Below are 113,955 nucleotides of genomic sequence, written 5' to 3' on the forward strand. Positions count from 1 at the left end.
CCCACATGACAAATGCCGGACGCGACAGCGTCCGGCCCCAAAACGGAAAGCACCACATGCACGCACCCAGTCTGCACGGCCTCTATGCCATCACCGACAGCACACTGCTGGACAACGGCCGCCTGCTGCCCTTTTGCGAAGCGGCGCTGCGCGGCGGCGTGCGCATCCTGCAATACCGTGACAAGAGCGGTGATGCAGAAAAACGCCTGCGTGAAGCCGGCGAGCTGCACAGCCTCTGCGCAAAACATGGCGCCCGCCTGATCATCAATGACGATCTGCCCCTGGCCGAACGACTTGGCTGCGACCTGCACCTTGGCCAGGAGGACGGCAGTCTCGCCGAGGCCCGTCAGCGGCTGGGCCAGCAGGCCATCATCGGCGCCACCTGTCATCACCAGTTGCAGCTGGCCCGGCAAGCCGTGGAGCAAGGTGCCAGCTATATCGCCTTTGGCCGCTTTTACGCCTCACAGACCAAGCCCGGCGAAGTGCTGGCCGACACCAGCCTGCTGCAACAGGCGCGGGAACTCGGCAAGCCGGTGGTTGCCATCGGCGGCATCACCCTTGATAACGCAGCGCCCTTGATTGCCGCCGGAGCTGATATGATAGCCGTCATTCATGCGCTGTTTGCCGCTCCCTCGCCCGCCGAAGTGGAGCGTCGCGCCAATGCCTTTACCCAGTTGTTTTCTTGATTTCAGGAGCCATTCATGTCCCGTTCCGCCACCCTTTTCGAAAACGCCCAGCAACACATTCCCGGCGGCGTCAACTCGCCGGTGCGCGCCTTTGCCGGCGTCGGCGGCACGCCGCTGTTCTTCAAGCACGCCGAAGGCGCTTATGTAGTGGACGAGGACGACAAGCGCTATGTGGACTACATCGGCTCCTGGGGTCCGATGATTCTGGGCCACGGCCACCCTGAAGTGCTGGATGCCGTACGCAACCAGCTGCAGCACGGCCTGTCCTACGGCGCGCCGACCGCACTGGAAGTGGAAATGGCCGACCTGGTCAGCCAGCTGGTGCCCTCCATGGAAATGCTGCGCATGGTCAGCTCCGGTACCGAAGCCACCATGAGCGCCATCCGTCTGGCGCGTGGCTACACCGGCCGCGACAGCATCATCAAGTTCGAGGGCTGCTACCACGGCCACTCCGACAGCCTGCTGGTCAAGGCCGGCTCCGGCGCACTGACCCTGGGCGTACCCAGCTCGCCTGGCGTACCCGCAGCCTTTGCCCAGCACACACTGACCCTGCCTTATAACGATCTGGCAGCGATCGAGCAGTGCCTGAAAGAAAAAGGCGAGGAAATCGCCTGCATCATCATCGAGCCGGTCGCCGGCAACATGAACTGCATTCCACCGCAGGAAGGTTTCCATCAGGGCCTGCGCAAGCTGTGTGACGAACACGGCGTGGTGCTGATCTTTGACGAAGTGATGACCGGTTTCCGTGTCTCCCTTGGCGGTGCCCAAGGCCACTACGGCATCACCCCGGACCTGTCGACCTTCGGCAAGGTGATCGGTGGCGGCATGCCGGTTGGCTGCTTCGGCGGCAAGAAGGAAATCATGTCGCACATCGCGCCGCTTGGCCCCGTGTATCAGGCCGGCACATTGTCCGGCAACCCGCTGGCCATGGCCGCCGGTCTCGCCACCCTGAAACTGGTCAGCCAGCCGGGCTTCCATGACAAGCTGGACAGCTATGCCAAGCGCCTGCTGGCCGGCCTGCAGGAGCGCGCCGATGCTGCCGGCATTCCCTTCACCACCACCCAGGTGGGCGGCATGTTCGGCCTGTTCTTCACCGACAACAAGGACATTCGCAACTTCGAGGATGCGGTGGCCTGCGACGTGGAGCGCTTCAAGAAGTTCTTCCACCTGATGCTCGATGGCGGTGTCTACCTGGCACCAAGCGCCTTCGAGGCCGGCTTCGTCTCTGCCGCCATGGGCGAAACCGAGCTACAGATCACCCTGGACGCCGCGGAAAAGGCATTCAAGGCACTGGCCTGATGCCGGATACCGGGTGTGCCGGATAGCGCACACCCGGTTTTCTTTTCAGCCCCCCCATGATGTGCGAATGAATTCGCACCTACGGTAGGTCCGAGTTTATTCGGACAAAGTCGCTGCCTATCTGAAAAGGGCTTGAACCGTTCCCTCCCATTCCTTGCCTGCCACCGGCAAAGCTGCCTTAATTGCCCGATATTTTTCTGAAGCTTCTGAAAACAGCCGGCTATCCCATCAGCCCGCCATCGGCTTGCTGCATGCCATGGTTGCGTCCTGCATCGCCAATCTGCCATCACTCTCCTCCTCAGAGCTTCCGACGTCTCATCGGAGTGCCCATGAATACCACAACTTTGCCCGCCCCATTGTCGAACTGCCCTACACCGACTGGCAGTTTGCCGCGCCAGACAACAGCGACCTGACCGACCGGCTGGAACGGGGCCAGGTACTCTGCTTTCCGCAACTGGCCTTCACATTGAGCGAACAGGAGCAGGCCCTGCTGGGCCCGGAACTGGTCGGCCCCAAGCGCAAGAACATCAGCTTCAATATCGACAGGGACCGCATCAACGGCGTGGCCGACCCGACCAACGAAGCGGCAGTCCGCGCCCTGCTGAAACGTTATTACCAGCACACCAGAAATTTGGTGGAAACCCTGCTGCCCGAAAACAGGGGCAAGCTGCTGGAGCCGGTCAACAGCCTGCGCGTACATGAAATCAGCCAGTGGCAGGGCAAAAGTTCATGGCGCAAGGACGACATCCGCCTGCACGTGGATGCCTTTCCCTCGCGTCCCATCCATGGCCAGCGCATCATCCGCGTATTCCACAACATCAACCCGCATGGCACGCTCCGCGTATGGCGGGTTGGCGAGCCGTTCGAGCGGCTGGCCGAGCGGCTGCTGCCGCGCATCAAGCCCTACTCAAGCCTCTCCAGCAGCCTGCAGGCCGCGCTGAAAATCACCAAGAGCAAACGCAGCCACTATGATCACCTGATACTGGGTCTGCACGATGCAATGAAGGCCGACACCGACTATCAGGCCAACGGACAGCAATGGCAGCTGGACTTCCACCCTGGCACCACCTGGATGGCGTTTTCCGACCAGACTCCGCACGCGGCCATGAGCGGCCAGTACATGCTGGAACAGACCTTTCTGCTCGATGTGGCCAGCCAGAAAAACTCCGAACTGTCTCCCCTGCGTGTGCTGGAGCGTCTCACAGGACGGGCCCTGCTCTGAGGCAGAGACCCTGACGCAAGCTTGATATGTGGATGACGACACAAAGTAAACGAGGCCAGCCTGCATCTGGCAAAACTTGCATTTTTGCGCTAAAAATCTAACCATTACACAACTTTTAGCCGTGGAAGCCCTGCATGTTGAAGTTTTTGCCTGCCCCTCTGCGCGGTGTCATTTCCGCCCTCATTCTGGCCCTTAGCACCCTGTTCTGGTGCTGGCCACTGTTTACCCTGGCTCTGCTCAAGTTCTTGCTGCCTTTCACGGCAGCGCAGCGGGCCCTGCGTTTCGGCATGCACTGGATTGCCGAGAGCTGGATCAGCATCAACTCGTTCTGGATGGATCTGGCACAGGATATCGAGTGGGATGTGCAGGGGCTGGAGGCACTCGACAAGAGACATTCCTGGCTGGTCACCAGCAACCATCAGAGCTGGGTCGATATTCTGGCGTTGCAATACCAGTTCAACCATCGCCTGCCACTGCTCAAATTCTTCCTCAAGCAGGAACTGATCTGGGTACCGGTGATCGGCCTGTGCTGGTGGGCACTGGAGTTTCCCTTCATGAAGCGCTACAGCCGGCAATATCTGGAAAAACATCCGGAAAAGCGCGGCCAGGACCTGGCCACCACGCGCAAAGCCTGCGAGCGCTACAAAACCAATCCGGTAGCGGTATTCAACTTCCTGGAAGGCACCCGCTTCACCCCGGCCAAGCATGACCAGCAACAGTCACCCTATCGCCACCTGCTCAAACCCAGGGCTGGCGGCATTGCCTATGTGCTGGACGCCATGGGCGAGCAGCTGCAGCAGCTGGTCAATGTCACCCTGCTCTATCCACAGGGCATTCCGACCCTGTGGAGCCTGATGTGCGGCAAAGTCAGGCAGGTCACCATGCATGTGGACATCCTGCCCATCCCGCGCGAATTCGTTGGCCGGGACTACAGCAACGACGAAGCTTATCGCAGTGATTTCCAGGCATGGATCAACGAGCTGTGGCAGCAAAAAGATCTGCAACTGGACAAGCTATGCACGCAATACCAGCAGCGCCAGCCCGCCTGAACACCAGATAACATCCGCGTCGCCCTCCCGGCTCTAATCCTTAGCCGCAATGCGCACCCGGTACTTTGCCGCTATAATGTCGCGCACATTTACCGTGTCCCGAGCCGAGGAGCATTTCATGGCCGTAATAAAGCAAGACGACGTTATCCAAAGCGTTGCTGACGCCCTGCAATACATTTCCTACTACCACCCGCTGGACTTCATCCAGGCCATGCACCAGGCCTATGAAAAAGAACAGTCCCCAGCCGCCAAGGATGCCATGGCGCAAATCCTGATCAACTCGCGCATGAGTGCCACCGGCCACCGTCCGCTGTGCCAGGACACCGGTATCGTCACCGTATTCGCCCGTGTCGGCATGAATGTGCAGTGGGACGGCGACATGAGCCTGGACGACATGATCAACGAAGGCGTACGCCGCGCCTACCTGCACCCGGACAACAAGCTGCGTGCTTCCGTGCTGGCCGACCCGGCCGGCGCGCGCAAGAACACCAAGGACAACACCCCGGCCGTGATCCACTACAGCATCGTGCCCGGCGACACGCTGGAAATCGAGGTTGCCGCCAAGGGTGGCGGCTCCGAGAACAAGACCATGATGGCGATGCTCAACCCCTCCGACTCCATCGTCGACTGGGTACTGAGCGTGGTGCCAAAAATGGGCGCCGGCTGGTGCCCGCCCGGCATGCTTGGCATCGGTATCGGTGGTACCGCCGAGAAGTCCGCCGTGCTGGCCAAGGAATCCCTGATGGATCCGATCGACATCCACGAGCTGCGTGCCCGTGGCCCACAGAACCGCGTGGAAGAGCTGCGCCTGGAGATCTTCGACAAGGTCAACCAGCTCGGCATCGGCGCCCAGGGCCTGGGCGGCCTGACCACCGTGCTGGACATCAAGATCAAGGATTACCCGACCCACGCCGCGTCCCTGCCGGTGTGCATCATCCCCAACTGTGCCGCCACCCGTCACGCCCACTTCGTGCTGGACGGCTCCGGCCCGGCGGTGCTGGACCAGCCCAACCTGGACGCCTACCCCGACATCGTCTGGGAAGCCGGCCCCAGCGCACGCCGCGTCAACCTGGATACCATCACTCCGGAAGACGTGCAGGACTGGAAGCCGGGCGAAACCCTGCTGCTCAGCGGCAAGATGCTGACCGGCCGTGACGCCGCGCACAAGCGCATCACCGACATGCTGAACAAGGGCGAGGAGCTGCCGGTCGACCTGAAAGGCCGCTTCATCTACTACGTCGGCCCGGTCGATCCGGTCGGTAACGAAGTGGTTGGCCCGGCCGGCCCCACCACCGCTACCCGCATGGACAAGTTCACCCGCCAGGTGCTGGAGCAGACCGGCCTGCTCGGCATGATCGGCAAGTCCGAACGCGGCCCTATTGCCATCGAGGCGATCAAGGATAACAAAGCCGTCTATCTGATGGCCGTTGGCGGTGCCGCCTATCTGGTGTCCCAGGCCATCAAGCAGTCCCGCACCGTGGCCTTCGCCGACCTGGGCATGGAAGCCATCTACGAGTTCGACGTGAAGGACATGCCGGTAACCGTGGCAGTCGATACCAAGGGCGAGTCGGTGCACATCACCGGCCCGCAGGTGTGGAAGGCCAAGATCGCCGACATGATCGCCAGCGACAGCGAAGACTGACCACAACGCCTGCCACTGCAAATAAAACGAACCCCGCACTTGGCGGGGTTCGTTTTTATGATCAGTCAGCGCAGCGGCGTCAGCGGCTGCAGACGGTACTGCTGAGGCACCTGATCTATGCCCTTGATGGTGACATCAAGGTTTTTCCACAGCCCGTCCTTGATGCCGTAGATGCAGCCATAGATCGACAGCTTCTGGCCCCGGTGCCAGGCATTTTGCACGATGGCGGTATGGCTGACATTGCCAACCTGCTCGATCACGTTCAGCTCGCACAGGCGATCCACCCGCTCTTCCTCGGTCGGCAGCAGCGACAGCTCGTCATAATGCTTGAAATACAGGTCGCGGATGGTGCGAATCCAGGCATCAGTGATACCAACTTGCTTGTCGCTCATCGCCGCCTTGACGCCACCACAACCATAGTGGCCGGTGACCAGGATATGCTTGACCTTGAGCACATCAACCGCGTACTGCACCGATGACAGGCAATTCAGGTCAGTGTGCAACACCACATTGCCGACATTGCGGTGCACGAACAGGTCACCCGGCAACATGCCGACAATCTCGTTGGCCGGCACCCGCGCATCCGAGCAACCAATCCACAAGTATTCCGGCTCCTGCTGCTTGGCCAGTTTTTCAAAAAACTCCGGATCTTCTTCCTTGATCGATTTAGCCCACTGGGCATTATTCTCAAATAGCTGGTGTAATTCAGGCATGGGTATCTCTGTCCTGTTTGAGTTGCAAATACATTGGTGTGACCACATCCATCTGTGACGGGTCACACAAATTCTGGTGGCCAGTCGGCAGCCAGGGTACAGACCATGACCAGCGCATCCTCGTGTCCTGCAGCGGTCGGGTAGTAATTGCGCCGCCGGTCAATTTCATTGAAGCCATGCCGTTCATATAAAGCGTACGCGGCACCATTGGATTCACGCACTTCCAGAAAACAGCTGCGGCATTCCCGCCTGCGGGCCTCGTCCAGGGCAAGCTCGAGTAAACGGCTGCCCAGCCCCCGCCCCTGCTGCTCAACAGCAATCACGATATTCAGCAGGTGGGCCTCGTCGACAATGTACTGCATGACCACATGCCCCAGATGCCGGTCATTCTGCTCCAGCACATGACACTGATAGCTGCCCAGCGCATCTTCATATAGCCGGCGGGACCACGGATGGCTGAACGCCTGCCGCTCGATGCTCACTACCGCATCCAGGTCGTCCGCCGTCATCGGCCTGAACAGGAGAGTCTCAGGCATGGCCGCTCCAGTGCGCCATCAGTTTTTGCATGTGCTGCCATAGCAAGGGCTTGAGCGAACGTTCCTGCATCAACTGCTCCAATGCGGGCAGGTTCCAGAAGCGGATGCCGGACTGGAATGCCGTCAGCGAAAACAGCTCGGCATCTGCGTCTTCCTGATTGGCAAACGCCATCGCTCGCGGGCCCAGCAACCAGACAAAGCCGACCGGAGCACGACTGCACTCGAATTCCAGCAGATCACGCACACAGGCCCGGGCCGCAGCTGCATCCTGGCTACCGGCCAGCTGGCCGGCCGTCAGCAGCGGCCAGCGGATCGGTTCGCCCTGCCGCAAGGGCTGCAAGTCAACCGGCAGGCCGGCGGCCCGCACGATATCCCGCAGCAACTGGAAATCCGGATCGCTGGACTGAAATGCCTCGCCCAGTGGCAGGTCGGCCAGCAGCAGGCAAGGGCCACTGCGCAACAACTGCAGACTGAAACGGGGAATCCTGACCGGCTCTGCGACTGGCGCTACAGGCACCGCCACAGCAGCAGCTTCAGCCCTGGCGGTAGCCGGCGCAGCCACCGGCTTGTCGCCTGCCTCCAGCGACTGGCGCACCTGCTGCAAGGAAGCTTGGACATTGCCAGCGCTAGCCGGCGCAACCGTCTGCTGCCCGCCTGTTGCCGGTACTGGCCGCTCCGGCTGCCGATCCCGGACAGTCGTGCCTTGAGGTGTTATCACCGGCCCGGGCAGCTGCCAGTCAAGCAACAACGGGCTCGATGCAGGAGCGTACGGCAAAGACTGGCGTGGCAACCAGACCTCCAGGCCCATCACCCGCAGCATCGCCTGACGGCGAACCTCCTGTTCCTGCACGGCCTGCTCCATCGATCAGATGCCGCCCACTTGCGGGTGAGCGCGGGCAACACCGCACTGCATCAGGTTCAGCGCATGCAGATAGGCCTTGACGGAAGCCACCACGATGTCGGTGTCGGCACCATTGCCGTTGACGATACGGCCGGCACGCTCCAGACGCACAGTCACCTCGCCCTGGGAGTCGGTACCCTGGGTGATGGCGTTGACCGAGTACAGCTGCAGGGTGGAGCCGGACTGGGCAACGGATTCGATGGCCTTGAAGGCGGCATCGACCGGTCCGGAGCCCTGTTCGCTGGCACGCACTTCCTCGCCATCCACCAACAGTACCAGTTCGGCCTGTGGCACTTCACCGGTCTTGCTCGCCACTTCCAGGCTGACCAGTTTGTAATGCTCGGTGACTTCCTCGTTCTGGGTGTCGGTCACCAGCGCCTGCAGGTCTTCATCGAAGATCTCGTGCTTCTTGTCGGCCAGATCCTTGAAACGGGCAAAGGCGGCATTCAGCTCGCTCTCGCTGGCCAGCTCGATGCCCAGCTCCTGCAGGCGGCTGCGGAAGGCGTTGCGACCGGAGTGCTTGCCCAGCACCATCTTGTTGGCGTTCCAGCCCACCGATTCGGCAGACATGATCTCGTAGGTTTCGCGATGCTTGAGCACGCCGTCCTGGTGAATGCCGGACTCGTGGGCAAAGGCGTTGGCACCGACGATCGCCTTGTTCGGCTGCACCGGGAAGCCGGTGATACCGGACACCATGCGCGAAGTGCTGAGAATCTGGGTGGTATCGATGCGGGTGTGCACCTTGAGCAGATCCTCGCGGGTCCTGATCGCCATGACGATCTCTTCCAGCGCGGCGTTACCGGCACGCTCGCCCAGCCCGTTGATGGTGCACTCCACCTGACGCGCTCCGGCCACCACCGCCGCCAGCGAGTTGGCCACGGCCAGGCCGAGGTCGTTGTGGCAATGCACAGAGAAAATCGCCTTGTCGGAGTTGGGCACGCGCTCGATCAGCTGGCGGATCAGCTCGGCATACTGGTGCGGAATGGCGTAGCCGACGGTGTCGGGGATGTTGATGGTGCGGGCACCGGCATCAATCGCCGCTTCGACGATACGGCAGAGGAAGTCCAGCTCGCTGCGGCCGGCATCCTCACAGGAAAACTCGACATCGTCGCACAGGTTGCGGGCTTTTTTCACCGCCCGCACCGCCTGCTCCACCACCTGGTCCGGCTGCATGCGCAGCTTGTATTCCATGTGGATCGGACTGGTGGCGATGAAGGTATGGATACGACCGGAGTTGGCACCGGCCAGCGCTTCACCGGCACGCTCGATGTCGGCATCCAGCGCACGCGACAGGCTGCAGATGGTGCTGTCCTTGATGGTATCGGCAATGGTCTTGACCGCATCGAAGTCGCCCGGGCTGGCAATGGCAAAACCGGCCTCGATCACGTCAACCTTCATGCGCTCCAGCGCCTTGGCGATGCGCAGTTTTTCATCCTTGGTCATGGATGCGCCAGGGCTCTGCTCACCATCACGCAAGGTGGTATCAAAAATGATGACACGATCGTTGCTGCTCATCAGAGTTCTCCTCGGTCAGGCCGGAATAGTCTTGTTGTGAATGCGGGCAAATATAGCACAGCAGCCAGCCGAGGCCACGCACGCCTTTTGTCGGCAATGGCCTGTTCAGACTGCTGACAGATGTGCTTTGTGTACCTATTCTTGCCGATAATCGCGGCGAAACAACTCCCACTCGTCAATGGCACTGCCGTCAGGCAGATGACACAGCCCCCGGTCGCCCTGCTGGTTGCGAATGATTTCCAGCCGTCCACCCAGTTCCACACAGTAGACAGAGGCCGGGTTGGCCAGTTTTACGGTCGGCGGAGGTGCAATGCCGCTGTCATGACTGCTGCAACCGCTGATCAGCAACAGGGGCAATGCAGCGGCGACGATAGTGCCGCTTTTGGCAAAACAGATTTTCATGGTTTCTTCCTGTGTAGTTATTTTACGGTGACCAGTGGCAACGGGCAGTTAGTGCGATGGCTCAAGAAAACCCGAAATCAGCAACAGCAAACGTTCCAGCGCACCCTGATTGGCCTTGAGCACCTGCTGCCCGGCGTCCTGCATGGCCTGACAGGCACCCTTGTCAGTCCACAAGCGGGCCACCGCCGTGGCAATCTCGCGATCGCTCTTCACTTCACGCAGGGCATTGGCCTCACGCATCTGGCGGGCGATCTCCAGAAAATTGAACACATGCGGCCCCGACAGCACCGGCTTGCCCAGTGCGACCGGCTCGAGCAGATTATGACCGCCATGGGGCACCAGACTGCCGCCCACCAGCGCTACATCTGCCAGCGCATACAGCAGCAGCATCTCGCCCATGGTATCGCCCAGCAGCACCCTGGTAGCGGGCGTCACCGCCTCGCCGGAGGAGCGGCGCACCACATCGAGCTGCTGCGCCAGACACAGGCGATGGGCAACATCAAACCGCTCGGGATGACGTGGCACCAGAATCAGCAGAGCCTTGGGGAAACCCTGCAGCAGCTGCTTGTGCGCTTCCAGCACCAGCAGATCCTCGCCTTCGTGGGTGCTGCCGGCAATCCACACCTGGCGGCTGTCCAGCTGCCACTGCTCACGCAATGCCTGCGCCTGCTGCAACAGCTCCGGCTTGATCTGCAGATCAAACTTGATCGAACCGGTCACCTGCACTGCCTCCGGTCGCGCACCCAGTTCAAGAAAACGCTGCGCCTCGGCCTGCGTCTGCACCGCGATGCCGGACAGCTGCGCCAGCATGGGCCCGACCAGTTTCGGGAAACGCGCATAGCCGCGTGCCGAACGTTCTGACAGCCGCGCATTGGCCAGTACCACCGGAATACCCATGCACGCGCACTGGTCAATGTGATTGGGCCACAGTTCGGTCTCCATCACGATGCCCACCGCCGGCTTCAGGGCAGTCAGAAACTTGCGCGCACGGCACGGCAGATCATAAGGCAGATAACAGTGCTGTACGCTGTCACCGAACATCGAACGGATGCGTTCGGAGCCGGTCGGCGTCATGCACGTGATGGTGATCGGCAGATCCGGATAGCGCTGCTGCAACGCCCGCACCACGGGAGCGGCGGCGATGCTTTCGCCCACCGACACCGCATGCAGCCAGATACCGCCCTGGCGAAACTGCGGCAGGTCCAGCGCAAAGCGCTCACCGATACGCTGGCGATAGGCCGGCGCCTTGCGCCCACGCCACCAAAGGCGCAACGCAATCAGGGGCAGGCCAAGATAAAACAGCAGACTGTACAGGGATCTATTCATCGCCGCATTTTAGGTGGGGGCAAGGTGGCTGTCCATGTGTTAAGGCTTGTGTGTCGCATGCGCGACGGGCAAGGTACTCCACCCCACCGGGTTACAGGCCAGTCTGCCGAGCTTTTCCGGTACCGATCAGCTCGTTCGAGAAGCACAGCCCGATCACGATCAACACGGCACCGGCATACAGGCTATCGCGTGGCACCTCATTGAGCACCACAAACGCCAGTACGGCGGCAAACAGGGGTTCGGTCAGTTCCAGCGCCTGCACCTGTGAGGGCTTGAGGTGCTCGATGGCCTTGGTCGTACAGAAAAAGCCGAGAATGGTCGGCAAAGTTGCCAGCGCCAGCAAGGCGGCGACTGCCAGCACTGTCAGTTCGCCCATGGCAAAGCCGTCTGCGGCAGCCGGCATCAACAGAAACAAACTGCCAAACAGCAACAGCTGACGGGTCAGGTACAGCCCGCCCGATACCCGCATCTTTTTCATCGCCACCGAAAAGACCCCGTAGCCGCAACCGGCCACCGCTGCCAGCATCACACCCTGCAAATTAAAACCCTGCTGCAGGTCGGCAGCGAAAATGACCACTATGCCGGCAATGGCAAAGCCTGCGCCCAGCAAGGCATTGGCGGTAATGGCATCGCCCAGAACCATCCGCCCCAGCAGCACAGCAGACAGCGCCGCACTGGCCATCAGCACCACCACTACACCCGCCGCTGCGTAATGCTGGTAAGCCGCCGTTTCAAAATGGAACAGCACAAAGATGCCCAGGAACGCACAAATCGCCGCCTGCCCCCAGCGGGCACGGCTGGCCGGTTGTTTGCGCAAAAACAGCAGCAACACAGACAACAGTACGCAGCCCAGCACCGTCTTGATCAACGCCACACTGCTGGCCGCATAACCGCTGCTCATCAGCACCTTGCTGATCACTCCGATGGTCGCATTCAGCGCCGCCGCTGACAGGGCAAATAGCGTTCCTTTGGCAAAAGCCGATGGCATAACCGGGCTCCTTCAATCAGCAAATCGTGCGGCACTATCGGCGGTTTGCCCAAAAAATGATAGTGTTTTCAAACGAACAGATAGCCAGTAAAGCTCCACAGCAGCTTCACCGAAAATATGATCAGCACCAGTCCCGTCAGGCGTTCAAACACCACTGCAGTCCGCAAAAAACGCTCACGGATGGCGGGGGTGGAAAACATCAGGCTAACCAGCACAAACCAGCCTGCATTGACTACACACATCCAGAGCCCATACAACAGCTGTGTATGCAGCGGTGTGGAAGCGCTCACCACCGTGGTAAACACCGCCAGGAAAAACAGGGTGGCCTTGGGATTGGTAGCATTGGTCAGGAAGCCCAGCATGAATCCCGGGCGAAACCCGCCAGCTGCGCTACCACTTTCCGTATCTACGGTCAGCTCTGCGCCCTGTTTTCCCGCCTGCCGGATAAACAGCTGTCCCAGATACAACAGGTAAAGGCCACCAACCAGCCCGGCCACTCCCAGAAGCCATGGTGTGGCATGCATCAGGGCACCCACGCCCAGCAGGGTATACACCACGTGCACCGAAATGCCGGCCCCAATGCCAAGCGCCGTCGCCACGCCTGCAGGACGACCATGGCGCAGGCTCTGGCGAATCGTCACGGCAAAGTCCGGCCCGGGTGCTACTACAGCCAGAAAATGAATCACCGCCAGTGCAAAAAACTCTCCCATCACTTCACCTGTTACCGGTTATCAGAGCCGGCCCCCCGTTAAAACAATTCAACCCGGGCATGTCCGGCCGGGTCGCGCATTGTAGCGGCTGAGCAACAGAAAGACCGCAACAGCCGGCAACAAGAGCCTTGGCTTTTCGCTATACTGCCAAGCCTGTTTACCTGCAGTTTCAAGGAACGCCATGCCCACCCAGCTCAATACAGACATTGCCATCATCGGCGGCGGCATTGCCGGCCTGTGGCTGAACGCCCGCCTGCGTCGGGAGGGTTTCAACACATTGCTGCTGGAACGGACACAGCTGGGTGGAGTGCAGAGCCTGTGCTCGCAGGGCATCATCCATGGCGGCACCAAATATGCGCTACAGGGTGCGCTGACCGGCTCGTCCGAGGCGATTGCCGACATGCCGGCACGCTGGCGGGCGGCACTGGACGGCAATGGCGAGCTGGATCTGCGTGGAGTGCGACTGTTGTCCGAAGCGCACTACCTGTGGTCGCCCGGCACCGTGGCCGGCAACCTGACCAGCTTCTTTGCCAGCAAGGCGATGCGTGGCCGGGTGGATGGCGTGACCGGCAGTGAGTTGCCCCCTGCCCTGCAACACCCCAAGTTTCGCGGCAAGGTCTACCGGCTGGCCGAGCTGGTGTTCGATGTGCCCAGCCTGATGCGCACCCTGGCAGAACAGGCCGGCAACAGTCTGCTGCATGCGCCGGATATCCAGCCCGAGGTTGTCGACGGCCAGCTGCAGGCACTGCAAGTTGGCGATTACCGCATCCATGCACAGAAGATCGTGCTCTGCGCCGGCGAAGGTACAGAACAGCTGCTGCAGCATTTTGGCCAACAACAACCAAAACAGCAGTTGCGACCGCTGCACATGGTGGTAGTCAAGGGCGAGGCGCTCAAGCCCATTTACGCCCACTGCCTGGGCGGCGGCAGCAAGCCACGCATCACCATCACCACCCATCCGGTGCCGAACGGCCAGTGGGCCTGGTACCTTGGCGGCAACCTGGCCGAAGCCGATGGTGTGGCGCGTGATGAAGCAGCACAAATTTCCTTTGCCCAAAACGAGCTGCGCACCTTGATGCCCTGGCTGGACCAGTCCGCATTGCAGTGGCGCACCCTGCGTATCAACCGCGCCGAGCCGGCACAAAGTGGTCTGGTGCGACCTGACAACGCCTTTCTCGCCACCAACAATGGCAACCTCTGGACTGCCTGGCCAACCAAGCTGGCCCTGGCCCCGGACCTTGCCGATCGCGTGCTGACCAAACTCGACAAACAGGGCATCCGCCCCGGCCAGCATTCCGACCATGATTCACTGCCACGCCCGCCGATGGGTCTGGCCCCCTGGGAGCATTTGTTCGCATGAGTTCTTTGCACGACTTTTATCGCCACTTCGGCAGCAACGGCCCGCTGGTTTCTCCACTTGGCCTGGGCACGGTCAAACTCGGCCGCAACCAAGGCGTGAAGTACCCGTCCGGCTTCGAACTGCCGGACGACAAGAGCGCCCTTGAGCTGCTGGCCCTTGCCCGTGACCTGGGCATCAACCTGCTCGACACCGCACCGGCCTATGGCATCAGCGAAGAACGTCTGGGCAAGCTGCTCAAGGGCCAGCGCCAGCACTGGGTGATCGTCAGCAAGGTGGGCGAGGAATTTATCGATGGTCAGTCGGCTTTTGATTTCAGTGCCACACACACGCGCTTTTCCGTCGAGCGCAGCCTCAAGCGGCTGAATACCGACCACATCGAAGCGATACTGGTGCACTCCGACGGCAATGATGTACATGTGCTGCAACAGGAAGAGGTCTACAGCGAGCTGGCCAAACTCAAGCAGGAAGGCAAGATCGGCCAGTTCGGTTTTTCCGGCAAGACTGTAGAAGGCGGGCTGCTGGCCCTGGAACAGGGCGACTGCGCCATGGTCACCTATAACCTGAACGAGCAGGAAGAAAAACCGGTGCTGGATTATGCCGCCAGCCATGGCAAGGGAATACTGATCAAGAAGGCACTGGCCAGCGGGCACATCTGCCTGGCAGAGGGCCGCGACCCGGTCCGTGCCAGTTTCGAGCTGGTATTCGGCCATCCCGGCGTGACCAGTGCGGTGGTGGGTACCATCAACCCCGGTCATTTGCGCCAGAATGTGGAACAGGTAGCAGCAGTGCTCGGCTGACGTCTTTACGGCACTCCGCACAGGCTACAAGCCTTCAGGCCGGCACTGAGCTCGCCGGTATCCTGACCTGAGGCCGGGAAAGACTCAGCGGCCGCGCAAGAACAGTTTGTCCAGCTCGTCCAGATTGAGCTGGGTCCAGGTCGGGCGGCCATGGTTGCACTGGCCGCTGCGTTCGGTTATTTCCATGTCACGCAACAGCGCATTCATTTCCGGCAGGGTCAGCTGCCGGTTGGCACGTATCGCGCCATGACAGGACATGGTGGCCAGCAATTCGTTGATGTGCGCCTGGATGCGGTCACTGGTACCGTATTCCATCAAATCAGCCAATACATCACGCACCAGATTTTCTGCCTGTGCCTGTTTCAGTAGTGCGGGAATCTGGCGGATGGCCAGGCTTTCACTACCCATGCGCTGCAGCTCGAAACCAAGCCGTGCAAACCAGTCTGCGTGCTCCTCGGCGCAATCCACTTCCCGCTCGCTCAGGGCCATGCTTTGCGGCACCAGCAGCGGCTGGCCTTTCAACCCCTCGACCGCCATGGCGGTTTTCAGGCGCTCGTACATGACCCGCTCATGGGCGGCGTGCATGTCGACCAGCACCAGACCATGACTGTTTTCAGCAAGAATATAGATGCCCTTGAGCTGGGCCAGCGCATAACCCAGTGGCGGAACCTGCTCCCCTTCGCCGACCTGATGGCCGGTTTCACCCAGAGGCGCGGTAAAGGCCTGATAAGCTCCGCTCTGAACACTACCGAAACCGGCCTGTTGCGTGCTGCCCTGCGGGCGGAAGAAACCACCGCTGCTACCAGCACTACCGGCATAGGGCGCACTACGCGTCAGTACCTCGTCACGCAAATCCAGCCCGGCCTGACCAGCGAACTCGCCACCGGCCAGACCGGTGGCTTTGGGTAACTCCAGCGATGCCGTGGCCGCCGGAGCCGCAAGCTCGTCACCGGGCCGCACATCAGCCAGGCTGCGGTTCAATGTGGAATAGAGAAAGTCGTGCACAGTGCGACCATCACGAAAACGTACTTCGTGTTTGGTCGGGTGCACATTGACATCAACCAGATTCGGGTCCAGCTCCAGATAGAGCACAAACGCCGGATGCCGGCCACCGTAGAGCACATCACGGTAGGCCTGGCGCACCGCATGGCCGACCAGTTTGTCGCGCACGATGCGGCCATTGACGTAGAAATATTGCATGTCGGCCTGGCTACGTGAAAAGGTCGGCAAACCGACCCAGCCCCACAGGCGTAAACCGTTGCGCTCGACATCAATTGGCAGAGCCTGTTCCAGAAAGCCGTCACCCAGCAACTGGCCGATACGGCGGGCGCGGGCGCTGTCCTCGGCGGCACTGTGCAGGGCAAACACCTGCCGGCCGTTGTGACGCAGATGGAAGGCCACATCGAAACGGGCCAACGCCATGCGCCGCACCACTTCCTGCAAACGGTCGAATTCGGTTTTTTCGGTACGCAGGAACTTGCGCCGCGCCGGTGTGTTGTAAAACAGGTCACGCACCTGCACCGTGGTGCCGACCGGGTGAGCGGCGGGCTGTACGCTGGGCTGCATGTCACGCCCCTCGGCCTCGACCTGCCAGGCCTCACCGGCATCGGCAGTACGTGAAGTCAGGCACAGGCGGGCCACCGAGCTGATCGAGGCCAGTGCCTCGCCGCGAAAGCCCAGACTTTGCACGCCTTCCAGGTCGGCCAGCTCGGCAATCTTGCTGGTGGCATGACGCGCCAGCGCCAGCGGCAGCTGGTCGTGGGCTATGCCGTGACCATCATCACGGATGCGCAGCAACTTGACACCACCCTCTTCCACGTCCAGCTCGATGCGGGTAGCGCCTGCATCCAGCGCATTTTCCAGCAGCTCCTTGGCCACCGATGCCGGGCGCTCGACCACTTCCCCGGCGGCGATCTGGTTGGCCAGTCGCGGGCTGAGCAGGTTGATGCTGCGTGGCCGACTCATGGCTGGGCCGCCAGGGTGCGTGCCGGGATCTGGATTTTCTGGCCAACCTTGATCACGTCGCTTTTCAGCTTGTTCAGCGCGCGGATCTCGACCAGCGACACCTGATAACGCGCCGCCAGCATCGACAGGCTCTCGCCGGCGCGCACCACATGCTCCTGCGGACCGACCACGGTTTTGCCGGCATCACGCTGGGCCGCCAGCCAGGTACCGGGCGGCGGGCTGATCTGGAAGAACTGTTTGACACCGGCATTGATCGAACGGGCAATGCTCAGCTGATGCGACTTGTTGTTCAGCTTGCGCGACTCTTCCGGGTTGGTGATGAAACCGGTTTCCACCAGGATCGAAGGGATATCGGGAGATTTCAGCACCATGAAGGCCGCCTGCTCCACCCGCGACTTGTGCAGGCGGGTGATCTTGCCCATGTGGTTGAGAACTTTCTGACCGACGTCCAGACTGGATGACAGCGAGGCGGTCATCGACAGGTCAAGCAGCACGCCGGCCAGTACCTTGTCCTTGTCGCCCAGGGTGACATTGCCGGTACCGCCAATCAGGTCGGAGCGGTTTTCGCTGTCTGCCAGCCAGCGGGCGGTCTCCGAGGTCGCTCCCCGGTCAGACAGGGCATAGACGGACGCGCCATAGGCGGTAGAGCGTGGCGCCGCATCGGCGTGCACCGAGACAAACAGGTCGGCACCTTTTTGCCGGGCAATCTCGGTGCGCCGGCGCAGCGGGATGAAGTAGTCGCCGGTGCGCACCAGCTCGGCACGGAAGCCCTTTTCGGCGTTGATCTGGCGCTGCAACTCGCGGGCAATGGCCAGTACCACGTCTTTTTCCTTCAAACCGCCGGGACCGATGGCGCCGGGGTCTTCCCCGCCGTGCCCGGCATCAATGGCGATGATCACGTCACGCTGGCCACCGGCCGGTGCTTTTTGTACCGGCGGAGTCACAGTAGCCACCGGCTTTCCCTCCGGCTGCTGCTTGATTACCTGGGCAACCGGATCCTGGACGTTGTCGAACAGGTCAACCACCAGACGGTGACCATATTGCTGGTTCGGAGCCAGAGTAAAACTTTTCGGATACACCCGTGCCTTCATGTCGAGCACGATGCGCAGCTCGCTGTCTTTTTTGCCGACCCGCACGTCTTTCAGTGGCGAGCTGGTTGCCAGAATGTTCTTGATGTCTGTCTGCAACGCGGCCGACTTGATGTCAATGACAATGCGTTCGGGGTTATCGAGGCTGAACACGTTGTGTTCCACCGGGCCGGTCAGGTCGAACACCAGCCGGGTATTGTCCGGTGCACGCCAGATGCGTGCGCTTTTGATCTGCGCTGCCGCCCAGGCCTGCATGGGTACAAACAGGCAGATCGCCAGACAGGTTAGCCAGTACCGCAGTCGCATGTTCACCTCATTACCGCTGGTTGTTGGAAACGGATTATTTTGCTCTCAGGGGCAAGCCCCTTCATACAGTCATTCTGCGCGCAACGAAGTGAAGTCGCAGAATCCATTGCTACTGCTCACACGGACCCTGCGACTTGGCGCTGGGTGACTTGCTCCGGCATCTGGTGGCATCCTTCTGCAGGTACGAATTTATTCGTACATCCGTACATGATGAGTACAGGAGCACCCTTACAGTACTGTGCGAATAAATTCGCACCTACAAAAGGGCACACTCTTGTAGAAGGGGGCTTGCCATTCGTACAAAACTGTTTAACTCTCACCCGGCAGAACTGATTGGCACCATTGGATGCCTCTTGGCGTGCCGGGTTCCAGCCGCGCACGTCGCCCTTCCAGCTCGGGCACCATGGTAATACGCAAGTCGGGCGTGGGCAAAACGCCCTGCCCCTGCTGCGGCCACTCGATGATGCACAGGTCGTCGGCAGCAAAATAATCCCGGATACCGAGAAACTCCAGCTCCTCCGGGTCGGCCAGACGATAGAGGTCGAAATGCCAGATGTTCAGCCCGTCAATTTCATAGGGCTCAACCAGAGTGAAAGTCGGGCTTTTTACCGCACCGGCATGGCCCAGGCTGCGCAACAGCCCGCGAGTCAGGGTGGTCTTGCCCGCGCCCAGATCGCCTTCCAGATAGATCACGCCACGGCCTGCGCTCTGTTGACCCAGCTGCGCACCCAGCGCTAGAGTAGCGGCTTCGTCAGCCAAAAAAAACTCGATCGCTGCCAATACCGGCCCTCCCCTGTCGCCGTTGACCTGTCTTGCCGTGTCGTTTTACACAGACGAAGAGGCATTATACCTGTAATCCCCTGCCTTCTCTGCCATGCCATTGAAAAATATAGACCCCGAACAGCTGCTGGATTCGATTGCCGGTTGGGCACACGAACTGGGCTTTGCCCAGACTGGCATCAGCAGCATCGATCTGTCGGCAGAAGAGGATTATCTGCAAAAGTGGCTCGACGCCGGTTACCACGGCGGCATGGATTACCTGCACAAGCACGGCATGCTGCGTGCCCGCCCCGGCGAACTGGTGCCCGGCACGCTGAGCGTGATCAGTGTTCGCATGGACTATCTGCCGGGGGACACCGCCGCCATACAACGCCTGGCCGATGGCGAGGCCGCCTATATTTCCCGCTACGCGCTGGGTCGCGACTATCACAAGATGATGCGCAAGCGCCTGCAGAAACTTGCCGAGCGCATTGCCGAAGCCATCGGCCCTTATGGCTACCGCGTGTTCGTCGATAGCGCGCCACTGCTCGAGAAGGCGCTTGCCCGCAATGCCGGGCTGGGCTGGGTCGGCAAAAACACGTTGATCCTGAATCGCAAGGCAGGCAGTTTTTTCTTTCTGGGTGAAATCCTGATCGATTTCCCCCTGCCGGCCAACCAGGAGCAGGCGCGCAACCACTGTGGCAGCTGCACGGCCTGCCTCGACCTGTGCCCGACCAGTGCCTTCGTTGATGCCAACACGCTGGATGCACGGCGCTGCATCTCTTATCTGACCATTGAATACAAGGGCAGCATCGACCCGGAGCTGCGCCCGCTGATGGGCAACCGGGTGTTTGGCTGTGATGACTGCCAGCTGGTATGCCCATGGAACCGCTTTGCCAAACCGACGGCGGAAACGGATTTCCTGCCCCGGCACGGGCTGGACAATGTCAACCTGGCCGAACTGTTCATGTGGACGGAAGAGGAATTTCTGCAACGCACCGAAGGCTCGCCCATTCGCCGCGCCGGCTATGAAAGCTGGTTGCGCAACCTGGCCATCGGGCTGGGCAATGCCCCTTCGACCATTCCCGTGCTGGAAGCCTTGCAGGCTCGTCGCGACCACCCCAGCGAACTGGTACGCGAGCATGTTGAATGGGCGTTGAAAAGACATGGTGTGCTGTAGCCCGCAACATCTGTAGGTGCGAATTCATTCGCACACAAACACCTCAACGGCGCTGTGCGAACGTATGAGCACCTACAAAAGCGGTGCACCCCTGCAGAGGGACCGTATTGTGCGAATGAATTCGCACCTACAAAAACGCGCAGGCCTAGCAGTTCATCAGGTGCTTGCGATAGTACTGCAGCTCGGCGATGGACTCGCGGATGTCGGCCATGGCCAGATGCACATCGCCCTTCTGAAAGCCCTTGGCAACCTCGGGTGCCCAGCGTTTGGCCAGTTCTTTCAGACTGGATACATCCAGGTTGCGGTAGTGGAAATAGGCTTCCAGCTGCGGCATGCAGCGATGCAGGAAGCGGCGGTCCTGACAGATGCTGTTGCCACATATGGGGGATGCACCCGCCGGCACCCACTGTTTGATGAACTCGATGGTTCTGGCTTCGGCTTCGGCTTCATTGATGCTGCTTTCACGCACGCGCTTGGTCAGCCCGCTTTTGCCATGCTGGTTGGTGTTCCACTCATCCATGCCGGCCAGAACTTCATCACTCTGATGAATCGCCATTACCGGGCCTTCGGCCAGCACATTGAGCTGGGCGTCGGTGATGATGGTAGCGATCTCGATGATGCGATCGTTATCGGTATCCAGCCCGGTCATTTCCAGATCAATCCAGATCAGGTTTTCTTTGTTTTGCATGATGGTGTTCCACTGAAATATTTACCACCCGCATTCTACCCGAAAGCATCCGGAAATATTTCAGCACCAAACCAAAACACCCAATGCAAAACCAAACACGCGACAGCAGCCCGACAAAGTCGGGCCACACCCTCCCACCCACTGCGGTGCACAAAAAAGCCAGTCCGGACTTCCATCAAAACCTTAGCGGCAGCGGCAAACTTGTTTTGCCGCTGGTAAGCGCAGTTTTGCATGGGAGTCCGGACTGGCTTATACACCCGAGCCTCAGATCACCGAAGCCCCAGTGCACCAAGCAAAAGTCAAATCCCTGACAAAGCCTCAATCAGCTCGGCATTCTGCTCATCAGTTCCCACGGTAATGCGCAAAAACTGCTCAATGCGGGGCTGGCGGAAGTGACGCACGATGATGCCCTGCTCGCGCAACCTGGCGGCCAGCTCGCCGGCATCCTGCTGCGGGTGGCGGGCAAACACGAAGTTGGCTGCCGACGGCAGCACCTCGAAGCCCAGCGCTGTCAGCTGAGCGGTCATTTGCTCACGGCTAGCGATCACCCTGTTGCAGGTCTGCTCGAAATACTCGCGATCGGCAAAGGAGGCGGCGGCACCGGCCAGGGCGACACGGTCCAGCGGGTAGGAGTTGAAGCTGTTCTTGATCCGCTCCAGCGCTTCGATCAGTTCCGGCTGACCAACGGCCAGACCGACACGCAAACCGGCCAGCGAGCGTGACTTCGACAGGGTCTGCACCACCAGCAGGTTCGGGTAACGATCCACCAGTGCGATGGCACTCTGGCCGCCAAAGTCGATATAGGCTTCGTCCACCAGCACCAGGCTTTCGGTGTTGGCCTGTAGCAGCTGTTCGATGGCATCCAGCGTCAGCAGACGACCGGTTGGCGCATTGGGGTTGGGGAAAATGATGCCGCCGTTGTCCTGACGGTAATCGTCCAGGTCGATGGCAAAGTTTTCGTCCAGCGGAATCTGCTTTGGCTCGACGCCGTACAGGCCGCAATACACCGGGTAGAAGCTGTAGCTGATATCCGGAAACAGCAGCGGCTTGCCCTGCTGGAAGAAGGCCTGGAAGGCATGCGCCAGCACTTCGTCGGAGCCGTTGCCGACAAACACATGGCTGGGCTCTACCCCGTAGTAATCGGCCACTGCCTGCTTGAGCAGATCACAATTGGGATCCGGATACAGGCGCAGGTCATCACTGACCTGTTCGCGCATCGCCGCCAGCGCCCTGGGTGACGGACCATAGGGGTTTTCGTTGGTGTTCAGTTTTACCAGCCTGGTCATTTTCGGCTGCTCGCCCGGCACATAGGGCACCAGGTCGTGTACGAACGGACTCCAGAATTTGCTCATGGTCTGTGTTTAATCCTTGATGATGCGGTATTCGGCGCTTTTCGCGTGGGCGGTCAGCGACTCGCCACGGGCCAGCACGGAAGCGACCTTGCCCAGCTCCGATGCGCCTTCGGGCGTACAGAAGATGATCGAGGAGCGCTTCTGGAAGTCGTAGACACCCAGCGGCGAGAAGAAGCGCGCGGTGCCGGAAGTGGGCAGCACGTGGTTCGGGCCGGCGCAGTAGTCACCCAGCGCCTCGGCGGTGTAGCGGCCCATGAAAATGGCACCGGCATGGCGGATGCGCGGCAGCAGCGCTTCAGGGTCTGCCACCGACAGCTCCAGGTGCTCGGGGGCAATGCGGTTGGCTACTTCCACGGCGTGGTCGAGATCACGGACCTGGATCAGCGCGCCGCGCTCGGCCATGGAGACGCGGGCGATGTCCTCACGCTCCAGTGTCGGCAGCAGGCGCTCGATGCTGGCCTGTACCTTATCGAGAAACTCGGCGTCGGGGCTGAGCAGAATCGACTGGGCGTCCTGGTCGTGCTCGGCCTGGGAGAACAGGTCCATGGCGATCCAGTCGGGATCGGTCTGACCATCGCAGACCACCAAAATCTCTGACGGGCCGGCGATCATGTCGATGCCGACACGGCCAAATACCAGTTGCTTGGCGGTGGCCACATAGATGTTGCCCGGGCCGACAATCTTGTCCACCGCCGGCACGCTTTCGGTACCGTAGGCAAGCGCGGCCACGGCCTGGGCGCCACCAATGGTGAACACGCGGTCGACACCGGCAATGGCGGCGGCGGCCAGTACCATCTCGTTGATTTCGCCTTTCGGCGTTGGTACTACCATGATGATTTCGGCGACACCGGCCACCTTGGCCGGAATGGCGTTCATCAACACCGACGACGGATAGGTCGCCTTGCCGCCGGGCACATAGATGCCGGCACGGTCAATGGCGCTGACCTGCTGGCCGAGCATGGTGCCGTCTGGGTCGGTGTAACGCCAGGAGTCCTGCCTTTGGTGTTCATGGTAACGGCGGATGCGTTCGGCGGCGGTTTGCAGTGCCGCGCGCTGGTCATCCTCGATGTTTTCCAGCGCCTGCTGCAGGCGTGCCTGCGGCAGCTCCAGCTGGCCGAAGCTGTCGACCTCGACGCCATCAAACTGGCGGGTAAAGTCGAGCACCGCAGCATCACCCAGGCTGCGTACCTGGGCGATGATGTCGACAACACGCTGGTTGACCTCGGCATCGGAGACGCTTTCCCAGCTCAGCAGCTGGTCCAGCTCGGCGGTGAAGCCGGCATCGTCCGCGTTCATGCGGCGGACTACTGGGGTTTTACTCATGCTGTTACCTTGATTTTCATATTTGATGGCCCGTGTGCGCTTTGCTTCGCTCGGGGCTCAGCCCTGAACGATGCGCATGGACAGGTCGACCGCCTTGATGTTCTTGGTCAGGATGCCCAGGGAGATGAAGTCCACGCCGGTTTCCGCAACATAACGCAGGGTATCGTCGTTGATGCCGCCGGACGCCTCCAGCTTGACCTTGCCGGCATTGATGCGCACGGCTTCGCGCATGTCGGCATAGGACAACTCGTCGAGCATGATGATGTCGGCACTGGTGGCCAGTGCCTGGGCGAACTCTTCGAGGTTTTCCACCTCGACCTCGATCGGCTTGCCCGGGGCAATGCGGCGCGCGGTCTCGACCGCTTCGGCAATGCCGCCACAGGCGGTGATGTGGTTTTCCTTGATCAGGAAGACATCGTACAGCCCGATGCGGTGGTTATGGCAGCCGCCGCAGGTGACCGCGTACTTCTGCGCCAGACGCAGGCCGGGAATGGTCTTGCGGGTATCCAGCAGCTTCACCGGCAGATCGCTGACCATGTCGGCGTAATGCTGACAGCGGGTGGCCACGGCGGACAGGGTCTGCATGAAATTGAGCGCGGTACGCTCGCCGGTGAGCAGCGCACGGGCCGGCCCTTCCAGCTCGAACAATACCTGGTTGGCCTGTACACGGTCGCCGTCGGCGGCATGCCAAGTGACCTTGACACTGCTGTCGACCTGCCGGAACACTTCGTCAACCCAGGCGGTGCCGGCCAGGGTGGCGTTTTCACGGGTAATCACCCGCGCGCGAACCTGTCTGTCGGCCGGAATCAGCTGTGCGGTGATGTCGCCGGTGCCCACGTCTTCTGCCAGGGCAATGCGTACATTTTCGCGTACTTCGTCCAGCAGCTGCTCAATTACCAGATTTGCCATAGAAAACTCCAATTCAACATCAGCATAGTATACGGGCTAATCAACCCGCTTGGCACCATTGATCCGGCCCCTTGCCAACGCAGCCATGCGCGCCAGCCGGAACCGGCGGCTGAGTTGTCCGTAACGTCGCCGCCCGCATCAATGGCCGTGCTCGACCGCTGGCCTGGATCTGCACAAACTTGCCCGAACTCATTGGGCTGGCTGCACCAATTGCATATAATGCGGACATGTTCCGGCTCCCGTCAGCAATGCCGGCAGTTCCCGGCGTCAGGTCAGAGATTGATCATTCAGGAGGCTCCATGCACAACAAAGCCCATGTCGTATCCCTTGCGGAGCATGGCGCAACAACCGCCACCGGGCAGTTGCCAGCCCTGCTGATCCGTCTGCGCGACCTGACCGGGGTGTTTGTCAAGCGCCAGCTGCAGGAGCTGTTCACAGCCGCAGACGATACCCTGTTCGACATGGCCGATCGTGCCGGCAGCAACCAGGAACAAAACAGCCTGTTTGAAACCATGCGTGAGCTGCGCCTGAAACAGAAAAACCTGCAACACGGTTATTTGCAGCAACTGGGGGAGTCTTTTGCCAGTCTGACCCAGTTCCGGGTTGGGCAACCGGCTGACAGCATCGCCACCGACCGCGACAGTTTGACGCTAGTCCAGCCCGACGAGCTGGAAGAAAACGTCGCCATCAACAACATGATCAGCAAGGTCATGAACAACGATGCCGACCTGCTGGAAGACCTGAACGCACGTATTGGCCATGTGCTCGCACGCGAAATACCGCTTGGCGACAACCCGCTGGGGCCGGCGAGCCTCAGCCGCCTGTTTCTCGACATTCTCAACCAGACGGGCTTTACCGACATACAAATCAAGCTGATCCTGCTCAAGCTGTTTGAACGTTCGGTATTGGAAGACCTCGGCCTGCTGTATGCCGACAGCAACCAGATACTGCTTGAAGCCGGCATCCTGCCAGCACTGCGCACCCGTGGCGCAGTCAAGAAAACGCCAGCCGCCAGCTACGACAACAGCCTGCCCGCGACTCCGGCCGGGCAAGCAGAAGTCAGCTTCCAGGATATCCAGTCACTGTTGCGTAATACTGGAACCCTACCGGGCATCACGCCGCCCTCAACGGATGCGGTACCTGTCAGCTCCGGCGACCTGATGCGTCTGCTGACCCACCTGCAACAGCACAACTCCCAGAACCAGCAGCTGTCCGGCGCGATGGTCCGCCAGCAGATCGACAGTATTTTACAACGCGCCAGCCAGCAGTCACAAAAAACCCGCGTGGTAGGCGAAATGGCCAATGACGCGATCAACCTGGTATCCATGCTATTCGAGTTCATTCTCGACGATCGCACCCTGCCCGACTCACTCAAGGCACTGATCGGCCGGCTGCAGATTCCCATGCTCAAAGTGGCCGTGCTCGACCAGAGCTTCTTTGACAGCGCCAGTCACCCGGCACGACGGCTGCTCAACGAGCTGGGCTCCGCCGCCCTCGGCTGGAGCGGCAAGGATAGCCGGCAGCAGGACAAGCTGCTGCAGAAAATGGAAGATATCGTGCACCGGCTGCTCAACGAGTTCACCGACGACCCGGTGATCTTTGCCGACATCCTGCAAGAATTCACCACGTTCTACGGGACCGAACGCCGCCGCAGCGAACTGGTCGAGCAGCGTGTCCGTGATGCAGAAGAAGGCCGCGCCCGTACCCAGCAGGCCCGGCTGCGCATCAAACAGGAACTCAACCAGCGCTTGCTCGGCAAAACCCTGCCCGAAACGGTCGTGCAGCTGCTGCAGGACAACTGGAGCCAGGTCTTGCTGCTGCGCCTGCTCAGGCACGGTGAAGAGGCCACCGACTGGCAGGACAGCCTGCAGCTCATGGACGACCTGATCTGGAGTATCGGCCAACATCACAACCGCGCCGACGGGGAACGCCTGAAGGCCATGGTACCCGCACTGGTCAGCCAGTTGCGTGAGGGTTTCGAGGAGGCGGCGCTGGACCCTTTTGCCACCTCACTGCTGCTGACCCAGCTGGAAGTGCTGCATATCCAGGCATTTCAGCAGCTCAAATACAAGCTGGCCCAACCGGAAGCCGGCGATCCAGCTACCGGCAGCAACGACACCACCAGCACGCCAGTCGAACCGGTCACCCTGTCCCCTGAAGAACTGCCCGAACTGCTGCAGCAGGCTGCGGAGGAAATGGCCGGGCAGGAAGAAATACCCGTGCCAGCCATGGTTGAAGTCAGTCAGGATGTCGAGCTGCCCGGCAAGGATGAAACCGGCGAAGAAACAGAACCTGAAGAAAACCTGCTGCCTGATGATGATCCGGCATTCGGGCAGGCTGACCAGGTGCGCCCAGGCAGCTGGTTCGAGCTCCGCCAGGAGGATGGCAACAGCATCCGCTGCAAGCTGTCGGCAATCATCCGCTCTACGGGCCGCTACATTTTTGTCAACCGCCACGGCCTGAAGGTGCTGGACAAGAACCGTAACGGGCTGGCATGGGCCTTCAAGCAGGAGCAGCTGCGCATGCTCGACGATGCCCTGCTGTTTGACCGGGCGCTGGAATCCGTCATCAACAATCTGCGACAGATGAAAGACATCTAGTGGCCTGAGCGGCTAGTTGGTTAACTCAAGTTCGGATGGCTGGGGCTTCGAGGCAAGGCGCTGCGACGAGTCATGGCGGGCAATGTACGTGAACTCGCGCCTACCGCCGCACGGAAACACTAACCCGGATGCAGGACTTCATACCGGCAACCCGCTCCCAGCGCCCCTGCAGGGGCTGCAGGCTGACAATACCCAGCTGCATGCCATCACTGCGCGGTGTTAGTCGCCAGCTGGCAGCATCACCTTCCGGCAATGACAAGACCCCCTGCCGTGCTTCTGCCTGTTCCACGGCAAACAGCATGGCAAACACTCCGTCCTCATCGATCACCGCGGCTTTGGGCAAGCGGGAAAAGCACAGGTCAAGCTCCGGGCCCAGCATGTCCACCTGCAACAAGCGGGCCGGCTGCGCAGGATCAGGCTTGAGCAGCTTGCCGAGCATCAGCCCGGCCAAGAAGGCAAGCAGGCACAGGCTGGCAAAAAACTTGATACGCCATTGCCGCACAGGTGGTTCTTGCCATGTAGAATCTGCTGTTTTTTGCGGGTCAGGTCGTGCCATGTTTCACATCATTCTCTTTGAGCCGGAAATTCCGCCCAACACCGGCAACATCATTCGCCTGTGCGCCAATACCGGTTGCAGTTTACACCTGATCGAGCCGCTGGGCTTTGTGCTGGATGACAAACGCCTGCGCCGGGCCGGACTCGACTACGGCGAATTTGCCAGCGTCCGGCAACATGCCGGGTTGAACCAGTGCCTGGCAGCGCTGGGGCATCCACGACTATTTGCCTTCAGCACCAAGGGGCAAAAGAGTTATGCCGACCCCTGCTATGTACCCGGCGACGCCTTCATTTTCGGCCCCGAAACCCGCGGGCTGCCGGATGACGTACGCAACAACATCCCGGCAGAGCAGTTGTTGCGCCTGCCCATGCTGCCACAGTCACGCAGCCTGAACCTGTCCAACACTGTTGCCGTGGTGGTCTACGAGGCCTGGCGGCAGCAGGAGTTTGCCTGAGGCAGCATGACAGCCCAAAACACAACACCCCGCCAGCTGGCGGGGTGTTGGTGAAACTGCTGCGGGAGTTACAGCAACAGGCTACGGATTTCCGCCAGCACATCGGCCAGGCGGCGGGTGAAGCGCGCAGCAGCCGCGCCGTTGATCACACGGTGATCATAGGACAGCGACAGCGGCAGCATCAGCCGGGGCGCGAAGTCCCGGCCATCCCACACCGGCTGCATGCTGGCTCGGGAGACACCCAGAATTGCCACTTCCGGCGCGTTGACGATCGGCGTGAAGCCGGTGCCGCCAATGTGCCCCAGACTGGAAATGGTGAAACAGCCGCCCTGCATCTGCTCCGGTGACAGTTTCTTGTTGCGAGCCTTGTCGGCCAGCTCCGCCGCTTCCAGCGCCAGTTGCAGCAGACTCTTCTGGTCCACGTCACGGATCACCGGCACCAGCAGGCCGTCCGGCGTATCCACGGCAAAGCCGATATGCACGTACTGTTTCATGATCAGCTCTTTGCCGTTGGGTGCCAGCGAGCTGTTGAACTCGGGCAACTCTTTCAGCAGGTGAGCACAGGCCTTGAGCAAGAACGGCAGGACTGTCAGCTTGGTACCGGCCTTGTCTGCCGCAGCTTTCTGCGCCTTGCGGAATGCTTCCAGCTCGGTAATGTCGGCACTTTCAAACTGGGTCACGTGCGGGATATTGAGCCAGGCACGGTGCAGGTTGCTGGCACCGATCTGCTGCAGGCGTGTCATCGGCACGTTTTCAACCTTGCCAAAGCGGCTGAAATCAACCTCTGGAATTGGCTCGATACCCATGCCACCACTGCTGGCTGCAGCCGGTGCGTTCAGGCGCTGCTTGACGAATGCTTGCACGTCCTCCTTGAGGATGCGCTGATGCGGGCCCGTCGGGCTGATCTGGCCCAGATCCACACCAAACTCGCGGGCCAGCTTGCGGACCGCCGGGCCGGCGTGAACACAGGCACCGGAGTCCCCAGGCTTGCAGGCAACCTCCGGCTTGCTGGCCGGAGCGACCGATGCCGGGCCGCCGACGATTTCCTGCTGCGGTGCAGGAGCCGGAGCGGGCGCCGGTGCAGCCTCGGCCGGCGCGGAAGCCTGGCCAGCCGCTTCGGTCACTTCGATACGGCAGATCAGGTTGCCTTCGCTCACCTCGCTGTCCAGCTTGGCCAGCACCTCAACCACAGTACCGCTGACCGGCGAAGGAATTTCCATGCTCGCCTTGTCCGATTCCAGCGTCAGCAGGGATTGCTCTTCGCTAACGGCATCGCCGGCCTTGATCAGCAGCTCGATCACCCGGGCCTTGCCGGCAGAACCGATATCCGGCACTTCCACATCCTTGATGCGGGTGGTGACGGCTCCGTCAGCAGGTACTGCCGGAGCCGAAGCCGCAGCCGCAGCCGCAGCTGGCGTTTCGGCCACCGCAGCGGGCGCTTCAACAACCGCTGCCGGCTCTGCGGCGGCGCTGTCCACTTCCAGCTCCAGCAGCTCGTCACCTTCCTTCAGCCGGTCACCCAGCCGGACCTTGATGTTCTTGATGATTCCGGCCTTGGGGGCCGGAATCTCCATGCTGGCCTTGTCGGACTCCAGCGTCAGCAGGCTCTGTTCAGCCTCGATGGTATCGCCGACATTGACCAGGATTTCAATCACTTCGCCCTCACCGGTGCCGATGTCGGGGACGCGAATCAGTTCGGTAGTCATCGCTTCTCTCCTCTCTTAGCAGTCCAGCGGGTTGGGTTTGTTGGCATCAATGCCGAATTTGGCCATGGCATCAACCAGCACCTGCACATCCAGCTGCCCGTCTTTCACCAGCGCCTCCAGCGCAGCCAGTGTTACCCAGCGGCGGTCGACCTCGAAGAAGTCGCGCAGTTTCTTGCGTGTGTCACTACGGCCAAAACCATCGGTACCCAACACCTTGTAGGTGTTCTGCGGCACCCACTGGCGCACCTGGTCGGCAAACAGTTTCATGTAGTCGGTAGAAGCAACCACCGGGCCCTGACGGCCCTGCAGGCATTCCTCGACATGGCTCAGGCGTGGTGTTTCACGTGGGTGCAGGCGGTTCCAGCGCTCGACCTCAAGACCGTTGCGGCGCAGCTCGTTGAAGCTGGTCACGCTCCACACATCGGCACCGATACCGAACTCGTCGCGCAGGATTTTCGCCGCCTCCATCACTTCCAGCAGAATGGTGCCACTACCCAGCAGCTGGACATGCTTGCCACTCTGGCGCTTGTCCTCGTCGAGCAGGTACATGCCGTTGATGATGTCACGCTCAATGTTCTCGCGCTGCGGCATCGCCGGCTGCTTGTAGGCCTCGTTCATCATGGTGATGTAGTAGTAGCGGTCCTGCTGCTCCTCCATCATCACGCGGATACCGTCACGGATGATCACGGCCATTTCGTAACCGAATGCCGGGTCATAGGTGTGACAGTTGGGGATGGTGCCTGCCAGGATATGACTGTGGCCATCTTCGTGCTGCAGACCTTCACCGTTCAGTGTGGTGCGACCGGCAGTACCGCCCATCAGGAAACCACGGGCGCGGATGTCACCAGCCGCCCAGGCCAGATCACCAATACGCTGGAAGCCGAACATAGAGTAGAACGAGTAGAACGGCAGCATCGGCTGGTTATAGTGGCTGTAGGACGTAGCTGCAGCAATCCAGGACGACATGGCACCGGCTTCGGTGATGCCTTCTTCCAGCAGCTGACCCTTGACGTCTTCCTTGTAGTACATCACCTGGCCCTTGTCGACCGGCTGATACAGCTGGCCTACGGACGAGTAAATGCCCAGTTGACGGAACAAGCCTTCCATACCGAAGGTACGTGCTTCGTCGGGTACGATGGGCACGATGCGGCTGCCCAGGTCCTTGTCCTTGAGCAACTGGGCCAAGATGCGCACATAGACCATGGTGGTCGACACTTCGCGGTCGCCACTGCCATCAAGGATGCTTTTCAGGGTGTCCAGCGATGGCGTCGGAATACTCATGCTGCGCTGGCGACGCTGCGGGACCGGACCGCCCAGTGCGGAGCGGGTCTTGCGCAGGTACTGCATCTCTGCGCTGTCTTCGGCAGGACGGTAGAACGGCAGGTTTTCCAGCTCGTCATCGTCAATGGGAATGGCAAAGGTGTCACGGAAGGTACGCAGGCTGTCCACGTCGACTTTTTTCACGTTGTGGGCGATATTCTGCGCTTCACCGCTACCTGTACCGTAGCCCTTGATGGTCTTGGCCAGAATGACGGTTGGCTGGCCCTCGTGGTTGACCGCCGCATGATAGGCCGCATACACCTTGAAGGGGTCGTGACCACCACGGTTGAGCTTCCAGATCTCGTCGTCGGACATGTCCGAGACCATGTCGAGCAGGCGCGGATCGGTACCGAAGAAGTCTTTGCGGACAAAGGCGCCGTCGTTGGCCTTGTAGTTCTGATAGTCGCCGTCGAGGGCTTCTTCCATGCGTGCCTGCATGACACCTTCGGTATCCTTGGCGAACAGCGGATCCCACAGGCGGCCCCAGAGAACCTTGATCACGTTCCAGTCGGCACCACGGAAGTTGCCTTCCAGCTCCTGGATGATCTTGCCGTTACCGCGCACCGGGCCATCCAGGCGCTGCAGGTTACAGTTGATGACGAAAATCAGGTTGTCGAGCTTCTCGCGGCCAGCCAGCGAAATGGCACCCAGCGCTTCCGGCTCGTCGGTTTCGCCGTCACCCAGGAAGCACCAGACTTTCTGCTTGCCGGCCGGAATCAGGCCGCGGTGCTCCAGGTATTTCATGAAGCGGGCCTGGTAAATGGCCTGGATCGGGCCCAGCCCCATGGAAACGGTCGGGAACTGCCAGAAATCAGGCATCAGCCAGGGGTGCGGGTAGGACGACAGGCCCTCGCCATCCACTTCGCGGCGGAAGCTGTGCAGCTGGTCTTCGCTCAGGCGGCCTTCAAGGAAGGCGCGGGCGTAGATGCCGGGAGAGGCGTGGCCCTGGAAATAGATCAGGTCACCGCCGTGCTCTTCGGTGGGTGCCTGGAAGAAATAGTTGAAACCGATGTCGTACAGCGTGGCACTGGAGGCAAAGGTAGCAATGTGTCCGCCCAGGTCCGGATCGGCCTGGTTGGCGCGCATCACCATGGCCAGCGCATTCCAGCGTACCAGCGAGCGGATGCGGCGCTCCATGAACAGGTCACCCGGCATGCGCGCTTCGTGGGTGACCGGAATGGTATTGCGGTACGGGGTGGTGATGGCATGCGGCAGGCGGATGCCGCTGCGGCTGGCCTGCTCGCCCAGGCGGGACAGCAGATAGTGAACGCGCTCTTCGCCTTCGCGCTCTTCAACGGAACTCAGGGCATCAAGCCACTCGTGAGTTTCAACGGGATCTAAATCGTGCATGATTGACTCCTGAACCTGTGTATGTCTGGAAACACGGCATGACGGCCTGATAACTGGCCACCTGCCGGCTGCGTACTTTCGGGTCCGGGGTTGCCGGATTCCCATGGCACGTCGCAGCTGGTCATGCGGACCGCTCCGTGCCTCCAAAGCTCTGAATTTTGCTTTCTTGTAGTTTTACTACAAAACTGCCAGTTCGTCACCTTTCCGGTCCATTCCTCGAATTAGACCTTAGAGTCATACTACGATAAAAAAACGGTTTTGTACTGCCGCAACTGCCATGCTGCGCTTTGTACGAATGGCTTATTTGTACCAAGGAGCTTGCCCCTGGGAGTACTTGAACACCTGTCGAGGCCGGTTCCAGTCATTGTCGGGGGCAAGCCCCCTCTTACAAGAGCCCGTGCAGCAATCCAGCTTTATCAGGCGGCATTGACTAGAATACTGGGAGCCATCAACAGCACGACCGCTACTCTGCCCGGATAACCACACCATGATCCCGCATTTGCTCGACCCCCTCCCGGAAGCCCTTGCCCCCCTGCAACAACAGGCGGAACAACGCTGGCAGTCTGCATTGCAGGAAGCCGGCTTGGATGAAAGCGGCCTTGATGCACAGAGCCTGCAGCAGATCCGCCATGTATTCACCCTTAGCGAGTTTGCCCTGACCCAGGCCTGCCGTGATCCGCAGGACTTTCTGCAGTTACTGACAGGCGGCAGCCTTGCACACAGCCAGAATACTGCCAGCATGCGCGGCGAGCTGCAGCATCAGGTCAAGGCCTGCACCACGGAGGACGAGCTGCAGACAGTGCTGCGCCGCTTCCGCAACCGCCAGCAGCTGCGCATCATCTGGCGCGACCTGACCCGGCAGACCGAGCTGGACGAAACCACCCACGAGCTGTCGGCACTGGCCGATGTCTGCATCAGCCTGGCCTATCACTGGCTATATGAGCAGCAGTGCCGGCAAAGCGGCATACCGACCGGCCGTACCAGCGGCCAGCCGCAGCAACTGGTGGTGCTCGCCATGGGCAAACTGGGCGCGGGCGAGCTGAACCTGTCGTCAGATGTCGACCTGATTTTCACCTATCCCGAGGCCGGCGAAACCAGCGGCACCAAGCGCAGCCTCGACAACCAGGAGTTTTTCACCCGGCTGGGCCAGAAACTGATCAAGGTACTGGATTCACAAACCGTTGACGGTTTCGTCTTCCGTGTCGACATGCGGCTGCGCCCGTACGGTGCGGGCGGGCCACTGGTACACAGTTTCAGCGCCATCGAGCAGTACTACCAGAACCAGGGCCGTGACTGGGAGCGCTACGCCATGATCAAGGCGCGAGTGGTGGCCGGCGACCAGCAGGCCGGCAGCCGCCTGCTGCGCATCCTGCGGCCCTTTGTCTACCGGCGCTATCTGGATTTTTCCGCCATCGAAGCACTACGCTCGATGAAGCAGCTGATCCAGCAAGAAGTGATGCGCAAGGACATGGACGACAACATCAAGCTGGGTACCGGCGGCATTCGCGAAGTGGAATTCATCGCCCAGGCCTATCAGCTGATCCACGGCGGGCGTGACCTGAGCCTGCAACAGCGGCCGCTGCTGGACGTACTGGATACCCTGGCACGGCAAGGCTACAAGGACGCCGACAAAGTCGCCGAGCTGAAGCAGGCCTACCGCTTCCTGCGCTATACCGAGCATGCCTTGCAGGCCGTTGCCGACCGTCAGACCCAGCGCCTGCCTGCGCTGCCGCTTGAACGCGCCCGGCTGGCCGCCATCATGGGCTTTGCCGACTGGAGCACCTTTGCCGGACAGCTGGGCACGTACCGCCTGCACGTCGAACAGCAATTCCGCGCGGTGATTGCCGACCCCGACCATGACGACGAGGAGTACATCGGCGGCGAATGGCTACCGGTATGGGAAGCATCCATTAGTGAAAGCAGCATCCTGCAGCAACTGGAAGAAGCCGGTTTTGCCGATGCCGCCACCGCCTGGCAACGGCTGTGCCAGCTGCGCAACGGCAGCCAGGTACGGGCCATGCAGCGTCTGGGGCGTGAGCGGCTGGATGCCTTCATGCCGCGCTTCCTGTCCCACGTGGTCGAACAGGAACAACCCGACCTGGTGCTGGAGCGGGTATTACCGCTGATCGAAGCGGTGGCCCGGCGCTCCGCCTACCTGGTGCTGCTGACGGAAAACCCCGGCGCACTGTCACGCCTGCTCGAGCTGTGCGCCGCCAGCCCCTGGATCGCCACCGAGCTGACCCGTTTCCCGGCCCTGCTCGACGAGCTGCTCAACGCCGGCCGCCTGTACCGGCCACCACAGGCACCCGAGCTGGCCGCCGAACTTCGCGAGCGCCTGCTGCGCATTCCCGAGGATGACCTTGAGCAGCAGATGGACGTGCTGCGCCACTTCAAGCTGGCCCACCGCCTGCGCGTGGCCGCCTCGGAAATCGCCGGCACCCTGCCGCTGATGAAGGTCAGTGACTACCTGACCTGGTTGGCCGAAGCCGTCCTGGAACAGGTCCTGCGACTGGTCTGGCACGAGATGACACACAAGCACGGTACGCCCAGACGGCTTGACGGCAGCACCGGCGAGCTGGACTTCGTCATTGTCGGCTACGGCAAACTCGGCGGCATCGAGCTGGGCCACGGCTCGGATCTGGACCTGGTATTCCTCTACGACTGCGACCCGCTGGCCGACACCGATGGCCCGCGCCCGATTGACGGCGCCCAGTTCTACACCCGCCTGGGCCAGCGTCTGATCTCCATGCTGACCACCCGCACCACCTCCGGCGGCCTGTACGATGTCGACATGCGCCTGCGCCCGGGCGGCGACTCCGGCCTGCTGGTCAGTTCGCTCAGTGCCTTTGCCCGCTACCAGGAGCAGGAAGCCTGGACCTGGGAGCACCAGGCGCTGATACGCGCCCGTGTCCTGACCGGCAGCAAGCGCCTGACCGCCGAGTTCGACCGGGTACGTCTGGACATTTTGGGCCGCCAGCGCGAACAGGAGCATTTGCGACAAGAAGTCAGCCAAATGCGGGCCAAAATGAGGCATAATCACGGCACCCGCAACACCCAGGGCGGTCTGACGGACGAAGCGTTCACCGCCGCCTGTCAATTTGATCTCAAGCAGGATGCCGGCGGTATTGTTGACATCGAGTTTATGGTGCAATATGCCGCTCTGGCGTGGTCATGGCGCTATCCGCAACTGGTCACCTACACCGACAACATCCGCATCCTGGATGCGCTCGGCGAGGCCAGCCTGATCAGCATGAACGACATGCACCTGCTACAGGAGGCCTACAAGGCCTATCGTGCTGCCGCCCACCGGTTTGCCCTGCAAAAACAGCATGCCGTGGTCAGTGGCGAACATTTTCACAGCGAACGCCAACATGTCATGCGCATGTGGCGGGCGCTGGGCCTCAGTTACACCCCGGAGCAGGACAGCAACCCCGGCCCGGGCATGAATCAAGATCCATTCTCTTCAGGAGCTATATAAAATGTCGATGGCTGATCGTGACGGTCTAATCTGGTATGACGGTGAAATGGTTGAGTGGCGCAACGCGACCACCCACGTACTGACCCACTCCCTGCACTACGGCATGGGCGTCTTCGAAGGCGTGCGCGCCTATGAAACTCCACAGGGCACCGCAATTTTCCGCCTCAAGGAACACACCAACCGCCTGTTCGAGTCCGCCCACATCATGGGCATGAAGATTCCTTACAGCCAGGACGAAATCAACGCCGCCACCATCGCTGCCGTGCGTGACAACAACCTGGCCAGTGCCTACATCCGCCCGCTGGCGTTCTACGGCTCCGAAGGCATGGGCATCCGCGCCGACAACCTGCGTGTGCACGTCATCGTTGCCGCCTGGCACTGGGGCGCCTACATGGGCGAGGAAGCACTGAAGACCGGTATCCGCATCCGCACCAGCTCCTTCACCCGTCACCACGTCAACATCACCATGACCCGCGCCAAGTCCAGCGGTGCCTACGTCAACTCGATGCTGGCCCTGCAGGAAGCGGTCTCCGCCGGTGCCGACGAAGCCCTGCTGCTCGACCCGGAAGGCTATGTGGCCGAAGGTTCCGGCGAGAACATCTTCATCGTCAAGAACGGCGTGATCTACACCCCAGAGGTGACTGCCTGCCTCAATGGCATCACCCGCAACACCATCCTGACCCTGGCTGGCGAGCGCGGCATTCCGGTGGTGGAAAAGCGTATCACCCGCGACGAAGTGTACATTGCCGACGAGGCGTTCTTCACCGGTACCGCCGCTGAAGTCACCCCGATCCGCGAAGTGGATGGCCGCCAGATCGGCTGCGGCAGCCGTGGTCCGATTACCGGTCAGCTGCAAAGCGCCTACTTCGACCTGGTCACCGGCAAGACCGATGCCCATAGCGAGTGGCGCACGCTGGTCAAGTAATTGGCTGTTGATGCTACGCAAAAGCCCGCGAAATCTTCGCGGGCTTTTTGTTGACCGGATCACTGCTGTTCAAGTTCTCGCACCCAGAACAGTTCATGCCGGCGTACCGCCTTGCGCAGGAATTCATTGTCACCGGTTTTCGGCCAGCGCCGGCCGGTCAGCAATTGCTGGATCACACGCCGTACGCGCCGTTTGGCACTCAGCGGCGGCTGCAGGTCATGCTGCATGCGCAATGCCATGGCCTTGTCCATCTGCGTATCCGCACTCAGTACATGGCTGAACAACGGCAAAGCCGGCAATGGCTCCATCGCTGGTGGCAAGGCCACGCCGGTACCTGCATCGCCCATGGGCCAGCGGTCATTGTCATGCAGATGGTTGGCATACAGCAGCAACAATTCCGGTTTTTCGTCCAACTGCTCAAGCGCCTGATGGAAAGCCTGGCCGGTGGCAATATGGTCGCTGTGCGGGTCCAGCTCGGGATGGGGCATCACTACCACCTGCGGCCTGAAATGCTGCAAGCAGGCAGCCAGGTCGGCAACCAGATTGGTCCAGCTCGGAATGCCGTCTTCATCCGATGGCAGCACAAACGGATTTTGTCTGCGCACCGTGCGCACATCCGCCTCACCCGATTCACGCGAGCCGAACGCCTGTTCCGGCTGCTCACGCATCGCGGGCAGTTGCAGGCAATAATAACCCAGCTGCACACAGTGCTCTTGCCTCACCCCGCCCCACAACGGAATGGCCAGACTGTCCCAACTGCGCAAGCGGCCTTTCAGCCGGGCCGCCTGCTGCGGCTCAAGGCCCATCTGATGATAGAACTCCGCCTCGATCTCACCCTGGGTCAGGGTGACAATGGACGTGGTTTCCGGCATGCGACTGTACAGCCCGAATGCCGCCAGCTCCGCATCATCGGCATGGGGAGCCAGAATCAGCAAGCGTTTGCCGGACAGTTCTGGTGCTGCAAACACGTGCAGCTGTACTGTCGGCTGCAGCTGGCAGTACTGGCCTTTCAAAACGAGTCCGCTGCGCAATTGCTCCAGCTGGCCAGTCAGGTTCAGGTAACGAATGCCACGGGCTCCACGCTCAAAGGCTTGACGGTCATCGCCGAGCTGGACCCATGGGTCGAGCAGCCTGCCCAGCCAGCTGCTTTTGATGCGCACCTGCAGAATCAGGGTACTGTCTGAGCTTGCCGGCTCCGCCTCCGGCCAGTGCAACTGTCCACCAATGATTTGCAGTGCATGGCATTGCGTACCTGCCGGAAAGCTATACTGATAATCATCACCGGCGGCATAGAAAATGTGATCGGCAAACCAGGCTTCGTGAACCAGCCAAGCTAGCAATAGCCCCAGCGGCAGACACCACCAGCTGAAAAGAACACTGCTCAGCGCGATGACCAGAAGCAGGACGAGCATGGCCATGCGCTTGTTTTTACGGTGCCGCCTGAGCAGCTGCTGTTTGCGTTGTGACATGAGTTTTACCCTAAAAGCCAGAGCTGGCACTAATGCGTGTTATCAGCGGTATCTACTCTGCACTACTGCGCAGATGCCCGTGTACCAGTCAAAGTACACAAGTCGACACCCACCCTGTTGATATGCGCAACCAGGTCAGAGTTTTCGATCTGATGCAGCAATGACAAATCAATCATCCAGGGAAGCAAAAGGTCATCAATTCTGTTTTCAATCTGCAGCAGAGCATCAAAACTCATGGCGGGTGCAACCAGGCTCAAGTCGATATCCGAACCGGGGCGGTAATTACCCTTGGCCCGGGAGCCATAGACCAGCACACGCTCAATTTCCGGATAACCCTGAAAAATACTGCACAGCTGCTCGATGGCGTGTTCTGGCAAACCAAATCTCTCGCTCATAACCGAGACTGCTCAGCCAAACCCTGCATATGCTGTTCAAAGTCGGCAAACAGCCCATGGTAACTCGACAGAATCTTGTCACAAATTTCGTTGGCTACGCTTTCATTATATGTATGAGAGGACTGATTGCGGCTTTTGATCATTTCCATCCAGCCTGAGCCATCTTCGATCAAACCCGCCTTGAAAGCGCTGCGAATGGCATCACGAGAGCCGGTAATGTCCGGATTTCCCTGATAAGTGAAATAGTCTTTCATCAGATTCCAGGCCAGCTCAAAAACAAACTCAAAGGCCTGGATAAGCCCCTGCTTTTCCAGATCGCTCAACTCGCGAGTAGCAGCCAGCTCGACTGCATCAACCAGTCGTGTACGAGCCCTCTTGTAGTTGCTTAGACGCTGTATCCAGCGAATATCCTGCATAGCTTACCTTTCCACAAATTAATCCGGACTAACCTTGCCTCCAGCCTGCTTAGCAACCCTGGCAAGAACGGTTTTACTTTACCTCAAACACCGGCACGCGGTGGCACCAGCGGTCCTTGTACTCACGATCGGCACGGCCGAAGGAATAGCGCAGCGCTTTCCCTTGCGCCCGGGCATGCTCGCACTCGGCCTGGGTATTCACCCAGGTCAATACGCTGCCCGGGCTGAGCTCATTGAATTGCGGATCAACCCCGCCATTGATGTATTCAACGCTGATCCACTCCGGCGACTCGACCCTGTACAGGATCTGCGCGGCAGCCGGCTGACCATTCACGCAAATGTATGAGCCCACGAGGTAAGGCCGCAGCAGCTCCAGCACCTCGGCCAGGCGCTCCTTGCCGGGCGTGGCAAAGCCCCAGCGCTGCTCGAACAGGTCACTGTATATCCGCGCCTGCTCGGTGCTGGGTAATTCGGTGAAAGAAAGCAGCTCACCACCCTGTTCTTCCAGCAGGCGCAGCTCGCGGCGCTGGTTGTAACGGAACTTCTTGCTGTACTCTTCCGGCTCGCGCAACAACGCAATCTCCTGGCTCTGTGCCCGCAGCCCGGTTATGCGTCCTTCGTGCAGGGCTGAAACAAACTGCATCCTGTGACGCAGACGGATACCGGTATCTGCCGCCTGCGGAATGATCACCTCGGCATTGCCAAGATCAAACAGACGCCTTTTGCCATGTTTTTTCAAACCCGTCTTGGACAAGGCCAGATCCCGCCCCCACACCGCTACTGCGGCGCGCACTTCACCGGCCACTTCCCAGCCCAGATAATGGACCGGAATACCGGCCAGCATCGACAGCCTTCCAATAAAATCCGGATGCGTGATCACGCTGCCGCCAAAGCGCTGCCAGGCTGCACGATAATCCGTCACCGAAATCGGCGACCAGCCCTGCTCGCGCCAGTGGCGAAAAATACTCAACATCAATAAAAGCCTTAAGCCATACAAGAAATGCCGCACAGTATAGCAGCGCGCGGAAGTCACAATCTGTGCGAATTCATTCGCACAAAAACCTGTTCCACCCTGTCACTGCCGCCCAGCCTGCCACCCGGTGGCGCTTCACGTGCCAGCCCCCACCAATTCAGGTAAACTGCACGGCCTGACAATACGGAGAAATCATGCAAATACTCCAGCACGACGACTACCTCACCCTGCGTGAAGGCGGCAAGGTGATCGAGCAGGACGGCCACGGCGACAAGGTGATCATTCTGGCCGACGGTACCTTTCTTAAGCTATTTCGCCGCAAGCGCCTGATCAGCTCGGCGGCCATCTGGCCGTATGCCCAGCGTTTTGCCGATAACGCAGCAAAACTCAAGCAGCTGGGTATCCCCTGCCCCGAGATAATCAGCGTTTACCGGATTCCGAGTATCGAGCGTGATGCCGTGCACTATCATCCCCTGCCCGGCCTGACTCTGCGACAGCTGCGCGATGGGGAAGGCGACTGCCCGGAAGATATCCGGGAACGATTCTGGAAATTCGTCGACAGAGTGCACGACCTTGGAATCTACTTCAGGTCGATGCATCTGGGTAATGTGGTGCTGACGCCTGAGGGGGAGCTGGGGCTGATTGATATTTCGGATATGAAAACCCGGCGAAAGAAGCTAAACAACAATCAAAGACAAAGAAACATAAAACATATTAAAAAAAACCCAAAGGATCACTGGATTTTTGAATGGACAGATTAAACAGCCTTCAGACAACCGGCTTTGATTACAAAAGCATAAAGCACTGGCTGATAGTGGCAGCTATAACCGGACTTTTTTTTCTACTAGCCGGACAAGGACTGCTTGATAGCAAATCAACCTACCATAAAATTTTCTACTTCACATTCATTCCGGCCGCCTTGTTTGGTCTTGGCAAAAAAGAACTGAGCACAGCGCTGAAAACCCCAATCATATCCATATTTATTATTTTCTCGCTCGCCACAATTTTATCTACCGCAATCAATTCAAGCGATGAAATACCCAACCTGCTAAAACGGGAAGCATATACCGTAGCACTTTTTATCACCATTTGCTTCTTGGCAAAAAACGCCATTGATCTCACCATAAAAACAGTCCTGGCTGCAGCAACAGTTTTTTTAGTCATAAGTTATTACAGTTTTATCCCATGGATCTTCTCTATCCTTTCAAGCAAGAATCTTGGAGATAGATTCATTGGCGCCGGTATGCTGGACAACCCTCTGCTTAGCTCGCATCTATACGGTTTTTACAGCGTACTGCTTGGGCTCATCGCCATTTATCAGAAAGAAAAAAACATCCGTTTGGCTTCCGGCGGTATGGCCCTGCTGTTTTTCATCCTCACACTGGCCACAGGCTCAAGGACTCCGCTGCTGGCGCTTGCCTGTACCGCACTGTGGCTGCCTGTTATCAGCGCCAACAAGCATGCAGTGAAGGTTTTGGGTGGTCTGGCTGTAGCCGCTGTCATTGCTTATCTGTTCTATCCGGAGCTCTTTGTGAATCGCGGGTTTTCCTACAGGCCCGAGTTATGGATGTCAGCCATAGATCAAATAAAGATTTATCCAGTGCTGGGCTATGGATTTGGAAACAATCCGGATTTCTTTGTAGAGTCGCTGCAGACGTCCTTTCGCGAGCCCCATAACATACACTTGACAGTACTATACTTTACGGGAGCAACAGGATTTATATTCTGGACAGCAATGCACCTTGCTGCGCTATTGTCATGTATCAAAAACAAGAATGACAAGCTGTTTATCATTGCAAGCTGCCTGCTGGTCTATGGAATAGCAGCCGGCATGACAGAAGGTGGCGGACTTTTTCCACGCCCCAAGGAACACTGGTTTATCACCTGGATTCCGTTGGCGTTTATTGCGGCACTGCAATACAGAAAAGGTATTTTGAAATGACCGACATCACTGCTTGCGGGGCTAGCAACTCAGCTAGCCCTGTTGTGCTGCAAACTCAAAAAACCGGCCCAGATCATCTGAGCACAGCAGTGGAATAGCTTGCTCGATACGTGCAGCATCCCAGTTCCACCAACCAATTTCTTGCAATTTGTCGCACTCGATTTGACTGAATCGGTGGCGTACAAGCCGGGCTGGATTTCCAGCCACCACAGAATAGGGCTCCACATCCTTGGTCACTACGGCATAGGCCCCAATAATGGCGCCATCCCCAACCTTGACACCCGACAGTATTTTGGCTCCCGTGCAAAGCCATACATCGTTGCCGATTACAACATCACCGCGACTAACTGCATAATTCTCGATTCCAGCATGCCGTGGATAAAAAGCGGGAAAAGGAAATGTGCTAACCCAGTCGGCCCGGTGATGTCCGCCCAAAAAGATATGAACATCTTCGGCAATAGAGCAAAACCGCCCTATTTGCAAACGGCTTCCTTCATTCCAGTCATGAACAATTGGCAATCCATAACTACCATAACCATAGATATAACCCCGATCAGCATAGGCGTGAGCAAAACGGGCAACACCACGCTCTACCCGGGGTAGCTTCCGGATTTTCTTCCTGACTTGTTTATCACGAAACTTCTGCCAAAAACCCATATCTATCCCTTCTCAAGCGGCGAGAAGACCAGGCGCACCAGCCCGCGCCAGGTTTTCTTATTCCAATGCTTGAAAGGTATCATTTTCAACAAGGCGTAAGCATAAGCCTTGTCACGATTGGCCATTTTCAAAAACATTGAGCTGAGAAATTTATATTTAACAAAGAAGTAGTCCGGGTGATCCGAAAAAACCTGATAGGTGTCCAGAATGCTGTCAACCATGAAAGGTATGTTTTTAGACGAGTTATGCTTGTGCTTCCTGTGCTGGCCAAGAGGTATGTCAAGGCAATCTATAAAATAACCAGCGCGAGTTATTCTCAGCTCGACCATCAAGTCTTCAAGATTATTATTTTCATCAAAGCCGCCAACCTCCAGCAGCGCCGACTTGCGGATCATCAAGGTCGTTGCCGGCACATAGGGTTTGCGCTCCAGAAATACGTCCTCGAAATTCATGCGGCGAAAAGGGATAAAACGGTTTTGCCTTTTTTCCGGATAGAGCGCACCCGTTTCATCAATCAGCTCGATATTGCCACCACAGATTCCCACCTCCGGCTTGTCAATGACATGGGCAATCTGCGCACTGATACGTCCCGGCAACATCACATCATCCGAGCCCAGCGGAATAATGAATTCACCTTTGCTTGCTGCAACCAGCTCGTTAAGGCTTTTGGTCAGTCCTTTGTTTTCACGCGCCAAAAAATAGAAACCATATCGCTCCTGCAGTTTCTGAATGACAACAGCGCTGTCATCTTTTGAGCCATCATCAATAACCAGTAGCTCGATATTGGGATAATCCTGATCGAGAATACTTAACAAGCACTGTTCAATATAAATCGCATGGTTGTAGCAAGAAACAATAACGGAAACCAGCGGACAGGTTACATTAGTCATCTCGATCCCCTAAAAGCCTGTAGAAATCAGCTGAAGATACTTTTCTCTAAACTCATCTATGCCGTGGTTATTTAGTACATAATCAAGTACTTTGCTGCCTGCCTGCTTGCGTTCTTCATCTGTCATTTCCAGATACTTCCTAAGTGCCGCTGTAAGCTCTTCCACGCTACCAGGTGTAACCGCTATGCCCTCTGCACCCTGCACAAGCGGCAACATAGCTGGAACCGAAGAAGCAATAACCGGCAAGCCAGCACACATCCCTTCAAGCAAGGCCAGCCCAAGTCCCTCACGAAGTGACGGCATAGTCCAGACGTCAAAGGCTTTAAGGTATTGCAGCGCATCCTCCTTAAAGCCAACAAGCTGAACGCGCCCCTCAAGCCCAAGCTCGGCGATCAGCTGTTCGAGCCGCTCCCGTTCACGCCCTTCACCCAAGATAGCCAGCTGACTGCGCGGAAATTCATGTGCCAGGCCCGAAAACGCATTAATCAGGCAGTCATGGGCTTTAAGGGGCACCAGACGTCCCATTGCACCAATAAGTACGGCATCAGGGCTTAAGCCTAATGCCGCTCTTGCACTTGCCTTATCAAGCATTAAGTCACGTGCCGCAGCCAAATCAATAGCGTTAGTGATATAGCTGGTATTTTTATCCGTTAGCCCGGCCCTTAAAGCAATTAAATATTCTCTAACCGCTGCGGATACACCCACAAAAACCCAATTTTCAGTTAAATTTCTGGCCAGCTGTTTCTTTCTATAGCGTCGATCATAGTCACCAAAGCCATGCACAATCGCTATGCACTTGGTGATTTTTAAGAACCGAGCCAGTGTGAGCATCATATTGACCGGTTTGTAGCGATTGCAGATCACCACATCAAAGCGTTCTTCTTTAAGAAACTTATACAGCAACCACAACGCTTTAATTCTTAAACCTTTCAACTCAGCAGCAGAAAAACCAAAATAAACTGAACGGTGCGCAATACTTTCTGGTTGACCTTGCCCCGGCTTGCCACTTAAAAAAGCTGTTACAGTTTCAAATCGCTCGGCAGGCAGCGCTTTAAACAGCTGCTCCCCAAGGTCTGAAATATCCATTTTTCGAATATTGTAATCAGGATGAAGTTGTAAAACCTTTATTTTACTCATCTACTGTCTCAACAATATCGATACCGCTAGAGCTAAATCGGTATGTTTTGCCTTCTATGTACGGAATATAACTACCTGCTGGCAGGTCATTCCAAGTACTTTTTTTCCAGATAGCAAAATGAAAGTATGGAATATCTGGTTCAATCTGAAAACTATTAGAAATATTCTCGCCATCCCAAAACCATTCCTTTGGGAAAACGTAACTACCATCTCTCCAGGAAATACAACCGTCGGGTGTTGTATAACGCTCAACAAAAGAACACTTTCTCGAATTCGAATATAGAATCCAAGTTAAAGGCTTTCTAATAAACGCTGGAAAATTCTTATGCTTAACAAACAATCTACTAAAAGCTCTTTCATCAATAGCCTGATGAGCGTTATCAGAAAATCGCTGCTGCCAATGCGGTATCTCTTTAAAAATCAAGTTCATTTGCTCAGTATTTCTAATTAAGCAAAGATGGCCCGACACCCTTGTCCCATGGTTTGATATTAAATCATATTTACCAATATAATCTTCAGTGTAAACTTTTCTTAAGTCGCCATAGACAAGGTCTAAGTCACCAAACCCCCAAAAATCATACCCCTTAATTAAGTCGGAGTGCAGATAACCAAAGGCTGGCCTTATGTCACATATTTTATATGCACTTTCCGGATCAAACGATATAGAAAGCCTTTCAGAAACACAGGCCTTATAGTCTGTAAAGCTCATTTCCTTATAAAAAACATTGTCAGGAAATTCAGGCATCCTTCCACAATCACTAATAAAACACCAATGAACAGATGGATTACGCCGACAGCTTTCAAGAAAAAGCTTCATCCAAAATGGCCACCGGCCAAAATATGGCATAAGAACAATAATCTTACTCACACGTCACTCTCAAGCTCATATAAAACCAAGCAAAAACAGCAATTAATCCACCCAGCACATTAATCACCATTCAGCCACCCACAGCTACAAAAAACCCACTTTAATTCTAAAATTCACTTAGAAATACCTTTAAATGGATTTACAACACTACTCAACACCTGCATCAGCCTCACGAAGTAAAGAATAATATTGCAAAGCCACTTCCTCAGGCTTAATTTTGTCTTTCAGTCCAGGTAGTAATTCAAATGAATTAGCCATTAGTGCCAAAGGCAGCGCATTTTTTAAGCTCTGTACTCTTTGCCCAGGCTGATTAGTTACTGTATAGATATTTTCAGTACAAAAAAACTCGCTTGCCGCCTTAAATCCTGCAACCAAATATGCTGTTTTTAGAACGGCTGACTCAATTGGAACATACGGCATGGCTTCAGCGTATGAAGGTAAAACTAATAAACTCGCCCGTGCAATCCAAGGGTAGGGGTTTTCTAATAACCCGGTAAAAACAACACGATCCTGCAAATCGTTCTCAGCTACTTGCTTCTTCAATTCGTTAAAAGAACTGCCGCCGCCCACATAAACTAATTTACATTTTTTAACTTCAGGGTTTTCAGAAGAGGCGTATGCTTGAAGCAAATCAAACACTCCTTTTTCTTTAAAAAAATTACCCACATACAATATATAGGGTGAATCACAGTCCACTTCATATTCTTTAGCTTTAAGCTGTAACTCTGAAATATCAATTGGATTATAAATCGTCTTAATTACAGGATAGCCCAGTGCAAAAGCACCTTCACGCACTGTATCGCTAACTGCTACTAGCTGACCTTGATACCCTTTAAGCTCGCAGACATTAACGTTATTATGAAGCACATCTACTACAACGAACTGTTCTGTCAAGAAAAACTCTGGCAAAAAACTATTAAAACCCTTAACAACCAAGACACGGTCGCTTAATTTTCCCTTTAGAAGATCAGAACATTTTTTATTAAAAAATCTCATTTCAACCCGAGAAAAAGCCTGCTTAAATATTTTATGAAACTGAATCCAACGCAACAATCTGACCAACCAATTACTGCGTGAACGTCCAGTGTACAAAACACTTTGAGCCCGCGATGGAAACCTTCCTAGCGTTCCTACGATCAAATGCAAATACTCAACATCTAAGCGAGAAAAGCCAACTGCCAAATTATTTATCCACGTCGTGGACCCCGACATTTTCATGGTTCCTGAAAGCAAAATAACTTTAATTTGTTTCAATTCCATTTTTCTTCTTTAACCTATTCTGTATCTCAACAAACTATTAACCGCGACTAATAATTAGCATAATTGCTTATCAACCAGCCCTAGCTTTTCTAATCAAGCTATGATTTTTGATATATCCAGGCTGCATATTTTTCAATAGCTATCCGATCAGTAAAGGCTTCCGGAACTTCTACCAGTGTTAAATTACCATCTGCCTGTTGCTCTGTAAGCTTTGCTGCCAGTGCGTTCTCAGACTTATATGCAAACCTGGCTCCAGGGCCTACCACCTCCCTCGCCCCCCCACAATCCGTCGCAATCACTGGCACCCCAGCAGCCATGGCTTCTAGCAGCACCATACCAAACGGCTCATGATCAGACGTCAGGGCAAACAGGTCGAACGCCTTGAAGTAACGACGACCATTGGGTACCTGGCCAAGAAAGCGCACACTGTCGACAACACCCAGCTCAATAGCCAGGTTTTTCAACTGCTGCTCAAGGCGACCGCTGCCCATAATGGCCAGTAGACTTCCTGCGGGCAACTGTGGCAAAGCCAGGGCAAAGCCGTTGATCAGGGTCGTTTGATCCTTATCCGGATGCAGTCGCCCGACATTGCCGACCACCCAGGCATCCTGTGGCAGCCCAAGGTACTCTCTGGCTTCTTCACGGCTTACCTGCTCGGCCTGCACTGCCTCTACATCAATGCGGTTATACAGGGTTTCAATATTATTCGGTTCAAAGCCAGGCAAGCATGCACGCATGTCATCGCGCACAGCATTGGACACGCCTAGCAATCGCAAACGGTTTTTGAAAAAATTGGCAAACAGCTGGCGGCTTTTGCGCTTGTAGTCGCCAAAGGCGTGATGCACGCCAATCACCGGCAATTTACTGCCCAGCAAGGCGATATAGATGGGCTTGAAGCGGTGGGCGATGCAGTAAGCGAAGTCTCGACTGGCCACAAGTTTTTTAAAATCCCTGATGGCCGCCAGCTTCAGGCCACGAACCTGTTTGCTGCTGTAATTAAAAAACAGCACCTCATCTGAGGCGCTGCCTTTTACAACATCTTCGCTTGGCTCGCCCGTCAGGTAGACAGTACAAACCTTGTAGTCGGTATCCTTGAACAGCACTGCATATTGGCGGGCACAGTCCATGAAAGGTCCGTCATAGCCATGACAAAACTGCAGAATCCATTGTTGTTTGTCTGTGCTACCAGCCATCACAGCTCCTCCAAAATAGCGCATCGTTTCAGGTGCGCAAGCGCAAGATTATCTTCAGTTTATTGATCAGCGGTTGGTTCCTTCACCACCAGCACATCCTCCATGATCAGATACTGCAGATCCGACCCGTAGAACATGTTCAGCGCATCAGTGGGTGAGCACACCATGGGTTCGCCACGGCGGTTCAGCGAGGTGTTCAGCGACACGCCGTTGCCGGTGTGCTTTTCCAGCTCCAGCATCAGGTCGTACCAGCGCGGGTTGTGCTGACGCTCCAGCACCTGGGCGCGGGAGGTGCCATCTTCGTGTACCACTTCGGGCACGCGCTGATCCCAGCCTTCGTTGACTTCAAAGGTAAATGTCATGAACGGAGACGGGTGCTCCACCTTGAGCATCTGTGGTGCCACTGTATCCAGCATGGACGGGCAGAACGGGCGCCAGCGTTCACGAAACTTGATCTGTTCGTTGATGCGGTCGGCCACACCCGGCACACTCGGGCAACCGATGATGGAGCGGCCACCCAGCGCACGTGGACCAAACTCCATGCGGCCCTGGAACCAGGCCACCGGGTTGCCTTCCACCATGATTTTGGCAATCTGCTCGGGGACGTTGTCGATTTTCTGCCACTTGGGCTGGTTCAGATGTCTGGCACAGGCGGCAATGATGTCTTCATTGGTGTAGGACGGGCCAAGATAGACATGTTCCATCTTCTCGACCGGCACGCCACGCTGCTGGGAGACATAGGCGGCCGCGCCTACCGCAGTGCCGGCGTCGCCGGCAGCCGGCTGTACAAACAGTTCCTTGACGTCGTCACGGGCAATGATTTTCTGGTTGAGTTTGACGTTCAGCGCACTGCCGCCGGCAAAAGCCAGCTTGCCGGTTTCCTTGAGGATGTCGCCCAGGTAGTACTCCATCATCTCCAGCGACAGCTTTTCAAACAGCGCCTGCACGCTGGCGGCGTAGTGGATGTAAGGCTCATCGGCGATATCGCCTTCACGCTTGGGTCCCAGCCACTCAATCAGCTTGGGCGAGAAGTAGTAACCCTTGCCCCTTTCCTTGTAGCGACGGGTACCGACCACGTTGACGTAGTCGGTATTAATGATCAGTTCGCCATTCTCGAATTTGGCCAGGCGCGACAGGTCATATTTGCTCGGATCGCCATAGGGTGCCATACCCATGACCTTGAACTCGCCATCGAGCATCTCGAAACCGAGAAACTCGGTCATGGCGCCATAGAGACCACCCAGGGAATCAGGATCGTAAAACTCTTTGATCTTGTGGATCTTGCCGTTTTCGCCATAGCCGAAGAAGGTAGTAGCGTATTCACCCTTGCCGTCGATGCCGAGAATGGCGGTCTTTTCCTGGAAGCCCGAGCACAGGTAGGCACTGGCGGCGTGGGCAATGTGGTGTTCGACCGGCTCGATCTTGACCTTTTTCAGGTCAAAACCCAGCTGTTGCAGGCACCACTGGATCTTCTTGTAGTAACGGCGGTAGCGGCGGTTACCCATCAGGATGGCATCCAGAGCACGGTCTGGCGCATACCAGTAGCGCTTGGCATAGTGCCAGCGGGCTTTTTCCGTGATGCTGATCGGGGCAAAAGGAATGGCGACAACATCCACATCTTTTGGCTCGATACCAGCCTGTTCCAGGCAAAACTTGGCAGACTCGTAGGGCATGCGGTTTTTGGCGTGCTTGTCGCGCACCAGACGCTCTTCTTCCACGGCAGCGATCAGCTTGCCATCAATGTACAGGGCGGCGGACGGGTCGTGGCTCAATGCGCCGGACAGACCCAGAATAGTCAATGCCATGAAGTTGTTGCCTCTCAATATCGGCAGATTCAATCAATCTGCGGTAAATGTTTGTCCAGTAAAAGATACAGCGGGCTGTCTTGTGGCCAGTTGCGTAACAGACGTGCACGGTCCCGCTTGAAAGCACGGGCAAAGCTGCCGTGGCTGGAGTGTTGGCGCACGGCATCCAGATCAATCAATAAACAGCGGTCATTATGCCAGAGAATGTTATGGCCTTTCAGGTCACCGTGGCTGATTTTTGCCCGGATCATTGCCCTCAATAACTCTTGCAGTTGTTGCAGGTCCGCTTGTGAAATCTGCCCATCACTCACATGGGGCGCAAAGCGGGCAATCAGGTCCTGCTCGCCGGCATATTCACTGATCAGCCAGGCTTGCCGACGCAGACCAAGCCAGCGCTTCTCACGCACTGCCACATTGGCTACCACTGCGATGCCTTCAAGCTCCAGCAAAAAGCCGGCCTGCCAGCTGTGCCAGGCCCGGCTCGGCCGCCAGCAGCGCTTGAGCCAGTGCGTGAAGTTCTTGATGTTGTAACGCTTGATGATCCAGCGCTGCCCTTCGTGCTCAACCCTGGCCACGGTTGCCGCACCGCCTGTTTTGTAGATATGGCCGGTCTCGATAAAGGCATCCGGATCGGCGATCAGTGCGGCTACTTCGTCCTGCCGGGCACGCTGCATGGCGGTTACGTCAGACAGGGATTTGCTGACACTGAACAGGCTGCAGTCACGGCCGGTTTTTTTCAGGTAATCGCGGATGCGCCAGCGGCGTATCTTCGCAATCCCGTCACGCAAGCTTGCAAGCTGCACATCCTGCTGCCCGCCCCGCTCTTTGTATATTTGCAGCAAAGGCTCAAGCCACTCGTCCAGCGCTGGCGGCAGCTGGGCAAAAAACACCGCCAGATTTTCCTGTGCCAGCCCGGATTCCAGCAACTGACCGGACTGTTGCCGCTCGACCCCACCGCCATCAATCACATACAGCTCGCCCTGATGCAGCAAAAAATTGTCAAGATGCAGGTCGCTTTGCCACAATCCTTGCCGGTGCATCCGGGCAATGCAGCCCAACGCCTGAATCAGCACTTGCTGCTGGCTATCACTGAGGAACGGCTCTTGTGCAACAGTCTGCCATTGCTGCCCGAGGCTGAAGGTTTCTTCCAGAAAGGCAAACAGAATCCAGCCGCCAAAGGCATGGTCATAGTCACTGGCCAGCAACTCCGGGGTTGGCAGCCCGGATTGAGCAAGACTTTGCGCCCCGGTCAATTCACGCTGAAAATGGCGCTGGGCTTTCGACCCGACAAACAGCTTGGCCAGCACACTGCGGCCTTTCCATTGTGCCCTGGCCACATAACGCTGATCCGGCAACACGCGCAACCACTGCAGCAACTCCAGTCGCGAGCCATCCAGAAAGCGCAGCGTATAGGGCAAAGAGGGCGAACGGCCCTGCAAGTGCGTGATGCTCATGGACGGCTATCCTTGTCCTGAATCCGCAGCTGTAACCGGTCGTACCAGACACGCGCTTGCTCCGAATCACCCTGATAGGCGTTCAACAGGCGCAGGTGATCATCCGGCGTCCATACATGGCGGGTACGACGAATCAGCGGCTCGATATCCTTGATCCGGTCGCGCCGCCCCAGCCACAGGCGACGGGTTTTCTCCAGATCAATCAGGCACGCCGCAAAACCTTCGTCACGTGACTGCAGAAAAATATGTTTGGGATAAAAGCAACCGTGCATTTGTCCGGCATCATGTAGCGTGCGTGCCAGCGTGCCGCAGGCATCCAGAATGGCATGCCGTTCATTATCAGACACATGTTCCCAGCGCTTCAGCCAGCCATCAAGATCCTGCCAGCCATGCAGGGCATGGGTTACCAGAATTGCACATTGCTCGCCGCTTATGCGTCGCTGTCCGAACCAGGCGGCCTGCAACGCAGGAATACCCAACTTGCGATACTGCTCGATGGTACGAAACTCACGGGCAAAGGTCGGCTCGCCCAGTGGATGCAACAGGCTACGGGTCAAATGATTGCGCTGGCGTTTAAGATAAAAACCCTGTCCATCCAGCTCAAGATATGAAACTGAACTCCAACCGCCACGTTCCGTGTTAGGACGGTCAACTGCTTCCAGCTCCAGAGCCCAGAGCGCATCAAAATCATTCAGCTGATGACGGGAAAAAAGCTCAACAATATCCGGATCAACAAATTCCTGTGACATCACTCATTCCCGCCCGGCAAAAAAATGTACGATTTTGGCAATACGCTTTTTATCCGCGACCGTTAAACGGTCACGCTGTACATAGTGCAAATAAAAGCGCAAACGCTGGCAGCGCGACAACTGGTACTTGCCCACTTTATCCAGGCAGGCAAGGTCCTTGATGATGCGGTATTGCAGGAGCGGCCCCCACCAGAAGCCGCCGGTTGGACAATCGATCAGAAAAGCATGCTCTTGACCGTCCACCAGAATGTTTCGCCACTTCAAGTCGTTGTGTACAAAGCGGTGCTCGTGCATGACACGGGTGAAGTCGGCAATCCGCCGGGAAACCCGTTTCACCCAGCCCGCATCTTTCAGCCGTGCATCCTGGCGGTATGCCAGCATGGCAAGATCTTCGGTATCCGGCAGCTCGCGGGTAATCATTGCACCACGACCAAACCTGCCAAAGCTTTTCCGCTCCATGCCATATGCAACGACCTCTGCCGTGGGTATGCCCCAGTCGGCAAAGTGCTGCAGATTCTGCCATTCGGCCATCACCCGCGGGCGTGGCAGCCAGGCTCGCCAGGCCGTTCCGTTGCTGCGGTAGCGCTTGACGTAATACTGGACTCCGCCACGTTCAACCCGGATCAGTTCCGACTCCGAATCCCGGGTTATCCGCTCACCTTCAAGCGCAAACACCTTTTCCAGGCTGCCGAAATCCGCAGTCAGCTGCTGATACTCCGCGTTCAAACGCCAGCCGCTCATTACAGGGCATCCCCATAGCGCTGTTTGCGCTCATAGAGTTTTTCCGCTTTTTTCTCCAGCCAGCCGAGCAACCGGGCTTCATCGCGCAGGATCTTGCGCAGCGGCTGCTGGAAATAAACCTGTAAAAACCTCAGCTTGTCGTGACGGGTCAGTCCGATATCGAGCGCGGAAAAATACAGCGCTGCCAGATCCTTGTTGCGCCAGCGCAGTGGAGTCCGTTCCCGTGTCTGGGCACGGTGCAGATCGATCAGGGACAGTTTGAGACTGCCTGTTTCTACCGGCTGGTCGGTGTGCAGCAGGAAATGGCAAATGTAGAAGTCCCGGTGATTGACCCCGGCCCGATGCATCTTGCCCGCCATGTCGGCAACCCGTTCGAGCAGGAGTTTTTTCAACGCGAAGGCTGGCGGTTGCTGCATCCAGCCCATGCAGTAGTCTTCAAGACTGATGGTCGGGGCCAGCTCTTCGGTGATGATGAAAGAGTGTTGCCTTGCCGGGTTGCGGCCACGCTCGGCAAAGGCCACCGCCGTCATGGTATCCACTCCTGCCTGCTGCAGCCGCTGGATGGCCCGGTATTCATTGCGCGCACCGAGCACCGGCAATTTGGCGCTGAGCAGATTCTTGATGATCTCGCCCCAGCCGATGCCACGGTGGATCTTGACAAAATAGCCCCGTCCGGCCACTTCGGTACGAAGAGTGCGGCGGCCTTCCAGCTCACGGAAAACCTCGCCGTCCAGGGCCTCGACGGCAACAAACACATCCTGCTGCGCCCACAGGCTGGCAAAGGGTTCGGCCAAAAAAGGGTTCATCAAGTCAACTACCTACTGGCCAGCAATGACCCGGCCATTCATAAAATGCCAAGCATTCTATCATCTAACGGCACTCATGACGTAGCCACCTGCATGGTCTGCGCGAAGGTGCTTGCTCCTGAAAAGCACATATCTCCGCCCGGGGGACAAGACTCTGCCGCGCTTGCACCCCCGGGTCGCGGGTCAAGCCCGTTCGCGCGGGGTCAGGCTGACGATGCCAGCAACGCTTCGACCCTTCGGCGTAACTCCGGAATCACTTCTTCGGCAAACCAGGGGTTACGCTGGAACCAGGCGATATTGCGCGGCGACGGATGCGGTAGTGCCAGCATATGGCCCGGCATATTGCGCCAGTTGCGCACCCGCTCGGTCAGTGTGGCATGACCGTCCTTCAGGTAATAATTTTGTGCGTACTGGCCGATCAGCAAGGTCAGGCCGATATCCGGCAGCCGCTCCAGCAAACGCGCATGCCATTGCGGCGCACACTCCTTGCGCGGCGGCAGGTCGCCGCTTTTACCCTTGCCCGGATAGCAAAAACCCATCGGCACAATGGCGAACAGGTGCGGATCGTAAAACTGCTCGCGGCTGACCTGCAGCCAGTCACGCAGGCGCTCACCGCTGGGGTCGTTCCATGGGGTTGCCGTCTCGTGAGCCTTCAGACCGGGGGCCTGACCGATGATCAGGATCCGTGCGCCTTCGCCTGCCTGCAGTACCGGTCGCGGTGGCAATGGCAGGTATTCGGCACAGATGGTACAGGCGTTAATTTCTTCCAGCAGCGGGATCAGTTCGGACATGCGGGTCTCCTTTTTATGCAGATCATGCAGGAGGGCGCTTGCCCCGGCATGGGTGATGCAGTCTTTTCAGGGACAAGCCTCTTCGTACAGATACCCTCCTCATGCAGCAAGTGAAGCGGTCATGGTCTGCCGGAAAGTTCCTTGAGGCTCTTGAGCGGATAAATGTCAAAACGGCTCGACTTGCCCTGCAGCACATGACCGGGAGTCGGGCCTTCCAGTGCGGGAGCAATGCGCGGACGCTTGACCACCACCCGGTGACTGGCCAACTGCAGTGCCGCGTCCAGCAATAACGGCGCATCCTCGTCCCCGCCTACCAGCGGCTGAAAAAGGCGCATTTCCTTTTTCACCTCGGCACTCTTGCTGCGCTGGGGAAACATCGGATCAAGATAAATCACCTGCGGCTGCTCACCCTGCCAGTTTTGCATCAGCTCGATAGCGTTGCCCTGATGCAGCTGCATATTGCTGATGATGGCGGCGGTATCGGCATCCTGCAATGCCCGTTGCAAGCCGTCCTGCAGCAATGCAGCCACCACTGGGTGCCGTTCCAGCATATCGACCCGGCAACCGAGGCAGGCCAGTACAAAGGCATCGCGGCCCAGCCCGGCGGTAGCATCAAGAATACGGGGCCTGATTGCCCCCTGAATACCAACGGCTTTGGCGATCATCTGCCCGCTGCCGCCGCCAAACTGGCGACGATGAGCCAGTGCTCCGCCGACAAAGTCGACACGTACCGGGCCGGTTTTGCTGTCAAGCTCCTGTAGCTGCAGCCCGTCTGGGGTCAGTTGCAGTTCAAACAGCGGGTTATCGGCATCCGGCAGTTGCAACGCTAACGCAGCTGACAGCTCAGCCGCCTGTGCATTCAGAGCCGGATCAAGTGCGGTAACTCTTACGCTCATCAGGCGTACAGATCCAGACCAAGAACCTGGCTGGCATCGGGGGAGTCATCAACCAGCCCTGCAGTGGATGCATAACTGGCCAGTGCCTGCTGATTCTGCCAGGGCAGTTGCTCGCGGGGAAAAGCCGGCTGGCGGCCCTGATAGCGCTGATATTCTTCCTGCTCCTGCAGCTGCGCGACCGCCTGCAGGGTTTGCGGGCGGACGCTCTGCGACAGCGCATCAGGCGTACGGTTGCGGCTTTCATCTTGACGCACCAGCGCATCAGCCGTCGCCACGGCATCCGGCCGGGTGGTACGGCTGGGCACATAAGCGGGAGAAAAACCGTCAATACGCATGGATAAACCTCAAGCAGATGCCATTACTTTAGTGTGAAAGCATGGCCGTTCGCAACAGCAGGGCTGGTATAAGAAATGTAGGTACGAATTTATTCGTACAAAGTGCCCCGACAAAGCAGCAAAAGCATGTGTGCGAATAAATTCGCACCTACAGTATGAAACCAGGGACCGCTGTCGGGGCGGACCCGGTAACGGCCCATTGTAGGTCCGGATTTATCCGGACAAAGCGCGGCAGCGCCAGGCGGCCGGGTACATTGTGCGAATAAATTCGCACCTACAGTATGAAACCAGGGACCGCAGTCGGGGCGGACCCGGTAACGACCCATTGTAGGTCCGGATTTATCCGGACAAAGCGCGGCAGCGCCAGGCGGCCGGGTACATTGTGCGAATAAATTCGCACCTACAGTATGAAACCAGGGACCGCAGTCGGGGCGGACCCGGTAACGACCCATTGTAGGTCCGGATTTATCCGGACAAAGCGCGGCAGCGCCAGGCAGCCGGGTACATTGTGCGAATAAATTCGCACCTACAGTGGTAGTACCTGCTAAAGCGGGTTTTTCGGAGTGGCGACCTGGTCGCGCAGGTAAACCGGCAATGCTTCATCGGCTGGCACATGACGCCCTTGCTGCCAGTCATGCAGCGCCAGTTGCAGGATGTCTTCGGCATGTGGCAGGGATTCTGTAGCCTGCCCGCTAACTGCAACCTGCATGCGCCCGGCATAAGCTTGCCAGCCGGTACCGGCAGCCAGCCAAGTGCCCGATGCCGCTCGTGGCAATGCAGCCTGCTCCGGTGCGCACACCTGCTCGACGCCTTGCAGCTGCATGTGGCCATCCACCCATGCATAGCAGCCCCAGTAGACTTCATCCATGCGTGCATCAATGGCTACGGCAACTTGTTTTGCACCGTCCAAGCGATATGCCCGCTGAGCAATGGCCGCCAGTGATGACACCGGCAAGACCGGTTTGTCGAGGGCAAAGGCCAGCCCTTGCACCACGCCAACCGCAATGCGCAGGCCGGTAAAGGCACCCGGGCCCTGCCCGAAAGCGATGGCGTCCACATCAGCCAGCACAACACCGGCCTCGTCCAGCACTTGCTGCACCATCGGCAAGACCTGTTGGGCATGCAGGCGGGGAATGACCGCATAACGACTGATCACCCGGCCGTCATGCAACAGGGCAACGGAGCAGGCTTCGGTAGCGGTATCTATGGCGAGCAGTGTGGTCATAAGAGGGAGGAATCTGTAGGTGCGAATTCATTCGCACATGAGACATGCAGTGCGAATGAATTCGCACCTACACCCCGGCTGGCAATTGCAGCCAGGGGTTAGCACAGGCAGATCAGCTCAGCGCAGCCAGCACCTTGGCGGTGATCTGGTCCACAGTGCCGACACCGGCAATTGCGCTGTAGCCTGGTGTGCCGTTATTGGCAGCGGACAGGGTCTGGTAGAAGTCCACCAGCGGCTTGGTCTGCTCGTGGTATACCTCAAGACGGTGACGCACGGTCTCTTCCTTGTCGTCATCGCGCTGGATCAGCTCTTCACCGGTTTCGTCGTCCTTGCCGGCAACCTTGGGCGGGTTGTACTCGATGTGGTAGGTACGGCCGGAAGCCGGGTGGAAGCGGCGGCCCGCCATGCGCTTGATGATTTCTTCGTCATCAACGGCAATTTCAACCACGTGGTCAATGGCGACACCGGCATCGCGCAGCGCTTCGGCTTGCGGAATGGTGCGCGGGAACCCGTCGAACAGGAAGCCGTTTGCGCAGTCGTCCTGCTGGATACGCTCCTTGATCAGGTCGATGATGATGTCGTCAGACACCAGACCGCCAGTTTCCATGACGTTTTTCACCTTCAGACCCAGCGGGGAGCCGGCCTTGACGGCAGCGCGCAGCATGTCGCCGGTGGAAATCTGTGGAATACCGAACTGTTTGGTGATGAAGCCTGCCTGGGTACCTTTACCGGCACCGGGCGCTCCCAGCAAAATCACGCGCATTTTGTGCTCCTCTTGAACGAATCGCTTTATTTAATTGTAATTTGAATGCCGTGCCCTTGGGAAAAGGGCACGCTTGATGGCGGCGCTGGGCAGCCAAACGACACAATGTACACACTAGCCTTTAGTCGCACAAGGTTTTGTTTGTCTTTAGCCCGTGTTGCGCAGCCCCGCAGCGATACCGGCAACGGTGACCAGCATGGCTTTCTCGATGGCCGGACACGGCTTCTCCTGGTTGCGCGAACGGGCCAGCAATTCCACCTGCAACAGGTGCAACGGGTCCAGATAGGTATCCCGCACATTGATGGATGCCCGCACAATCGGATGCCGTTCAAACAGCTGTTCTTGCCCGGTCAGGCGCAGCACCTGTTCAATGGCCTGCTTCAGCCGCTGGAACAGCTGCTCGCCCAGAGGGCGCAGTTCCGGCTCGACCAGCCGCTCGTCATACAGGCGGGCAATACCCGAGTCGGCCTTGAGCAGCACCATTTCCAGCATGTCGATACGGGCCCGGAAGAACGGCCACTGGTCACGCATCTCGTCCAGCACCGGCTCCTCGCCACGGGCAAATGCCTGCTCCAGGGCGCTTTCCCAGCCCAGCCAGGCCGGCAGCATCAGGCGGGTCTGGGTCCAGGCAAAAATCCAGGGGATGGCACGCAAGCTCTCGATGCCACCACTGCGCCGCCTTGCCGGCCGGCTGCCCAGCGGCAAGCGGCCCAGCTCTTGCTCGGGCGTGGCCTGGCGGAAATAATCGACGAACTGCGGCTCTTCGCGCACCACCTTGCGGTAGCCGGCCAGACCATCGGCCGCCATACGGTCCATGATTGCCCGCCATTCATCCTTGGGGGCAACCGGCGGCAAGTGCGTGGCTTCCAGCACGGCGGCCAGGTACAGATTGAGGTTTTGCGCCGCCACTTCCGGCAAGCCGTACTTGAAGCGGATCACCTCGCCCTGTTCGGTCGTGCGGAAACGCCCTGCTACCGAGCCCGGCGGCTGTGACAGGATCGCCTCATGGGCAGGACCGCCGCCACGGCCCACGGTGCCACCACGGCCATGGAACAGCAACAGCTCAACACCGGCCTGCTGGCACACCTGCACCAGCTCTTCCTGTGCCCGGTACTGGGCCCAGGCCGCAGCGGTGGTGCCGGCATCCTTGGCGGAATCGGAATAGCCGATCATGACCTCCTGCGGGCCGGCCAGCCGGGTGCGATAGTCATCCAGGCTGAGCAGCTGCTTGATCGCCGCCGCCGCGTGATCAAGGTCATCCAGGGTTTCAAACAGTGGTGCAACGCGCATCGCCCGGCGCACGCCGGCCTCTTTCAGCAGCAATTGCACCGCCAGTACATCCGAAGGCGCACCGGCCATGGAAATGACATAGGTCCCCAGTGACTCTGTCGGTGCCCGGGCAATCACGCCACAGGTGTCGAGCACCTCACGGGTATCCTCGCTGGCCTGAAAATCCTTGCTCAGCAGCGGACGTTTGCTGCTCAGTTCTTTCAACAGGAATTGCTGGCGCTCTTCCTCGCTCCAGTCCTGATAGCTGCCCAGCCCCAGCCATTCGGTAATCTCGTTGAGCGCTGCGGTATGCCGTGAGGAATCCTGGCGAATGTCCAGGCGCACCAGCGACAGGCCGAAGGTGGCGGCACGGCGGATGGTATCCAGTAGATCACCATCGGCAATCAGGCCCATGCCGCACTCGTGCAGCGAGCGGTAGCACATCAGCAGCGGGTCCATCAGTTCGGCCCGGTTGTGGATGATGTCCTGCGGCAACGGCAGGTCATGCGCAATGGCGTTTTGCAACTCGGTGCGGGTGTGACGCAGACGGGCACGCAGGCGCTTGAGAATGACGCGGTAGGGTTCGTCGGTTTCCTCACCGATCACCGCCATCAATTCGGGAGTGGCACGCTGCATCGAGAGCTCGTGCGTCAGCTGCGAAACATCGCGCAGGTACAGGTCGGCCGCCAACCAGCGGGCAATGCGCAACACATGGCGGGTCACCTTTGCGGTCACGTTGGGGTTGCCATCGCGGTCGCCGCCCATCCAGCTGGCAAAACGGATCGGCGCGGCACTCAGGGGCAGCGGATCAGCACCGGCCTCACGCAGCACGCTGTCAACATGGCGCAACACATTGGGAATGGCCTGCCACAGCGAACGCTCGATCACGGCAAAGCCCCAGCGGGCTTCATCTTGCGGGGTTGGCTGGCTGCTGCGGATTTCACTGGTATGCCAGACCTCGGCAACCAGGCTGCGCAGTTTCTGGACAAGCTTCTCCCGCTCTGCGGCCGGCAGCTCCTTGTGGTCCAGCTCGGCAAGCTGCTGGGCGATGAAGTCATACTTCATGATCAGCGTGCGCCGCGACACTTCGGTTGGGTGTGCAGTCAGCACCAGCTCGATGTCAAGACCGGACACGGCCTTGCTCAAATCCTTTGGACAGTGGGCAGAGGCTTTCAGACGCTCCAGCACCTGCGCCAGCATCTGGTCTTCAAAAGGCGGCTCTTCATCGTCACCACGACGACGCATCAGGTGGTATTGATCGGCGATATTGGCCAGATTGAGAAACTGGCTGAAACCACGTGCTACCGGCAACAATTCGTCCTCGGCCAGCCCGGCCAGGGTTTCTTCGAGTTGCTTGCGGCCATCCTGTGAGCCGCGCCGTGCTGACTTGGCGCCAGTACGGATCAGCTCGACCTTCTCCAGAAACTCGGCACCGCGCTGGGCTTTCATGGTCTGCCCGAGCAGATCGCCGAACATGTAGACGTTGTCGTGTACCCGCTGGCTGATGCGAGCCATGTGACCTCCTGTTGTTGCGCTGATGAAGGGAAACAAAGGTCACAGCATAAACTACCGGCGGGATTGAGGCTATGTGTACTCTGGTACTGGCCGGAAAACAGAAGTTACTGGCAGCGCACTGCCCGCTTCTTGTCATCCACCAGCACGCCGGTCAGGCCTTTCTGCTTGTCGTCAAACAGCACCACAATGCCGTCGATGCACTGGGCATGCTGCTCAGCGGGCTTGAGCGAGGCGCGATAGTCCTCGCCCGGCACGGTCTTCAGCATGGTGTACTCGGCCAGCAGCAGGGCGTCTTCCGGCTTGGCGAAATGCACATAACCGTAGTACGAAAGTGAAAACACCGTGACGCACACGGTCGCCACAGCAGTGGCGATCAGGTGCAGTTCGGTGAATTTTTTACCGGTGTTGTCAGTCATTCAATCAGTGCTCCGGGCGCATGTGCGGGAACAGGATGACATCGCGAATGGACGGCGAGTCGGTCAGCAGCATCACCAGACGATCGATACCGATACCCTCACCCGCGGTCGGCGGCATGCCGTATTCCAGCGCACGGACAAAGTCGGCATCAAAATGCATGGCTTCGTCATCACCGGCTTCCTTGTCGGCCACCTGGGCGTGGAAGCGCTCGGCCTGGTCCTCGGCGTCATTCAGCTCGGAGTAGGCGTTGGCGATCTCGCGGCCACCGATGAACAGCTCGAAGCGGTCGGTCACCTCGGGGTTGTCGTCATTGCGACGGGCCAGCGGTGATACCTCGAACGGATACTGGGTAATGAAAGTCGGCTGTTCCAGACGATGCTCGACGGTTTCCTCGAAAATCATGGTCTGCAGCTTGCCCAGGCCTTCGTGGCCCAGTACCGGTGCGCCATGTTTTTTCGCCAGGGCGCGACAGGTTTCGATGTCGTTCAGGTCTTCGGCGCTGATATCCGGGTTGTACTTGAGGATGGAGTCGAACAGGCTCAGACGGGTGAAAGGCTCGCCAAAATGGAACACCTTGCCCTGGTAAGGCACATCGGTGCTGCCCAGTACGGTTTGCGCCAGCTCACGGAACAGCTCTTCGGTCAGGTCCATGTTGTCTTCATAGTCGGCGTAGGCCTGATAGAACTCCAGCATGGTGAATTCGGGGTTGTGACGGGTGGAGACGCCTTCGTTGCGGAAGTTGCGGTTGATCTCGAACACCTTGTCAAAACCGCCCACCACCAGACGCTTCAGGTACAGCTCGGGCGCGATACGCAGGAACATGGGCAGGTCCAGCGCATTGTGGTGGGTCTCAAACGGCTTGGCCGCCGCGCCACCGGGAATGGTCTGCAGCATTGGAGTTTCCACCTCGAGAAAACCGCGCTCGACCAGGAAGTTGCGGATGTGCGCAATCACCTTGCTGCGCACGCGGAAGGTTTCACGTACCTCGTCGTTAACGATCAGGTCGACATAGCGCTGACGGTAGCGTTGCTCGGTATCGGTCAGGCCATGATGCTTGTCCGGCAGCGGACGCAGCGACTTGGTCAGCAACTTGACCTTGTCCATATGTACGTAGAGGTCGCCCTTGCCGGAACGGGCCAGCTTGCCCTCGGCACCGATGATGTCGCCCAGGTCCCAGGTCTTGGCTTCGGCCAGGGTTTCCTCGGGCAGGGTCTTGCGGTCTACATACACCTGCAGACGGCCACTAGAGTCCTGCAACACCATGAAGGGGCCACGATTAAGCATGATGCGCCCGGCAATCTTGATGCGGATGTCCTGGCCTTCCAGCTCTTCGCGGCTTGCCTCGGCATACTGTTTTTGCACATCGGCACAGCGCTGCTGCGGGCGGAAGGTATTGGGGAAGGCATTACCCCGGGCACGGGCGGCGGCAAGCTTTTCCTTGCGCAGGGCAATCAGCTTGTTTTCTTCAGCCTGGAGTTGTTCCTGGGTCTGGTTTTGTTCGGTCATTGTTCTTTCCGGATTATTCTGTTTACAGCCCCATCTTCAGGCTGGCTTCAAGAAACTCGTTGATATCGCCATCCAGCACGGCATCGCAGTTGCTTTCCTCGATATTGGTACGCAGGTCCTTGATGCGCGACTGGTCCAGCACGTAGGAGCGGATCTGGTGCCCCCAGCCGATATCGGACTTGCTGTCTTCCAGCGCCTGTGAGGCCTCGCTGCGCTTCTGCAGTTCCAGCTCGTACAGCTTGGCACGCAGCATCTTCATGGCGCGGTCACGGTTGGCGTGCTGGGAACGCTCGTTCTGACAGGACACCACGGTGTTGGTCGGCACGTGGGTGATGCGCACCGCCGAGTCGGTGGTGTTGACGTGCTGGCCACCGGCACCGGACGAGCGGTAGGTGTCGACTCGCAGGTCGGCCGGGTTGATGTCGATCTCGATGTTGTCGTCGATTTCCGGCGAGACGAATACCGCGGTGAAGGAGGTGTGACGGCGGTTACCGGAGTCGTACGGACTCTTACGGACCAGGCGGTGTACGCCGGTTTCGGTACGCAACCAGCCAAAGGCGTAGTCGCCCTTGATGTGCAGGGTAGCACTCTTGATGCCGGCCACCTCACCAGCGGACAGTTCCATGATGGTGGCTTCAAAACCGTTATGGTCAGCCCAGCGCAGGTACATGCGCAGCAGCATGTTGGCCCAGTCCTGGGCTTCTGTGCCACCGGAACCGGCCTGGATATCCAGATAGGCACTATTCGAGTCCATTTCACCGCTGAACATGCGGCGGAATTCCAGCTTGGCGAGAATATCTTCCAGCCGTGCCACTTCAGTGCGCACGTCCTCGACGGCATCTTCGTCGTTCTCTTCAACGGCCATTTCCAGCAGCTCGGGCGCATCAGCCAGGCTGCCATCCAGATCTTCGATGGTTTCGACGATCTGTGCCAGCTGGGCACGTTCGCGGCCCAGATTCTGCGCATATTCGGGATTATTCCAGATCGCCGGATCTTCCAGCTCGCGCTCGACCTCTACCAGGCGGTCTTTCTTGTTGGCGTAGTCAAAGATACCCCCTGATGGCCGCGGTACGTTCGCTGAGGTCATCAATGTGGTTATAGATCGGGTTGACTTCCATGGTGGTATTTCTCTTGTCTTGGTGAAAATTTCAAACGGGGAAGTATAGCGGATTTATGGGGGAATAAGGAGATGGTTTTGGCTGCGGTGTAGGGTTGTGTTTTGAGTGTGGCGTAAGAGGATATTTTGGCTGCGGTGTGTGCGGGCGGGTGGCACGGCTACGCCGTGCTGCTGTCGCGTGTTTGCTTCCAGGGTTTGATCACGAAACTCGATAACCAGTGGTTACTGCGACCACGCCACGCTTCGTGCAGGATGGCAGCAAGGAGCCAGGCCCATACGGGAGCCCAAACACCACCTGGGCTCTCTTCGACCCACACAAAAACCTCTCCCTCCACGCGACAGCAGTCCGGCGCAGCCGGGCCACCCTCCCCCAAACGCCATGGTGTATTGCAGGGCTGGCGGGACCGGAGCAAGGCATCAGCGCCATTGCCGCCGCAGGCGGCAGTGGCAGCGTCAGCCTTGCGTAGCGTCTCGCCAGCCCTGCCTGCACCAACCAAACAAAAACACCACCCAGTCCACGCCAGCAGGCAAAAAAACACTCAACCAACAGCCACCAGATGCTCAACCATCAACTGCAGGCTCTCACGCCCACGAAACTCGTTGACGTCCAGCCGGTAGGCCATGTCGGCAAAACGGATATTGGGGTTGGGCCAACGCTCCAGGTCCACATTGAACGCGATACCGTCCAGTGATACGGCGCCGTCCTCGGTCTGCAGCAGCAGCTTCAAATGGCGTTCGCCCACCAGCCTTTGCGACAGCAGACGAAAGCGACCGTGAAAACTCGGCTCGGGAAACTGTTGACCCCAGGGGCCGGCCATGCGCAGCTGGCGAGCCAGTTCCAGCTCAAATTCGTTCCGCTGCAGCTGGCCATCGGTTACCCAAAGCCCCTGGAGGTCATCCTCGCTCAGACAGCTGCGCACCTGCTGGTCAAAGGCGCAAACAAACTCGTCAAGGCGCTCCCGTGCCAGAGTCAGCCCTGCCGCCATGGCGTGCCCGCCAAATTTGACGATCATGCCGGGGTTGCGGCTGGCCACCGCTTCCAGCGCATCACGCACATGCAGGCCAGCCACCGACCGGGCCGAGCCCTTAAGCAGGCCATCGCCAGCATCGGCAAAGGCAATCACCGGACGGTGGTGCTTTTCTTTCAGCCGCGCCGCCAGAATGCCAGTTACGCCCTGGTGCCAGTCCGGCTGGTACACGCACAAGCCAAACGGCAACTCTTCCATGTCCAGCGCCTGCAGCTGCTGCTCGACATCCTGCTGCATGTCCTGTTCAACCGACTTGCGCTGGCGGTTCAGTTCTTCCAGCCGCCGGGCCAGCTGCGTGGCTTCTTCCTGGCTATCAGCCAGCAGGCACTCGATGCCAACGCTCATGTCATCCATGCGCCCGGCGGCATTCAAGCGCGGCCCGACAATAAACCCAAGGTCCGTGGCCACCAGTTGCGGCAGGTTGCGCCGCCCGGTTTCCACCAGCGCGCGAATACCTGGTCGCGTACGCCCGGCACGGATACGGGCCAGCCCCTGCTGAATCAGGATGCGGTTATTGGCATCCAGCGGCACCACGTCGGCCACCGTACCCAGCGCAACCAGATCCAGCAACTCGGCCAGATTGGGAGCGGGCCGTTGATCGAAATGACCCAGCTCACGCAGCCGTGCACGCAGCGCCAGCAATACATAAAACATGACGCCGACGCCAGCCAGCGCCTTGCTCGGAAACATGCAGCCGTGCTGGTTGGGGTTGACGATGGCATCGGCCAGCGGCTGCACCTCGCCCGGCAAGTGATGATCGGTGACCAGTACCCGCATGCCGGCGGCCTGCGCGGCAGCCACACCTTCAATACTGGAAATGCCGTTATCCACTGTCACCAGCACATCGGCCCGCAACGGGGCGGCCGCAGCCACCAGTTCAGGACTCAGGCCATAGCCATAACCGAAGCGGTTGGGTACAAGATAATGCACATCCCGCGCGCCCAGCATGCGCAGCCCGAGTACGGCGGTAGCAGTGGCGGTAGCGCCGTCGGCGTCAAAATCTCCGACAATCAGAATCCGCTGCTGCTGCTCGATGGCGTCCAGCAGCAAAGCCACCGCTGCATCGATGCCCTTGAGCGAGTGGTAGGGTTCAAGCTGTTTGAGCCCGGTGTCCAGCTCACGGGCATGGCGTACACCCCGGGCAGCATAAATCCGCGCGAGCAATGGCGGCACGCCCTGCAGCTCCGGGAGTTGTTCGGGTAAAAGTCGTTGTTTGATACGCATAGATTTCAGTTTTGTCATGAATGACCCGGAATGCCGGCATTGACGCCATTCGCCCCGGGACGTGGCCACAATAGCAGCTGGCAGCTCTGCATAGGCGCAACCCGGGCAAGTTGCTACAATGCACGCATGATTAATGTCCAACCCGGCACGGCTGCCTGCCATTGCGTACGCCGTCCGTAGCCGGATGGCTTTGCCAGCGGAATCATTGCATACCCATGAAAGCGGTCCATCTTACCCTGTTTGCCCTTTTGCTGACACTGGGCGCGACAAGCGCCCGGTCGGACGAGCCGCCGCTGCTGATCGACGCCGGCCCGCGCACATGCCAGCCCCTGCGAGAGGGCCCGACACTGGCCGCAGACCTCAAACTGTGCATCCGCCAGGCCGAACTGGGCCACGCCGAAGCCCAGTATCAACTGGGCAATTACTGGCACGATGGCACACTCGCCGGGCAAGATTTCAACAAGGCCCTGCACTGGTATGAACAGGCATCGCTGCAAGGCCACGCCGGCGCCCAGTACCGCCTGGGCCTGATGTTTGCCCATGGCGAAGGGGTTGCGGTCAACCGCCCCCAGGCTTATGTCATCCTGAAAATGTCGGCCATCAACGGTTCGGATGAAGCCTTTGACGCCAGCGACCTGCTCGACGCGCAAATGTCCCGCGACGAACTCAAGCAGGCCAACGATGTACTGTCACACATTTTCCGCCGTTATCTGCGCCATATCCAGGAGCAAAGCCTGCACAGCGATAGCGAGTGAGGCTGACTGGCGCAGCCCTGTTTTTACGTCAACGGAGTCATCAGCACATGGGCAAACGGTTGATCATCCTGGCACTAGGCTGCTGTATCGCCCTGCTGCATGCTGGCGAGAGCGACACCGCAAGCGACCCTGAGCTGGCCGGACAACCGGCCAGCGTAGCGGAGGAGATCGAGCGTCCATCCCTGCGCAGCCAGCACCAGCTTGAGCTGCAGCGCCTGCAACGCGCCTACCCCGGGCAGTTCCGCGCCCTGCACAGCGAATTCGAGGCGGCAGCAGCCCTCTATTTGCCGGCCAACCAGAGCCAGGCACGAGGCTGGGTGATCCTGCTGCCGGGCACGGGCCAGCCGGCAGATGCCACCTTCAACATTGAGCGCCTGCGCCAAACCCTGCCCGACTCAGGCTGGCACACCCTGAGCCTGCAGCTGCCCGCACCGGACTTTGCCGGCTTGCATGTATCACCACCTCCCGAGCCCCTTCTGCCGGACACCGGAGACAGCCCTGAAGAAAACGACGCAGCGGAAGTGCAGGCCGCTGAAGCGCCCTTGCCCGACACACCAGAACAACCCGCTGACGACGATGGCATGAGCGCTCCGGATGCGGATGCACCGGCCAGCACCGCAACCGCTGATAGCGAAGAAACAGCCAAACCCGACCATGCCCGGCGCATGTTGGCCTTGCTTGATGCAGCCAGCAACATGGCGCGCGAATCACAGCCAGCCCGCCTGGTCGTGCTTGGCCAGCAGGAGGGCGCCTACTGGGCACTACGCTGGCTTGCCGCACAAGAACCTTCGCCACCGGCAGATGCGCTGATCCTGCTGCACCCGCAACAGGCCGAGCCCTCCCCGGCACTGGACGAACTGAGTGGACGCCTCAATATCCCTGTGGCTGATTACTACCTTGCACTCAATGCCGGTGCCTCACAGGCAGCCCGCCAGCGCCTCAACAGCAGCAAGCGCAACGCCAATAGCCAGTACCGGCAAACGGGGCTGCGCGAACCCGCCGAAGCACTGCAGGAGGGCGAACTGGTGCGCAGAGTCAAGGGATGGCTTATACTTCTTGACGCCAATTAACAGGCGTTTCATTGCTTCAGATCAGCTCTTTTTGCAACCGATCTGGCTTACATTCTGGCAACCTGATTATTTTTCTGTCCAGTCAACCGGATTCAACATGCACATTACTTCCACGATTCGCACTTTTCTGCTGTCCGTCACGTTACTGCTGGCAGCCAGCCCTGCCGCATACGCCAATACAATCCAGGAAGCGCTGCAACGCCTGCAGGCGTTGCAGGCCGATCCCGAACTGACCCGCCAGGCATACGCCAGCGCAGAAGAGCGGATCGCTTTCTGCAAGGCTTGCCACGGCGCGGACGGCAACAGCACGCGCGACGACATACCCAATCTTGCCGCACAAAACCCGCAATACCTGTTTACCGCATTCGAAAAATTCGCCACCGGCGAACGCACCGACTATGTGATGAGCAAGCTGGCAAAAACACTGAGTCTGGAAGAGCGCATCAATATCGCCCTGTATTTCGGTATGCAAAAGGTGGCCGTCAAAACTTCAGACCGCCCGGACCTGGCTGAAAAAGGCAAGAGCAAGTTCCTGCAATGTGCCGCCTGCCATGGTGCGGACGCCACTGGCGGCTTCGACAAGCCTCGCCTGGCCGGACAACGGGCCGGCTATATCCGCCATTCCCTGCAGCTGTTCCGCAGCAAGGACCCCAGCCGTGCCAAATCAGAGATGATTCCTATCGCGGCCATCCTGACCGACGAGGATGTCGAGGTGCTGGCCCACTACCTGCAGGGGCTCAATCCCTAGCAATGCATCAGCGGGACTGGTAATACCTGCGTAGCACGCTGTAGGCATCATGCAGGGCACGGGTTTTTTCGTTGGCCCGCTGCACCTGCTCTTCGCTCGCTCCGGCACCAATCAGGCGATCCGGATGGTGCTCGCTCAGCAAGCGGCGATATGCCTGCCGCACACGGGAAAAATCCTCCACCGGCGGCTGCAGACCCAGCAACCGCAAAGCCCGGTCGCGCTCGTCCAGGCGTACCCGCATGCCGCTGGCCGGACGGCTTTGCGGCTTGACCTGCTGCTCCAGCTGGAGCAACCGTCCGGTACCGACTGACAGCCAGCCGGCGCACTGCTTGAGCGCCTGATACTGTTCACGATCGGCACGCCCCTGCGCCCAGACCAGCCGCCAGGCACTGAGCAATAACTGCTCTGCAGCCAGGTCCTGGCGGAAGGCGCGCTGCAGGTCACGCCGCAGCGCCTTGAGCTCCATGCCCTTGCCCTGGTTGAACGCGGCAATCGCCGCCTGGTAAGGATAACCGTCCAGCCCCAGTCGACGCATTTCCACGCGGGCCTGCTGGATATGGGCCGGCAGCACCCGGCCATGCAGCTTGGCCAGATGACCCAGCAACATGAATTGCACCTGACTGGCAGATGCCGCCTTACCGGCTGGGCGGCCGGCGGGCAGCATATTCTGTAACCTGGACCAGCCCTTGTTGCCGAGACGGCGGTCCAGCCAGACGCCCAGCAAGGTACCCAGCAGCAGGCCGGGAATACTGGCCAGCCACCACCCCGTAATGGCCAGTACGAAAACCAGAACCGCCGGCCAGATCATGCCTGCAGCGCCATGCTTTCGGCCAGCGCCAACCGCTCGACCGTACCCACATCCAGCCAGCGTCCGGCAAAATGCTCACCACTCACCAGCCCCTCCTCCATGGCAGCGCGCAACAAGGGCGCCAGCCTGAATGCTCCGCCGGCACAACCGGCAAACAGCTGCGGGTGCAGTACGGCAATCCCGCTATAAGTCAGCATCGATGCTCCGGCACTGCGCACCTGTCCCTGTTCAAGGGCAAAATCGCCTCCACCGTGATGCTCAGGATTATCCACCAGCACCAGATGCGCCAGCCCGTCCGGCTGCTGCGGTAAACGGGCAAAATCGTAATCGGCCCAGATATCGCCATTGACCAGCACAAAGGGGTCATCACCCAGCAATGGCAGCGCCCGCAGAATGCCGCCCCCGGTTTCCAGCGGCTCGGTTTCGCGTGAATAGACGATGCTGACGCCATAACGGCTGCCGTCGCCCAGCGCCTGCTCCACTTGCTGTCCCAGCCAGGCGTGATTGATCACCAGCCCGGTGATGCCGGCCGCCGCCAGCGCTTCGATGTGATACTCGATCAGCGCCTTGCCGGCCACCGGCAACAGGGGTTTGGGTGTATGCAGGGTCAGCGGCCGCATGCGCTCGCCCTTGCCGGCCGCCAGGATCATTGCCTTCATCGGCAGTTCTCCGGCAGGTGCAGGCTGTCGAGGAGTTGCTGCAAGGGCTTGAGTTCGGGATAACGCGCCAGCACCGGCCGCACATAGGCAAAAAACCGGGGAACATCCCGCAGGTAATGAGGTTTGCCATCACGGTGACAGATGCGGGCAAAAATGCCGATCACCTTCAGGTGGCGCTGCAAGCCCATCCAGTCACAGTCACGGGCAAATTGCGCAAATGACGGCGGTACCGGCAAACCGGCCGTGCGCGCCTTGGTCCAGTATTGGCGCAACCAGCCATGCACCCGTTCTTCGGGCCAGCTGAGAAAGGCATCCTTGAACAGACTGATGACGTCGTAGCTGATTGGCCCCAGCACCGCATCCTGAAAATCCAGCACACCGGGATCAGGCTCGCTGACCATCAGGTTACGCGGCATGTAGTCTCGATGCACCAGCACCCGTGCCTGCTTCAGTGCCGCGCCCACCAGCAGCTGACTGCCCTGCTGCCAGCATTCCTGCTGCCGCGCATCCAGCGTCAGGCCAAGCTCGTGCTGTACATACCAGTCCGGAAATAGCTGCAGCTCGCGCCGCAACAGCGCCTCGTCATATTCCGGCAGATTACTGCCGGCCACATCAATCTGTTGCATGCACACCAGCGTATCCAGCGCCCGCCCGAACAGCAGGTCGGCGTTGGCCGCATCCAGCACCTGCAACCAGGTCTGCCCGCCCAGATCACTCAAGACCAGGAACCCCTGCTGCACATCCTGCGCCAGCACCCGGGGTACGTTCAGCCCGGCCACAGCCAGCATCTGCGCCATGCGTACAAAAGGGCGACAGTCTTCACCCGGCGGTGGCGCATCCATCAGGATCAGCTGCAAGCCCTCTGCCTGCCAGCGAAAGTAACGGCGAAAACTGGCATCACTGCCGGCCGGCTGCCAGCGCCCTTGCGGCAGCCGCGGCAAATTCAGCGTGGCAGCCAGGTGCGGGCCCTGTTGTAAAAACCAGTTTTGCAAGGCTTCAAAACGTGCATCTGCGCTCTTTGCCTGTGGTTGCGGCATCTTCAATTCTCCAATGGATGCTGGCCCGAAAGCGGGCCATGCTTTATTATCGCCTATCTTAATCCCGTGTTCGAGTTGCGCGGGAATATCAGTCCCTGAAATGCAGGCAGTACGGATCCAGAAACGATGACTCAACCCTACAAGGTTTTACGGCCCACCGCGCTGGCCCTGGGCATTTTTGCCGCGCTTCACCCTTTTGCCGCACAACAGGTGCTGGCCAACGAATTCAACTGTACTGTCGGCCCCAATGGCCAATGGCTGTGTGTCACCGAAGAAAAAGCCCGGGTGGCTCCACGCCCGGCAACAGCCCCGGCCCCCATGGCACCCGCCAGCCAGCAACAAACCGTTAGCACGCCGGCTGCCACAGGGCAGCCGGCCTCTGACGAAAGCGGGGCGGTCGACATCCGCCGCAGCACTGCCGCCAACCCCTACGCCCATCTGGACTGGATCCCCCGTGACCAGCTCAGCGCGGCACAACTGGAAGAGATCGCCCCCTATTGTGCCGGCACTTACATCGAACCCGCTCGCCTGGGCAAGGATGACAACACCCCGCTGAACCAGTCACCTATTTTCGCCAGCGCCGACAGCTCCAGCTACAACCAGCCGGAGCAGATCACCACGCTGGACGGCAACGTGATCCTGCGTCAGGCCAGCCTGCAATTCACCGGCGACAGCGCCGAGCTGAACCAGCAAACCAGTCTGGGCCGGCTCGACGGCAACGTCAGCCTGCGTGACCGTGATGTGCTGATTGTCGGCGACCATGCCCGGATCCAGCTCGACTCCGGCGAAGCCCAGATAGACAACGCCGAATACGTACTGCATGAAATGCAGTCTCGCGGCACTGCCAACTACATCAAGCGCCAGGAAGAAGGCATCATCCGCCTGAAGAACGGCAGCTATACCAGCTGCGTGCCCGGCAACAATGACTGGCACCTGCAGAGCAACAACATCACCCTCAACCCCGACACCGGCTTTGGTACCGCCACCAACGTCACCCTGCGGGTGAAAAATATTCCGGTTTTTTACACCCCTTATATCCACTTCCCGATCGATGACCGTCGCCAGTCCGGCTTCCTGCCGCCCAGCGTCAGTTACAGCCGGCGCAAGGGTGTGGACCTGACCACGCCTTATTACATCAACCTTGCTCCACACATGGATGCCACCCTGTATCCCAACTACATGAGTGAGCGCGGCCTGCTGACCGAAGGCGAATTCCGCTACCTGACCAAAAAAAGCGAGGGCATGGTCGGCGGTGCCTGGCTGGGCGATGACCAGGAAAAAGAACGCAAGCGCCAGTCCGAATATAAAAAAGACCGCTGGATGTACACCTGGCAACATCAGCACGGTTTCAATAACCGGCTGCTGGCCGAAATCGACTACACCGATATCAGCGACCCCTATTACTTCCAGGACCTGTCATCCAATATTCGCGAGTCGTCAGACACCACGGTTGACCAGCGTGCCAGCCTGCGCTGGCGTGGCGACAGCTACACTGCGGGCCTCAACCTGCATGCCTACGAGCGGGCCAACGTGACCGACATCACGCCGCACAACAAGCTGCCCCAGCTGACACTCAATGGGCGGGTACCCGGTGAGTGGGGCGGATTGCAACTGGCCTACCAGAGCGAGCTGGTGCGCTTTGAGCGTTCGCTGAAGAAGGGTTCATTCACTGATCGTGACGGCGAAGTCCAGCAATGGCGCGACACCCGCCTCAGCGGTATTGACCGCGCCGACGGCAGCCGCCTGCATCTTGAGCCTAGCCTGAGCATGCCGATGAGCTGGAGCTGGGGTTTTGTCAAGCCGGCCCTGAAGTACGCCTACACCAGGTACGACCTGGATCTGGATCGCAAAGGCAAGGATGACCTGCTCGCAAATGGACGCCGCTTCAAGCAAAACGCCAGCCGCAGCGTGCCCATTGCCAGCATCGACAGCGGCCTGTACTTCGACCGCCCCAGCCAGATGTTTGGCAAACAGTACACCCAGACTCTGGAACCGCGCCTGTTCTATCTCTACGTACCCTACGAAGACCAGCTGGACATTCCACTGTTCGACACCAGTGAGAGCTCGTTCACCTACTCCAGCCTGTGGCGCGACAACCGCTTTACCGGCCGTGACCGTATTGGCGATACCAACCAGATCTCGCTGGGCCTGACCTGGCGCTGGCTGGAAGAGTCCGGTTTCGAACGTCAGCGTGCCGCCATTGGCCAGGCCTATTACCTCTCGGACCGCAAGGTCATGCTGTCGGCCGAACACAAGGACGACTACAAGCTCAATCGTCGCAACACTGCCAGCCGCTCGCCTTATGCCACGCAATACATGCTGCGTTTCAACCAGGACTGGCGCCTGAACGCCGACTGGGCCTGGGATCCGAACGAGCACCGGACGCGCACCGGCAGCCTGATGTTCAATTATCAGCCTCAAGACAACCTGAACAAGATCATCAACTTCGGCTATCGCTACAGCAACGACGGGGTCTACTTTGACGAGGACAAAGGCCGCTGGGTAACCGGCAGCACCGACTACTACAACTCCAGCACCGGCAAGACCTACAAGGACTTCTACAAGATCGAGCAAACCGATGCCTCCATCATGTGGCCGGTATTCCAGCGCTGGAACGCCATCGCCCGCTGGCAGTTCGACTACAACCGCAGCCGTACCCTCGACGCCTTCGGCGGCTTCGAGTACAGCAACTGCTGCTGGAAAGTCCGCCTGATCCAGCGTTACTGGGTGGACTACGACGAGCGCAGCATGTCCCCCGAAGACAACCGCCGCCCGGATCGCGGCATCTTCCTGCAAGTCATCCTGAAAGGACTGGGTGGCGTGACCGGCAACAAGGTAGGCACCTTCCTGGATGAAGGCATCCCCGGCTATCAACGACGTGAGCAACATGGCTATTAATCCGATCAAATCCCTGTGCCTGGCACTGCTGCTGGCCACCGGCAGCAGTATTGCCGCCGAGCAACCCCTGGACCGCATTGCCGTTATCGTCGATGACGGCATCATCATGCACAGCCAGTACGCCAAGCGGCTGGACGAAGTGCGCAATACCATCGCCCGCCGCAGCGGCGAGCAGCCGCCAGAAGACGAGCTGCGCCAGCAGGTGCTGGATCGCCTGATCCTCGACGAGCTGCAAATGCAGATCGCCGAGCGCTCCGGCATCCGCATCAGCGATGAAGAACTGAACGACACCATCCAGACCCTGGCCGAGCGCAACGGCGCCAGCCCGCAACAGTTTCTGCAATCACTGGCAGAAGCCGGCGGCATGTCACTGCAGAGCGTGCGCGAGCAGATCCGTCAGGAAGTGACCATCAACCGGGTGCGCCAGTACCGTGTATCCGAGCAGGTCCAGGTGACCGAACAGGAAGTGAAAAACTTCCTCAACTCGGCCCTCGGCCAAATGCAGCTGGCCGATGACTACCATCTGGCCAATATCCTGATCCCCCTGCCTGACAGCCCGACCGCCGACGAAATCGACCAGGCCCAGGCCCGTGTCAATGAAGTGCTGCAACGCCTGCAGAAAGGCGAGGACTTCCAGCAACTGGCGGTACGCTTCTCTGCCAGCGAGAACGCCTTTGACGGCGGCGACATGGGCTGGCGCAAGGCGGCCCAGCTGCCACCACCTTTCGATAGCGCCGTTGCCCAGATGCAGCCCGGCGAGGTCAGCAAGCCCATACGCACCGCCGGCGGCATCATCCTGCTCAAGCTGCTGGACAAGGAAGGTGCCGACGACGCCAGCTACAGCGAAGAGGTACGCGTCCGCCACATTCTGCTCAAACCCAGCGAAATCCGCACTGCCGAAGCCACAGAGCAGCTGGCACAACGCATTTACCAGCGCCTGAAAAACGGCGAAGACTTTGCCGCGCTGGCCCGCCAGTTTTCCGAAGACCCGGGCTCGGCCCGCAACGGGGGCGAACTCAACTGGGTCAGCCCCGACAGCCTGGTACCGGCATTCCGCGAGACTATGGCACAGACCGCCATTGGCGAGCTGTCACAACCCTTTGCCAGCCAGTTCGGCTGGCACGTGCTGCAGGTGCTGGACCGCCGCTTTAGCGACAGCAGCCTGGAACAGCGCGAACAGCAGGCCCTGAACCTGCTGCACAACCGCAAATATGAAGAAGAGCTTCAACTCTGGCTCAGGGAAATTCGTGACGAAGCCTATGTGGAGATCAAAGAACCATGACTTTGCGTTTTGCCCTTACCCCGGGTGAGCCTGCCGGCATCGGCCCCGACCTGTGCCTGATGATGGCCCAGGCCGCACAGCCCTATCCGGTGATCGTCATCAGCAACATCGACATGCTGCGTGAGCGGGCTACCCTGCTGGGGCTGGATGTCCAGCTCAGCTCAGTGAACCCGCAACAGCTCCCTGACCAGCCGGCTCCCGTCAACACCCTGTATGTCTGGGATACGCCCCTCTACCAGCCGGTCGCACCCGGCCGGCTCGACGAAGCCAATGCCCAGCATGTGCTGGAAACCCTGACCCGTGCCGGTCAGGGCTGTCTGGACGGGCTGTTCAGCGCCATGATCACCGCCCCTGTCCACAAGGGCATCATCAACCAGGCCGGCGTGCCCTTTTCCGGGCATACCGAGTTCCTGCAGCAGCTCACTGACGCACCGCAAGTGGTCATGATGCTGGCAACCCACGGCCTGCGTGTGGCGCTGGTCACCACCCACCTGCCACTGCGGGATGTGGCCGATGCCGTCACCGCCGAGCGCATTGACAGCGTCACCCGCATCCTGCACCGCGACCTGCAGGACAAGTTCGGCATCAAGAATCCGCACATTCTGGTATGCGGTCTCAACCCCCACGCCGGAGAAGATGGCCATCTGGGACGCGAGGAGCTGGATGTGATCATTCCGGCACTGGAACGCCTGCGCCAAGACGGCATGACCCTGACCGGTCCCCTGCCCGCCGATACCCTGTTCACTCCGAACAACCTGAAGCAGTGTGATGCCGTACTGGCGATGTACCATGACCAGGGCCTGCCGGTGCTCAAGCACAAGGGCTTTGGCGCTGCCGTCAACATCACCCTGGGCATGCCGATCATCCGTACCTCGGTCGACCACGGCACCGCGCTGGATCTGGCCGGTACCGGCAATATCGACACCGGCAGCCTGCAAATCGCCCTGGTCACCGCGTTCCAGATGGCAGCCAACAAATAAGCAGGTTTTTTGCACCGGTGGTGTGTGCCCGGATATTCTCGCGGGACAAGCCCGCTCGCACAAAAGCGCTACTGCAGCCGTTAATACCAACAAAAAAAGCCCGGAAACTCCGGGCTTTTTGCTGTCTGGCAAATGCGCCTAGTGGTGATGACCACCTTCACCGTGGGCATGGCCGTGCGCCAGCTCTTCTTCGGTAGCAGCACGTACGCTGACCACCTTGACCTGGAAGTTCAGGCGCTGGCCGGCCAGCGGGTGGTTGCCGTCAACAGTCACCTGGTCACCGTCAACATCGCGGATGGTGACAACCTGCATGCCGCCATCAGGAGCAGAGGCATGGAACTGCATACCGGGCTGCAACTCGTCCACACCCTCGAACATGCTGCGGTTCAATGTCGCAACCAGTTCCACGCTGTACTCGCCATAGGCATCCTCCGGCTCGATGCTGACATCCAGCGCATCACCGGCACACTTGCCAGCCAGCGCCTGTTCCAGGCCGGGAATGATGTTGGCCGCACCATGCAGGTAGGCCAGGGGCTGCGCACCTTCGGAGCTGTCAAGAATTTCTCCCTCATCGTTGCGCAATGTGTAGTCAATGGCCACGACTGCGTTTTCGGCGATTTGCATGATTGTAAAACCTGTGTTTTGTGAGTGACAGCGCAGTGTACCTTCTACCAAAAACGAATGCGACTTTAGATTAACTAGACCTATAGCAGTATTGACCTTAATTGATACCCACCCGAACATTAGGCCTATTTTTTGGGGACCGGAGCCGTCCTACAACAACAAGATACCGGCTGGTCAGTACATAACCGTCTTACAATTACAAACCAACCAAACGAGAAAATTATGTCCGGACGCAATATTCTAGTCATCAATAGCGGCAGCTCATCCATCAAGTTTGCCCTGGTCAACGAGGACCGGGACGACTTCATCATTGAAGGACTGGCCGAACGTATCGGCACCCCGGAAGCCGAAGTCACCTGGAAGGAAAACGGCGAGAAAAAACATCTGCAACTGGGCAATGCCGATCACGCCGAAGCCCTGGCCCAGATTCTGCCCCACGTACAAAAAGCCGCCGGCACCCTGACCGGCATTGGCCACCGTGTCGTTCACGGCGGCTCCCAGGTACACGAAGCCTGTCTGCTGACTCCCGAAGTGATTGGCGTGATCGAAGCCAACGCTTCACTGGCTCCCCTGCACAACCCGCCCGGCCTGATGGGCATCAACGCCGCCATCAGCCTGTACCCGGAGCTGCCCCATATCGGCGTGTTCGATACCGCCTTCCACCAGACCATGCCGGAACATGCCTACCGTTACGCCATTCCGGAAGAGTTCTACACCCAGCACCAGATCCGCCGTTACGGCTTCCACGGCACCAGCCACATGTATGTCAGCCGCAAGGGCGCGGAAATGGCCGGCCTGCCGGTCGAAGACAGCTGCTGGCTGGTCGCCCACCTGGGCAACGGCTGCTCCGCCACCGCCGTGGTCAACGGCGAAAGCCGCGACACCACCATGGGCCTGACGCCGCTGGAAGGCCTGGTGATGGGTACCCGTTCCGGTGACGTCGACCCGAGCCTGCAGGTCCACCTGCACCGCACCTTCGGTTACAGCGCCCAGGACGTGGAAACCCTGCTCACCAAGAAGAGCGGCCTGCTCGGCGTGTCCGGCCTGTCCAACGACATGCGCACCCTGATCGAGGCCAGCGAAAAAGGCGACAAGAAAGCCGCCCTTGCCATCGAGATTTTCTGCTACCGCCTGGCCAAGTCCCTGGCTGCCCTGTCCTGCGCCCTGCCGCGTCTGGACGGCCTGCTGTTCACCGGCGGCATCGGCGAAAACGCCACCCTGATCCGCAAGAAAACCCTGGACCACATGCGCGTCTTCAACTTCAAGCTGGACGACGCAGCCAACCAGGAGTGCGTGCGCGGCAAAGGTGGTAAGATCAGTGCCGAAGGCCATCCGCTGGTAATGGTCGTGCCGACCAACGAAGAGCGCCAGATCGCCAATGAGACCCTGGCGGTCATCGACGGCAAATAATCCAGATGGCCGGCGCACCCTCGCCGGCCTTTTTTCTTGTAGACAGACTTATACAGGACTCCAGAATGCATACATTTTTGCTTGCCCCGACCGGCTTTGGTGTTGGCCTGACCTCCGTAAGCCTGGGCATGGTCCAGGTTTTGAAAAACGCCGGCCTCAGGGTCGGTTTCCTCAAGCCGATTGCCCAACCCCACCCCAGCGAGAGCGGTGCCGAACGTGTCAGCCAGCTGATGGCCAGTCTGTACGACACGCGCCAGCCTGCCAGCCTCGGCCTGAGCCACGTCGAGCGCATGGTCGGCAACGGCCTGATCGACGAACTGATGGAAGAAATCGTCAGCATGCACCAGGAGATGGCCGAGCACTACGACGTGATCATCGTTGAAGGCATGACTCCCTCGCGCCAGGCCCAATACGTCGAGCGCATCAACGCCAGCCTGGCCCGCACGCTGGACGCCGAGGTGATTCTGGTCAGCGCCCAGCAGAGCGAGGACCTCGACGAGATCTCCGACCGCATCGAAGCCCAGGCACAACTGTTTGGCGGCACCAGCGCACCCAAGGTACTGGGCGTGGTCATCAACAAGGTCACCAGCCCGTCCCTGAACGGCTTTGCCGAAAAGCTCAAGGGCCACCTGCCGGCACTGCGCAAGGGCGACCTGCACCTGATCGGTTGCATCAATGCCCGCGAGGAACTCAACGCACCCCGCACCGCCGACTACTCCGGCTTCCTCAAGGCCGACATCCTCAACAAGGGCGAAATTGACGATCGCCGCGTCCAGAAGGTCATCCTGTGCTCACGTACAGTGGCCAACATCGTTCCGTTGCTGCAGGACAATGTCCTGGTGGTGGTGCCCGGTGACCGTGACGACGTGATCCTGGCCGCCAGCCTGGCCGAAATGAACGGCATTCGTCTGGCCGGTCTGCTGCTGACTGGCGGCTATGTACCCAACGCCAGCATCCTGGACATGGGCAAAGGTGCCCTGCAAGGCGGCCTGCCGGTGATGAGCGTCGCTACCGGCTCCTACGACACCGCCTATCAGCTTACCCGTCTGCCGCGCGCCATCCCGGTTACCGATCTGGAGCGTGCCCGCAATACCAGCACACACATTGCCTCCTACCTTGACCAGGTCTGGCTGACCGCCCGTTGCGCTACCGACCGCGTGCCACTGCTGTCACCGCCCGCCTTCCGTTACCAGCTGGTCAAGCGTGCCCAGGCCGCCAACAAGCGTATCGTCCTGCCCGAGGGCAACGAGCCGCGCACCATTCGCGCTGCCGCCATCTGCCAGGAACGCGGCATTGCCAACTGTGTCCTGCTCGGCAATCCGGAGGAAATCCGCTCGGTGGCCCGTCAGCAGGGCGTCAACCTGCCCGCTGGTATCGAGATCCTTGATCCGGAAGAGATCAAGCAAAAATACGTTGCACCCATGGTCGAGCTGCGCAAGAGCCGCGGCCTGACCGAAGAACAGGCTGCCGAGCAGCTCAGCGATACCGTGGTGCTGGCCACCATGATGCTGGCCGAGGACGATGTTGACGGACTGGTTTCCGGTGCGGTCCACACCACTGCCGACACCATCCGTCCGGCCCTGCAACTGATCAAGACCGCCCCCGGCTACAGCTTGGTATCCTCGGTGTTCTTCATGTTGCTGCCCGACCAGGTACTGGTGTACGGCGACTGTGCCGTCAATCCGAACCCGACCGCCGAGCAACTGGCCGAAATCGCCCTGCAAAGCGCCGAGTCGGCCCAGGCATTTGGTATCGAGCCACGCATGGCCATGATCAGCTTCTCCACCGGCAGCTCCGGCGGTTCCGGTGCCGAAGTGGAAAAAGTCATCGAAGCCACCCGCATTGCCCAAGAGCGCGCACCACAACTGGCAATTGACGGCCCGCTGCAATACGACGCAGCCAGCGTCGAGAGCATCGGCCGCTCCAAGGCACCCAACAGCAAAGTGGCCGGCCGTGCCACCGTGTTCGTGTTTCCCGACCTGAACACCGGCAACACCACCTACAAGGCGGTGCAGCGCAGCGCCAACGTGGTCAGTGTCGGCCCGATGCTGCAAGGTCTGCGCAAACCGGTCAACGACCTGTCCCGTGGTGCCCTGGTCGAAGACATCGTCTTCACCGTGGCCCTGACCGCCATCCAGGCCGCCGCCCTGGACTAAGCGTCACTCAAGGCACAGAGAGCCCGGACAGAAATGTCCGGGCTTTTTTCGTTTCGGGTTAGCTAAACAGCTGCTGCACTTCTGCACCTTGCCGGCAGATGGTTAAATTTTATTTCATCCGCCTCCCTGCAAATTTCGCTGTGCTAGTATCAATTCCCTGTCCGTGAAACCACATGCACCACCCTGCCGGACGGCTTCCGCACAACAAGGGCCAGGCCCGACAACAAAGGACAAGCCATGCAACAACAGCCGAACGCCAAGCCTCCCGCCTATCTTCCTTTTCATGCTTTCTGGATCAGGCTGACCCTGGTCCTGATTCTGGCCACCGGCGTCTACTTCTTCCATTCCTTCGCCAAGCCGATCATCATCGCCTTCATCATTGCCATCATCACCTGGCCCGTTTACACCCGCGTGCTCGACTACCTCGGGCAGAAACACAAGACCACTGCCAGCCTGGCCACCCTGGCCGCGATCATCTTCCTGGTTACACCGCTGGGCTTCCTGACCTCCTACACAATCAAGGAGGTAATCAGCTTTCTCGGCTGGGCGGTCAGCGCCAACGCCACCGGCGTCACAGCTCCGGACTGGTTCGCATCCATTCCCCTGATTGGCGAATGGTTGACGGAAAGCTGGAATGAGCACCTCAGTGCGCCCGGCATGATTGGCGAGATCACCCAGGTATTCGGCAGCCAGAACATCGGCTCGGTCTACCGCAACGTCATCTCCACCAGCGGCAGCATCCTGCATATTTTCCTGACACTGACCTTTACCCTGATTACCCTGTTTTTCCTGTACAAGGACGGCAACAGCCTGGTCGGCCAGCTGGACAAGGCGGGAGAATATTTCTACCCCCGGCGCTGGTTCCGTTATTCCAGGGTCATTCCCCAGGCGATTCGCTCCACCGTACTGGGCATGAGCGTCATTGCCATTGCCGAAGGCATCATTCTCGGCGTGGCCTACTGGATTGCCGGTTTTCCCTCGCCCGTCATCATGGGTATCGTCACCGGCTTCATGGCCCTGATCCCCGGTGGCGCTCCCCTGAGCTTCACCCTGGTATCGCTTTACCTGACGGCTACCGGCCACTCCACCGAAGGCATCCTGCTATTTCTATGGGGAGCCTTCGAGCTGTTCCTGGTCGACAAGTTCATCCGCCCAAGGCTGGTCGGCGGCCCGATCAAACTGCCTTTCCTGCCCACATTCTTCGGCCTGGTGGGCGGCGTGAAAACCATGGGCTTTCTTGGGCTGTTCATCGGGCCAGCACTGATGGTGGTACTGGTGATGCTCTGGCGTGAATTCATCCAGGACCTGAAAGAGATCAAGGCACGCCAAGGCGGGCCTGATACGGAGACCTAGATCCCGGTCGGCCCGGCCTCATCTTTCGCCTCAGATGGAAAGGTCCAGCCCCTGCTGCCAGAAAGCGATTTCCAGCCGGATGGCATCGCGGAAAATGGTGACCAGCTCCTCGAAGCGGCGCGGCGTCACCTCGGTCAGACGCTCGTCAAGCCAGGCCTCTTCGGCACGGCGCGCGGCCTGAAAGCCGTCACTTTCATACATCCTGATCCAGGCTTCATAGGGGTTGCCGTCACCACGCAGTGTTTCGGCTCGTGAGTTGATCCAGTCCGCCACCACCGCATAGCCGACCAGGCAGGGCGCCAGTGCCACATGCATGTCGAGCAGGTCACCACGGTTGCCGGTATCCAGCACATAGCGGGTATAGGCCATGGTGGCACGGGCTTCGGGCAGCGCGGCCAGCTCTTCCTCGCTGATACCCCACTCGCGGCAATAGTCCACATGCAGGCCCAGTTCAAGGTCGATGATGGTTTTCAAACCGTCCAGGCTATGACGCAGCTCGGCAATATTGCGGCTCTTGTAGGTAGCCAGCGCATAGGCACGGCCAAAATGGATCAGGAACAGATAGTCCTGTTTCAGATAATGGCGAAAAACGTCAGCTGGCAGACTGCCTTCACTCAGCTGGCGCACGAATTCGTGCTCGATATAGGCACGCCACTCGTCGTGGCAGGCAGCAGTCAGATCAGCAAAAGAGTAACTCATGGTACCTCCGGTCATGAAAACAATCCGGAGGACAGGCGGGTATCGGCAGAGAGGTCCGGAAGAATGGCTACGAACACGTAGAAGGGGCTCCGGACCACCGCTTGATTCCTACGCCGGTACTAACCGGATCAGGTTCAACAGGACCAGCGCTCGGGGTTATCCATGCGCCATCTCAGCCGGAATCACCGGCACCCTGTCAAGCAAGTGGGATGGAGTGTAGCAAATTAGCCATCGCGGGTCCCGGGGTCTCAGTTCGTGAAACTGGACGGCATCATTAGCATCCACATCAGCAACTTGCACAAGCCGCAACCAAGGGACTATTATCCCTATTGTTTTAAAAAATAGGGATAATAGTCCCGTGCAATCCAGAAGCATCCACCGAACCCTGTTTCCCGGGCAAGCCAAAATCCTGCAAACCTTTGGTCAGGACCTGCTGCTGGCCATGAAGCGGCGCGGCTACAGCAAAAAGCTGATGTGCGAACGTACCGGCTTTGATCCCAAGACACTCAACAAGGTATTTGCCGGCGATCCCGGCGTAGCCATTGGCACCTATCTGAAAGTCATGGCCGTGCTGGGACTGGAGAACAACTTCGCCGAGCTGGCCGCCCACGATGAAGTCGGTATCAAGCTGCAAAACATCAAGCTACTGGAGGGTCGCCAATGAGCCGCGAAATTATCGAGGTCTATGCCCACTGGCAGCCCATTGCCGAGCCCTTGCTGGTCGGCCATCTAAGCTATGCGGACAGTAGCCGTGGCAGTGTGTTTGGTTTTGAATACAGTCCGGATTTTTTAGCTTCCAGTCATTGCCTGCAAATCGACCCTGCCCTGTATTTGCACCCTGGTCACGCCTATAACGATACCGCCGATAAAAATTTTAGAATTTTTCTGGATTCCTCACCGGATCGCTGGGAACGAATCCTGATGCAACGCCGCGCAGCGATTGAGCAACGCAATGGTTTGCGTGCCACCAGCCGCTTGACGGAACTGGATTACCTGCTGGGTGTGCATGATTCGTATCGCATGGGTGGTTTGGTTAAGGGGCGGGCTTCAGCCCGTGCCAGTGAGCGAAGCGAACGACTTTAACCAGTTGTTAGGTACTTTGTGTACGGTCTTCGTTGTGGTGCCATATACGAAGAATTACGACAGTTTCTGTGTAGGCTGAATACCGGATTATGTATTTCCCAAAAACTGCATCGCGAATAGCTTTGGGGTTTGGAGCAAGCTCAACAGCGCGGCCCATTTCTGGAAATAGACAAAGATTCTCGATGCGGAAAAGGAGCTCTGCTGCAACGCGTGCAGCAGCAAGAGGATCTTTCTCTGCTATGAATTCGCGCAGGCGAACGAGGTCTGCCACAGCGTTTTCTGAGTAGACCAGCCTCATTGACCAACCTTCGGTGGAGACAGCTCATTGTCGGTGCCCCAGCTTTGAAGCCAGGCACCTACAGCTTCGCCGGATACGACTTGGCCCTGTGCCACTGACTCCATAGCTTGCAGTGTTTCTTGCCAGCGGCTCTGCTCTAGCTCCTGCCGCTCAAAGAACTCTCTAAGCGCCTGATTAATAAGCCAACTTTTACTTCTTTGAAGCTTCTCGGCCATAGCCCCGAGATTTTCTTCGAGCTCTGGTTGAAGCCGGACGGTTGTGACGCTCATAGGGATACCCTCCATACTGTTGAATGCAATGTATTACATGGCATTCGCGAGGGCAAGCGGGCGCGACGCGCGGTGGGGCAATGCATCTAACGCCCGGCTCACGCGCCGATTTGGAGCCGCAAAGCGGCGGAAAATCGGTCGCCGTGCAGCCGATTGTTATGCCTATTGTTCTTCATGCCACCAATCCGGCTCAATCACGCCAAAATCGACATCTGAAGGGCAGGAAAGAAGCTCAAAGTCAGTTAGATCTATATCCTCTTGGTGCTCTTCAAAATTCCCTTCAAATGTAAGAAGGATTTCAGATTCAAACTGTAACTCCGTCGAGGCCGAAGCGCTTCCGATTGGCACATAGTCTTTATCTATAGAATCTCGAACGGTAAGAGCGAATGAAGTTGATGCAGTGGCTGTGATCATGATCTTTGCTTCGACGATCAGTGTTCCATTCTGACCCTGGACAGGTTGTAAGAGCGCATTCCCCTCTTCGTCAACCAAGAACTCAAATTCATCCAACACAACCTCAACGTAATCTGGTTCGTAGAAAAACTGAGAAGAAGCATCTGGATATAGATCCATCTCACCAACAGCATCAGAAACGTACTGATTTATCATTTTGTACAGATCTGAAGGTTCCCCACTTGGCAACGTTCCAGCAATACGAGTACAGAACTCCATAGCCGCTGAATGTGGCTGAAAAGTAGCAATCGCTTCTGCGAGGTCTTCCACTACATCAATAAAGTCTGAGCCATCAGAAAAACGCTTCCAGTCGCCATCTTTCGAAACGGCTAAAATTTTGGTTTGATTCTCTTTTGCCCAAGATTCTAGCGACATTAAAGCTATAGCGTCGGGAAACTCATTCTTTTTGCTCCCCGCAGGAGCAAACGGCGCTTCAGCGCTAAAGTATTTTTTAATTATTTCATCTAAACTAACACGACCTGTGGCAGGGATTATCTCGGCACCAGTCTTATCAATAAAGGATGCCAGCCTATTCTTAGCCACCTCCGCATCATCAATGATTGGAACCAATGATTCGGTGGCAATTCTTGCACTCTCTTCGGACACAGACAAGCTCACAATGCTCTCACGTATTGCCTTAACTACTTGCTCTCGTGAATCTGAGGCTTTTCGTTTCAGATGACTATGAACTTCTCTTATTACAATTTCCGACAACACAAGATGGGACGGCTTGCCTCTGAACTGCTCAAGCGTCTTCAAAATTCCAGACTCTAGCTTCAGCCCTTTTTGGTCAAAAATTGATGTATCTATTGTGATAGCACCGTAATCCATTATTTATTTCTCATCTATCGCGCCCGAGCGGCATAACGCCCGCAGCACGGGCAAAATTGAAGCGCAGCGGAAATTTTGTCGCGGTGCCTGCGCTTGTTATGGCTTTATTGATGCCGACCTTCATGATCCCATAGTATGAACGTTTGATTTGACGTAGATGACATTGCTTCGATCAAACGCTCGTTGTTGAATGTAGGGATCTTTTGAAGTCGCTCTAGTAATTCCCCCGAACCTGTTGCTTCGCTTGGATAGGTTACTACTCCGTCTTTCGTTGCTAGGTGCCACCAAACATCTTCTACAAATGGACCCTGATCAGTAGTTTCTACAGCAACACCAATCAGTTCATTCCACGACGCATACTGTGGCTCTCTATCTGGCCAGTGTGACCATGCTCTATCTTCATCGAACCAAACTTTAACTGCAGCATAAGGACTCGACAACGCATTGGGTCTGTGCTTTTCATCGTCATTATTGTTAGGAAGCAACGATCTTATCCATTTCCACATTGTCGGGTTCCTTCGAGCCATAACGCCGCGTTCACCGGCTTGTCCGGTGCAACGCATTGTTATGCCTTTTCAGTTTTCCCAGAACCATTCATAGCTGTCTTTCCGGCGTTTACTATCACACCAATTGCTTTTTCTAGCGCATCAGCATCCATACTCACGTTTTCCCGCTTGCTGAAAGCATTTGACCCGGTGATGTTCCAGTGCTCGAACGCCTCTTTTACTTCCGACCAATCCGCAGTGGCACCATAAGACTCAAGATAGAATTTACCAAAGTTAATGGCATGACTCCTGTCGGCATTCTTGAGCGACTCCTGCATGTAAGAGCTACTAAACATATATGAATATTTTGCAATACCAAGAAGCAGGCCGACAGCAATAAGGCCTTTGAATAAATTGAAAATCAAGAACGGCCAAGTTATATAGTTCAGCCCGTCAATGTTGGTGGTGAAAGTTACAACAACAAAAAAAGCGAAGCCCGAAACCAATGATGCTGCGCCTATTCCACTCCATACTTTTGAAATCATATGAAACTTCGACTCTTTTCGGCCCAAAGCCTCAAGAGCATCTGCTACGTAATCTCTTGATGTTTGTTCTAGTTTCTTTCTACCTTCCTCAGTTAACCGCTCCTTCTCCTGCTGTAATTCGATAAAGGCTCGCTTCAAATCGGCTTCACGTTGCGCAACTTCGTTCTCCAAACGGTGCCGTAGTTCAGCTGCTTCAGCTTCTCGCATGTGGAAGTGCTTTTCAAAATCCTTTTGACGCTCAATTAGCTTTCTTTCTCTGTCGATAAAGTACTTTTCTCTTTCTTCGAACTCTTTTCGAAGCTCCCTTTCCTTTTCTAGCTGCTCTTCTTTAAGTCGTGATCTATAGGCATCTAGCTCACGCTCTTGCTGCTCGATGATATCCCTGTATCGGGACAATTCACGTTCGCGAGCCTCTAAGTACTCGCTCTCCTTCTTCGCCTCTTCGCGTCTTCTCGACTCTTCCATTCTATCCTGCATGGTCTCTACTCTTCATTTTGCATAACGCTTCAAGCAGAGGCGACAGCTTCGCTGGCGTCCTGCTGCCTTGACTTGTTAAGCAGCTGCTGTCGTGCCTTTTGCTCAACACAAGCATACTGAAGGTTTGCCATAAGCATATTTGATGCACGTTTGTAGCTATTCATTGCCAGCAATGCAAATGCAGTGAATAGAATTACATATAGAAAGCTTTCAAATGTGCTCTGTAGGAAATCATCACTTATTGGTTTTCCTGATAAACCTACAAAGCGCAACTCTAAGTTCACCAAAAGAAAATATAGCCCCCAAAATGATCCTATGATCCACTTGTAAAAACCAACTCTAGCTTCAATGCGTTTCTCTACTTTCTCTATATTTTCTTCAAGAAGTTCTACGTCTACTTCCTTGTGAACATTATTCTGATCAAGGATTTCAACAACTCTATTTACACTTGCTTCAGTAGCTCCATAAAACGCATAGCTACTAGGCGTTGAAAACATTGTTAAGAGCAGCACTCCCCAGATACACGCATTGAATGACACAAGAAATATTTCATTAGGTATTTCTAAGCTTGAAGAAAATAATATCAACACAACTAGCAAAGTAAAACTCACCAATGACCAGATTGTCATTGGCTTTGTAAAATCACCAAAGCCTACCTTGAGATAAACAAGTGGATAAATAAACAACCTTTGAGCCGGCTTCAGCAAACTTCGATTTGATGAAAACCCCAACAATGCTGATTCAGAAGCTTCTAAAATTGCTCTTGTTTTTATAAACATCCGATGCTCTCCGATAGCGGCTTAACGGACAAGATAAGCCGCCCGCAGTATGCGGGTCGGCTTGAGCGCCGGGTTAGACAGTAAGACACCCTTTCTTCATCCTCGCCAACCGATGCTTGCCAGCGCTTTGGCAATTACATCCGCTTGTGCGTTCATATTCATTTTCCTAAGCAAGCCAACCATCAGCGGCCAAGGTGGCGTAATTGCCATGTAGGGATTCCCATCCGGACCGGTGTACATGCCTCCACCTGGTCCCGTATATAACCCACCTCCCGGGCCCGAGTACAAGCCGCCACCTGGCCCAGAGTACAACCCCCCTCCTGGTCCCGTGTAAGCGCCACCTCCTGGACCTGTATATAAGCCACCTCCAGGGCCGGTGTAAGCACCGCCGCCAGGTCCCGAGTACATGCCACCGCCAGGCCCTGTGTATGCGCCACCACCAGGGCCGGTGTACATGCCGCCACCGGGTCCGGTATAAGCCCCCCCTCCTGGTCCGGTGTACATATTTCGAACCCACATTTGAGGACCACTCATCAGCGCTCTCCTTTTAGGTTTTTGTTAATATCTAACGCCCGCGTAAAGCGCGCGAGGTACGAGCGTCGCATTTGACGCGATTGTTAAATCTCTTAGTCAATGCTCCGCCCCAAGATTCTGGCAACTACACCGACAATACCTTTTTCGGTGCGCTGAGCATTGGCGCCAAAGAAGTGATTGCGGATAGCGAAAAATGCTCCCGCTAGCAAACACGCGTGTCCGACCCAAGATGCGAGCCGAATGAATCGGCCATTTCGTACCTCGAGAATAGGATAGAACTGACTACCTGTTTGTGCGGCAAGTTGACCCTCAAGATAGCCGCCTAAGCCGATATGAATCACTAAGTAAGCGAATATGCCAACAAGCAGAGCGCCCCACCAAGGAAGGCGGGAGGCAACCCGAACGACATCGGTTACAACCGAACCGAGATTGTTTCTTCTTCTTCGATACCTGCGACCCATTGTGATCCCCGGTTGAGATTTAACGCCGCCAGCACGCGCGGCTTTGTAGTGAAGGCGAAGCCGCAACGAAAAAGACATCGCCGTGCCTGGCCTTGTTAAATTTTTATAGCGCCATATGCAACAGCGGATAAGGCTTGCCCTGACCATCGACTGGAGACCGACCTGTTACTTTAAAGCCAATATGCTGGTAAAAACCTAGCGCCTGTTCATTCTGCTCGTTTACATCGACCTTTGAAGCTCCCTGCTCTTTGATAGCATGGGCCGCTAACATGGCACCAATGCCCTTTCCGCGTGCCTCAGGTGAGATGAACAACATCTCAATATTACCGTCATGTACTCCGCAGAATCCCTGAATTTCGCCGTTGCCGTTTTTAGCGCACCTTAAATCAACTGCGTCAAAATACTGTTCCAGAATTAACGGCTTTAACTCCTGTAGATCATCTTCAGCCAGAAAATCATGTGTTGCCCTGACCGACGCTTCCCAAACTTCTATCAGTTGAAGGTGATCTGCTTTTTCTACGATCTCAATGTTCATCACTAAACCCGATTGAAAATTTAACGCCGAGCTTTGCGGCAATTTTGGAGCGTAGCGGAAAATTTGTCCGTAAACAGCGTCTTGTTAAATTGCATCCGGCTCAACCTTGAAGTGGATGAGAGCGACTTGATCTCCATTATAATCTACTCGCGACTCAGTCTCGTAAGGACGAAAACCAAGTTTTGGGTAAAAAAGAAGCCCCGCCACATTTCGGTTAAAACATGACACCGTTACAGTTTCTGCATGGTACTTTTCAAATGCTAGCTTGGTCATATGCGAGATTAAATAACGGCCTACACCGGTGCCCCTGCAGTCAGATGAAACAATGACATTGCCAATCGAGCATACGCCTTCTTCCCAGCGATAAAAATTTGCAAAGGCAACAACATGCCCTTCTTTTTCCACCACAGTTGCACTTGCACGCGTTTGAATACTATGGCGCACATCAGCCACGGATAACGGAAAGGTTGCTCTAGGAAAGCAGTAAAAAAGCTCTTCTCGTGTTTCTGCTAATTTGCAGATTTGTTCAATATCATCTTCTGTTACTTCTCGAGTAAGCATAGATTCCATCCTTGCTATTTAACGCCGCAATCAACGGCTCGTCCGTTGCATTGCTTTGTTACATTTTTTATTTTGCGAATGCTGATTTAACAATTGAAATCCCAACCAATCCAAGGATCGCACCTGTTAACTTGTCAATATAGTAAGCCAGCTTAGTGAATCTGCTCCTTGCCTTATTTGTAGACAGCATAAAAATAATCGCTGTATCCCAGAAGAAAACCACAAGAGTCATCCATACTCCAAGTGCGATCTTAAATACCAACCCCACATCATTCGTCAATACAACTGTGAACAAGCTCAAATAGAATAGGAGATTCTTGGGATTCAGAATTCCAGACATAAATCCTGTAACAAACTCCTTTATGAAGCTCGCTTCTCCATTTTTTATTTGATCGTTCTCTACAGATAGTTGCGCGTAGGCGCTTCTTTTTGCACGTAGAGCTTGAATTGCTAGAAAAATAAGAAATAGTCCCCCAATAATTTTTAGAGTGACCATCAACCAAATAGAGCTAGCCAGCAAAGCTCCGACCCCGATCAAACATAAAGCTATGTATAGTGCATTTGCAGTCGATATTCCAGCAGCAACACCTATTGCCTTACTTCTATCATTTCTAATTGCACTTTTGACAACAAGCACGAAATCAGGACCAGGACTCAGCAGGGCCAAAAAGTGGGCCAAAGCAACAGTCATAAACATTATCATTAGATTTGATTCCATAATATACCTTCAGCGAATATTTATTCGATGCTGACTAGAAAATGTAACGTTAAAGCTCAGCCGCGCCGCTTTTTGGCGTCGGCTGGAGCGCCTTGTTGGGCGTTTTTGTCGATGTACTGAGCTTACCCCCGGACTTGACAGCCGGACGGTCAATGAATACTATAAGTAGCACATTTATCAGAAACACAACACGGGTCATACCTAATGCCGAAACTCGAAACCTCAAGTATGGATGATGCTACCCGAGTACTCGACCTATTTGATACTGGCGGTAGAACATTAGGTGCTCAACTGGCTGAAAGAATGACGAATCACTGCAAAATTATTGTGGGCGATGCCCGCCGAATTCTGCAAGAGATACCTGAGGGGCACTTTAATTGCGTTGTGACCTCTCCGCCTTACTGGGGGCTGAGGGATTACGGCATCAACGGGCAGATCGGGGCTGAAACTACAGTCGATGATTACATAGCTGACCTCGTACGCCTGTTCCGAGAGGTTCGTCGCACCCTTTCTGATGACGGCACCCTTTGGTTGAACATTGGCGACAGCTATACGTCAGGGGGGCGGACTTGGCGGGACGCTGACGCCAAGAACAAGGGGCGTGCGATGGACTACCGCGCCCCGACGCCAGAGGGTTTGAAACCGAAGGATTTGATCGGTGTTCCCTGGCGGCTGGCATTTGCACTTCAGGCGGACGGCTGGTATCTGCGCACAGATATCATCTGGAACAAGCCCAATTGCCAGCCCGAGAGCGTGAAGGATCGTCCAACCCGCGCACATGAGTACGTGTTCCTGTTTTCCAAATCGGAGAAGTATTACTACGACTGGCAAGCGATAATGGAACCTGCTGCGGACCAGAAGCAAAAGGCGAAGAACCGGCGTACTGTCTGGAACATCAATACCGAACCTTACCCTGGTAGTCACTTCGCCGTCTATCCGAGGGCACTTGTTCGTCTCTGCGTAGCAGCAGGTTCCCGCGAGAATGGCCGGGTTCTTGACCCATTTTTCGGATCAGGAACTACCGGCGTTGTCTGCAATGAGCTCGGCAGGGAGTGTGTCGGAATTGAGCTGAACGCGGAATATGCAGAACTGGCACGCGAGCGGTTGTTACGCGGGCGCTGAGCCGAAGGTCCAAGTCGCATGCACCTTGCAGAGATCTTTTCGTAAGTGTTTGATCTGAAGCTTACGCTCTGTACCTCCGTCGAAATATAGCGAGTACTTAAGCTGGCCAATTGCATCCTTGACATAGCCGTAACCCGGCTGCGGATTCTGTCTGCTTTTGGTGCAAACCTCTAGTTCGCAGTTCGACGCTTCGAGCAGTAGCGATTTGGGGATCTCGACGAGCTCATAGCGGATCTTGGCACCTACATCTTTCAAGCGACGGAGTGTGAATATGCGGTCGTAGCTTTGCATATGCTCAAGGAATAAGTCACGCAGCAGTGGTAGTTTCCATTCACCTCGACCGAGTTCCATCCACTTGCTGACGTGGATCGATTCGTCCTTGATATTAGCCGCCGCTTCTGTCTTAAGACTGACCGGAATTCCGCGAATGTTAATATCGTGGCCCCGGTTCGTCCGGCTCTTCACTAGCTGTGCAGGAATGCCAGCCGCGTTCAGAGCAGCTTCAAATGCGAATTCGAATCGGTCTTTGCTGAGCGCCTGGCGGCTACCTGCGTGATGGCTTAACAACCGATCCCCAAGGGAGGCAAGGACAGCATCCGTCACCACATCGGAGTCAGGGGCTCGGTCAAATTGGCAAGTAGACCCGAACGCATTAATAGCAGACTTAACCCATTCCTGTTGCGCAGGGGTAAGGCGACCTAGCGCTTCAATAAGGTCGTTAATTTCTTTTTTTGAGAGACTCACTCAAGTTTTCCCATCCGTTCGTTAGTCGATGGGCTTTCGTGTTTGGTAAGCAAATCAGGGACAGTCACACCTAAAGTTAAGGCCAAAACCTCAAGCGTGCTGAGTGTGACATTTCGTTCGTGACGCTCAACCGAACCGATGTATGTGCGGTGCAAGCCGCATTGTTCGGCTAGTTCTTCTTGAGAAAAGCCCTTTTCTCTACGAAAAGATTTGATGTTCTCAGCTAGTACAGCGCGAAGAGTGCCACTCGATTTTCTGACCATGCCTAAGCCCTTGTTAATCAGGCTAAGATTGTCAACAAATGATGACTATAAGGCGACAGACTATAGGTAGCATTTAATGCGTGTCGTCTACGAGCAGGCAGGAGCAAGTGGAGACGCCCAACGCCCGTATTCACGCGCCAGCTTTGCTGGTCGCGTGGAATCGCTTGTTAGCTGTCTGCCGCATCGGACCAGCGCAGATAGAACAAAAAGTACGGATCTCGTATATCAAAAACGTCGTGTTCACCATCCCACTCGACGATCCTTGATCCAGCGGCATCATTAACGATTTTCGCCGAATGCGCACATGCACTGGTTATGCTTGATCCGCTGGGTCCTCCGGTCGGGCATATACCAAGAATTCGTTGATTTAAAGCGTTATATCTAAACGTAAGCTGTGATGGATCTACTGAAAGGGCCTTTACAAGCAAGCGATATACATCTCCATTCCAGCCAAAGCGAGTAACGTACACGTTTCTATCTGAGCCGCGAGTCCTTGGCCCTTCCTTCATAAGTTCGACCACAGACCCATAGTCGGTAGATTGAACGGTTCGCCTGCAAATGTTCTCGTGAATTTGTGGATCCGATAAGAGCTCAAATTCAGTTTCAGATTTTTCTCTTAACCCCATTTCGTAGCATGCGTTCAGGCATAGATACTGCATTAGCTGAGGGGAGCCTGCCGCCTCAGAGGCGAGGTTGTCAATTGCAGACTGCCTATATCCGACACCAAGTTCGGCAAACCCCTTGTATGCAATCTTCTTCAGCGTCTCCGTGCCCCAATACTCAAAATCGATGGAGAGCACGCGCCCCCGCAAATCTGGGTTACTACGAATTACATCATCGGCATGGTAGGGAACCGATGCACAGACAAACCTAACTCCATTTCGAATCGCCTCCTTGATCTGATGGGCTAGCTCGATCTGGACATTTGCCGGCACGTAATGAAAATCGTCAATAAAAACAACTAAATCCGTTCCGCCAAGCTCCTTAATCAGCAATTGCAAACAATCAGACGCATGTGAGGCGGAAAGCGTTTCTGATTCGGAATTGGTCCTGCTGGCAGAAACTTCGCCCTTCCCTTTCACAACGAGCGCGTTGCCTTCAACGGCACCCTTTCCGCCAACTGTTCCAGACGCACCTGATGATCGTGCGATTGAGTTTGGGATCTCGGTCCCGATAATGTCAAAGACACGCATCCACAAATCAGACGGTGCATTAACTCCTGCGCCAGTCACTTGTATCAAACTGGTGCGCCCTAGACATTCCTCGATAAATACAGTCTTGCCAGATTTCGATGGTCCAGAAATCGAAATCAGCATCGCTCCCGCATCTAGAGTGTCGAGAAGCTGCTGCTTCTTGTCCTGAAGGTGATCGTCCACGAACGTGTGTACGGGGAACTTCCCAGGCGTAAATACTTCGGTCGCTTTCATCTTTTCTCCATATTGATTCAGACGCCGGTGCGATGTTTCATGGACAGCTAACGCCCGCAGCACGCGCGGCTTTGTAGTGAAGGCGCAGCCGCAACGAAAAAGCCGTCGCTGTGCCTGCGATTGTTAGAGATTTTTATCAACATACATATCAGTCGCTTTCACTAAGTCCTTGACAAAGCGAATGACTTTCTCAAGCTCATCACGCTTGATAAGGTGCGCTACAGGAGATCCGTTGCTCACCGGTTTTGACCGGTGAACAGCATCGCCTCGCTTACTAATCCAGCGATTCAAGGTGGCTCTGGACTTTGCTGGGTCATAGTTAGCCCAAGACCATCCTTCAGTAACATCAAAACCAAGATATTCTTCAAAAATCCTTTTTGTTTTATCTGACGTTGGGTTATGAAATTGTTTAAGATCCGTATTCAATTTTTTTAATACAAAATCACCAACATAGCTACCCGCTACCACACCCAGCTTTTTATTCATTTCCTCAGTAAGCCTATCCTCAACATAGGTTTCCCAGGCCGTAAGCGCCATAACAAGCCCTGCTCGCTTCAGGACCTCGGCATTTGACGGAGGAGGATTAGCATTAATTGCATCGAAATGTGCGAGTAGTTCTTCAGCATCATTGATGCCGTATTCAAAGCTTTGGTATGCACGTGACATAAATATCTCTAACGCGGAGCACAGCGGCGGCCCGTCAGGGACGTCCGGCGGCCGCAGGCCGCGTACTGGTGCGAATTGTTAGAGATGCTGATCAAGATACTCATCCGTCACGCGAACCAAATCCTTTAGAAAGCGGATCACCTTTTCTAGTTCGTCTTTCTTGATCAGGTGAGCAGCCGGCGATCCGTTGTTGATTGGTTTTGAACGATGAACGGCATCACCGCGCTTTGAAATCCACTGATTTAGCGATTTTCGAGCCTTTTCCGGGGTCACGTTCGCCCAAGACCAAGCTGAAGTAACGTCCAACCCGAGATAGTCCTGAAATATCTTTTTGGTCTTGTCTGAAGTCGGGTTATGAAACTGCTTCAGCTCTTGCTGAAGTTTTTTCTGTATGAACTCGCCAACGTAACTTCCCGAGACCACACTGAGCCGTTTGTCCATTGCCTCGGTAATACGGTCTTCAACGTATGTTTCCCACGCGGTCAGCGCCATGACCAGACCAGCCCTTTTGAGTACTTCAGCATTTGCCGGAGGTGGATTACAGTTGATCGCGTCAAAGTGAGCTAGGAGCTCTTCTGCGTCTTTTATTCCGTGTTCAAACGAGCTCTTTGCTTGTGACATATTCCCTTCTCTAACGCTTGAGTTAAGCCGCGCCGCGAAGCGGCGTCGGCTTGAACGAATTGTTAGACATTATTTGCCGACTACCTTGGTGATCTCGCCTTTCACGTAGTGAACAAATTCTTCCAACTGATCTGCGCGCGAGGCCAAGCGATCTTCTTCTTGTCCAAGATAAGCCTGTCTAGCTTCAAGTATGACGGGCTGATACTGGGCCGGCAGGCGCTCCATTGCCCAGTCGGCAGCGACATCCTTCGGCGCGATTTTGCCGGTTACTGCGCTGTACCAAATGCGGGACAACGTAAGCACTACATTTCGCTCATCGCCAGCCCAGTCGGGCGGCGAGTTCCATAGCGTTAAGGTTTCATTTAGCGCCTCAAATAGATCCTGTTCAGGAACCGGATCAAAGAGTTCCTCCGCCGCTGGACCTACCAAGGCAACGCTATGTTCTCTTGCTTTTGTCAGCAAGATAGCCAGATCAATGTCGATCGTGGCTGGCTCGAAGATACCTGCAAGAATGTCATTGCGCTGCCATTCTCCAAATTGCAGTTCGCGCTTAGCTGGATAACGCCACGGAATGATGTCGTCGTGCACAACAATGGTGACTTCTACAGCGCGGAGAATCTCGCTCTCTCCAGGGGAAGCCGAAGTTTCCAAAAGGTCGTTGATCAAAGCTCGCCGCGTTGTTTCATCAAGCCTTACGGTCACCGTAACCAGCAAATCAATATCACTGTGTGGCTTCAGGCCGCCATCCACTGCGGAGCCGTACAAATGTACGGCCAGCAACGTCGGTTCGAGATGGCGCTCGATGACGCCAACTACCTCTGATAGTTGAGTCGATACTTCGGCGATCACCGCTTCCCTCATGATGTTTAACGCTGAAGCTAAAGGGCGCGCTTTAGCGCGTCCCATTTGAGCGCCGAGTTAGGCAGAGGAGCCCAACTGAGCGCCGTGATTGAAGACTACACGAGTTGCCTGCCTGAACTCCCAAAGAAAACCACAGACCTTGCGATGGAAATTGAGCATCAGTGTTGACCATTTCCCGGAGACTCCAATTCAATGGTTGTTTGGCTTACCAACCCTTTGGCATTGAAAGTGACCACCAATGAGCTGTGCTTCCAATCCCAGTGGCATTGACCAAGACCGTAGCGTAGCTCAGTAGGCTGGCTGGTTTCAGCTTCGCCTAAAAGTGAAATTACCTCCGATTGTGGGAGGTCGGTAAGTAGCCCACTTCGCATAACAGATAGAGCCATGCCTCCTCGAGCGCAGCCTGGATCGTTCAGCATTGATTGGTTGCTGAGACCTTTCCATTGATCGGAGTCGAAGGGCTGCTCATTTGTATGCAGGGAAGTGAAGTTCAGATAGATGCCAACAACAATGATGATCAGAGCGAGGGCTAGAATGAAGCGGGCCAACCTATGCATGGTGTATATAAGCCTAACATGTATTAGACCGCCTTCTATATAAGCCAATTATCGTGAAAGCGGCATAACCCGATAGGCCTATTCTTAAAAGCCGAATTAAAGCACAGGAATCAACAGGCTACAAGACACTACATTTTGATAATCTTTTTTCGCTTGACCTGCCTGTTTTTACTGGCAGACTACTGGGCATCCATCCAGCAAAAGGAATTTGCCATGCTCCAGCCCTCAACACCCCCACCCCGGCTACGCGAACAGCTACATGCAGTCATGCGCACCAAGCATTACAGCCTGCGCACCGAAAAAACCTACTGGTACTGGATTCGATACTTCATACGCTTCCATCGGCTGCGCCACCCGCGCGACATGGCCGAACCTGAAGTCGCCCAGTTTCTAACCTGGCTCGCCACCAACAAAAATGTGGCAGCGGCCACTCAAAATCAGGCACTCAATGCACTAGTTTTCCTTTACAAACAGGTTTTACAACAGCCTTTGCAGCATATTGATGGAATTTCTCGTGCAAAGAAGCCCCGCAAGCTTCCGGTGGTGCTATCTCATCAAGAAGCCATATCGATAATCAGCAAATTGCCCTTCCCTCACCGTCTGATCGCATCGCTCATGTATGGAGCTGGTCTGCGCGTCAGCGAGGCGTGCCGTTTACGCATTCAGGATGTAGATTTCAACCTGCACAGACTACTAATACGCAGCAGCAAAGGCGGCAAGGATCGCACAACCCTACTGCCCCGGACATTGTTTACGGAGTTACAGGAGTTGATTGAGCAACGGACACACCAACACGCCGGCCAGCACATCACGCCAGCACCGGTGTCCTTACCTTATGCGCTGGCCCGAAAGTATCCCAATGCCGGTTTGGCGTTGGCCTGGCAATGGCTGTTTCCTTCAGATGGCCTGTGCCAAGACGATAATGGCCAGTGGGTGCGCCATCATTTGCATATTTCTGCGGTGCAGAAAGCGGTTAAAAAAGCCATCACAGACGCCGGTATACACAAGGCCGCTTCCTGCCACAGCTTTCGACACAGTTTTGCAACTCAGCTCCTGCATCAAGGTACCGATATTCGTACCGTACAAGAGCTGCTTGGACACACCGATTTAAACACGACCAAAATTTACACCCATGTGTTGGGGCAGGATTTTGCAGGCGTACGCAGCCCGCTGGGTTGAGCATGTCAGATACAGCGTCTTCTTGTTCCTGCCACTTTTCACAAACCCTGCGTGAGCATCGAAGCAGTGGCAAAATCCACACCAAAGCCAACGCCATGGACTATGCGATTTTTCTAACGTAAAACACAAAATGACCAGTGGGTGTAAATGGCCAACACAAGCACCGTCGCCAACGAGCAAACACGCGACAGCAGCCCGGCACAGCCGGGCCACCCCCCAACAACGTTTCGGTGTATCAGCAGGCAGGGTGAGGCCGGAGCAAAGCCTCAGCACCTGTGACGAAGCTTGCTTCGGCGCGGGTGCGTAGCTTTGCGTAGTGCCTCACCCTGCCTGCCACACCGAAGCCAAAAACAACTACACCTGCTTATAAATAATCGACCCCTCATCCCGAAACCGTTCCGACTGTTCCTTAAAGCCCGCCTCAATCGCCTTCTGCTCATCAGTCAGCCCATGTTCAGCCGCATACTCGCGCACTTCCTGGGTGATCTTCATCGAACAAAACTTGGGCCCACACATGGAGCAGAAGTGGGCAACCTTGCCGGACTCCTTGGGCATGGTTTCATCATGGAAGGCCCGGGCGGTATCAGGATCAAGACCGAGGTTGAACTGGTCCTCCCAGCGGAACTCGAAACGCGCCTTGGACAATGCATCATCACGGATTTGCGCCCCCGGATGCCCCTTGGCCAGGTCGGCGGCGTGGGCGGCGATCTTGTAGGTGATGATGCCGGTTTTCACGTCATCCTTATCCGGCAAGCCCAGGTGTTCCTTGGGCGTGACATAGCAGAGCATGGCGGTGCCGTACCAGCCAATCATTGCCGCGCCGATACCGGAAGTGATGTGGTCGTAGCCGGGAGCGATGTCGGTGACCAGCGGGCCGAGGGTGTAGAACGGCGCCTCGCCACATTCTTCCAGCTGCTTGTCCATGTTCTCCTTGATCATATGCATCGGCACATGACCGGGGCCTTCGATGATGGTTTGCACATCATGCTTCCAGGCTACCTTGGTCAGCTCGCCCAGGGTTTCCAGCTCGCCGAACTGGGCGGCATCGTTGGCATCAGCTACCGAGCCGGGGCGCAGGCCGTCGCCCAGCGAGAAGGACACATCATAGGCCTTCATAATCTCGCAGATTTCCTCAAAACGGGTGTAGAGGAAGCTCTCCTTATGGTGCGCCAGGCACCACTTGGCCATAATCGAACCGCCACGGGAGACGATGCCGGTGACACGCTTGGCGGTCAGCGGCACATAGCGCAGCAGCACGCCGGCGTGAATGGTGAAGTAGTCCACGCCCTGCTCGGCCTGCTCAATCAGGGTGTCGCGGAACAGCTCCCAGGTCAGGTCCTCGGCAATACCGCCGACTTTCTCCAGCGCCTGATAGATAGGGACAGTACCGACCGGCACCGGCGAGTTGCGGATGATCCACTCGCGGGTTTCGTGAATATTCTTGCCGGTGGACAGATCCATGATGGTATCGGCACCCCAGCGGATGCCCCAGGTCAGCTTGGCGACCTCTTCCTCAATGGAGGAACCCAGCGCCGAGTTGCCGATATTGCCGTTGATCTTCACCAGGAAATTGCGGCCAATAATCATCGGCTCCAGCTCGGTGTGGTTGATATTGGCGGGAATAATGGCGCGGCCACGGGCGACTTCGCTGCGCACAAATTCAGGAGTAATTTCCTTGGGAATGCTGGCACCAAAACTCATACCCGGATGCTGGCTATCCAGCAGGCCGGCTTCACGCGCCTCCTGCAATTTCAGGTTTTCACGAATGGCGACAAATTCCATTTCCGGCGTGATGATGCCCTTTTTGGCGTAGTGCATCTGGGTCACGTTATGCCCGGATTTGGCGCGGCGTGGCGTTTTCACCGCAGCAAAGCGCATGGCATCCAGCTGGGCATCGCTCAGGCGCTGACGGCCAAACTCTGAGGTCAGCCCCGGCAGGGTTTCGGTATCGCCCCGCTCGGCAATCCAGGCGCTGCGCACATCGCCTAGACCCTTGCGCACGTCAATTTTCACGTGCGGGTCGGTATAGGGGCCGGAGGTGTCATACACCAGTACCGGAGCATTGTGCTCGTTGCCCTGCTCGGTGATGGTTGGGCTGAGGGTAATTTCCCGCATCGGCACACGAATATCCGGCCTTGAGCCTTCAACATAGATTTTGCGCGAATTGGGAAATGGTTGTACGGATTGCTCGTCAACTTGAGCGGTTTCACTAAGGTTGGGTGACAGCATTTGATTCATTGGTTATCTCCAAAGCGCGGAGATTGCTGCACGGTGTCCGAGCGGGATGGCATGGTGCAAGTGGAGCAAAGCCTTTGCCGCCAAGGATGGCGGCAAGGAGCCTACAGGGACGTATTCACGGCGTCTTTGCGTAACTTGCACCATGCCAGCACATACACTGATGCCAGCCTGCAATCTCACAGATCAAAAAACCGTCAGGGGAACCTGTAAACAACAAGGACATTGCCACGCCATCACCCACGAACGACAGCAGGAACTGTCAGGTGACGAAAAGCCGGACGCAAAAGGCCAGCCACAGACAACGCTTTCCTGTTCCCTACGCAGGTTTTAACCTGATCAGGTTCAACGGGATCCGGCTTGCGCCAATCTCAGCTCCGAAGAGCACCCCGACAAGAATGAACCGGCATCTAAACAGAGAATATCGAGACAAGCAAGCAACAGACCGGTAAAGCACCCGCAGTCACACCATGAATGCTTGACCACAACCGGGCCAGACCTTAGCCTTGTTGGCCTGACGCCCCTGCCGCAAAGGATAAAGAATGCGCCCTTTATACAGCCTGTTGTTCGCCGGTTTGCTTGCCACCCAGATACAGGCCGCTCCTGCCAACCAGCCTGCTGGCCTGTTGGAGGTTTACCGGCTGGCGGTTGCCAACAATGCCGACCTGGCCGCCGCCCACGCGGCTTACCGGGCGCGCAGCGAAAACGTGCCCCAGGCCCGCGCCGGCCTGCTGCCCCAGCTTGGTGCCGGCGCCAGCAACAATAGCAGCCGCACCAAGGCGGACACTCACGAACTGGGCGAGCTCACCAGCAAGCGCAACACCTACAGCTATCAGGCCAGCCTGAGCCAGCCAGTGTTCCGGCTGGACCGCTGGTATCAGCTGAAAACCGCACAGGCCGATAACGAGCAGGCAGCACTAGAGCTGTCGGCCACAGAGCAGGCGCTAATCCTGCAAAGTGCCGAGGCCTACTTTTCCGTGTTGCGTAACCAGGACAACCTGGCTGCCAGTCTGGCCGAGGAAAAGGCCTTCGAGCGCCAGTATGAACTGGCTCGCGAGCGCTTCAACGTGGGACTGTCGGACAAGACCGACGTGTTGCAGGCCCAGGCCGCCCATGACAATGCCCGTGCCAACCGCATGCAGGGTCAACAGCTGGTGCTGGACGCCTTTCAGGTGCTGGAAACCCTCACCGACCAGCACTTTGCTGCCCTTGAAGGCCTGCGCCATGGCTTGCCGGTGCAACCGCCACAGCCCAACGATGCCGCAGCCTGGGTGGACCGTGCGCTGGCCGACAACCTGCAACTGCGCGCCATGGACTTTGCACTGGAAGCCGCGCAACAGGACCTGCGTACCCGCAAGGCCGGCCATGCACCCACACTGGATGCCGTGGCCCAGTATCAAAAAGGCGACAACGACAGTCTGGGTTTTGCCAATCGCGGAATGGGCGGCCCAACCTATAACCGCCACGCCGAACAAACGGTGATTGGTTTACAGTTGAACATTCCGCTGTATACCGGCGGCTCCACTTCTTCACGGGTACGCCAGGGTGTGTACCAGTTGCAAAATGCCGAACACGGCAAGGAAAGCCTGCGCCGTCAGACAGTACAGAATGCCCGCAACCTGCACCGGGCAGTCAACACGGATGTCGAGCAGGTACAGGCACGCAGGCAGAGCATCATCTCCAGCTATAGCGCAGTGGAGGCCACACAAATCGGTTACGAGGTGGGGACACGGACCATTGTCGATGTGCTGGATGCCCAGCGCCAGCTGTACGCTGCCGTACGCAACTACAACAATGCCCGTTACGACTACATTCTCAACAACCTGCGCCTGCAACAAACCGCCGGCAGCCTGAGCCCGGACAACCTGCAGGCGCTGAATGAATATCTGTATCCGGATTATGATCCGGAGCGTGATTTCCTGCCGCCGGATCTGGAGCAGGCCGCTGCGGAAAACCTGCGGCGCAGATGACAGTTGATGTGCGAATAAATTCGCACCTACAGCGGTGCGGTATCGGCCAGCTGCAGGCCCGGATTTATCCGGACGAAGCCCGGCAACGCCGGGCTGCATGGGTACGCGGGTGCATGTGCGAATAAATTCGCACCTACATGACATCTTCGGCGACGGCCTGCTCCATCACGTCCATCAGGGCACGGATCTGGGCATGTTTGGTCTTCATCGAAGCCGGGTTGACCACCAGCCGCGAGCTGATGTGGGCAATCAGCTCCTGCGGCTCCAGACCGTTGGCACGCAAGGTGTTGCCGGTATCCACCACGTCGATGATCTTGTCAGCCAGCCCCACCAGCGGTGCCAGTTCCATCGAGCCATACAGCTTGATTACCTCGACCTGGCGGCCCTGCTCGGCATAGTAGCGTTTGGCCACATTGACGAACTTGGTCGCTACCCGCAAACGGCCGACCGGCTCGGGCACACCGACGGCACCGGCGGTCATCAGTTTGCACTTGGCAATCTTCAGGTCCAGCGGCTCGTACAGGCTCTGACTGCCGTATTCCATCAGCACGTCCTTGCCGGCCACGCCGATATCGGCAGCGCCCTGCTCGACATAGGTCGGCACGTCCGTGGCACGCACGATCAGCAGGCGCACATCGTCACGGGTGGTCGGAATGATCAGCTTGCGGCTCTTGCCCGGATCTTCCAGCGGCACAATGCCGGCCCGTGCCAGCAGCGGCAGGGTGTCATCAAGAATACGGCCCTTGGATAAAGCGATGGTCAGCATGATTTCTAGCCCGGTACGCGGCGGATTCTGGCACCCAGAAGCTGCAGCTTCTCCTCGATGCACTCGTAGCCGCGGTCAATGTGGTAAATACGGTCGATCAGGGTGTCGCCACGCGCCATCAGCGCGGCCAGCACCAGGCTGGCCGAGGCACGCAGGTCGGTCGCCATCACCGGTGCGGCCTTGAGCTCTTCAATGCCGGTGACAATGGCGGTATTGCCCTCGATCTGGATTTTCGCACCCATGCGCTGCATTTCCTGCACGTGCATGAAACGGTTCTCGAAGATGGTCTCGACGATGGTGCCGGTGCCTTCGGCGACGGCATTCATGGCGATGAACTGGGCCTGCATGTCGGTGGGGAACGCCGGATAAGGCGCGGTTTTCAGGTTCACCGCTTTCGGCCGCTTGCCCTGCATGTCCAGGCTGATCCAGTCTTTGCCGCATTCGATCTGCGCACCGGCCTCCACCAGCTTGGCCAGCACCGCTTCCAGTACGGTCGGATCGGTATCCTTGACCTTGATGCTGCCGCCGGTCATTGCTGCCGCCACCAGATAGGTGCCGGTTTCAATGCGGTCGGGCATCACGTGGTAGCGGGTTCCGCTGAGGCGCTCGACACCCTCGATGGTGATGGTATCGGTACCGGCACCAGTGATCTTCGCACCCATGGCATTGAGGCAGTTGGCCAGATCCACTACCTCGGGCTCGCGGGCAGCATTTTCCAGCACGCTGGTACCCTTGGCCAGCGCTGCGGCCATGAGGATGTTCTCGGTACCGGTAACACTCACGGTATCAAAGAAGAAGCGGCCACCACGCAAACCGCCTTCCGGTGCGCTGGCCTTGATGTAGCCGTCCTCGACCTGGATGTCGGCACCCAGCGCTTCCAGCCCGCGGATATGCAGGTCAACCGGGCGCGAGCCGATCGCGCAGCCACCCGGCAGGGCCACTTCGGCCTTGCCGAAACGTGCCACCAGCGGCCCCAGCACCAGAATCGAGGCACGCATGGTTTTCACCAGCTCGTAGGGCGCGACCAGGCTCTGGATGGTGGTGGGGTCGATTTCCACGTTGAGCTTTTCATCAACCACCGGCTGCACACCCATGCGGCCAAACAGCTCCAGCATGGTGGTGATGTCATGCAGGTGCGGCAGGTTGCAAACGGTTACCGGCTCGCTGGCCAGCAGGGTGGCGGCCATGATCGGCAGGGCGGAGTTCTTCGCACCGGAGATGCGGATTTCGCCGCCGAGGCGGTTACCGCCGGTAATAATCAGTTTATCCATCGTGTTCTCGTCTTGTCAGCCGCGCTCAGCGAGCCACTGAGCCTGGCTATAGAATTTCATGGTGACGGCATGGATGCTGCCATCGGCAATCAGCGGGTTGAGTACCGCATAAATGGCCTGCTGGCGTTTGACCGGCCCAAGGGCGGCCAGTTCGTCACTCACCACATTGAGCTGAAAATTACAGCCTTCGCCCAGGGCTTCCACGCGGGTGCCGACAATGGCATTTTCAATCAGGGCCTGTACTTCAGTAGCCTGCATGTGTTGCTTACCTCTTTTCAAGATGCCGGCTGCAAGATGGCAGCCAGCTCACAAACTCGGGCCATCTGCTGCATCTCGGCAGGCAAATGGCTAATGGAAATCGTTTTGTCCAGCACTGCGCCATCGCGCAGGATCGCCAGCAGCAGGGCCAGCCCGGCGCTGTTGGAGCGGGTCACGCCAGAGCAGTCAACGATGACGTCCCGTGCGCTTTCAGCCCGTAACAGGCGAGCCGCCTGCTGGCGCAGCGACCCGACCGTGGCGTGGTCCAGCTCGCCGGCAAGACGCATCACCCCGCCGACCAGTTCCAGGCTGCTCACTGTGCGGCCCCGGCCTTGCGGGCGCGGGCAACACTGTCAACCCAGCCGTCAATCACCGCATCCAGATTATTGCGGTTGCGCTGCATGGCTTCGGCAAACTGGTCACGAAACAGTTTGCCCAGGTTGATGCCTTCAATGATCACGTTGCGCAGCCTCCACTCGCCACCGATCAGCACCATGGTGTAAGACACCGGGTGGATCACGCCGTCAGTGCCGGACACCTCCATGCGCACTTCGGCACGTTCGGCACCGTCTTCCACCTGGCCGGGCAGCACGCGCACGCCCCGGTTGTCGTACTCGAGCAAAGCATTGCCATAAAACTGCATCAGGCTCTGCTTGAAGTTGGCCTGAAAACGTTGCATCTGCTCCGGCGTGGCCCGGCGCGAGTAGCGTACCGTCATCACGCTGCGCGTCACCCCTTCGACATCCACATACTGGCCGATCAGGCGATCCATGGCGGCATAAAATGCCTGTGGCTCCTGCCGATACTGGTCACGGTTGGCATTCAGGTCGGCAAACAGCTCCTCGGTTACCCGCTCAACGGTTTCGTGGGCGGTCTGTGCCTGTGCCAGGCCAGAAAACGCTACCAGCAGCGCCAGCATCAGGCCACGCAACAGGGAAACGGGTGCATGCAGCTTAATCATTGGTATTCACCGAATTCATCAAAAACTTGCCAATCAGTTCTTCCAGTACCAGCGAGGACTGGGTGTCATAGATTTCACCCTTGTCGACCAGCACTTCGTCCTCGCCACCAACGCTCAGGCTGATGTATTTCTCGCCCAGCAACCCGGCCGTGACGATGGACGCCGTGGTATCAGTTGGCAGATTATCCACTGCCTTGTCGATGCTGAGCTCTACCCGGCCCATGAAGCTGTCATGGTCCAGGGTGATTTTCTGCACCTTGCCGACAGTGACTCCGGCCATGGTCACCTTGCCACGGGTGGTCAGGCCGGCCACATTGTCGAAGTTGGCATACAGGGTATAGGTATGTTCCTGCCCGCCCAGAGTCAGGCCGCTGACCCGCAGCGCCAGCAACAGCAAGGCGGCGATGCCGGCCAGGATGAACAGGCCGACCGACAGTTCCAGTGCACGGGTTCGCATCAGAAATCTCCAAACATGAGTGCTGTCAAAACAAAGTCCAGGCCCAGCACGGCCAGCGAGGAATAAACCACCGTGCGGGTAGTCGCACGGCTGATGCCTTCCGAGTTGGGGTTGCAGTCATAACCCTGGAATACCGCAATCCAGGTCACGACAAAGGCGAACACCACACTCTTGATCATGCCGTTGAGGACATCCTTGTGGAAGTCCACCGAGGCGATCATGTTGCCCCAGTAGGAGCCCTCATAGACGCCCAGCCAGTCCACTGCCACCATGGCGCCGCCCCAGATGCCGACCACGGTAAAGATGGCCGACAACAGCGGCATGGAAATGAAACCGGCCCACAGCCGTGGCGCGATGATGTACTTGAGCGGGTCGACACCGATCATTTCCAGACTGGACAGCTGCTCGGTGGATTTCATGTTGCCGATCTCTGCGGTCAGCGCCGAGCCGGCTCGACCGGCAAACAGCAGCGCCGTCACCACCGGACCCAGCTCGCGCAGCAGGGTCAGCGCCACCATCTGGCCGACCGCCTGCTCGGAGCCGAAATCCACCAGAATGGTGTAGCCCTGCAGCGCCAGCACCATGCCGATGAACAGCCCGGACACCACGATGATGGCCAGCGACAACACGCCGACAAAATACAGCTGGCGCACCAGCAGATGCCAGCCGGTACCGGCGCCACGCCGGCCAAACAGCACATGCATCAGGGTGATGCCGGAGCGCCCCATGGCTTCAATAACGTCAATACCGGAGCGACCCAGCAACTGCAGGCGCTCCAGCGCGGAATGCTTAGCCACGGGCACCTCCCAGCAAGTCGGCACGGTAGTCCGGTGCAGCGAAATGGAAGGGTACCGGACCATCCGGGCTGCCCTGCATGAACTGCAAAATGCGCGGGTCTTGCGAATTCATCAATTCTGCCGGCGAGCCCTGCCCCAGCACCTGACGATCACCAACCACGTACAGGTAATCGGAAATGCTGGCGGTTTCGGCCAGATCATGCGACACCACAATGCTGGTAATGCCCAGGGCATCGTTGAGCAGGCGGATCAACCGTACCAGCACGCCCTTGGCAATCGGGTCCTGGCCAACAAAGGGTTCATCATATAGCAGGATGTCCGGGTCCAGCGCAATCGCCCGGGCCAGTGCCACGCGGCGCTTCATGCCGCCGGACAGCTCGTCCGGCATCAGGCCGATGGCGCCGCGCAAGCCAACCGCCTGCAGCTTCATCAGGACAATATCGCGGATCAACTCGTCGCTGAGCTGTGTATGCACGCGCAGCGGAAAGGCCACGTTCTCGAACACGCTCATGTCGGTAAACAGCGCACCGCTCTGGAACAGCACCCCGAACTGCTTGCGTGCCTCGAACAGCTTGCCGCGCGACAACGCGTGCAGGTTCTGGCCGTTGACAACCACTTCGCCCCGCTGCGGTTTCAGCTGGGCCGCGATCAGGCGCAACAGGGTGGTCTTGCCACAACCGGACGGTCCCATGATGCCGGTCACCTTGCCACGCGGTATGCGCAGGTCGATACCATCAAAAATGGCACGCTCTCCGCGCTTGAAGGTCATACCCCTCAGCTCGACAGCGTAGTCAATATCAGTGGCCATGGATCTGCTCTGTTTCCCGTCAGTGGCCGGCAACAACCGGCACGCGTAAAAGAGCGAATAATACCACTGTGCCCCCCTCAGCTAAAGCTTTGCAGGGAAATACCGGCGATGACGGAGTTTCGGTACGGCTTTATACTGCCGGCACAAGCCGACAGGACTATAAGCCGGCAACGGTTTTGACATATAATCCCCTTTTTGTTTTCCGCACACATGAATACGATGACCGAAATTTCCGCCAGCCGCCTGATCGAGTCGGCACAGCGCACCATCGCGCTGGAGCAAGCCTCCATTGCCGATCTTGCCGGCCGCATTGATGACAGCTTCGTACAGGCCTGCCAGCTGATCCTGGACTGCCCCGGCCGCGTGGTCGTGGTCGGCATGGGCAAGTCCGGCCATATCGGCCGCAAGATTGCCGCCACCCTGGCCAGTACCGGCACCCCTGCCTTTTTCGTCCACCCGGCTGAAGCCAGTCACGGTGACATGGGCATGATCACCGCCAGTGACGTGGTGCTGGCCCTGTCCAACTCGGGCACCACCAGCGAGATCGTCACCCTGCTGCCGCTGATCAAGCGGCTGGACATTCCGCTGATCAGCATGACCGGCAACCCGCACTCGGTCCTCGCCCAGTCGGCCACGGCCAGCCTGGATGCCGGCGTGGAAAAGGAAGCCTGCCCGCTGAACCTGGCTCCCACCTCATCGACCACTGTCACCCTGGTGCTGGGCGATGCCCTGGCGCTGGCCCTGCTGGAAGCCCGCGGTTTTACCCCGGAAGACTTCGCCTTCTCGCACCCCGGCGGCGCACTGGGCCGTCGCCTGCTGCTCAAGGTCGAGGACGTGATGCACAGCGATGACGAGCTGCCGGCTGTCAGCCGTGGTGTGCCGCTGCGCGAGGCGCTGCTGGAAATGACCCGCAAGAGCCTGGGCATGACCCTGATCCTCGACAGTGACAACGCCCTGGCCGGCATTTTCACCGATGGCGACCTGCGCCGCGCACTGGATCGCGGTCTGGATACCCGCAACGCCATCATCGACGAAGTGATGACCGTTGGCGGCAAGACCGCCCGTCCGGAAATGCTGGCCGCCGAAGCGCTGAAAATCATGCAGGACTTCAAGATCAACTCGCTGCCGGTGGTCAACGACCGGCAGCAGGCCATCGGCGCCCTCAACATGCACGACCTGCTGCGTGCCGGAGTGATGTGATGCTGGATACCAACAACATCGACCTGCTGGAGCGGGCACGCAAGGTGCGGCTGGTGGTCTTCGACGTCGACGGAGTACTGACCGACGGCCGCCTCAACTTCCTGCCTGACGGCACCGAATTCAAGAGCTTCAGCACCCTGGACGGCCAGGGCATCAAGATGCTGATGAACAACGGCATCCAGACCGCCATCATCACCGGCCGCACCTCGGAAGTGGTGAAGAACCGGGCTGCCAACCTGGGCATTCCCACCCTGATCCAGGGTCGTGAAGACAAGCGCACCGCGCTGGACGAAGTGCTGGTACAGTTGCAGCTGGAATACGGCGATGTCGCCTATCTGGGCGATGACCTGCCCGATCTGCCGGCCATCCGCTGCGTCAGCCTGGGTGTGGCCGTGGCCAATGCCAACAGCTTCGTGCGCCAGCACGCCGATGCCGTCACCAGCCTGCGCGGAGGTGAAGGCGCCGCCCGCGAACTGTGCGAGTTCATCCTGCATGCCCAGGGCACGCTGGATGCGGCCCGCCAGGCTTATCTGTAGGTTTCCCCATGGCCAGCCCGGTCCGTAACTGGCTCATCCTGCTCCCTGCAGCCGCACTGGTCGCAGCGCTGGGCTACTGGAATATCGACTCCGACAGCCCGGCAAAGGCTGCCGGCAGTGGCAGTGATTCGGTCACCATCGACTTCTACATGACCAACAGCCACACCACGCAGCTCAATGATGAAGGCCTGCTGCACTACGAGTTCACCGCCGAGCGGGTCGATCACGTGCAGGAAACCGATATCAGCCTGATGACCGCTCCCGACCTGCACCTGCACCGCGGCACCGAATATCCGTGGCACATCCGCGGTGTGCGTGGCGAAGCCGGTCCGGACGGCAACGAGATCCAGCTGTTCGAACAGGTGCGCGTGGAACGCACCGATGCCCGGGGCCGTCCGTTCATCCTGGCCACCGAGCATCTGACCTATCTGCCCGATACCGACCATGCATTTACCGGTCTGCCCGTACAAATTGACAGCGCCCAGGGCGTAACCACCGCCAGTGGCATGGACGCCTACCTGAAACAGGGAACCGTGCACCTGCGCTCCACCGTCAGAGGACGTTATGAAAACGAATAACCTTTCCGCCCTTCTGCTTGCCGGCGTTTGCCTGCTGCCGGCGCTGGCCAGCGCCCTGCCCTCGGACAGCGACCAGCCGATCCACATCCAGGCCGACACCGCCGATCTGGACGACAAGAAAGGCACCGCAATTTACCGCGGCGACGTGGTGATCACCCAGGGCACCCTGAAGATCACCGGCCACACCGTGACCCTCGTTCAGGGCAAGAGCGGCGATGTCGAATACTTCAAGTCGGTCGGCAACCAGGCCTACTACGAACAGATCCCCAACGAGGGTGACGACCTGCTCAGGGCCTGGGGCAATACCATCGAGTATTTCATGCCCAAGGACACCATCGTGATCACCGACCAGGCCAAGGTCAGCCAGAGCGGCAACACCACCCGTGGCGAGAAGATCACCTACAACGTCAAACAGGAGCAGGTCAATGTCGGCCGCGCCCAGCCCGGCAGCGTCAGCCAGCCCGAGCCCCGGGTCCACATGGTGATCCAGCCCAAGAAGAAAAGCGGAACGGACCAAGAATGAGCACCCTGATCGCGGAAAACCTGGCCAAGTCCTACAAGGGTCGCCAGGTGGTCAAAGACGTCAGTCTGAGCATTGACAGCGGCCAGGTGGTCGGCCTGCTCGGCCCCAACGGCGCCGGCAAGACCACCTGCTTCTACATGATCGTCGGCCTGGTACGCGCCGATCACGGCCGCATCAGCATCGACGGGCAGGACATCAGCCATGTAGCCATGCACGGCCGCGCCACCGCCGGGCTGGGCTATCTGCCACAGGAAGCCTCGATTTTCCGCAAGCTCAGCGTGCGTGACAACATCATGGCCATCCTGCAGCTGCGCAAGGACCTGAACAAGCAACAGCGCGAGGAGCAGCTGGAAAGCCTGCTGCAGGAATTCCACATCACCCATATCCGCAACAGTGCCGGCATGAGCCTGTCCGGCGGTGAGCGTCGCCGCGTGGAGATCGCCCGCGCACTGGCCACCAGCCCCAAGTTCATCCTGCTCGACGAGCCCTTTGCCGGGGTTGACCCGATTTCGGTCGGCGACATCAAGCAGATCATCCAGCACCTGCGCGACAAGGGCATCGGCGTGCTGATCACCGACCACAACGTGCGCGAAACCCTCGACATCTGCGAAACCGCCTACATCGTCAACGAGGGCACCATCATCGCCTCCGGCACTCCACAGGAAGTGATGGACAACCGCACCGTGCGCAAGGTCTATCTGGGGCAGGATTTCCGGCTTTAACGCACTACCTGCCACACCGGCCCTCCTCCCGACTCATGCGCCACCATAACCCGGCAGCCGCTGCGGTGATGCAATCGCCCGGCCTGTCGCTTCGGCAACTACCCACCTGCACAACAAATTTGTCAAGACTGGTCAAACCGGATAATTTCAGGCATATATCTTGCTAATGCCGGTTTAGGCGCCGACAGCATACCAGTCATAGGGAGTGTCTCCGTTTCCATGAAAGCCTCGCTCGTTCTCAAAATGGGCCAGCAGCTGACGATGACCCCGCAGCTGCAGCAAGCCATCCGTCTGTTGCAGATGTCCACCCTGGACCTGCAGGACGAAATCCGCGAAGCGCTGGAATCCAATCCGATGCTGGAGCGCCAGGACGACGCTGATGCCGATGGCCATGCCAGTGAGGCCGATCCGCTGGCCGAAGCCGCAGACAACCCGCAAAATGGCGATACCACACCCGCAGCCCACGAGCCGCCGGCTCCCGAGCACAATGAAAGCAGCGAGAATACCAGCGACCTCGAACACATCCCGGACGAGCTGGCCGTAGACACCTCCTGGGAAGACATCTACCAGACCAGCGCCAGCAACCTGCCCGTGGCCGACGACGAGGACTGGGATTTCACCGCCACCACCGCCAGCAGCATGAGCCTGCAGGACCACCTGCTGTGGCAGCTCAACCTGTCCAGCCTCAACGAGCGCGCGGAATACCTGGCCACCATCCTGATTGACAGCATCAACAGCGACGGTTACCTGGAAAGCCCGCTGGACGAATTGCTGGCCGGCCTTGATCCGGCCCTGCACGTGACCCTGGCCGAGCTGGAAGACATGCTGGAACACGTACAGCAATTTGACCCCACCGGCGTCGGCGCCCGCGACCTGCGTGAATGCCTGCTGCTGCAGCTGGCACAGCTGGACAAGAACACACCCCGCCTGGCCGAAGCCCGCCAGCTGTGTGACCGCTATCTGGAGCTGCTCGGCAGCCGCGAATACAGCCGGTTGATGCGCCAGATGCGTCTGGGCGAAACCGAACTGGGCGAAGTGGTGCAACTGATCCAGAGCCTGGACCCGCGCCCCGGCTCACATATTGAAGAGAGCGCCGCCGAGTACATTGTTCCCGATGTCATCGTGCGCAAGGACAAACAGCGCTGGCTGGTCGAGCTGAACCCGGAAATCGCGCCCCGACTGCGCGTCAACTCCCTATATGCCAGCTATGTGCGCCGCGCCGACAGCAGTGACGACAACACCTTCATGCGCAACCAGCTGCAGGAGGCACGCTGGTTCATCCGCAGCCTGCACAGCCGCAATGAAACCCTGCTCCGGGTTTCCAGCGAAATCCTCCGGCGCCAGCCGGGCTTTTTCGAACACGGCCCGGTTGCCATGAAACCGATGATCCTGGCCGATATTGCCGAAGCGCTGGAAATGCACGAATCCACCATCTCGCGCGCCACCACGCAAAAGTACATGCATACTCCGCGCGGCATCTTCGAGCTCAAGTATTTCTTCTCCAGCCATGTCAGCACCGACCAGGGCGGCGAATGCTCGTCGACCGCGATCCGCGCCATGATCGAACAGCTGGTGGCCGCGGAAAACCCGAAAAAACCGCTCAGCGACAGCAAGATCCCCGCCCTGCTGGCCGAGCAGGGCATCCAGGTCGCCCGCCGCACCATCGCCAAATACCGCGAGGCACTGAACATCCCCTCTTCCACCGACCGCAAACAGCTGTTTTAAGCCTCTTGCACTGCCGGCTGAATGCACATGACCGCAGCATCGCCGGGGCATGGGCGGAGCAAACCCTGCAACGCCATGGATGGCGTTGCGGAGCCTACAGGGACGTACTTGCGGCGTGTTTGCGCAACCCATGCCCCGGTGATGCAGTTACCGATACTTTCACAAACACTCCCCAATTTAAAATCATTTGCAGTACACTAAAGCCAGAAGTACACACCACCAAGGAGAGCACTATGCAAATCACCATTACCGGTCATCAGCTGGATATCACAGATGCCATGCGCGACTACGTGAACAACAAGTTCAACCGTCTGGAGCGCCACTTTGACAAGATCACCAGCATCCGCGTAACCATGGGTGTAGAAAAGATCAACCAGATCGTAGATGCCACCATCCTGATTGCCGGCGGTGACGTGGTTGCCCAGGCCGAACACGAAGACATGTATGCCGCCATCGACCTGCTGGTCGACAAACTCGACCGCCAGCTGCTCAAGCACAAGGAAAAGCAGCTGGGTCGCCAGAAGGGTGCCGTTGAGCGCTAATCAATGATACAACTCGAAAACATCCTGACCCCGGCACGCTCCCTCACGGGCGTGCCGGGAGGCAGCAAGAAAAGAGTACTGGAATCCATCGCCGCGCTGTTCGCCGCAGACCAGCCCGGCATTGACGACGGCTTGCTGTTCGACAGCCTGATTGCCCGTGAAAAGCTTGGTTCAACCGGCTTTGGCAACGGCATCGCCATTCCCCACTGCCGGTTGGCAGGCTGCACCGCCCCGCTGGGTGCCGTACTGCACCTGGACAGCCCGGTCGATTTTGACGCCATCGATGGCGCACCGGTCGACCTGCTGTTTGTCTTGCTGGTACCGGAAACCGCCACCGAGGACCACCTCGCCCTGCTACGCCAGATCGCCACCCTGTTCGCCAATGAACAGCTGCGTGAGCAGTTGCGCCGGGCGCCGGACAGCCAGGCGCTATACCAGGCCGTGCTGAAAGCCACCACCCGCCCCGGGAAGCCCTGACTCATGCGTCTGGTCATTGTCAGCGGCCGTTCCGGTTCGGGCAAGAGTACTGCCCTGGCCGTACTGGAAGACAACGATTTCTACTGCATCGACAACCTGCCAGCCTCCCTGCTGCCCGACCTGGTGGATCGCACCCTGCTCTCGGCAGAGCTGGCACCGGCCCGCCTGGCCGTATCCATCGATGCCCGCAACCAGCCACAGCAGCTGGAGCAGATTCCCGCATTGCTGGCCCGGC

The 113,955-nt window shown here is 57.8% G+C and carries 112 protein-coding genes and 2 riboswitches (1 of these 114 cut by a window edge); of the genes, 37 read left to right on the forward strand and 75 right to left on the reverse strand.

All coding sequences use genetic code 11. The features are described from left to right. Positions 1-56: 56 nt before the first annotated feature. From thiE to AR306_RS12185, 5 genes are all read left to right on the forward strand, one after another. On the forward strand, positions 57-686 hold the full coding sequence (thiE, locus tag AR306_RS12165) for a thiamine phosphate synthase (RefSeq protein WP_101497810.1): 630 nt from the start codon (positions 57-59) through the stop codon (positions 684-686). A 15-nt stretch (positions 687-701) separates the two neighbouring features. Continuing rightward, complete coding sequence (gene hemL / locus AR306_RS12170) at positions 702-1,985, forward strand: glutamate-1-semialdehyde 2,1-aminomutase (RefSeq protein WP_101497811.1); 1,284 nt, start codon at positions 702-704, stop codon at positions 1,983-1,985. 256 nt (positions 1,986-2,241) lie between these two features. Continuing rightward, complete coding sequence (locus AR306_RS12175) at positions 2,242-3,207, forward strand: Kdo hydroxylase family protein (protein WP_101498026.1); 966 nt, start codon at positions 2,242-2,244, stop codon at positions 3,205-3,207. 134 nt (positions 3,208-3,341) lie between these two features. After that, the gene (locus tag AR306_RS12180; protein WP_101497812.1) at positions 3,342-4,256 is read left to right on the forward strand and encodes an acyltransferase; all 915 of its coding nucleotides are present in this window, start codon (positions 3,342-3,344) and stop codon (positions 4,254-4,256) included. Between the two features lie 118 nt (positions 4,257-4,374). Next, the gene (locus AR306_RS12185; RefSeq protein ID WP_101497813.1) at positions 4,375-5,898 is read left to right on the forward strand and encodes a fumarate hydratase; all 1,524 of its coding nucleotides are present in this window, start codon (positions 4,375-4,377) and stop codon (positions 5,896-5,898) included. A 65-nt stretch (positions 5,899-5,963) separates the two neighbouring features. On the opposite strand, the gene can is transcribed toward AR306_RS12185, so the two are convergent. From can to AR306_RS12225, 8 genes are all read right to left on the reverse strand, one after another. Continuing rightward, the gene (gene can, locus AR306_RS12190; protein WP_101497814.1) at positions 5,964-6,611 is read right to left on the reverse strand and encodes a carbonate dehydratase; all 648 of its coding nucleotides are present in this window, start codon (positions 6,609-6,611) and stop codon (positions 5,964-5,966) included. A 62-nt stretch (positions 6,612-6,673) separates the two neighbouring features. Next, positions 6,674-7,147 carry a ribosomal protein S18-alanine N-acetyltransferase gene (gene rimI / locus AR306_RS12195; protein WP_101497815.1) on the reverse strand — a complete coding sequence of 158 codons (474 nt, stop codon included), beginning with the start codon at positions 7,145-7,147 and terminating at the stop codon, positions 6,674-6,676. Further along, positions 7,140-7,997 carry an energy transducer TonB gene (locus AR306_RS12200; protein WP_133539628.1) on the reverse strand — a complete coding sequence of 286 codons (858 nt, stop codon included), beginning with the start codon at positions 7,995-7,997 and terminating at the stop codon, positions 7,140-7,142. Before AR306_RS12200 ends, rimI begins: the two co-directional genes overlap by 8 nt. A gap of 15 nt (positions 7,998-8,012) precedes the next feature. Then, a complete protein-coding gene (locus AR306_RS12205) occupies positions 8,013-9,563 on the reverse strand; it encodes a 2-isopropylmalate synthase (protein ID WP_101497817.1) in 1,551 nt (516 codons plus the stop codon). 135 nt (positions 9,564-9,698) lie between these two features. After that, the gene (locus AR306_RS12210; protein WP_101497818.1) at positions 9,699-9,965 is read right to left on the reverse strand and encodes a putative hemolysin; all 267 of its coding nucleotides are present in this window, start codon (positions 9,963-9,965) and stop codon (positions 9,699-9,701) included. 48 nt (positions 9,966-10,013) lie between these two features. Further along, positions 10,014-11,291 (reverse strand): lipid IV(A) 3-deoxy-D-manno-octulosonic acid transferase, encoded by a 1,278-nt coding sequence (gene waaA, locus AR306_RS12215; protein ID WP_101497819.1) that lies wholly within the window; start codon positions 11,289-11,291, stop codon positions 10,014-10,016. A 91-nt stretch (positions 11,292-11,382) separates the two neighbouring features. Continuing rightward, positions 11,383-12,279, reverse strand: coding sequence for a DMT family transporter (locus tag AR306_RS12220; RefSeq protein ID WP_101497820.1), 897 nt, complete (start codon positions 12,277-12,279; stop codon positions 11,383-11,385). Between the two features lie 68 nt (positions 12,280-12,347). Further along, positions 12,348-12,989 (reverse strand): LysE family translocator, encoded by a 642-nt coding sequence (locus AR306_RS12225; RefSeq protein ID WP_101497821.1) that lies wholly within the window; start codon positions 12,987-12,989, stop codon positions 12,348-12,350. 181 nt (positions 12,990-13,170) lie between these two features. Here AR306_RS12225 and AR306_RS12230 point away from each other — a divergent pair, with 181 nt between their 5' ends. Both AR306_RS12230 and AR306_RS12235 read left to right on the forward strand, forming a co-directional pair. After that, entirely contained in the window at positions 13,171-14,349 is a 1,179-nt protein-coding gene (locus tag AR306_RS12230) for an FAD-dependent oxidoreductase (RefSeq protein ID WP_101497822.1), read from the forward strand. Then, the gene (locus AR306_RS12235; RefSeq protein ID WP_101497823.1) at positions 14,346-15,146 is read left to right on the forward strand and encodes an aldo/keto reductase; all 801 of its coding nucleotides are present in this window, start codon (positions 14,346-14,348) and stop codon (positions 15,144-15,146) included. Before AR306_RS12230 ends, AR306_RS12235 begins: the two co-directional genes overlap by 4 nt. Before the next feature lie 84 nt (positions 15,147-15,230). Here AR306_RS12235 and mutL read toward each other — a convergent pair whose 3' ends face one another. The 3 genes from mutL to tsaE form a co-directional block, all read right to left on the reverse strand. Further along, positions 15,231-17,111 carry a DNA mismatch repair endonuclease MutL gene (mutL, locus tag AR306_RS12240; RefSeq protein ID WP_101497824.1) on the reverse strand — a complete coding sequence of 627 codons (1,881 nt, stop codon included), beginning with the start codon at positions 17,109-17,111 and terminating at the stop codon, positions 15,231-15,233. Further along, positions 17,108-18,505: an N-acetylmuramoyl-L-alanine amidase gene (locus tag AR306_RS12245; protein ID WP_101497825.1), complete on the reverse strand. Its 1,398-nt coding sequence runs from the start codon at positions 18,503-18,505 to the stop codon at positions 17,108-17,110. Before AR306_RS12245 ends, mutL begins: the two co-directional genes overlap by 4 nt. 309 nt (positions 18,506-18,814) lie before the next feature. Beyond that, the gene (gene tsaE, locus AR306_RS12250; RefSeq protein ID WP_101497826.1) at positions 18,815-19,285 is read right to left on the reverse strand and encodes a tRNA (adenosine(37)-N6)-threonylcarbamoyltransferase complex ATPase subunit type 1 TsaE; all 471 of its coding nucleotides are present in this window, start codon (positions 19,283-19,285) and stop codon (positions 18,815-18,817) included. 94 nt (positions 19,286-19,379) lie between these two features. Between tsaE and queG the strand changes: the two genes are divergently transcribed. Continuing rightward, positions 19,380-20,444 carry a tRNA epoxyqueuosine(34) reductase QueG gene (gene queG / locus AR306_RS12255; RefSeq protein ID WP_101497827.1) on the forward strand — a complete coding sequence of 355 codons (1,065 nt, stop codon included), beginning with the start codon at positions 19,380-19,382 and terminating at the stop codon, positions 20,442-20,444. A gap of 145 nt (positions 20,445-20,589) precedes the next feature. Here queG and orn read toward each other — a convergent pair whose 3' ends face one another. From orn to nadC, 4 genes are all read right to left on the reverse strand, one after another. Then, a complete protein-coding gene (gene orn / locus AR306_RS12260) occupies positions 20,590-21,132 on the reverse strand; it encodes an oligoribonuclease (protein ID WP_101497828.1) in 543 nt (180 codons plus the stop codon). A gap of 299 nt (positions 21,133-21,431) precedes the next feature. After that, complete coding sequence (gene hisC / locus AR306_RS12265; protein ID WP_101497829.1) at positions 21,432-22,484, reverse strand: histidinol-phosphate transaminase; 1,053 nt, start codon at positions 22,482-22,484, stop codon at positions 21,432-21,434. A gap of 9 nt (positions 22,485-22,493) precedes the next feature. Next, positions 22,494-23,807: a histidinol dehydrogenase gene (hisD, locus tag AR306_RS12270; RefSeq protein ID WP_101497830.1), complete on the reverse strand. Its 1,314-nt coding sequence runs from the start codon at positions 23,805-23,807 to the stop codon at positions 22,494-22,496. Positions 23,808-23,864: 57 nt separating this feature from the next. Continuing rightward, positions 23,865-24,716, reverse strand: a complete 852-nt coding sequence (gene nadC / locus AR306_RS12275) for a carboxylating nicotinate-nucleotide diphosphorylase (protein WP_101497831.1) — start codon at positions 24,714-24,716, stop codon at positions 23,865-23,867. 299 nt (positions 24,717-25,015) lie between these two features. Here nadC and AR306_RS12280 point away from each other — a divergent pair, with 299 nt between their 5' ends. Beyond that, positions 25,016-27,316, forward strand: coding sequence for a DUF1631 domain-containing protein (locus AR306_RS12280; RefSeq protein WP_101497832.1), 2,301 nt, complete (start codon positions 25,016-25,018; stop codon positions 27,314-27,316). Positions 27,317-27,416: 100 nt separating this feature from the next. Here the strand turns inward: AR306_RS12280 and AR306_RS12285 are convergent, their stop codons facing one another. Then, the gene (locus AR306_RS12285; RefSeq protein WP_101497833.1) at positions 27,417-27,818 is read right to left on the reverse strand and encodes a hypothetical protein; all 402 of its coding nucleotides are present in this window, start codon (positions 27,816-27,818) and stop codon (positions 27,417-27,419) included. Positions 27,819-27,870: 52 nt separating this feature from the next. Between AR306_RS12285 and trmL the strand changes: the two genes are divergently transcribed. Next, a complete protein-coding gene (gene trmL, locus AR306_RS12290) occupies positions 27,871-28,326 on the forward strand; it encodes a tRNA (uridine(34)/cytosine(34)/5-carboxymethylaminomethyluridine(34)-2'-O)-methyltransferase TrmL (protein WP_101497834.1) in 456 nt (151 codons plus the stop codon). A 68-nt stretch (positions 28,327-28,394) separates the two neighbouring features. Here the strand turns inward: trmL and aceF are convergent, their stop codons facing one another. Beyond that, complete coding sequence (aceF, locus tag AR306_RS12295; protein ID WP_101497835.1) at positions 28,395-30,032, reverse strand: dihydrolipoyllysine-residue acetyltransferase; 1,638 nt, start codon at positions 30,030-30,032, stop codon at positions 28,395-28,397. 15 nt (positions 30,033-30,047) lie between these two features. Further along, positions 30,048-32,702 carry a pyruvate dehydrogenase (acetyl-transferring), homodimeric type gene (gene aceE, locus AR306_RS12300; RefSeq protein ID WP_101497836.1) on the reverse strand — a complete coding sequence of 885 codons (2,655 nt, stop codon included), beginning with the start codon at positions 32,700-32,702 and terminating at the stop codon, positions 30,048-30,050. 487 nt (positions 32,703-33,189) lie between these two features. Here aceE and glnE point away from each other — a divergent pair, with 487 nt between their 5' ends. Continuing rightward, entirely contained in the window at positions 33,190-36,180 is a 2,991-nt protein-coding gene (glnE, locus tag AR306_RS12305) for a bifunctional [glutamate--ammonia ligase]-adenylyl-L-tyrosine phosphorylase/[glutamate--ammonia-ligase] adenylyltransferase (RefSeq protein ID WP_101497837.1), read from the forward strand. 1 nt (position 36,181) lies between these two features. After that, positions 36,182-37,105 carry a branched-chain amino acid transaminase gene (locus tag AR306_RS12310; protein ID WP_101497838.1) on the forward strand — a complete coding sequence of 308 codons (924 nt, stop codon included), beginning with the start codon at positions 36,182-36,184 and terminating at the stop codon, positions 37,103-37,105. Positions 37,106-37,164: 59 nt separating this feature from the next. Here AR306_RS12310 and AR306_RS12315 read toward each other — a convergent pair whose 3' ends face one another. The 4 genes from AR306_RS12315 to AR306_RS12330 all read right to left on the reverse strand — a co-directional run bounded on the left by AR306_RS12315 (position 37,165) and on the right by AR306_RS12330 (position 40,358). Next, positions 37,165-38,574, reverse strand: a complete 1,410-nt coding sequence (locus tag AR306_RS12315) for a PIG-L deacetylase family protein (RefSeq protein ID WP_101497839.1) — start codon at positions 38,572-38,574, stop codon at positions 37,165-37,167. Between the two features lie 62 nt (positions 38,575-38,636). After that, the gene (locus AR306_RS12320; RefSeq protein ID WP_101497840.1) at positions 38,637-38,969 is read right to left on the reverse strand and encodes a nucleotidyltransferase domain-containing protein; all 333 of its coding nucleotides are present in this window, start codon (positions 38,967-38,969) and stop codon (positions 38,637-38,639) included. Continuing rightward, the gene (locus AR306_RS12325; RefSeq protein WP_101497841.1) at positions 38,966-39,385 is read right to left on the reverse strand and encodes a nucleotidyltransferase substrate binding protein; all 420 of its coding nucleotides are present in this window, start codon (positions 39,383-39,385) and stop codon (positions 38,966-38,968) included. Before AR306_RS12325 ends, AR306_RS12320 begins: the two co-directional genes overlap by 4 nt. Positions 39,386-39,458: 73 nt before the next feature. Beyond that, positions 39,459-40,358, reverse strand: coding sequence for a GNAT family N-acetyltransferase (locus AR306_RS12330; RefSeq protein WP_101497842.1), 900 nt, complete (start codon positions 40,356-40,358; stop codon positions 39,459-39,461). Positions 40,359-40,552: 194 nt separating this feature from the next. Here AR306_RS12330 and AR306_RS12335 point away from each other — a divergent pair, with 194 nt between their 5' ends. Together AR306_RS12335 and AR306_RS12340 are read left to right on the forward strand one after the other, a co-directional pair. Beyond that, entirely contained in the window at positions 40,553-41,119 is a 567-nt protein-coding gene (locus tag AR306_RS12335; protein WP_101497843.1) for a serine/threonine-protein kinase, read from the forward strand. Beyond that, entirely contained in the window at positions 41,107-42,300 is a 1,194-nt protein-coding gene (locus tag AR306_RS12340; RefSeq protein WP_101497844.1) for an O-antigen ligase family protein, read from the forward strand. The genes AR306_RS12335 and AR306_RS12340 overlap by 13 nt, the downstream gene beginning before the upstream one ends. Positions 42,301-42,333: 33 nt before the next feature. On the opposite strand, the gene AR306_RS12345 is transcribed toward AR306_RS12340, so the two are convergent. From AR306_RS12345 to recJ, 21 genes are all read right to left on the reverse strand, one after another. Continuing rightward, on the reverse strand, positions 42,334-42,957 hold the full coding sequence (locus tag AR306_RS12345; RefSeq protein WP_101497845.1) for a CatB-related O-acetyltransferase: 624 nt from the start codon (positions 42,955-42,957) through the stop codon (positions 42,334-42,336). A gap of 2 nt (positions 42,958-42,959) precedes the next feature. After that, on the reverse strand, positions 42,960-43,847 hold the full coding sequence (locus AR306_RS12350; protein WP_101497846.1) for a glycosyltransferase: 888 nt from the start codon (positions 43,845-43,847) through the stop codon (positions 42,960-42,962). A 9-nt stretch (positions 43,848-43,856) separates the two neighbouring features. Then, the gene (locus tag AR306_RS12355; RefSeq protein ID WP_101497847.1) at positions 43,857-44,984 is read right to left on the reverse strand and encodes a glycosyltransferase; all 1,128 of its coding nucleotides are present in this window, start codon (positions 44,982-44,984) and stop codon (positions 43,857-43,859) included. Continuing rightward, the gene (locus AR306_RS13250) at positions 44,977-45,852 is read right to left on the reverse strand and encodes a DUF6625 family protein (protein WP_133539769.1); all 876 of its coding nucleotides are present in this window, start codon (positions 45,850-45,852) and stop codon (positions 44,977-44,979) included. Before AR306_RS13250 ends, AR306_RS12355 begins: the two co-directional genes overlap by 8 nt. Before the next feature lie 147 nt (positions 45,853-45,999). Next, entirely contained in the window at positions 46,000-47,112 is a 1,113-nt protein-coding gene (locus AR306_RS12360; RefSeq protein WP_101497848.1) for a glycosyltransferase, read from the reverse strand. Positions 47,113-47,210: 98 nt separating this feature from the next. Beyond that, positions 47,211-48,305, reverse strand: a complete 1,095-nt coding sequence (locus tag AR306_RS12365) for a glycosyltransferase (protein WP_101497849.1) — start codon at positions 48,303-48,305, stop codon at positions 47,211-47,213. A gap of 59 nt (positions 48,306-48,364) precedes the next feature. Next, positions 48,365-50,110, reverse strand: coding sequence for a carbamoyltransferase family protein (locus tag AR306_RS12370; RefSeq protein WP_101497850.1), 1,746 nt, complete (start codon positions 50,108-50,110; stop codon positions 48,365-48,367). 29 nt (positions 50,111-50,139) lie between these two features. Then, positions 50,140-51,564, reverse strand: a complete 1,425-nt coding sequence (locus AR306_RS12375) for a lipopolysaccharide kinase InaA family protein (protein ID WP_101497851.1) — start codon at positions 51,562-51,564, stop codon at positions 50,140-50,142. Beyond that, entirely contained in the window at positions 51,561-52,313 is a 753-nt protein-coding gene (locus AR306_RS12380) for a lipopolysaccharide kinase InaA family protein (protein WP_101497852.1), read from the reverse strand. The genes AR306_RS12375 and AR306_RS12380 overlap by 4 nt, the downstream gene beginning before the upstream one ends. Positions 52,314-52,316: 3 nt before the next feature. Further along, positions 52,317-53,054 carry a lipopolysaccharide kinase InaA family protein gene (locus tag AR306_RS12385; protein WP_101497853.1) on the reverse strand — a complete coding sequence of 246 codons (738 nt, stop codon included), beginning with the start codon at positions 53,052-53,054 and terminating at the stop codon, positions 52,317-52,319. Continuing rightward, complete coding sequence (rfaP, locus tag AR306_RS12390; protein ID WP_101497854.1) at positions 53,054-53,860, reverse strand: lipopolysaccharide core heptose(I) kinase RfaP; 807 nt, start codon at positions 53,858-53,860, stop codon at positions 53,054-53,056. The genes AR306_RS12385 and rfaP overlap by 1 nt, the downstream gene beginning before the upstream one ends. 203 nt (positions 53,861-54,063) lie before the next feature. Beyond that, positions 54,064-54,651 (reverse strand): uracil-DNA glycosylase family protein, encoded by a 588-nt coding sequence (locus AR306_RS12395; protein WP_101497855.1) that lies wholly within the window; start codon positions 54,649-54,651, stop codon positions 54,064-54,066. A 119-nt stretch (positions 54,652-54,770) separates the two neighbouring features. Beyond that, positions 54,771-55,547 carry a class I SAM-dependent methyltransferase gene (locus AR306_RS12400; protein WP_101497856.1) on the reverse strand — a complete coding sequence of 259 codons (777 nt, stop codon included), beginning with the start codon at positions 55,545-55,547 and terminating at the stop codon, positions 54,771-54,773. After that, entirely contained in the window at positions 55,547-55,882 is a 336-nt protein-coding gene (locus AR306_RS12405) for a hypothetical protein (RefSeq protein ID WP_101497857.1), read from the reverse strand. The genes AR306_RS12400 and AR306_RS12405 overlap by 1 nt, the downstream gene beginning before the upstream one ends. Before the next feature lie 544 nt (positions 55,883-56,426). Next, on the reverse strand, positions 56,427-57,107 hold the full coding sequence (gene tsaB / locus AR306_RS12410; protein ID WP_101497858.1) for a tRNA (adenosine(37)-N6)-threonylcarbamoyltransferase complex dimerization subunit type 1 TsaB: 681 nt from the start codon (positions 57,105-57,107) through the stop codon (positions 56,427-56,429). Between the two features lie 112 nt (positions 57,108-57,219). Next, positions 57,220-57,870: an adenylate kinase gene (gene adk / locus AR306_RS12415; protein ID WP_101497859.1), complete on the reverse strand. Its 651-nt coding sequence runs from the start codon at positions 57,868-57,870 to the stop codon at positions 57,220-57,222. A 147-nt stretch (positions 57,871-58,017) separates the two neighbouring features. Continuing rightward, a complete protein-coding gene (gene ppc / locus AR306_RS12420; RefSeq protein ID WP_101497860.1) occupies positions 58,018-60,654 on the reverse strand; it encodes a phosphoenolpyruvate carboxylase in 2,637 nt (878 codons plus the stop codon). A 104-nt stretch (positions 60,655-60,758) separates the two neighbouring features. Then, the gene (locus AR306_RS12425) at positions 60,759-61,070 is read right to left on the reverse strand and encodes a hypothetical protein (protein WP_101497861.1); all 312 of its coding nucleotides are present in this window, start codon (positions 61,068-61,070) and stop codon (positions 60,759-60,761) included. Positions 61,071-61,074: 4 nt separating this feature from the next. Continuing rightward, on the reverse strand, positions 61,075-62,577 hold the full coding sequence (lysS, locus tag AR306_RS12430; protein WP_101497862.1) for a lysine--tRNA ligase: 1,503 nt from the start codon (positions 62,575-62,577) through the stop codon (positions 61,075-61,077). 22 nt (positions 62,578-62,599) lie between these two features. Further along, positions 62,600-63,695 (reverse strand): peptide chain release factor 2 gene (gene prfB, locus AR306_RS12435; RefSeq protein WP_133539771.1). Its coding sequence is split into 2 segments (ribosomal slippage): positions 62,600-63,622 and positions 63,624-63,695, totalling 1,095 coding nucleotides; the frame shifts between segments, so codons are not numbered across the junction. A gap of 538 nt (positions 63,696-64,233) precedes the next feature. Further along, a complete protein-coding gene (recJ, locus tag AR306_RS12440) occupies positions 64,234-65,946 on the reverse strand; it encodes a single-stranded-DNA-specific exonuclease RecJ (RefSeq protein WP_101497864.1) in 1,713 nt (570 codons plus the stop codon). A 215-nt stretch (positions 65,947-66,161) separates the two neighbouring features. On the opposite strand from recJ, the gene AR306_RS12445 reads away from it, so the two are divergent. The 3 genes from AR306_RS12445 to AR306_RS12455 all read left to right on the forward strand — a co-directional run bounded on the left by AR306_RS12445 (position 66,162) and on the right by AR306_RS12455 (position 68,519). Further along, entirely contained in the window at positions 66,162-66,701 is a 540-nt protein-coding gene (locus AR306_RS12445) for a tetratricopeptide repeat protein (protein WP_101497865.1), read from the forward strand. A gap of 47 nt (positions 66,702-66,748) precedes the next feature. Beyond that, positions 66,749-67,771, forward strand: coding sequence for a DUF3530 family protein (locus tag AR306_RS12450; RefSeq protein WP_101497866.1), 1,023 nt, complete (start codon positions 66,749-66,751; stop codon positions 67,769-67,771). Positions 67,772-67,868: 97 nt separating this feature from the next. Then, positions 67,869-68,519, forward strand: a complete 651-nt coding sequence (locus AR306_RS12455) for a c-type cytochrome (protein ID WP_166627908.1) — start codon at positions 67,869-67,871, stop codon at positions 68,517-68,519. A 7-nt stretch (positions 68,520-68,526) separates the two neighbouring features. Here AR306_RS12455 and AR306_RS12460 read toward each other — a convergent pair whose 3' ends face one another. From AR306_RS12460 to AR306_RS12470, 3 genes are read right to left on the reverse strand one after another with little or no spacing between them, the layout of a single operon-like run. Then, a complete protein-coding gene (locus tag AR306_RS12460) occupies positions 68,527-69,327 on the reverse strand; it encodes a co-chaperone DjlA (RefSeq protein WP_101497867.1) in 801 nt (266 codons plus the stop codon). After that, entirely contained in the window at positions 69,324-69,986 is a 663-nt protein-coding gene (gene murU / locus AR306_RS12465) for an N-acetylmuramate alpha-1-phosphate uridylyltransferase MurU (RefSeq protein ID WP_101497868.1), read from the reverse strand. Before murU ends, AR306_RS12460 begins: the two co-directional genes overlap by 4 nt. After that, positions 69,983-71,023 carry an aminoglycoside phosphotransferase family protein gene (locus AR306_RS12470; protein ID WP_101497869.1) on the reverse strand — a complete coding sequence of 347 codons (1,041 nt, stop codon included), beginning with the start codon at positions 71,021-71,023 and terminating at the stop codon, positions 69,983-69,985. Before AR306_RS12470 ends, murU begins: the two co-directional genes overlap by 4 nt. 126 nt (positions 71,024-71,149) lie before the next feature. Here AR306_RS12470 and AR306_RS12475 point away from each other — a divergent pair, with 126 nt between their 5' ends. The 3 genes from AR306_RS12475 to pdxA are packed head-to-tail and all read left to right on the forward strand — an operon-like array spanning position 71,150 to position 76,183. After that, positions 71,150-73,921, forward strand: coding sequence for an LPS-assembly protein LptD (locus tag AR306_RS12475; protein WP_101497870.1), 2,772 nt, complete (start codon positions 71,150-71,152; stop codon positions 73,919-73,921). Continuing rightward, complete coding sequence (locus AR306_RS12480) at positions 73,911-75,203, forward strand: peptidylprolyl isomerase (protein ID WP_101497871.1); 1,293 nt, start codon at positions 73,911-73,913, stop codon at positions 75,201-75,203. The genes AR306_RS12475 and AR306_RS12480 overlap by 11 nt, the downstream gene beginning before the upstream one ends. Then, positions 75,200-76,183, forward strand: a complete 984-nt coding sequence (gene pdxA, locus AR306_RS12485) for a 4-hydroxythreonine-4-phosphate dehydrogenase PdxA (RefSeq protein ID WP_101497872.1) — start codon at positions 75,200-75,202, stop codon at positions 76,181-76,183. Before AR306_RS12480 ends, pdxA begins: the two co-directional genes overlap by 4 nt. A gap of 138 nt (positions 76,184-76,321) precedes the next feature. Here pdxA and AR306_RS12490 read toward each other — a convergent pair whose 3' ends face one another. Then, entirely contained in the window at positions 76,322-76,807 is a 486-nt protein-coding gene (locus tag AR306_RS12490) for an FKBP-type peptidyl-prolyl cis-trans isomerase (protein ID WP_101497873.1), read from the reverse strand. 222 nt (positions 76,808-77,029) lie between these two features. Between AR306_RS12490 and AR306_RS12495 the strand changes: the two genes are divergently transcribed. The 3 genes from AR306_RS12495 to AR306_RS12505 all read left to right on the forward strand — a co-directional run bounded on the left by AR306_RS12495 (position 77,030) and on the right by AR306_RS12505 (position 81,726). Next, positions 77,030-78,217 (forward strand): acetate kinase, encoded by a 1,188-nt coding sequence (locus AR306_RS12495; RefSeq protein WP_101497874.1) that lies wholly within the window; start codon positions 77,030-77,032, stop codon positions 78,215-78,217. A gap of 65 nt (positions 78,218-78,282) precedes the next feature. Further along, on the forward strand, positions 78,283-80,373 hold the full coding sequence (gene pta / locus AR306_RS12500; protein ID WP_101497875.1) for a phosphate acetyltransferase: 2,091 nt from the start codon (positions 78,283-78,285) through the stop codon (positions 80,371-80,373). Positions 80,374-80,610: 237 nt separating this feature from the next. Next, entirely contained in the window at positions 80,611-81,726 is a 1,116-nt protein-coding gene (locus AR306_RS12505; protein ID WP_101497876.1) for an AI-2E family transporter, read from the forward strand. Positions 81,727-81,756: 30 nt separating this feature from the next. Here the strand turns inward: AR306_RS12505 and tenA are convergent, their stop codons facing one another. Next, positions 81,757-82,425, reverse strand: coding sequence for a thiaminase II (tenA, locus tag AR306_RS12510; RefSeq protein ID WP_101498028.1), 669 nt, complete (start codon positions 82,423-82,425; stop codon positions 81,757-81,759). An 88-nt stretch (positions 82,426-82,513) separates the two neighbouring features. Next, positions 82,514-82,631: riboswitch (TPP riboswitch) on the reverse strand. Positions 82,632-82,783: 152 nt separating this feature from the next. On the opposite strand from tenA, the gene AR306_RS12515 reads away from it, so the two are divergent. Continuing rightward, positions 82,784-83,089, forward strand: coding sequence for a transcriptional regulator (locus AR306_RS12515; protein ID WP_101497877.1), 306 nt, complete (start codon positions 82,784-82,786; stop codon positions 83,087-83,089). Then, positions 83,086-83,508: a HipA N-terminal domain-containing protein gene (locus AR306_RS12520; protein WP_101497878.1), complete on the forward strand. Its 423-nt coding sequence runs from the start codon at positions 83,086-83,088 to the stop codon at positions 83,506-83,508. Before AR306_RS12515 ends, AR306_RS12520 begins: the two co-directional genes overlap by 4 nt. Positions 83,509-83,515: 7 nt before the next feature. On the opposite strand, the gene AR306_RS12525 is transcribed toward AR306_RS12520, so the two are convergent. The 11 genes from AR306_RS12525 to AR306_RS12565 form a co-directional block, all read right to left on the reverse strand. Continuing rightward, on the reverse strand, positions 83,516-83,806 hold the full coding sequence (locus AR306_RS12525) for a type II toxin-antitoxin system RelE/ParE family toxin (protein ID WP_101497879.1): 291 nt from the start codon (positions 83,804-83,806) through the stop codon (positions 83,516-83,518). Beyond that, positions 83,803-84,075, reverse strand: coding sequence for a CopG family ribbon-helix-helix protein (locus AR306_RS12530; protein WP_101497880.1), 273 nt, complete (start codon positions 84,073-84,075; stop codon positions 83,803-83,805). Before AR306_RS12530 ends, AR306_RS12525 begins: the two co-directional genes overlap by 4 nt. Positions 84,076-84,237: 162 nt before the next feature. After that, positions 84,238-85,359 carry a PIN domain-containing protein gene (locus tag AR306_RS12535; protein WP_101497881.1) on the reverse strand — a complete coding sequence of 374 codons (1,122 nt, stop codon included), beginning with the start codon at positions 85,357-85,359 and terminating at the stop codon, positions 84,238-84,240. Between the two features lie 104 nt (positions 85,360-85,463). Next, a complete protein-coding gene (locus tag AR306_RS13255) occupies positions 85,464-85,865 on the reverse strand; it encodes a hypothetical protein (RefSeq protein ID WP_133539775.1) in 402 nt (133 codons plus the stop codon). A gap of 59 nt (positions 85,866-85,924) precedes the next feature. Further along, on the reverse strand, positions 85,925-86,866 hold the full coding sequence (locus tag AR306_RS12540) for a hypothetical protein (RefSeq protein ID WP_133539777.1): 942 nt from the start codon (positions 86,864-86,866) through the stop codon (positions 85,925-85,927). Between the two features lie 29 nt (positions 86,867-86,895). Further along, positions 86,896-87,645, reverse strand: coding sequence for a hypothetical protein (locus AR306_RS12545; protein ID WP_133539779.1), 750 nt, complete (start codon positions 87,643-87,645; stop codon positions 86,896-86,898). Between the two features lie 21 nt (positions 87,646-87,666). Beyond that, positions 87,667-87,726 (reverse strand): DUF1010 domain-containing protein, encoded by a 60-nt coding sequence (locus AR306_RS13755; protein WP_407071220.1) that lies wholly within the window; start codon positions 87,724-87,726, stop codon positions 87,667-87,669. A gap of 545 nt (positions 87,727-88,271) precedes the next feature. Beyond that, positions 88,272-88,718: a hypothetical protein gene (locus AR306_RS13260; RefSeq protein ID WP_133539781.1), complete on the reverse strand. Its 447-nt coding sequence runs from the start codon at positions 88,716-88,718 to the stop codon at positions 88,272-88,274. A gap of 25 nt (positions 88,719-88,743) precedes the next feature. Then, a complete protein-coding gene (locus AR306_RS12555) occupies positions 88,744-89,175 on the reverse strand; it encodes an acetyltransferase (RefSeq protein ID WP_101497885.1) in 432 nt (143 codons plus the stop codon). 84 nt (positions 89,176-89,259) lie between these two features. Beyond that, a complete protein-coding gene (locus tag AR306_RS12560; protein WP_101497886.1) occupies positions 89,260-89,736 on the reverse strand; it encodes a GNAT family N-acetyltransferase in 477 nt (158 codons plus the stop codon). Between the two features lie 67 nt (positions 89,737-89,803). Continuing rightward, complete coding sequence (locus tag AR306_RS12565; protein WP_206168009.1) at positions 89,804-90,427, reverse strand: LysE family translocator; 624 nt, start codon at positions 90,425-90,427, stop codon at positions 89,804-89,806. 231 nt (positions 90,428-90,658) lie between these two features. Between AR306_RS12565 and AR306_RS12570 the strand changes: the two genes are divergently transcribed. Continuing rightward, positions 90,659-91,576 carry a DNA-methyltransferase gene (locus AR306_RS12570; protein ID WP_240622545.1) on the forward strand — a complete coding sequence of 306 codons (918 nt, stop codon included), beginning with the start codon at positions 90,659-90,661 and terminating at the stop codon, positions 91,574-91,576. Here the strand turns inward: AR306_RS12570 and AR306_RS12575 are convergent. The 7 genes from AR306_RS12575 to AR306_RS12605 form a co-directional block, all read right to left on the reverse strand. Further along, positions 91,562-92,320 (reverse strand): hypothetical protein, encoded by a 759-nt coding sequence (locus tag AR306_RS12575; RefSeq protein WP_206168010.1) that lies wholly within the window; start codon positions 92,318-92,320, stop codon positions 91,562-91,564. The two genes, AR306_RS12570 and AR306_RS12575, sit on opposite strands and share 15 nt — an antisense overlap. After that, a complete protein-coding gene (locus tag AR306_RS12580; RefSeq protein ID WP_101497888.1) occupies positions 92,317-92,583 on the reverse strand; it encodes a helix-turn-helix domain-containing protein in 267 nt (88 codons plus the stop codon). The genes AR306_RS12575 and AR306_RS12580 overlap by 4 nt, the downstream gene beginning before the upstream one ends. 167 nt (positions 92,584-92,750) lie before the next feature. Then, the gene (locus AR306_RS12585; RefSeq protein WP_101497889.1) at positions 92,751-94,010 is read right to left on the reverse strand and encodes an ATP-binding protein; all 1,260 of its coding nucleotides are present in this window, start codon (positions 94,008-94,010) and stop codon (positions 92,751-92,753) included. 123 nt (positions 94,011-94,133) lie between these two features. Further along, complete coding sequence (locus tag AR306_RS12590) at positions 94,134-94,676, reverse strand: HEPN domain-containing protein (RefSeq protein WP_101497890.1); 543 nt, start codon at positions 94,674-94,676, stop codon at positions 94,134-94,136. 78 nt (positions 94,677-94,754) lie between these two features. Next, on the reverse strand, positions 94,755-95,297 hold the full coding sequence (locus AR306_RS12595) for a HEPN domain-containing protein (protein WP_101497891.1): 543 nt from the start codon (positions 95,295-95,297) through the stop codon (positions 94,755-94,757). Positions 95,298-95,366: 69 nt separating this feature from the next. Beyond that, positions 95,367-96,158 carry an ANT(3'')-Ia family aminoglycoside nucleotidyltransferase AadA1 gene (aadA1, locus tag AR306_RS12600; protein WP_001206316.1) on the reverse strand — a complete coding sequence of 264 codons (792 nt, stop codon included), beginning with the start codon at positions 96,156-96,158 and terminating at the stop codon, positions 95,367-95,369. A gap of 158 nt (positions 96,159-96,316) precedes the next feature. After that, complete coding sequence (locus AR306_RS12605; RefSeq protein ID WP_101497892.1) at positions 96,317-96,715, reverse strand: hypothetical protein; 399 nt, start codon at positions 96,713-96,715, stop codon at positions 96,317-96,319. A gap of 213 nt (positions 96,716-96,928) precedes the next feature. Between AR306_RS12605 and AR306_RS12610 the strand changes: the two genes are divergently transcribed. Beyond that, positions 96,929-97,894 carry an integron integrase gene (locus AR306_RS12610; protein ID WP_101498031.1) on the forward strand — a complete coding sequence of 322 codons (966 nt, stop codon included), beginning with the start codon at positions 96,929-96,931 and terminating at the stop codon, positions 97,892-97,894. 354 nt (positions 97,895-98,248) lie between these two features. Here the strand turns inward: AR306_RS12610 and thiC are convergent, their stop codons facing one another. Next, on the reverse strand, positions 98,249-100,132 hold the full coding sequence (gene thiC / locus AR306_RS12615; RefSeq protein WP_101497893.1) for a phosphomethylpyrimidine synthase ThiC: 1,884 nt from the start codon (positions 100,130-100,132) through the stop codon (positions 98,249-98,251). A 296-nt stretch (positions 100,133-100,428) separates the two neighbouring features. Beyond that, positions 100,429-100,531: riboswitch (TPP riboswitch) on the reverse strand. 140 nt (positions 100,532-100,671) lie between these two features. On the opposite strand from thiC, the gene AR306_RS12620 reads away from it, so the two are divergent. Further along, entirely contained in the window at positions 100,672-102,099 is a 1,428-nt protein-coding gene (locus tag AR306_RS12620) for a TolC family outer membrane protein (protein WP_101497894.1), read from the forward strand. Positions 102,100-102,232: 133 nt separating this feature from the next. Here the strand turns inward: AR306_RS12620 and hisG are convergent, their stop codons facing one another. The 8 genes from hisG to AR306_RS12660 are packed head-to-tail and all read right to left on the reverse strand — an operon-like array spanning position 102,233 to position 107,417. Next, positions 102,233-102,865, reverse strand: a complete 633-nt coding sequence (gene hisG / locus AR306_RS12625) for an ATP phosphoribosyltransferase (RefSeq protein WP_101497895.1) — start codon at positions 102,863-102,865, stop codon at positions 102,233-102,235. A gap of 5 nt (positions 102,866-102,870) precedes the next feature. Next, a complete protein-coding gene (gene murA / locus AR306_RS12630; protein WP_101497896.1) occupies positions 102,871-104,136 on the reverse strand; it encodes a UDP-N-acetylglucosamine 1-carboxyvinyltransferase in 1,266 nt (421 codons plus the stop codon). Between the two features lie 15 nt (positions 104,137-104,151). Further along, the gene (locus AR306_RS12635; protein ID WP_101497897.1) at positions 104,152-104,394 is read right to left on the reverse strand and encodes a BolA family protein; all 243 of its coding nucleotides are present in this window, start codon (positions 104,392-104,394) and stop codon (positions 104,152-104,154) included. Positions 104,395-104,411: 17 nt separating this feature from the next. Then, entirely contained in the window at positions 104,412-104,711 is a 300-nt protein-coding gene (locus tag AR306_RS12640; protein ID WP_101497898.1) for an STAS domain-containing protein, read from the reverse strand. Next, a complete protein-coding gene (locus tag AR306_RS12645; protein WP_101497899.1) occupies positions 104,708-105,355 on the reverse strand; it encodes an MlaC/ttg2D family ABC transporter substrate-binding protein in 648 nt (215 codons plus the stop codon). The genes AR306_RS12640 and AR306_RS12645 overlap by 4 nt, the downstream gene beginning before the upstream one ends. Continuing rightward, the gene (gene mlaD / locus AR306_RS12650; protein ID WP_101497900.1) at positions 105,348-105,812 is read right to left on the reverse strand and encodes an outer membrane lipid asymmetry maintenance protein MlaD; all 465 of its coding nucleotides are present in this window, start codon (positions 105,810-105,812) and stop codon (positions 105,348-105,350) included. Before mlaD ends, AR306_RS12645 begins: the two co-directional genes overlap by 8 nt. After that, positions 105,812-106,609 (reverse strand): lipid asymmetry maintenance ABC transporter permease subunit MlaE, encoded by a 798-nt coding sequence (gene mlaE, locus AR306_RS12655; protein ID WP_101497901.1) that lies wholly within the window; start codon positions 106,607-106,609, stop codon positions 105,812-105,814. Before mlaE ends, mlaD begins: the two co-directional genes overlap by 1 nt. Further along, positions 106,602-107,417: an ATP-binding cassette domain-containing protein gene (locus tag AR306_RS12660; protein ID WP_101497902.1), complete on the reverse strand. Its 816-nt coding sequence runs from the start codon at positions 107,415-107,417 to the stop codon at positions 106,602-106,604. Before AR306_RS12660 ends, mlaE begins: the two co-directional genes overlap by 8 nt. A gap of 219 nt (positions 107,418-107,636) precedes the next feature. Between AR306_RS12660 and AR306_RS12665 the strand changes: the two genes are divergently transcribed. The 9 genes from AR306_RS12665 to rapZ form a co-directional block, all read left to right on the forward strand. Further along, positions 107,637-108,617: a KpsF/GutQ family sugar-phosphate isomerase gene (locus AR306_RS12665; protein WP_101497903.1), complete on the forward strand. Its 981-nt coding sequence runs from the start codon at positions 107,637-107,639 to the stop codon at positions 108,615-108,617. Then, a complete protein-coding gene (locus AR306_RS12670; RefSeq protein ID WP_101497904.1) occupies positions 108,617-109,153 on the forward strand; it encodes a KdsC family phosphatase in 537 nt (178 codons plus the stop codon). The genes AR306_RS12665 and AR306_RS12670 overlap by 1 nt, the downstream gene beginning before the upstream one ends. A gap of 8 nt (positions 109,154-109,161) precedes the next feature. Continuing rightward, positions 109,162-109,731, forward strand: a complete 570-nt coding sequence (gene lptC / locus AR306_RS12675) for an LPS export ABC transporter periplasmic protein LptC (RefSeq protein WP_101497905.1) — start codon at positions 109,162-109,164, stop codon at positions 109,729-109,731. Beyond that, positions 109,718-110,254, forward strand: a complete 537-nt coding sequence (lptA, locus tag AR306_RS12680; RefSeq protein WP_101497906.1) for a lipopolysaccharide transport periplasmic protein LptA — start codon at positions 109,718-109,720, stop codon at positions 110,252-110,254. Before lptC ends, lptA begins: the two co-directional genes overlap by 14 nt. Further along, the gene (gene lptB / locus AR306_RS12685) at positions 110,251-110,976 is read left to right on the forward strand and encodes an LPS export ABC transporter ATP-binding protein (protein WP_101497907.1); all 726 of its coding nucleotides are present in this window, start codon (positions 110,251-110,253) and stop codon (positions 110,974-110,976) included. Before lptA ends, lptB begins: the two co-directional genes overlap by 4 nt. A gap of 219 nt (positions 110,977-111,195) precedes the next feature. Next, positions 111,196-112,701 carry an RNA polymerase factor sigma-54 gene (locus AR306_RS12690; RefSeq protein WP_101497908.1) on the forward strand — a complete coding sequence of 502 codons (1,506 nt, stop codon included), beginning with the start codon at positions 111,196-111,198 and terminating at the stop codon, positions 112,699-112,701. Between the two features lie 233 nt (positions 112,702-112,934). Then, a complete protein-coding gene (gene hpf, locus AR306_RS12695; RefSeq protein WP_101497909.1) occupies positions 112,935-113,243 on the forward strand; it encodes a ribosome hibernation-promoting factor, HPF/YfiA family in 309 nt (102 codons plus the stop codon). 3 nt (positions 113,244-113,246) lie between these two features. Further along, positions 113,247-113,720, forward strand: coding sequence for a PTS IIA-like nitrogen regulatory protein PtsN (gene ptsN, locus AR306_RS12700; protein WP_101497910.1), 474 nt, complete (start codon positions 113,247-113,249; stop codon positions 113,718-113,720). Between the two features lie 3 nt (positions 113,721-113,723). Continuing rightward, positions 113,724-113,955, forward strand: partial view of an RNase adapter RapZ gene (rapZ, locus tag AR306_RS12705; protein WP_101497911.1) — the start only. It continues 641 nt past the right edge of the window; the window shows 232 of its 873 coding nt (coding positions 1-232); the start codon lies at positions 113,724-113,726; its stop codon lies off the right edge, out of view.

Source organism: Thiopseudomonas denitrificans (genome assembly GCF_002866065.1).
GTDB lineage: Bacteria > Pseudomonadota > Gammaproteobacteria > Pseudomonadales > Pseudomonadaceae > Thiopseudomonas > Thiopseudomonas denitrificans.

What these genes read in the sequence shown, in the direction of transcription:
- thiE (WP_101497810.1), top strand. Translation starts at nt 57, where the DNA reads ATGCACGCACCCAGTCTGCACGGCCTCTATGCCATCACCGACAGCACA.
- hemL (WP_101497811.1), top strand. Translation starts at nt 702, where the DNA reads ATGTCCCGTTCCGCCACCCTTTTCGAAAACGCCCAGCAACACATTCCC.
- AR306_RS12175 (WP_101498026.1), top strand. Translation starts at nt 2,242, where the DNA reads ATGGTTGCGTCCTGCATCGCCAATCTGCCATCACTCTCCTCCTCAGAG.
- AR306_RS12180 (WP_101497812.1), top strand. Translation starts at nt 3,342, where the DNA reads ATGTTGAAGTTTTTGCCTGCCCCTCTGCGCGGTGTCATTTCCGCCCTC.
- AR306_RS12185 (WP_101497813.1), top strand. Translation starts at nt 4,375, where the DNA reads ATGGCCGTAATAAAGCAAGACGACGTTATCCAAAGCGTTGCTGACGCC.
- can (WP_101497814.1), bottom strand. Translation starts at nt 6,611, where the DNA reads ATGCCTGAATTACACCAGCTATTTGAGAATAATGCCCAGTGGGCTAAA.
- rimI (WP_101497815.1), bottom strand. Translation starts at nt 7,147, where the DNA reads ATGCCTGAGACTCTCCTGTTCAGGCCGATGACGGCGGACGACCTGGAT.
- AR306_RS12205 (WP_101497817.1), bottom strand. Translation starts at nt 9,563, where the DNA reads ATGAGCAGCAACGATCGTGTCATCATTTTTGATACCACCTTGCGTGAT.
- AR306_RS12210 (WP_101497818.1), bottom strand. Translation starts at nt 9,965, where the DNA reads ATGAAAATCTGTTTTGCCAAAAGCGGCACTATCGTCGCCGCTGCATTG.
- waaA (WP_101497819.1), bottom strand. Translation starts at nt 11,291, where the DNA reads ATGAATAGATCCCTGTACAGTCTGCTGTTTTATCTTGGCCTGCCCCTG.
- AR306_RS12220 (WP_101497820.1), bottom strand. Translation starts at nt 12,279, where the DNA reads ATGCCATCGGCTTTTGCCAAAGGAACGCTATTTGCCCTGTCAGCGGCG.
- AR306_RS12225 (WP_101497821.1), bottom strand. Translation starts at nt 12,989, where the DNA reads ATGGGAGAGTTTTTTGCACTGGCGGTGATTCATTTTCTGGCTGTAGTA.
- AR306_RS12230 (WP_101497822.1), top strand. Translation starts at nt 13,171, where the DNA reads ATGCCCACCCAGCTCAATACAGACATTGCCATCATCGGCGGCGGCATT.
- AR306_RS12235 (WP_101497823.1), top strand. Translation starts at nt 14,346, where the DNA reads ATGAGTTCTTTGCACGACTTTTATCGCCACTTCGGCAGCAACGGCCCG.
- mutL (WP_101497824.1), bottom strand. Translation starts at nt 17,111, where the DNA reads ATGAGTCGGCCACGCAGCATCAACCTGCTCAGCCCGCGACTGGCCAAC.
- AR306_RS12245 (WP_101497825.1), bottom strand. Translation starts at nt 18,505, where the DNA reads ATGCGACTGCGGTACTGGCTAACCTGTCTGGCGATCTGCCTGTTTGTA.
- queG (WP_101497827.1), top strand. Translation starts at nt 19,380, where the DNA reads ATGCCATTGAAAAATATAGACCCCGAACAGCTGCTGGATTCGATTGCC.
- orn (WP_101497828.1), bottom strand. Translation starts at nt 21,132, where the DNA reads ATGCAAAACAAAGAAAACCTGATCTGGATTGATCTGGAAATGACCGGG.
- hisC (WP_101497829.1), bottom strand. Translation starts at nt 22,484, where the DNA reads ATGAGCAAATTCTGGAGTCCGTTCGTACACGACCTGGTGCCCTATGTG.
- hisD (WP_101497830.1), bottom strand. Translation starts at nt 23,807, where the DNA reads ATGAGTAAAACCCCAGTAGTCCGCCGCATGAACGCGGACGATGCCGGC.
- nadC (WP_101497831.1), bottom strand. Translation starts at nt 24,716, where the DNA reads ATGGCAAATCTGGTAATTGAGCAGCTGCTGGACGAAGTACGCGAAAAT.
- AR306_RS12280 (WP_101497832.1), top strand. Translation starts at nt 25,016, where the DNA reads ATGCACAACAAAGCCCATGTCGTATCCCTTGCGGAGCATGGCGCAACA.
- trmL (WP_101497834.1), top strand. Translation starts at nt 27,871, where the DNA reads ATGTTTCACATCATTCTCTTTGAGCCGGAAATTCCGCCCAACACCGGC.
- aceF (WP_101497835.1), bottom strand. Translation starts at nt 30,032, where the DNA reads ATGACTACCGAACTGATTCGCGTCCCCGACATCGGCACCGGTGAGGGC.
- aceE (WP_101497836.1), bottom strand. Translation starts at nt 32,702, where the DNA reads ATGCACGATTTAGATCCCGTTGAAACTCACGAGTGGCTTGATGCCCTG.
- glnE (WP_101497837.1), top strand. Translation starts at nt 33,190, where the DNA reads ATGATCCCGCATTTGCTCGACCCCCTCCCGGAAGCCCTTGCCCCCCTG.
- AR306_RS12310 (WP_101497838.1), top strand. Translation starts at nt 36,182, where the DNA reads ATGTCGATGGCTGATCGTGACGGTCTAATCTGGTATGACGGTGAAATG.
- AR306_RS12315 (WP_101497839.1), bottom strand. Translation starts at nt 38,574, where the DNA reads ATGTCACAACGCAAACAGCAGCTGCTCAGGCGGCACCGTAAAAACAAG.
- AR306_RS12320 (WP_101497840.1), bottom strand. Translation starts at nt 38,969, where the DNA reads ATGAGCGAGAGATTTGGTTTGCCAGAACACGCCATCGAGCAGCTGTGC.
- AR306_RS12325 (WP_101497841.1), bottom strand. Translation starts at nt 39,385, where the DNA reads ATGCAGGATATTCGCTGGATACAGCGTCTAAGCAACTACAAGAGGGCT.
- AR306_RS12330 (WP_101497842.1), bottom strand. Translation starts at nt 40,358, where the DNA reads ATGTTGAGTATTTTTCGCCACTGGCGCGAGCAGGGCTGGTCGCCGATT.
- AR306_RS12335 (WP_101497843.1), top strand. Translation starts at nt 40,553, where the DNA reads ATGCAAATACTCCAGCACGACGACTACCTCACCCTGCGTGAAGGCGGC.
- AR306_RS12340 (WP_101497844.1), top strand. Translation starts at nt 41,107, where the DNA reads ATGGACAGATTAAACAGCCTTCAGACAACCGGCTTTGATTACAAAAGC.
- AR306_RS12345 (WP_101497845.1), bottom strand. Translation starts at nt 42,957, where the DNA reads ATGGGTTTTTGGCAGAAGTTTCGTGATAAACAAGTCAGGAAGAAAATC.
- AR306_RS12350 (WP_101497846.1), bottom strand. Translation starts at nt 43,847, where the DNA reads ATGACTAATGTAACCTGTCCGCTGGTTTCCGTTATTGTTTCTTGCTAC.
- AR306_RS12355 (WP_101497847.1), bottom strand. Translation starts at nt 44,984, where the DNA reads ATGAGTAAAATAAAGGTTTTACAACTTCATCCTGATTACAATATTCGA.
- AR306_RS12360 (WP_101497848.1), bottom strand. Translation starts at nt 47,112, where the DNA reads ATGGAATTGAAACAAATTAAAGTTATTTTGCTTTCAGGAACCATGAAA.
- AR306_RS12365 (WP_101497849.1), bottom strand. Translation starts at nt 48,305, where the DNA reads ATGGCTGGTAGCACAGACAAACAACAATGGATTCTGCAGTTTTGTCAT.
- AR306_RS12370 (WP_101497850.1), bottom strand. Translation starts at nt 50,110, where the DNA reads ATGGCATTGACTATTCTGGGTCTGTCCGGCGCATTGAGCCACGACCCG.
- AR306_RS12375 (WP_101497851.1), bottom strand. Translation starts at nt 51,564, where the DNA reads ATGAGCATCACGCACTTGCAGGGCCGTTCGCCCTCTTTGCCCTATACG.
- AR306_RS12380 (WP_101497852.1), bottom strand. Translation starts at nt 52,313, where the DNA reads ATGTCACAGGAATTTGTTGATCCGGATATTGTTGAGCTTTTTTCCCGT.
- AR306_RS12385 (WP_101497853.1), bottom strand. Translation starts at nt 53,054, where the DNA reads ATGAGCGGCTGGCGTTTGAACGCGGAGTATCAGCAGCTGACTGCGGAT.
- rfaP (WP_101497854.1), bottom strand. Translation starts at nt 53,860, where the DNA reads ATGAACCCTTTTTTGGCCGAACCCTTTGCCAGCCTGTGGGCGCAGCAG.
- AR306_RS12395 (WP_101497855.1), bottom strand. Translation starts at nt 54,651, where the DNA reads ATGTCCGAACTGATCCCGCTGCTGGAAGAAATTAACGCCTGTACCATC.
- AR306_RS12400 (WP_101497856.1), bottom strand. Translation starts at nt 55,547, where the DNA reads ATGAGCGTAAGAGTTACCGCACTTGATCCGGCTCTGAATGCACAGGCG.
- AR306_RS12405 (WP_101497857.1), bottom strand. Translation starts at nt 55,882, where the DNA reads ATGCGTATTGACGGTTTTTCTCCCGCTTATGTGCCCAGCCGTACCACC.
- tsaB (WP_101497858.1), bottom strand. Translation starts at nt 57,107, where the DNA reads ATGACCACACTGCTCGCCATAGATACCGCTACCGAAGCCTGCTCCGTT.
- adk (WP_101497859.1), bottom strand. Translation starts at nt 57,870, where the DNA reads ATGCGCGTGATTTTGCTGGGAGCGCCCGGTGCCGGTAAAGGTACCCAG.
- ppc (WP_101497860.1), bottom strand. Translation starts at nt 60,654, where the DNA reads ATGGCTCGCATCAGCCAGCGGGTACACGACAACGTCTACATGTTCGGC.
- AR306_RS12425 (WP_101497861.1), bottom strand. Translation starts at nt 61,070, where the DNA reads ATGACTGACAACACCGGTAAAAAATTCACCGAACTGCACCTGATCGCC.
- lysS (WP_101497862.1), bottom strand. Translation starts at nt 62,577, where the DNA reads ATGACCGAACAAAACCAGACCCAGGAACAACTCCAGGCTGAAGAAAAC.
- recJ (WP_101497864.1), bottom strand. Translation starts at nt 65,946, where the DNA reads ATGCGTATCAAACAACGACTTTTACCCGAACAACTCCCGGAGCTGCAG.
- AR306_RS12445 (WP_101497865.1), top strand. Translation starts at nt 66,162, where the DNA reads ATGAAAGCGGTCCATCTTACCCTGTTTGCCCTTTTGCTGACACTGGGC.
- AR306_RS12450 (WP_101497866.1), top strand. Translation starts at nt 66,749, where the DNA reads ATGGGCAAACGGTTGATCATCCTGGCACTAGGCTGCTGTATCGCCCTG.
- AR306_RS12455 (WP_166627908.1), top strand. Translation starts at nt 67,869, where the DNA reads ATGCACATTACTTCCACGATTCGCACTTTTCTGCTGTCCGTCACGTTA.
- AR306_RS12460 (WP_101497867.1), bottom strand. Translation starts at nt 69,327, where the DNA reads ATGATCTGGCCGGCGGTTCTGGTTTTCGTACTGGCCATTACGGGGTGG.
- murU (WP_101497868.1), bottom strand. Translation starts at nt 69,986, where the DNA reads ATGAAGGCAATGATCCTGGCGGCCGGCAAGGGCGAGCGCATGCGGCCG.
- AR306_RS12470 (WP_101497869.1), bottom strand. Translation starts at nt 71,023, where the DNA reads ATGCCGCAACCACAGGCAAAGAGCGCAGATGCACGTTTTGAAGCCTTG.
- AR306_RS12475 (WP_101497870.1), top strand. Translation starts at nt 71,150, where the DNA reads ATGACTCAACCCTACAAGGTTTTACGGCCCACCGCGCTGGCCCTGGGC.
- AR306_RS12480 (WP_101497871.1), top strand. Translation starts at nt 73,911, where the DNA reads ATGGCTATTAATCCGATCAAATCCCTGTGCCTGGCACTGCTGCTGGCC.
- pdxA (WP_101497872.1), top strand. Translation starts at nt 75,200, where the DNA reads ATGACTTTGCGTTTTGCCCTTACCCCGGGTGAGCCTGCCGGCATCGGC.
- AR306_RS12490 (WP_101497873.1), bottom strand. Translation starts at nt 76,807, where the DNA reads ATGCAAATCGCCGAAAACGCAGTCGTGGCCATTGACTACACATTGCGC.
- AR306_RS12495 (WP_101497874.1), top strand. Translation starts at nt 77,030, where the DNA reads ATGTCCGGACGCAATATTCTAGTCATCAATAGCGGCAGCTCATCCATC.
- pta (WP_101497875.1), top strand. Translation starts at nt 78,283, where the DNA reads ATGCATACATTTTTGCTTGCCCCGACCGGCTTTGGTGTTGGCCTGACC.
- AR306_RS12505 (WP_101497876.1), top strand. Translation starts at nt 80,611, where the DNA reads ATGCAACAACAGCCGAACGCCAAGCCTCCCGCCTATCTTCCTTTTCAT.
- tenA (WP_101498028.1), bottom strand. Translation starts at nt 82,425, where the DNA reads ATGAGTTACTCTTTTGCTGATCTGACTGCTGCCTGCCACGACGAGTGG.
- AR306_RS12520 (WP_101497878.1), top strand. Translation starts at nt 83,086, where the DNA reads ATGAGCCGCGAAATTATCGAGGTCTATGCCCACTGGCAGCCCATTGCC.
- AR306_RS12525 (WP_101497879.1), bottom strand. Translation starts at nt 83,806, where the DNA reads ATGAGGCTGGTCTACTCAGAAAACGCTGTGGCAGACCTCGTTCGCCTG.
- AR306_RS12530 (WP_101497880.1), bottom strand. Translation starts at nt 84,075, where the DNA reads ATGAGCGTCACAACCGTCCGGCTTCAACCAGAGCTCGAAGAAAATCTC.
- AR306_RS12535 (WP_101497881.1), bottom strand. Translation starts at nt 85,359, where the DNA reads ATGGATTACGGTGCTATCACAATAGATACATCAATTTTTGACCAAAAA.
- AR306_RS13255 (WP_133539775.1), bottom strand. Translation starts at nt 85,865, where the DNA reads ATGTGGAAATGGATAAGATCGTTGCTTCCTAACAATAATGACGATGAA.
- AR306_RS12540 (WP_133539777.1), bottom strand. Translation starts at nt 86,866, where the DNA reads ATGCAGGATAGAATGGAAGAGTCGAGAAGACGCGAAGAGGCGAAGAAG.
- AR306_RS12545 (WP_133539779.1), bottom strand. Translation starts at nt 87,645, where the DNA reads ATGTTTATAAAAACAAGAGCAATTTTAGAAGCTTCTGAATCAGCATTG.
- AR306_RS13260 (WP_133539781.1), bottom strand. Translation starts at nt 88,718, where the DNA reads ATGTCTTTTTCGTTGCGGCTTCGCCTTCACTACAAAGCCGCGCGTGCT.
- AR306_RS12555 (WP_101497885.1), bottom strand. Translation starts at nt 89,175, where the DNA reads ATGAACATTGAGATCGTAGAAAAAGCAGATCACCTTCAACTGATAGAA.
- AR306_RS12560 (WP_101497886.1), bottom strand. Translation starts at nt 89,736, where the DNA reads ATGCTTACTCGAGAAGTAACAGAAGATGATATTGAACAAATCTGCAAA.
- AR306_RS12565 (WP_206168009.1), bottom strand. Translation starts at nt 90,427, where the DNA reads ATGACTGTTGCTTTGGCCCACTTTTTGGCCCTGCTGAGTCCTGGTCCT.
- AR306_RS12570 (WP_240622545.1), top strand. Translation starts at nt 90,659, where the DNA reads ATGCCGAAACTCGAAACCTCAAGTATGGATGATGCTACCCGAGTACTC.
- AR306_RS12580 (WP_101497888.1), bottom strand. Translation starts at nt 92,583, where the DNA reads ATGGTCAGAAAATCGAGTGGCACTCTTCGCGCTGTACTAGCTGAGAAC.
- AR306_RS12585 (WP_101497889.1), bottom strand. Translation starts at nt 94,010, where the DNA reads ATGAAAGCGACCGAAGTATTTACGCCTGGGAAGTTCCCCGTACACACG.
- AR306_RS12590 (WP_101497890.1), bottom strand. Translation starts at nt 94,676, where the DNA reads ATGTCACGTGCATACCAAAGCTTTGAATACGGCATCAATGATGCTGAA.
- AR306_RS12595 (WP_101497891.1), bottom strand. Translation starts at nt 95,297, where the DNA reads ATGTCACAAGCAAAGAGCTCGTTTGAACACGGAATAAAAGACGCAGAA.
- aadA1 (WP_001206316.1), bottom strand. Translation starts at nt 96,158, where the DNA reads ATGAGGGAAGCGGTGATCGCCGAAGTATCGACTCAACTATCAGAGGTA.
- AR306_RS12605 (WP_101497892.1), bottom strand. Translation starts at nt 96,715, where the DNA reads ATGCATAGGTTGGCCCGCTTCATTCTAGCCCTCGCTCTGATCATCATT.
- AR306_RS12610 (WP_101498031.1), top strand. Translation starts at nt 96,929, where the DNA reads ATGCTCCAGCCCTCAACACCCCCACCCCGGCTACGCGAACAGCTACAT.
- thiC (WP_101497893.1), bottom strand. Translation starts at nt 100,132, where the DNA reads ATGAATCAAATGCTGTCACCCAACCTTAGTGAAACCGCTCAAGTTGAC.
- AR306_RS12620 (WP_101497894.1), top strand. Translation starts at nt 100,672, where the DNA reads ATGCGCCCTTTATACAGCCTGTTGTTCGCCGGTTTGCTTGCCACCCAG.
- hisG (WP_101497895.1), bottom strand. Translation starts at nt 102,865, where the DNA reads ATGCTGACCATCGCTTTATCCAAGGGCCGTATTCTTGATGACACCCTG.
- murA (WP_101497896.1), bottom strand. Translation starts at nt 104,136, where the DNA reads ATGGATAAACTGATTATTACCGGCGGTAACCGCCTCGGCGGCGAAATC.
- AR306_RS12635 (WP_101497897.1), bottom strand. Translation starts at nt 104,394, where the DNA reads ATGCAGGCTACTGAAGTACAGGCCCTGATTGAAAATGCCATTGTCGGC.
- AR306_RS12645 (WP_101497899.1), bottom strand. Translation starts at nt 105,355, where the DNA reads ATGATTAAGCTGCATGCACCCGTTTCCCTGTTGCGTGGCCTGATGCTG.
- mlaD (WP_101497900.1), bottom strand. Translation starts at nt 105,812, where the DNA reads ATGCGAACCCGTGCACTGGAACTGTCGGTCGGCCTGTTCATCCTGGCC.
- AR306_RS12660 (WP_101497902.1), bottom strand. Translation starts at nt 107,417, where the DNA reads ATGGCCACTGATATTGACTACGCTGTCGAGCTGAGGGGTATGACCTTC.
- AR306_RS12665 (WP_101497903.1), top strand. Translation starts at nt 107,637, where the DNA reads ATGACCGAAATTTCCGCCAGCCGCCTGATCGAGTCGGCACAGCGCACC.
- AR306_RS12670 (WP_101497904.1), top strand. Translation starts at nt 108,617, where the DNA reads ATGCTGGATACCAACAACATCGACCTGCTGGAGCGGGCACGCAAGGTG.
- lptC (WP_101497905.1), top strand. Translation starts at nt 109,162, where the DNA reads ATGGCCAGCCCGGTCCGTAACTGGCTCATCCTGCTCCCTGCAGCCGCA.
- lptA (WP_101497906.1), top strand. Translation starts at nt 109,718, where the DNA reads ATGAAAACGAATAACCTTTCCGCCCTTCTGCTTGCCGGCGTTTGCCTG.
- lptB (WP_101497907.1), top strand. Translation starts at nt 110,251, where the DNA reads ATGAGCACCCTGATCGCGGAAAACCTGGCCAAGTCCTACAAGGGTCGC.
- AR306_RS12690 (WP_101497908.1), top strand. Translation starts at nt 111,196, where the DNA reads ATGAAAGCCTCGCTCGTTCTCAAAATGGGCCAGCAGCTGACGATGACC.
- hpf (WP_101497909.1), top strand. Translation starts at nt 112,935, where the DNA reads ATGCAAATCACCATTACCGGTCATCAGCTGGATATCACAGATGCCATG.
- ptsN (WP_101497910.1), top strand. Translation starts at nt 113,247, where the DNA reads ATGATACAACTCGAAAACATCCTGACCCCGGCACGCTCCCTCACGGGC.